The organism is Pseudohongiella sp. O18, assembly GCF_021729085.1.
Taxonomy (GTDB): Bacteria; Pseudomonadota; Gammaproteobacteria; order Pseudomonadales; family Pseudohongiellaceae; genus Pseudohongiella.
Window position 1 is genome coordinate 230,685 of the sequence record NZ_JAJSAR010000001.1, and the last position, 115,343, is coordinate 346,027.

The 115,343-nt window shown below is 54.9% G+C and carries 98 protein-coding genes, 1 tRNA gene and 2 pseudogenes (2 of these 101 cut by a window edge); 49 read left to right on the forward strand and 52 right to left on the reverse strand.

What is annotated here, in order from left to right; translation table 11 throughout:
- Positions 1 to 550: the 5' portion of a response regulator transcription factor gene (locus LVD14_RS01030; RefSeq protein ID WP_237132170.1), read on the reverse strand. 110 nt of this gene lie to the left of the window's left edge; the window shows 550 of its 660 coding nt (coding positions 1-550); the start codon lies at positions 548 to 550; the stop codon falls past the left edge of the window.
- A gap of 229 nt (positions 551 to 779) precedes the next feature.
- Here LVD14_RS01030 and LVD14_RS01035 point away from each other — a divergent pair, with 229 nt between their 5' ends.
- Positions 780 to 1,547 carry a hypothetical protein gene (locus LVD14_RS01035; protein WP_237132171.1) on the forward strand — a complete coding sequence of 256 codons (768 nt, stop codon included), beginning with the start codon at positions 780 to 782 and terminating at the stop codon, positions 1,545 to 1,547.
- A 97-nt stretch (positions 1,548 to 1,644) separates the two neighbouring features.
- Positions 1,645 to 2,763, forward strand: coding sequence for a GGDEF domain-containing protein (locus LVD14_RS15515; protein WP_237132172.1), 1,119 nt, complete (start codon positions 1,645 to 1,647; stop codon positions 2,761 to 2,763).
- A gap of 36 nt (positions 2,764 to 2,799) precedes the next feature.
- Here LVD14_RS15515 and lipA read toward each other — a convergent pair whose 3' ends face one another.
- The 3 genes from lipA to rpe all read right to left on the reverse strand — a co-directional run bounded on the left by lipA (position 2,800) and on the right by rpe (position 6,212).
- Positions 2,800 to 3,882 (reverse strand): lipoyl synthase, encoded by a 1,083-nt coding sequence (lipA, locus tag LVD14_RS01045; protein ID WP_237132173.1) that lies wholly within the window; start codon positions 3,880 to 3,882, stop codon positions 2,800 to 2,802.
- A gap of 81 nt (positions 3,883 to 3,963) precedes the next feature.
- A complete protein-coding gene (gene trpE, locus LVD14_RS01050) occupies positions 3,964 to 5,466 on the reverse strand; it encodes an anthranilate synthase component I (RefSeq protein WP_411268259.1) in 1,503 nt (500 codons plus the stop codon).
- A gap of 68 nt (positions 5,467 to 5,534) precedes the next feature.
- On the reverse strand, positions 5,535 to 6,212 hold the full coding sequence (rpe, locus tag LVD14_RS01055) for a ribulose-phosphate 3-epimerase (RefSeq protein WP_237132175.1): 678 nt from the start codon (positions 6,210 to 6,212) through the stop codon (positions 5,535 to 5,537).
- 554 nt (positions 6,213 to 6,766) lie between these two features.
- Between rpe and LVD14_RS01060 the strand changes: the two genes are divergently transcribed.
- Complete coding sequence (locus LVD14_RS01060) at positions 6,767 to 7,417, forward strand: TorF family putative porin (protein WP_237132176.1); 651 nt, start codon at positions 6,767 to 6,769, stop codon at positions 7,415 to 7,417.
- 81 nt (positions 7,418 to 7,498) lie between these two features.
- Here the strand turns inward: LVD14_RS01060 and murU are convergent, their stop codons facing one another.
- Positions 7,499 to 8,230, reverse strand: coding sequence for an N-acetylmuramate alpha-1-phosphate uridylyltransferase MurU (gene murU / locus LVD14_RS01065; protein ID WP_237132177.1), 732 nt, complete (start codon positions 8,228 to 8,230; stop codon positions 7,499 to 7,501).
- Positions 8,227 to 9,336: an aminoglycoside phosphotransferase family protein gene (locus LVD14_RS01070; RefSeq protein WP_237132178.1), complete on the reverse strand. Its 1,110-nt coding sequence runs from the start codon at positions 9,334 to 9,336 to the stop codon at positions 8,227 to 8,229. Before LVD14_RS01070 ends, murU begins: the two co-directional genes overlap by 4 nt.
- A gap of 163 nt (positions 9,337 to 9,499) precedes the next feature.
- On the opposite strand from LVD14_RS01070, the gene LVD14_RS01075 reads away from it, so the two are divergent.
- From LVD14_RS01075 to LVD14_RS01110, 8 genes are all read left to right on the forward strand, one after another.
- Positions 9,500 to 12,043, forward strand: coding sequence for an LPS-assembly protein LptD (locus LVD14_RS01075; RefSeq protein ID WP_237132179.1), 2,544 nt, complete (start codon positions 9,500 to 9,502; stop codon positions 12,041 to 12,043).
- Positions 12,036 to 13,379, forward strand: a complete 1,344-nt coding sequence (locus tag LVD14_RS01080; protein WP_237132180.1) for a peptidylprolyl isomerase — start codon at positions 12,036 to 12,038, stop codon at positions 13,377 to 13,379. Before LVD14_RS01075 ends, LVD14_RS01080 begins: the two co-directional genes overlap by 8 nt.
- Positions 13,380 to 13,387: 8 nt before the next feature.
- The gene (gene pdxA, locus LVD14_RS01085) at positions 13,388 to 14,425 is read left to right on the forward strand and encodes a 4-hydroxythreonine-4-phosphate dehydrogenase PdxA (protein ID WP_237132181.1); all 1,038 of its coding nucleotides are present in this window, start codon (positions 13,388 to 13,390) and stop codon (positions 14,423 to 14,425) included.
- A complete protein-coding gene (rsmA, locus tag LVD14_RS01090) occupies positions 14,422 to 15,246 on the forward strand; it encodes a 16S rRNA (adenine(1518)-N(6)/adenine(1519)-N(6))-dimethyltransferase RsmA (protein WP_237132182.1) in 825 nt (274 codons plus the stop codon). Before pdxA ends, rsmA begins: the two co-directional genes overlap by 4 nt.
- Positions 15,247 to 15,286: 40 nt before the next feature.
- On the forward strand, positions 15,287 to 16,108 hold the full coding sequence (locus tag LVD14_RS01095) for a symmetrical bis(5'-nucleosyl)-tetraphosphatase (RefSeq protein ID WP_237132183.1): 822 nt from the start codon (positions 15,287 to 15,289) through the stop codon (positions 16,106 to 16,108).
- A 13-nt stretch (positions 16,109 to 16,121) separates the two neighbouring features.
- Positions 16,122 to 17,372: a multifunctional CCA addition/repair protein gene (locus LVD14_RS01100; RefSeq protein ID WP_237132184.1), complete on the forward strand. Its 1,251-nt coding sequence runs from the start codon at positions 16,122 to 16,124 to the stop codon at positions 17,370 to 17,372.
- Positions 17,369 to 18,133: a pteridine reductase gene (locus tag LVD14_RS01105; protein ID WP_237132185.1), complete on the forward strand. Its 765-nt coding sequence runs from the start codon at positions 17,369 to 17,371 to the stop codon at positions 18,131 to 18,133. Before LVD14_RS01100 ends, LVD14_RS01105 begins: the two co-directional genes overlap by 4 nt.
- A 144-nt stretch (positions 18,134 to 18,277) precedes the next feature.
- A complete protein-coding gene (locus LVD14_RS01110) occupies positions 18,278 to 19,684 on the forward strand; it encodes a xanthine permease (RefSeq protein WP_237132186.1) in 1,407 nt (468 codons plus the stop codon).
- A gap of 40 nt (positions 19,685 to 19,724) precedes the next feature.
- Here LVD14_RS01110 and folK read toward each other — a convergent pair whose 3' ends face one another.
- The 3 genes and pseudogenes from folK to tsaD all read right to left on the reverse strand — a co-directional run.
- Positions 19,725 to 20,246 (reverse strand): 2-amino-4-hydroxy-6-hydroxymethyldihydropteridine diphosphokinase, encoded by a 522-nt coding sequence (gene folK / locus LVD14_RS01115; protein ID WP_237132187.1) that lies wholly within the window; start codon positions 20,244 to 20,246, stop codon positions 19,725 to 19,727.
- Positions 20,247 to 20,325: 79 nt separating this feature from the next.
- Positions 20,326 to 20,688: a dihydroneopterin aldolase gene (folB, locus tag LVD14_RS01120; protein ID WP_237132188.1), complete on the reverse strand. Its 363-nt coding sequence runs from the start codon at positions 20,686 to 20,688 to the stop codon at positions 20,326 to 20,328.
- A 98-nt stretch (positions 20,689 to 20,786) separates the two neighbouring features.
- Positions 20,787 to 21,812 (reverse strand): annotated as a pseudogene (tsaD, locus tag LVD14_RS01125) (tRNA (adenosine(37)-N6)-threonylcarbamoyltransferase complex transferase subunit TsaD); the annotation flags it as partial.
- Positions 21,813 to 21,971: 159 nt separating this feature from the next.
- Here tsaD and rpsU point away from each other — a divergent pair.
- The 4 genes and pseudogenes from rpsU to rpoD all read left to right on the forward strand — a co-directional run bounded on the left by rpsU (position 21,972) and on the right by rpoD (position 26,567).
- Positions 21,972 to 22,187 (forward strand): 30S ribosomal protein S21, encoded by a 216-nt coding sequence (gene rpsU, locus LVD14_RS01130; protein WP_058023391.1) that lies wholly within the window; start codon positions 21,972 to 21,974, stop codon positions 22,185 to 22,187.
- Between the two features lie 92 nt (positions 22,188 to 22,279).
- A complete protein-coding gene (locus LVD14_RS01135) occupies positions 22,280 to 22,738 on the forward strand; it encodes a GatB/YqeY domain-containing protein (protein WP_237132189.1) in 459 nt (152 codons plus the stop codon).
- Positions 22,739 to 22,756: 18 nt separating this feature from the next.
- A pseudogene (gene dnaG, locus LVD14_RS01140) lies at positions 22,757 to 24,571 on the forward strand (DNA primase); the annotation flags it as partial.
- 118 nt (positions 24,572 to 24,689) lie between these two features.
- Positions 24,690 to 26,567, forward strand: a complete 1,878-nt coding sequence (gene rpoD, locus LVD14_RS01145) for an RNA polymerase sigma factor RpoD (protein WP_237132191.1) — start codon at positions 24,690 to 24,692, stop codon at positions 26,565 to 26,567.
- Between the two features lie 121 nt (positions 26,568 to 26,688).
- On the opposite strand, the gene LVD14_RS01150 is transcribed toward rpoD, so the two are convergent.
- The gene (locus LVD14_RS01150; protein WP_237132192.1) at positions 26,689 to 28,257 is read right to left on the reverse strand and encodes a DUF3612 domain-containing protein; all 1,569 of its coding nucleotides are present in this window, start codon (positions 28,255 to 28,257) and stop codon (positions 26,689 to 26,691) included.
- A 190-nt stretch (positions 28,258 to 28,447) separates the two neighbouring features.
- On the opposite strand from LVD14_RS01150, the gene LVD14_RS01155 reads away from it, so the two are divergent.
- The 5 genes from LVD14_RS01155 to LVD14_RS01175 all read left to right on the forward strand — a co-directional run bounded on the left by LVD14_RS01155 (position 28,448) and on the right by LVD14_RS01175 (position 35,989).
- Positions 28,448 to 30,640 carry a malate synthase G gene (locus tag LVD14_RS01155; RefSeq protein WP_237132193.1) on the forward strand — a complete coding sequence of 731 codons (2,193 nt, stop codon included), beginning with the start codon at positions 28,448 to 28,450 and terminating at the stop codon, positions 30,638 to 30,640.
- A 58-nt stretch (positions 30,641 to 30,698) separates the two neighbouring features.
- Positions 30,699 to 32,294, forward strand: a complete 1,596-nt coding sequence (locus LVD14_RS01160; RefSeq protein ID WP_237132194.1) for an isocitrate lyase — start codon at positions 30,699 to 30,701, stop codon at positions 32,292 to 32,294.
- A gap of 247 nt (positions 32,295 to 32,541) precedes the next feature.
- On the forward strand, positions 32,542 to 34,098 hold the full coding sequence (locus LVD14_RS01165) for an alanine/glycine:cation symporter family protein (RefSeq protein WP_237132195.1): 1,557 nt from the start codon (positions 32,542 to 32,544) through the stop codon (positions 34,096 to 34,098).
- A gap of 157 nt (positions 34,099 to 34,255) precedes the next feature.
- Positions 34,256 to 35,695 carry a sodium:solute symporter family protein gene (locus LVD14_RS01170; protein WP_237132196.1) on the forward strand — a complete coding sequence of 480 codons (1,440 nt, stop codon included), beginning with the start codon at positions 34,256 to 34,258 and terminating at the stop codon, positions 35,693 to 35,695.
- Between the two features lie 217 nt (positions 35,696 to 35,912).
- Positions 35,913 to 35,989 (forward strand) — tRNA-Ile (locus tag LVD14_RS01175).
- A 64-nt stretch (positions 35,990 to 36,053) separates the two neighbouring features.
- Here LVD14_RS01175 and LVD14_RS15605 read toward each other — a convergent pair.
- Entirely contained in the window at positions 36,054 to 36,983 is a 930-nt protein-coding gene (locus LVD14_RS15605) for a DNA (cytosine-5-)-methyltransferase (protein ID WP_237132197.1), read from the reverse strand.
- A gap of 234 nt (positions 36,984 to 37,217) precedes the next feature.
- Here LVD14_RS15605 and LVD14_RS15610 point away from each other — a divergent pair, with 234 nt between their 5' ends.
- Positions 37,218 to 37,823, forward strand: a complete 606-nt coding sequence (locus LVD14_RS15610; protein WP_411268260.1) for an HNH endonuclease — start codon at positions 37,218 to 37,220, stop codon at positions 37,821 to 37,823.
- A gap of 26 nt (positions 37,824 to 37,849) precedes the next feature.
- Here LVD14_RS15610 and LVD14_RS01185 read toward each other — a convergent pair whose 3' ends face one another.
- The 9 genes from LVD14_RS01185 to LVD14_RS01225 form a co-directional block, all read right to left on the reverse strand.
- The gene (locus LVD14_RS01185; protein WP_237132198.1) at positions 37,850 to 38,077 is read right to left on the reverse strand and encodes a hypothetical protein; all 228 of its coding nucleotides are present in this window, start codon (positions 38,075 to 38,077) and stop codon (positions 37,850 to 37,852) included.
- Between the two features lie 95 nt (positions 38,078 to 38,172).
- Positions 38,173 to 38,559, reverse strand: coding sequence for a hypothetical protein (locus LVD14_RS01190; RefSeq protein WP_237132199.1), 387 nt, complete (start codon positions 38,557 to 38,559; stop codon positions 38,173 to 38,175).
- On the reverse strand, positions 38,556 to 39,023 hold the full coding sequence (locus LVD14_RS01195) for a DUF5681 domain-containing protein (RefSeq protein WP_237132200.1): 468 nt from the start codon (positions 39,021 to 39,023) through the stop codon (positions 38,556 to 38,558). Before LVD14_RS01195 ends, LVD14_RS01190 begins: the two co-directional genes overlap by 4 nt.
- A gap of 35 nt (positions 39,024 to 39,058) precedes the next feature.
- Positions 39,059 to 39,781 carry a hypothetical protein gene (locus LVD14_RS01200; protein ID WP_237132201.1) on the reverse strand — a complete coding sequence of 241 codons (723 nt, stop codon included), beginning with the start codon at positions 39,779 to 39,781 and terminating at the stop codon, positions 39,059 to 39,061.
- A 532-nt stretch (positions 39,782 to 40,313) separates the two neighbouring features.
- A complete protein-coding gene (locus tag LVD14_RS01205) occupies positions 40,314 to 41,792 on the reverse strand; it encodes a hypothetical protein (RefSeq protein WP_237132202.1) in 1,479 nt (492 codons plus the stop codon).
- A gap of 300 nt (positions 41,793 to 42,092) precedes the next feature.
- The gene (locus LVD14_RS01210) at positions 42,093 to 42,308 is read right to left on the reverse strand and encodes a helix-turn-helix domain-containing protein (RefSeq protein ID WP_237132203.1); all 216 of its coding nucleotides are present in this window, start codon (positions 42,306 to 42,308) and stop codon (positions 42,093 to 42,095) included.
- Between the two features lie 281 nt (positions 42,309 to 42,589).
- The gene (locus tag LVD14_RS01215; protein ID WP_237132204.1) at positions 42,590 to 43,858 is read right to left on the reverse strand and encodes a tyrosine-type recombinase/integrase; all 1,269 of its coding nucleotides are present in this window, start codon (positions 43,856 to 43,858) and stop codon (positions 42,590 to 42,592) included.
- A 162-nt stretch (positions 43,859 to 44,020) separates the two neighbouring features.
- Positions 44,021 to 46,093, reverse strand: coding sequence for a TRAP transporter permease (locus LVD14_RS01220; protein WP_237132205.1), 2,073 nt, complete (start codon positions 46,091 to 46,093; stop codon positions 44,021 to 44,023).
- Between the two features lie 54 nt (positions 46,094 to 46,147).
- Entirely contained in the window at positions 46,148 to 47,623 is a 1,476-nt protein-coding gene (locus LVD14_RS01225; RefSeq protein ID WP_237132206.1) for an amino acid permease, read from the reverse strand.
- A 462-nt stretch (positions 47,624 to 48,085) separates the two neighbouring features.
- On the opposite strand from LVD14_RS01225, the gene LVD14_RS01230 reads away from it, so the two are divergent.
- Together LVD14_RS01230 and LVD14_RS01235 are read left to right on the forward strand one after the other, a co-directional pair.
- Complete coding sequence (locus LVD14_RS01230) at positions 48,086 to 49,750, forward strand: tannase/feruloyl esterase family alpha/beta hydrolase (RefSeq protein WP_237132207.1); 1,665 nt, start codon at positions 48,086 to 48,088, stop codon at positions 49,748 to 49,750.
- Positions 49,747 to 50,268, forward strand: coding sequence for an MOSC domain-containing protein (locus tag LVD14_RS01235; RefSeq protein ID WP_237132208.1), 522 nt, complete (start codon positions 49,747 to 49,749; stop codon positions 50,266 to 50,268). Before LVD14_RS01230 ends, LVD14_RS01235 begins: the two co-directional genes overlap by 4 nt.
- On the opposite strand, the gene LVD14_RS01240 is transcribed toward LVD14_RS01235, so the two are convergent.
- Positions 50,240 to 52,639, reverse strand: coding sequence for a DUF5916 domain-containing protein (locus LVD14_RS01240; RefSeq protein WP_237132209.1), 2,400 nt, complete (start codon positions 52,637 to 52,639; stop codon positions 50,240 to 50,242). The two genes, LVD14_RS01235 and LVD14_RS01240, sit on opposite strands and share 29 nt — an antisense overlap.
- A 370-nt stretch (positions 52,640 to 53,009) precedes the next feature.
- On the opposite strand from LVD14_RS01240, the gene LVD14_RS01245 reads away from it, so the two are divergent.
- The 4 genes from LVD14_RS01245 (at position 53,010) to LVD14_RS15520 (ending at position 58,657) form a co-directional block, all read left to right on the forward strand.
- Positions 53,010 to 54,170: a S1C family serine protease gene (locus LVD14_RS01245; protein WP_237132210.1), complete on the forward strand. Its 1,161-nt coding sequence runs from the start codon at positions 53,010 to 53,012 to the stop codon at positions 54,168 to 54,170.
- 139 nt (positions 54,171 to 54,309) lie between these two features.
- A complete protein-coding gene (locus tag LVD14_RS01250) occupies positions 54,310 to 56,706 on the forward strand; it encodes a TonB-dependent receptor (protein ID WP_237132211.1) in 2,397 nt (798 codons plus the stop codon).
- Between the two features lie 14 nt (positions 56,707 to 56,720).
- On the forward strand, positions 56,721 to 57,425 hold the full coding sequence (locus LVD14_RS01255; protein WP_237132212.1) for a response regulator transcription factor: 705 nt from the start codon (positions 56,721 to 56,723) through the stop codon (positions 57,423 to 57,425).
- Positions 57,425 to 58,657, forward strand: a complete 1,233-nt coding sequence (locus LVD14_RS15520) for a sensor histidine kinase (RefSeq protein ID WP_237132213.1) — start codon at positions 57,425 to 57,427, stop codon at positions 58,655 to 58,657. The genes LVD14_RS01255 and LVD14_RS15520 overlap by 1 nt, the downstream gene beginning before the upstream one ends.
- A 94-nt stretch (positions 58,658 to 58,751) precedes the next feature.
- On the opposite strand, the gene LVD14_RS01265 is transcribed toward LVD14_RS15520, so the two are convergent.
- The 3 genes from LVD14_RS01265 to LVD14_RS01275 form a co-directional block, all read right to left on the reverse strand.
- Positions 58,752 to 59,465, reverse strand: coding sequence for a hypothetical protein (locus tag LVD14_RS01265; protein ID WP_237132214.1), 714 nt, complete (start codon positions 59,463 to 59,465; stop codon positions 58,752 to 58,754).
- A gap of 654 nt (positions 59,466 to 60,119) precedes the next feature.
- Positions 60,120 to 62,015: a diguanylate cyclase gene (locus LVD14_RS15525; RefSeq protein ID WP_237132215.1), complete on the reverse strand. Its 1,896-nt coding sequence runs from the start codon at positions 62,013 to 62,015 to the stop codon at positions 60,120 to 60,122.
- Entirely contained in the window at positions 61,999 to 63,183 is a 1,185-nt protein-coding gene (locus LVD14_RS01275) for a branched-chain amino acid ABC transporter substrate-binding protein (protein WP_237132216.1), read from the reverse strand. The genes LVD14_RS15525 and LVD14_RS01275 overlap by 17 nt, the downstream gene beginning before the upstream one ends.
- 236 nt (positions 63,184 to 63,419) lie before the next feature.
- Here LVD14_RS01275 and LVD14_RS01280 point away from each other — a divergent pair, with 236 nt between their 5' ends.
- Together LVD14_RS01280 and LVD14_RS01285 are read left to right on the forward strand one after the other, a co-directional pair.
- Complete coding sequence (locus LVD14_RS01280) at positions 63,420 to 64,328, forward strand: LysR family transcriptional regulator (RefSeq protein ID WP_237132217.1); 909 nt, start codon at positions 63,420 to 63,422, stop codon at positions 64,326 to 64,328.
- Positions 64,329 to 64,415: 87 nt separating this feature from the next.
- Positions 64,416 to 64,709 carry a helix-turn-helix domain-containing protein gene (locus LVD14_RS01285; protein WP_237132218.1) on the forward strand — a complete coding sequence of 98 codons (294 nt, stop codon included), beginning with the start codon at positions 64,416 to 64,418 and terminating at the stop codon, positions 64,707 to 64,709.
- Here the strand turns inward: LVD14_RS01285 and LVD14_RS01290 are convergent.
- Positions 64,691 to 64,909, reverse strand: a complete 219-nt coding sequence (locus LVD14_RS01290; RefSeq protein WP_237132219.1) for a hypothetical protein — start codon at positions 64,907 to 64,909, stop codon at positions 64,691 to 64,693. The two genes, LVD14_RS01285 and LVD14_RS01290, sit on opposite strands and share 19 nt — an antisense overlap.
- A gap of 253 nt (positions 64,910 to 65,162) precedes the next feature.
- On the opposite strand from LVD14_RS01290, the gene LVD14_RS01295 reads away from it, so the two are divergent.
- Positions 65,163 to 65,408 (forward strand): hypothetical protein, encoded by a 246-nt coding sequence (locus LVD14_RS01295; RefSeq protein ID WP_237132220.1) that lies wholly within the window; start codon positions 65,163 to 65,165, stop codon positions 65,406 to 65,408.
- Between the two features lie 63 nt (positions 65,409 to 65,471).
- On the opposite strand, the gene LVD14_RS01300 is transcribed toward LVD14_RS01295, so the two are convergent.
- The 4 genes from LVD14_RS01300 to LVD14_RS01315 all read right to left on the reverse strand — a co-directional run bounded on the left by LVD14_RS01300 (position 65,472) and on the right by LVD14_RS01315 (position 69,609).
- Positions 65,472 to 67,028 (reverse strand): amidase family protein, encoded by a 1,557-nt coding sequence (locus tag LVD14_RS01300; RefSeq protein WP_237132221.1) that lies wholly within the window; start codon positions 67,026 to 67,028, stop codon positions 65,472 to 65,474.
- A 278-nt stretch (positions 67,029 to 67,306) separates the two neighbouring features.
- On the reverse strand, positions 67,307 to 67,846 hold the full coding sequence (locus tag LVD14_RS01305; protein ID WP_237132222.1) for a hypothetical protein: 540 nt from the start codon (positions 67,844 to 67,846) through the stop codon (positions 67,307 to 67,309).
- A complete protein-coding gene (locus LVD14_RS01310) occupies positions 67,843 to 68,238 on the reverse strand; it encodes a DUF4345 family protein (RefSeq protein WP_237132223.1) in 396 nt (131 codons plus the stop codon). Before LVD14_RS01310 ends, LVD14_RS01305 begins: the two co-directional genes overlap by 4 nt.
- Positions 68,239 to 68,325: 87 nt before the next feature.
- Entirely contained in the window at positions 68,326 to 69,609 is a 1,284-nt protein-coding gene (locus LVD14_RS01315) for an EAL domain-containing protein (RefSeq protein ID WP_237132224.1), read from the reverse strand.
- Between the two features lie 248 nt (positions 69,610 to 69,857).
- On the opposite strand from LVD14_RS01315, the gene LVD14_RS01320 reads away from it, so the two are divergent.
- On the forward strand, positions 69,858 to 70,220 hold the full coding sequence (locus LVD14_RS01320) for a diacylglycerol kinase (protein ID WP_237132225.1): 363 nt from the start codon (positions 69,858 to 69,860) through the stop codon (positions 70,218 to 70,220).
- Here LVD14_RS01320 and LVD14_RS01325 read toward each other — a convergent pair whose 3' ends face one another.
- Positions 70,221 to 70,700, reverse strand: coding sequence for a TetR/AcrR family transcriptional regulator (locus LVD14_RS01325; protein ID WP_237132226.1), 480 nt, complete (start codon positions 70,698 to 70,700; stop codon positions 70,221 to 70,223).
- A 67-nt stretch (positions 70,701 to 70,767) separates the two neighbouring features.
- Here LVD14_RS01325 and LVD14_RS01330 point away from each other — a divergent pair, with 67 nt between their 5' ends.
- On the forward strand, positions 70,768 to 71,076 hold the full coding sequence (locus LVD14_RS01330) for a hypothetical protein (protein ID WP_237132227.1): 309 nt from the start codon (positions 70,768 to 70,770) through the stop codon (positions 71,074 to 71,076).
- Here LVD14_RS01330 and LVD14_RS01335 read toward each other — a convergent pair.
- A complete protein-coding gene (locus tag LVD14_RS01335; protein ID WP_237132228.1) occupies positions 71,073 to 72,227 on the reverse strand; it encodes a serine hydrolase domain-containing protein in 1,155 nt (384 codons plus the stop codon). The two genes, LVD14_RS01330 and LVD14_RS01335, sit on opposite strands and share 4 nt — an antisense overlap.
- A 118-nt stretch (positions 72,228 to 72,345) precedes the next feature.
- On the opposite strand from LVD14_RS01335, the gene LVD14_RS01340 reads away from it, so the two are divergent.
- A complete protein-coding gene (locus LVD14_RS01340) occupies positions 72,346 to 73,794 on the forward strand; it encodes a LytTR family DNA-binding domain-containing protein (RefSeq protein ID WP_237132229.1) in 1,449 nt (482 codons plus the stop codon).
- A gap of 16 nt (positions 73,795 to 73,810) precedes the next feature.
- Here the strand turns inward: LVD14_RS01340 and LVD14_RS01345 are convergent, their stop codons facing one another.
- From LVD14_RS01345 to pqqA, 8 genes are all read right to left on the reverse strand, one after another.
- Positions 73,811 to 74,944 carry a zinc-binding dehydrogenase gene (locus tag LVD14_RS01345; protein ID WP_237132230.1) on the reverse strand — a complete coding sequence of 378 codons (1,134 nt, stop codon included), beginning with the start codon at positions 74,942 to 74,944 and terminating at the stop codon, positions 73,811 to 73,813.
- Positions 74,945 to 75,060: 116 nt separating this feature from the next.
- A complete protein-coding gene (locus tag LVD14_RS01350) occupies positions 75,061 to 75,837 on the reverse strand; it encodes a glutathione S-transferase family protein (RefSeq protein ID WP_237132231.1) in 777 nt (258 codons plus the stop codon).
- Positions 75,838 to 76,024: 187 nt separating this feature from the next.
- Positions 76,025 to 76,882, reverse strand: coding sequence for a zinc-dependent peptidase (locus tag LVD14_RS01355; RefSeq protein ID WP_237132232.1), 858 nt, complete (start codon positions 76,880 to 76,882; stop codon positions 76,025 to 76,027).
- 108 nt (positions 76,883 to 76,990) lie between these two features.
- Positions 76,991 to 78,142 carry a pyrroloquinoline quinone biosynthesis protein PqqE gene (gene pqqE, locus LVD14_RS01360; protein WP_237132233.1) on the reverse strand — a complete coding sequence of 384 codons (1,152 nt, stop codon included), beginning with the start codon at positions 78,140 to 78,142 and terminating at the stop codon, positions 76,991 to 76,993.
- On the reverse strand, positions 78,114 to 78,386 hold the full coding sequence (gene pqqD / locus LVD14_RS01365) for a pyrroloquinoline quinone biosynthesis peptide chaperone PqqD (protein WP_237132234.1): 273 nt from the start codon (positions 78,384 to 78,386) through the stop codon (positions 78,114 to 78,116). The genes pqqE and pqqD overlap by 29 nt, the downstream gene beginning before the upstream one ends.
- Positions 78,383 to 79,123, reverse strand: coding sequence for a pyrroloquinoline-quinone synthase PqqC (gene pqqC / locus LVD14_RS01370; RefSeq protein ID WP_237132235.1), 741 nt, complete (start codon positions 79,121 to 79,123; stop codon positions 78,383 to 78,385). The genes pqqD and pqqC overlap by 4 nt, the downstream gene beginning before the upstream one ends.
- A 33-nt stretch (positions 79,124 to 79,156) precedes the next feature.
- Positions 79,157 to 80,074 carry a pyrroloquinoline quinone biosynthesis protein PqqB gene (pqqB, locus tag LVD14_RS01375; RefSeq protein ID WP_237132236.1) on the reverse strand — a complete coding sequence of 306 codons (918 nt, stop codon included), beginning with the start codon at positions 80,072 to 80,074 and terminating at the stop codon, positions 79,157 to 79,159.
- 83 nt (positions 80,075 to 80,157) lie between these two features.
- The gene (gene pqqA, locus LVD14_RS01380) at positions 80,158 to 80,229 is read right to left on the reverse strand and encodes a pyrroloquinoline quinone precursor peptide PqqA (RefSeq protein ID WP_156412798.1); all 72 of its coding nucleotides are present in this window, start codon (positions 80,227 to 80,229) and stop codon (positions 80,158 to 80,160) included.
- A gap of 274 nt (positions 80,230 to 80,503) precedes the next feature.
- Between pqqA and pip the strand changes: the two genes are divergently transcribed.
- From pip to LVD14_RS01395, 3 genes are read left to right on the forward strand one after another with little or no spacing between them, the layout of a single operon-like run.
- On the forward strand, positions 80,504 to 81,436 hold the full coding sequence (gene pip, locus LVD14_RS01385) for a prolyl aminopeptidase (RefSeq protein ID WP_317622689.1): 933 nt from the start codon (positions 80,504 to 80,506) through the stop codon (positions 81,434 to 81,436).
- 9 nt (positions 81,437 to 81,445) lie between these two features.
- On the forward strand, positions 81,446 to 82,864 hold the full coding sequence (locus LVD14_RS01390) for a HAMP domain-containing sensor histidine kinase (RefSeq protein ID WP_237132237.1): 1,419 nt from the start codon (positions 81,446 to 81,448) through the stop codon (positions 82,862 to 82,864).
- A complete protein-coding gene (locus LVD14_RS01395) occupies positions 82,861 to 83,499 on the forward strand; it encodes a response regulator transcription factor (protein ID WP_237132238.1) in 639 nt (212 codons plus the stop codon). The genes LVD14_RS01390 and LVD14_RS01395 overlap by 4 nt, the downstream gene beginning before the upstream one ends.
- Positions 83,500 to 83,675: 176 nt before the next feature.
- On the opposite strand, the gene LVD14_RS01400 is transcribed toward LVD14_RS01395, so the two are convergent.
- On the reverse strand, positions 83,676 to 86,651 hold the full coding sequence (locus LVD14_RS01400; protein WP_237132239.1) for a TonB-dependent receptor domain-containing protein: 2,976 nt from the start codon (positions 86,649 to 86,651) through the stop codon (positions 83,676 to 83,678).
- 336 nt (positions 86,652 to 86,987) lie between these two features.
- Here LVD14_RS01400 and LVD14_RS01405 point away from each other — a divergent pair, with 336 nt between their 5' ends.
- Positions 86,988 to 87,587 (forward strand): 2OG-Fe(II) oxygenase family protein, encoded by a 600-nt coding sequence (locus tag LVD14_RS01405; protein ID WP_237132240.1) that lies wholly within the window; start codon positions 86,988 to 86,990, stop codon positions 87,585 to 87,587.
- A gap of 105 nt (positions 87,588 to 87,692) precedes the next feature.
- On the opposite strand, the gene ggt is transcribed toward LVD14_RS01405, so the two are convergent.
- The 3 genes from ggt to LVD14_RS01420 form a co-directional block, all read right to left on the reverse strand.
- Positions 87,693 to 89,462 carry a gamma-glutamyltransferase gene (gene ggt, locus LVD14_RS01410; RefSeq protein WP_237132241.1) on the reverse strand — a complete coding sequence of 590 codons (1,770 nt, stop codon included), beginning with the start codon at positions 89,460 to 89,462 and terminating at the stop codon, positions 87,693 to 87,695.
- Between the two features lie 170 nt (positions 89,463 to 89,632).
- The gene (locus tag LVD14_RS01415; protein ID WP_237132242.1) at positions 89,633 to 90,229 is read right to left on the reverse strand and encodes an outer membrane beta-barrel protein; all 597 of its coding nucleotides are present in this window, start codon (positions 90,227 to 90,229) and stop codon (positions 89,633 to 89,635) included.
- A 196-nt stretch (positions 90,230 to 90,425) separates the two neighbouring features.
- The gene (locus tag LVD14_RS01420) at positions 90,426 to 91,604 is read right to left on the reverse strand and encodes a PQQ-dependent sugar dehydrogenase (protein ID WP_237132243.1); all 1,179 of its coding nucleotides are present in this window, start codon (positions 91,602 to 91,604) and stop codon (positions 90,426 to 90,428) included.
- A gap of 300 nt (positions 91,605 to 91,904) precedes the next feature.
- Between LVD14_RS01420 and LVD14_RS01425 the strand changes: the two genes are divergently transcribed.
- Complete coding sequence (locus tag LVD14_RS01425) at positions 91,905 to 92,099, forward strand: PLDc N-terminal domain-containing protein (protein WP_237132244.1); 195 nt, start codon at positions 91,905 to 91,907, stop codon at positions 92,097 to 92,099.
- Between the two features lie 59 nt (positions 92,100 to 92,158).
- Complete coding sequence (locus tag LVD14_RS01430; RefSeq protein ID WP_237132245.1) at positions 92,159 to 92,746, forward strand: DUF488 family protein; 588 nt, start codon at positions 92,159 to 92,161, stop codon at positions 92,744 to 92,746.
- On the opposite strand, the gene LVD14_RS01435 is transcribed toward LVD14_RS01430, so the two are convergent.
- The 7 genes from LVD14_RS01435 to LVD14_RS01465 all read right to left on the reverse strand — a co-directional run bounded on the left by LVD14_RS01435 (position 92,733) and on the right by LVD14_RS01465 (position 103,119).
- Positions 92,733 to 94,361 (reverse strand): alkaline phosphatase D family protein, encoded by a 1,629-nt coding sequence (locus LVD14_RS01435; protein WP_237132246.1) that lies wholly within the window; start codon positions 94,359 to 94,361, stop codon positions 92,733 to 92,735. The genes LVD14_RS01430 and LVD14_RS01435 overlap by 14 nt on opposite strands.
- Positions 94,362 to 94,459: 98 nt before the next feature.
- Positions 94,460 to 97,048, reverse strand: a complete 2,589-nt coding sequence (locus LVD14_RS01440; RefSeq protein ID WP_237132247.1) for a M14 metallopeptidase family protein — start codon at positions 97,046 to 97,048, stop codon at positions 94,460 to 94,462.
- Between the two features lie 17 nt (positions 97,049 to 97,065).
- Positions 97,066 to 97,782 carry a flagellar brake protein gene (locus LVD14_RS01445; RefSeq protein ID WP_237132248.1) on the reverse strand — a complete coding sequence of 239 codons (717 nt, stop codon included), beginning with the start codon at positions 97,780 to 97,782 and terminating at the stop codon, positions 97,066 to 97,068.
- 96 nt (positions 97,783 to 97,878) lie between these two features.
- Positions 97,879 to 98,646 carry a co-chaperone DjlA gene (gene djlA, locus LVD14_RS01450; RefSeq protein ID WP_237132249.1) on the reverse strand — a complete coding sequence of 256 codons (768 nt, stop codon included), beginning with the start codon at positions 98,644 to 98,646 and terminating at the stop codon, positions 97,879 to 97,881.
- Positions 98,640 to 100,007 carry a ribonuclease J gene (locus tag LVD14_RS01455; protein WP_317622668.1) on the reverse strand — a complete coding sequence of 456 codons (1,368 nt, stop codon included), beginning with the start codon at positions 100,005 to 100,007 and terminating at the stop codon, positions 98,640 to 98,642. The genes djlA and LVD14_RS01455 overlap by 7 nt, the downstream gene beginning before the upstream one ends.
- A 69-nt stretch (positions 100,008 to 100,076) precedes the next feature.
- Positions 100,077 to 102,554: a DUF305 domain-containing protein gene (locus LVD14_RS01460; protein WP_237132250.1), complete on the reverse strand. Its 2,478-nt coding sequence runs from the start codon at positions 102,552 to 102,554 to the stop codon at positions 100,077 to 100,079.
- 70 nt (positions 102,555 to 102,624) lie between these two features.
- The gene (locus tag LVD14_RS01465; RefSeq protein ID WP_237132251.1) at positions 102,625 to 103,119 is read right to left on the reverse strand and encodes a GNAT family N-acetyltransferase; all 495 of its coding nucleotides are present in this window, start codon (positions 103,117 to 103,119) and stop codon (positions 102,625 to 102,627) included.
- Between the two features lie 51 nt (positions 103,120 to 103,170).
- On the opposite strand from LVD14_RS01465, the gene LVD14_RS01470 reads away from it, so the two are divergent.
- From LVD14_RS01470 to LVD14_RS01485, 4 genes are read left to right on the forward strand one after another with little or no spacing between them, the layout of a single operon-like run.
- Complete coding sequence (locus LVD14_RS01470; protein ID WP_237132252.1) at positions 103,171 to 104,820, forward strand: N-acyl-D-amino-acid deacylase family protein; 1,650 nt, start codon at positions 103,171 to 103,173, stop codon at positions 104,818 to 104,820.
- Between the two features lie 44 nt (positions 104,821 to 104,864).
- A complete protein-coding gene (locus LVD14_RS01475) occupies positions 104,865 to 105,449 on the forward strand; it encodes a hypothetical protein (RefSeq protein WP_237132253.1) in 585 nt (194 codons plus the stop codon).
- Positions 105,449 to 105,853 (forward strand): FixH family protein, encoded by a 405-nt coding sequence (locus LVD14_RS01480; RefSeq protein WP_237132254.1) that lies wholly within the window; start codon positions 105,449 to 105,451, stop codon positions 105,851 to 105,853. Before LVD14_RS01475 ends, LVD14_RS01480 begins: the two co-directional genes overlap by 1 nt.
- Before the next feature lie 16 nt (positions 105,854 to 105,869).
- Entirely contained in the window at positions 105,870 to 107,147 is a 1,278-nt protein-coding gene (locus LVD14_RS01485) for a cytochrome-c peroxidase (protein ID WP_237132255.1), read from the forward strand.
- Between the two features lie 23 nt (positions 107,148 to 107,170).
- Here the strand turns inward: LVD14_RS01485 and LVD14_RS01490 are convergent, their stop codons facing one another.
- Positions 107,171 to 108,340 (reverse strand): dicarboxylate/amino acid:cation symporter, encoded by a 1,170-nt coding sequence (locus LVD14_RS01490; protein ID WP_237132256.1) that lies wholly within the window; start codon positions 108,338 to 108,340, stop codon positions 107,171 to 107,173.
- A 157-nt stretch (positions 108,341 to 108,497) separates the two neighbouring features.
- Here LVD14_RS01490 and LVD14_RS01495 point away from each other — a divergent pair, with 157 nt between their 5' ends.
- The 6 genes from LVD14_RS01495 to LVD14_RS01520 all read left to right on the forward strand — a co-directional run bounded on the left by LVD14_RS01495 (position 108,498) and on the right by LVD14_RS01520 (position 115,084).
- Positions 108,498 to 109,748 carry a serine hydrolase domain-containing protein gene (locus LVD14_RS01495; RefSeq protein WP_237132257.1) on the forward strand — a complete coding sequence of 417 codons (1,251 nt, stop codon included), beginning with the start codon at positions 108,498 to 108,500 and terminating at the stop codon, positions 109,746 to 109,748.
- A 335-nt stretch (positions 109,749 to 110,083) separates the two neighbouring features.
- A complete protein-coding gene (locus LVD14_RS01500) occupies positions 110,084 to 111,358 on the forward strand; it encodes an efflux RND transporter periplasmic adaptor subunit (RefSeq protein ID WP_237132258.1) in 1,275 nt (424 codons plus the stop codon).
- A gap of 12 nt (positions 111,359 to 111,370) precedes the next feature.
- The gene (locus LVD14_RS01505; protein ID WP_317622167.1) at positions 111,371 to 112,063 is read left to right on the forward strand and encodes an ABC transporter ATP-binding protein; all 693 of its coding nucleotides are present in this window, start codon (positions 111,371 to 111,373) and stop codon (positions 112,061 to 112,063) included.
- A gap of 15 nt (positions 112,064 to 112,078) precedes the next feature.
- Positions 112,079 to 113,386 (forward strand): ABC transporter permease, encoded by a 1,308-nt coding sequence (locus tag LVD14_RS01510; RefSeq protein WP_237132259.1) that lies wholly within the window; start codon positions 112,079 to 112,081, stop codon positions 113,384 to 113,386.
- A gap of 9 nt (positions 113,387 to 113,395) precedes the next feature.
- Positions 113,396 to 114,607, forward strand: a complete 1,212-nt coding sequence (locus tag LVD14_RS01515; RefSeq protein WP_237132260.1) for an ABC transporter permease — start codon at positions 113,396 to 113,398, stop codon at positions 114,605 to 114,607.
- A 36-nt stretch (positions 114,608 to 114,643) separates the two neighbouring features.
- Entirely contained in the window at positions 114,644 to 115,084 is a 441-nt protein-coding gene (locus tag LVD14_RS01520; RefSeq protein ID WP_237132261.1) for a DUF3429 domain-containing protein, read from the forward strand.
- Between the two features lie 4 nt (positions 115,085 to 115,088).
- Here LVD14_RS01520 and LVD14_RS01525 read toward each other — a convergent pair whose 3' ends face one another.
- Positions 115,089 to 115,343 carry the 3' end of an MFS transporter gene (locus LVD14_RS01525; protein WP_237132262.1) on the reverse strand. It continues 1,134 nt past the right edge of the window, so 255 of the gene's 1,389 nt are visible here — the last part of the coding sequence; its start codon lies off the right edge, out of view; its stop codon occupies positions 115,089 to 115,091.

Consider the following 115,343-nt stretch of genomic DNA (forward strand, 5'->3'; position numbering starts at 1 on the left):
GAATCGTGCGGGAAATTTCACGGTTACTGAAACCACCCGCCATTAATCGCAACACCTCTATCTCTTTTTCACTCAGGGCGTCGGGCGCAGTGGAATTGTCGAAACCGGGCTCCATCGAGGAGAGACCCTTAAGTATGCGTTCGGTAATTGCTGGCTGGACCAGCGTGCCACCGGCGTGCACACTTTCAATAGCGCCTACCAGACTGTCCAGCGACACATCCTTCAGCAGGTAACCCTTGGCACCAGCCTGAATGCCTTCCAGTACAAGCTGACTGTCATCAAAAGTTGTCAGGATGATACTGGGCACCATGCAGTTCGCTTCACTCATTGCACGAAGGGCGTCGATGCCGGTCATTTTGGGCATGCGGATATCCATCAGCAACACATCCGGTGTAAATCGCCGGATACCATCAACAACCTGGCTACCATCTTCAACCTGCCCGACAACCACAATGCGCTCGCTCAATTCAAGCAGGCTGCAAATACCCAGGCGAACCAGGTTCTGGTCTTCGGCGATCATCACACGAATTTTTGTCTGTTCAGACGTCATTAATCTACACAGTATTGTAATTGTTGATTTAAAGACACTTTATTGCTCAACTGCTGGTTCAGGCAATACCGCAGCAAACTTACCGCGCCAATTGCTGGCCCGCATTATGACACAGGCTTCGGCTGGCCGGGGATAGGTCTTAAGTCATCGCCAGTTTAGTGGCTTCCGGCACTGCTGGCTTAAACCTGACAGGGCCATACTGTAGCCAGACATTCAAGAGGGCCTTATTGTGCTGATTCACGAACTTGCGTTCTATGTTCACATCACGGCCGGCTGTGCGGGGCTGATCCTGTTCTGGGTGCCTATGCTGAGTCGCAAGGGCTCATCGCGACACAAGCAGATCGGGCGCTGGTTCGCGCGAATCATGTATACGGTGGCAGCGTCCGGTCTGATCATGGCGAGTCTGGACCTTGCCTGGCCGCTGGTCATGCACCCCGCGTCCACCCCCCTTAGCGACGCACAGTCTCAGAGCAGAATTGCTGAAGTACGCTACACGGCCGGCTTCCTGTGGTCACTCAGCATACTGGTGTTGGTGACAACCCGACATGGCTGGCTGACCATTCTTCAGCGTGAAGACCGCGCTCCGCTCCGCAGACCTCTGCACGTGGCACTGTGCAGCCTGTTGATGACCGCCGGGCTGGTCATGCTTTATGTGGGACTTAGAGGCTACGATCTGTTGCTGCTGGCTTTCGGTGCACTGGAAGTCTGGGTGGCTGCTGGCTGTCTGCACTATGCATTCAAGGCAACACTTCAACATCCCAGGGAGTGGTGGACAGAGCATCTGGCAGCGCTCACCGCTTCTGGTATAGCCGCTTATACTGCATTTTTTGTGTTTGGCGGCGCCCGATTGCTTCAGGCCTGGATACCGGATTCATTTGCTGGCATGAGCATCCTGCTCTGGGTTGGCCCCGGAGTGATAGGGGGCATCGCAATAGGCCGCATGACAGCGCACTATCGGCGGCGCTTTGCGCAGCCTTCCCAAGGCCAGACTATATAGGACTATTGATACAAAAAACTTTCGCTGGGGCGTTACAATTTGACATATACTTGAAGTTTGCTGTTACAAAAATAATATGTCAGAAGCGGGGCCCCGAGTGGAGAGCAACACTCACACGGACGAGACTATCAAATCATTCCAGCAGCTACGTCTCAGACGCATGCTCTGGGGATTTACGGCACAGTTGCTCACGATTTTCATCGTGGTAGCTCTATTCTCTTATGGCATGCTTCCATCTTGGGTTGTAGGCGTTTACCTGTCTGTCACCCTCCTTGCCTCCTCCGGTTTTCTCATCCTGCTCAAGACCAATACAAACCTGCGTTTCAAAGATCCCAGCATGACGGCTGGGCAGATTCTGGTCCCGCTGCTGCCCAGCATTTTTGTCATGTTTTTTGTCACCGATCCTCAGGCCCGCACGGCCTTTATGTTAACCGCGACCAGTGGCCTGGTGTTTGGCATGTTCGCATTGACGCGCTCAGGCATGTTGATCCTGAGCATGCTGATTGCGGGTGCCTACCTGCTGCTGCTTGTTTCGCTGACCCTGTTTGCGCCGCAACGCATCAACTGGCAGGTGGAAAGTGTCATGGTGTTTTCCTACTTCGCCGTGCTTGTCACCATTTCGTACCTGACCAGTTTTATTGCAGGCATGCGCCGCAAATTGCGTGAGCAGAATCATCGTCTGGAGCAACTGGTCATTCGCGACCCATTGACGGAACTGCCCAATCGCCGCTGCCTGATGGAACGTCTGACATCCGAGATGTCGCGTTTTGAGCGCCGCACGCCAGAGCCGAGCAGTCTGTGTATCAGCATGCTTGATGTCGACCACTTCAAGCGAATCAATGACATGCTGGGTCACGATGTCGGCGACACGGTTTTGCGACGCATCAGCGAGACTCTCAGTAACGCCTTGCGCAAGAGTGACTTTGTAGGACGTTTTGGCGGAGAAGAATTTGTCGTAATTTTGCCAGAGTCGAGCCTGGAACAGGCAGAGCAATCGGTTAAGCGATTGCAGGACGCCGTGGCTGCGCTGGAGATACCAGAGTTGCCCAATGGTCAACGGGTCACCGTGTCGCAGGGATTAACAAGATACTATCCGGGCGAGCGAATCGAGCAGACCCTGAAACGAGCCGACGAAGCTCTTTACCGGGCCAAGGCCGCCGGACGCAACTGCATCATCGTTGTTGATCCGGACGATGAAGATCCATTCCTGAACTGAGTATTTATCTGCAGCGTTGAGGCTGCCGCTTGTCGCTCAGCCAATCTGCGTCAATGGGATGCGGCCGTCAGCCTGCGTAGCATCAGCAGCCGGCTCAGCCACGGCAACTTCCGGCATGTCAGGCAATGGAATACCCAGATTGTTTTTCTCGAATACACGATCTGCCCGGTAACTTGAACGGACCAACGGACCGGACGCGACTTCCATGAAACCTTTTTCAAGGCCAATGTCCCGATACCGACGAAACGCCTCGGGTGTGACAAAGCGCTCCACTTTCAGGTGGTTTCGGGTGGGCTGCAGGTATTGACCCAGCGTCAGGATGTCAACATTGATGGCACGCAGGTCATCCATGGTCTGCAGAATCTCTTCATCGGTCTCGCCCAAACCCAGCATCAGGCTGGTTTTTGTCAGCACATCTGGGCGGTGCTGTTTGGCGAAGGCCAGTACATCGAGCGTGCGTTGATAGCCTGCGCGGGGGTCGCGCACCGGATGCGTGAGTCTTTCTACGGTCTCTACATTCTGGGCAAACACTTCCAGCCCGGAATCCACGACACGCGCAACCGCCTCCAGATCGCCGCCAAAATCAGGCGTCAGGGCCTCTACCACCACCTGCGGAGTGCGCTGCTTAATGGCTGTGACGCAGGCTGCATAATGTGCCGCCCCACCATCGTTCAGATCATCACGATCGACAGACGTCAGGACGATATAGCGCAGGCCCATCAACTCGACGGATTCCGCCACGTGGGCCGGCTCGTCCTTGTCCAGCCAGCCATTCGGGTTGCCGGTGTCTACGGCACAGAAGCGACAGGCGCGCGTGCAGACTGACCCCATGACCATAATTGTGGCCGTACCGTTATTCCAGCATTCGCCGATGTTCGGGCAATGTGATTCTTCGCAGACAGTACTGAGTTTGTGCTCGCGAACGTTCTGCCGCACGGCATCAAACCGCTCACCACCGGGCATCCGGGCGCGCAGCCACTGAGGCTTGCGCTGTGTCGGCTCTATGACCGTCGCTTTGCCAGATGATGCCTTGATTCCATCCTTGATGGCGGCAATGCCATGCTCACTGCGGAACTTGCTGCCGCTGGGGATGGATGGTGGGCGCTTGTTACTGCTCATTGACGAGTATCCTGTGGATTACGGTGTTGCTGCACCTGGAACAAAACAGGACCGCAATCATACCTGATTTGTCTCAGACCTTCATGTGCCGCGGGATGGCTCAAGTTTCAGCCCGCGCTGCGCAAGGGCTACTGCACGGAATATGGCACGCGCCTTGTTCATGGTCTCTTCCCACTCTGAGCGCGGCACAGAATCAGCCACCACACCGGCTCCGGCCTGCACAAACAGCGTCTGGTCCTTGATCACCGCAGTGCGAATCGCAATTGCCATGTCCATATTGCCGTTCCAGCCTATGTAGCCCATTGCGCCACCATAAACCCCTCGTTTGACAGGTTCGAGTTCGTCAATGATCTCCATGGCGCGGACTTTGGGTGCACCACTCAGTGTGCCTACCGGCAGGGTCGCCTTCAGCACATCCAGTGCCGTCTTGTCGTCTCGCATTTCGCTTTCAACAATCGAGGCGATATGCATAACGTGGGAATAGCGCTCCACAAACATTTTTTTCGGCACCGTCACGCTACCGGTTTTGGACACTCGACCAGAATCGTTTCGACTCAGGTCGATCAGCATCAGATGCTCTGCGATTTCCTTGGCATCGGCCAGCAGCTCCTGCTCCAGCGTCTTGTCCTCTTCCTCTGTCTGGCCACGCTTGCGCGTACCTGCCAGTGGGCGAACCGTGATCGTGCCATCTTCAACCCTGGCCAGAATCTCGGGCGAAGCGCTGACAATATGGTGGTCGCCCATATTGAAGAACACCATGTAAGGCGATGGATTCAGGTAGCGCAATGCCCGGTAGGCATGTATCGGGTCGCCCACAAAAGGTACCGACATACGTTGCGCCAGCACCACCTGCATGACGTCGCCAGCCAGAATGTAATCCTTGATACTATCAACCGCACTTTCGAAAGGTGCCTGCTGAAAGCTGGATCTGAAATCCTGCTCCTGCAGCTGGGCATCGGGCATCTGCTGTTCGATGATCGGCTGGCTGAGCGGCTGCGCCAGTCGGGACTCAATATCATCGAGGCGTTTCATCGCATTGTTGAAGGCATTAGGCTGTGAGGGGTCGACGTTGCAGACAATGGCGATAGTCCCACGCAGATTGTCAAACACCACCACTTCTTCCGACACCATCAGGACAATTTCTGGCGTGCCGATTTCGTCGGTGCCAGTCGCCGCACCGAGTGTCGGCTCCACATAACGAACAGTGTCGTAGCTGAAATAGCCGACCAGGCCACCGCTGAATCGTGGCACGTCGGATATTGGCGCCACGTTATACTCTTTTTGAAACGACTCAACAAAAACAAACGGGTCATCGTAGCTTTCACTGCTGACCAGCTTGCCGTCGGTTTCCACCTCTACCTGATGATCGCGCACCTTGATCACTGTGCGACAGGGCAGACCGATCATGGAGTAGCGCCCCCACTTCTCACCCCCCTGTACCGACTCAAACAGGTATGTGTATTCGCCGCCAGCCAGTTTGAGGTAGGTGCTCAGAGGTGTCTCAAAATCCGCGAGCACTTCGCGCACCACTGGAATACGGTTGTAACCTTGGGCCGCCAGCTGCGTGAAGCGGCTTTCATCCAGACTGCGTGCCGATATTGCGGGAACATCTTGTTGGGTGGGCTTGGCGCTCATGCCGGATCAATCTCCTGTCACGCGGTCTGTGTCTGTGCCAGCTGCTCGCGCATGGCGGTTATCGTCGAGCGATAGTCATCGCTGTTGAAGATGGCCGAACCCGCAACAAACATGTCGGCTCCAGCGCGTGCGATTTCACCTATATTGGCCGGCGTGACACCACCATCCACTTCCAGACGAATGTCATAACCACTTTCATCAATCAGACTGCGGATCAGCGCCAGCTTTTTGAGTGCCGACGGAATGAACTTCTGACCGCCGAAACCGGGGTTGACGGACATCACTAGAATCAGGTCCACCTTGTCCAGCACATACTCCAGGCATTCCAGTCCGGTGGCCGGGTTCAAAACCAGCCCGGCTTTGCAGCCGCTATCACGGATCAGTTGCAGAGAACGATCAACGTGCTGCGAGGCTTCCGGGTGAAAACTGATGATACTGGCGCCAGCCTTGGCGAAATCCTGAATCATGCTGTCCACCGGTGAAACCATCAAGTGCACGTCGATGGGCGCCGTTACGCCGTACTTGCGCAGCGCCTGGCATACCATCGGCCCGATGGTCAGATTGGGTACGTAGTGATTGTCCATCACATCAAAATGCACCACATCGGCTCCGGCGGCGAGCACATCGTCCACTTCCTGACCCAGGCGGGCAAAATCAGCGGAGAGAATCGAAGGGGCGATCAGAAAGTCTTTCATAATGGATGATCCCTGCGGACAGCGCGTTAAAAAACCATCATTTTAACGTCTATTGCGACAAATTGCCTGACCCATTCTCCGCCTTATTATCTGCAGAGAGCTGGTGGTTCAGCGCAGCAAGCCATTCCAGTGTGCCAATATCCTGCCAGTCGCCATCGAAAACTTCTACCGCGTCATTGTCAGCGGGCTCATTCAGCAGGAAATCGTGGGCATTTCAGCTTGAACAGGGGGGATTTCCCATAGAGTGAGCAACATGAAATGGGCAGGTTATCCGACAAGCGCTCGTAAAGGGGCGTTTGTTTGACCCATATTCGCTCGGCACTTATTCGATTGTGTCACATTCTTGTGCAAGCCGATAATGAGCCGCACCAACTTAGTGCAAAACCTGTGCCCGAAATACTCATTCAGTCCGTTAAATGGCGTAGTTGGCCGCAGTTTTCAACATTGGCCCGCTCCTTGCAAAACATCAAATCAAGAAAGTCATTACTTTCGAAAGCGTAGAAATAACGCAGCACAGACTACCATCAAGCAAAGATTTATCTTGGAGAAAACTTATGAAACGATTGACCCAACTCGCAGCAGGCCTGGCACTGGCATCAAGCGCACTGGTAGCTTCCACCAGCGCATCAGCCGAAGTTTCTTACAACATCGGTTATGCATCTGAGTACTACTTCCGCGGTGTTTTGCAAAAGAGCTCCTCTGCCAGCGCTGGCATCGACTACGAGGCCGATGGTTTCTATGTGGGCAGCTGGGCAGCAGACGTGGGCGATGGCCTGGAAGTCGATGGTTACTTTGGTTACGGCATCGAAACTGAATCTGGCGTTTCTGCCAGCATCGGTTACACCGGCTACTTCTACACCGGTGAATTCGACGACACTTACCAGGAAATCAACTTCGGGCTGGGTTATGGCATGTTCAGCCTGGGCTACTCGGTAGGTGAATGGGATGGTTTCGGCGCCAGCGAAGACTACGACTTCCTCGACCTGACCATCACTGGCGAATCTGGCCTGTACGCCACAGTGGGCATCTGGGGTGACGAGTTTGACGGCGAATACCTGGAAGTGGGTTACGGCTTCAGCTTTGCTGACTTCGATATGGGCATCGCGGGCATCATCAACAGCGAAGAGCTGTCTGACGAGTTAAACTCCAGCGGTAGCCCGACTACCGGCGAAGGCATTGTGTTCTCAATCGGCAAATCCTGGTAAGACACACCTGCAGACCCACATCTGCATTTTAAAGGGGACAGAGGGATTTACGCTTAAATCCCTCCGTCCCCTTTAACTTCTCTATTGCAGTAAATTGTCTGACCCACTCTCTGCCTTCTTCTCAACAGAGAGCTGGTGGTTCAGCGCCGCCAGTCTTTCGGGTGTGCCAATGTCCTGCCAGTCGCCTTCGAACACTTCACCCGTCACACCACCTTCCTGCATGGCATTGCGCAACATCGGCCCAAGCGGCAGAAAACGTTCAGACTCACCCGCAAACAAATGTGGATGTAGCACGCTGATTCCGGCATACGTCAGTTTTGGCTCACCGTGCTCTGATACTATGCCGCTGTCGCTCAGACAGAAGTCTCCTGCAGGATTGTGAGGTGCATTGCGAATCAGCACCAGATGCGCCAGGCGCGAAGGGCCGAGCTGTCTGGCAATTGGCAACAGGCGCTGGTAGTTGAAATCGGTCCACACATCGGCATTGGTCAGGATAAATGGCTGATCCCCAAGCATGGGCATGGCGCGGATTATGCCTCCAGCAGTTTCAAGCCGCTCAGGTTCGTCTGAGAAATGTAAGCGAACGTCATAACGGCTGCCATCGCCCAGCGCAGTCACGATCTGTGACCCCAGGTGATGAAGATTGATAACGATATCCTGTACACCGGCCTGACGCAGCCGTGCGATCTGCCATTCGATAAGCCTGCGGTCGCCAGCAGGCAGCAGGGCTTTGGGGGTCGTTTCCGTCAGCGGCAGCATGCGCTGCCCCAGACCGGCGGCCAGAATCATTGCCCTCGTTGCGGTCGCACTCATGAGATTCCCAGATCGCTCAATTTCTGCTGCATCGCCGGCATCGGTCCACGCCGGAACCAGTCCACAAATTCCGCCAGCTCGGCATGTTCAGCCGCAACTGTAGAAACATAATGCATGACCAGCGGCAGATCAGCCAGATAGCGCTGCTTGCCATCGCGCAGCGCCAGCCGGCAAAAAATACCCAGCACTTTGATATGCCGCTGCAGCCCCATGAGGTCAAAATCCCGCTGCATATCCGCATCGGTGTATTCTGCAGGCACTACACCGCGCTGGCGTGCCAGCTGGGCATAGCTGTTTACCCAGCGACGCACATCCGCGGCTGGCCATGCCACATAACAGTCGCGCAGCAGCGACACCAGGTCATAGGTCACCGGACCAATGACGGCATCCTGAAAGTCAATCACACCGGGGGGCTGATCCTCGTGATGGACACCTTCGGCGTCAATGGGGATCATCAAGTTTCTGGAGTGGTAGTCGCGATGGACTCGGACCTGCGGCTGTTGTAGCGCCGCATCACACAGCAGCTGCCGAGTCTTCTGCAAAAGCGTGCGCTCACTGTCTGATATTGGCCAATTGAGCATTTCAGCGCAGAACCAGTCGTCGAACAGGCGCATTTCCTGCTCAAGCCGACCACGATCATAGGGCGGCAATTCGCTTGCATGCTGGTCTGCCTGCAGATCGAGCAGCGCCAGCATGGCCTGACCGTATAGTTTCTCTACACGTTCCATATCACCGTCGCGCTGGGCTTCCAGAAGCGCCGGCCAGTAAAGCTGATCACCAAAGTCTTCCACTACCAGAAAACCCTGTTCAAGATTCTGGGCAAGAATCTCGGGCGTGCGCATGCCGGCGCGGCTGAACTCTGCGGCAGCACGCACAAACGCCGGGTTGTCTTCCCTGTCTGGCGGCGCGTCGACCAGCAAGCGCGTTACGGCAAGGATGCTACAGCGAAAATATCGCCGGAAACTGGCGTCGCCACCCAGTGAATGGGCATGCAACGGCCCAGGGTCCCGCCCGTCGCGCTCTGTTATGGCCTGTCGCGCCCAGTTCTCGAGTTGCTCCTGACGCCTGGCCTGAATGGCGTCAACATCCGCTTTTACTGTATTCATTCTGTCTCCACCGAAACTATCCCGGCTTTATATCAAAACCCCAATGAATTATCATGCGGGCGCTACTGCCGACGCCATCGGGCACGGATGAAGCCGCCCTATTATCGCCTTTTCGCCGAGTTTTCGCCGACTGGATTTTTTGCCGACTGGATTGCCTGACACTATGCCACGCCCTTCGTTGTTCACTTTGCTGCCGTCAGGCTCTGTCAGACCCGTCACGGTCACAGCGCTTTCGTTCGGCAGCCTGGTAGCCATGATGACAGCTGGCCAGACCATTGCTCAGACGCCGACCAGCGAGCACGCCAATACCGCTCCAGGTGCTGCTGGCACCGGCATTATGCGTGACTGGACGCCACGCAGTGAACTGCCGACGGAGCTGTTGCAGCAGTTACGCAGCGCGTGCTGCGGCATGTTCGTGGAACCAGAGCTGACCGGCGAGTACATCGACCTGGAACCCGATCAGGCGCCCACCGAAGTGCAGACTCAGACCCGTGTCCGCCAGCCCGAGCCATATCAGCTTTACGTGGACGGCGCCGTTAATGTGCAGCAAGGCTATCGCAGCCTCACAGCCAGCGATGGCATGCACATGAACGAAGAGACCAACATCCTGACCCTGCAGGGCGACGTGCTGTTTCGCGAGCCTGGCTTTCTGATCACCGGTGAAGGCGCAGTGCTTGATCAAAACACCGGTGACAATGAGATTTCTCAAGCTGCCTACGTGATGCATGAAACACAGATTCACGGCAGCGCTGACCAGCTTAGCTACAACAGTGAAAGCGGCATGCTGACGCTGGATAATGGTGCTTTCAGCCGCTGTGAACCAATGGACCCGTTCTGGGTCATGCAGGCCAGCAATCTGCGTCTGGACAACGCATCAGGCGTTGGTTATGCCAGCAATGTCACACTTCGAATCAGCGACATACCCGTCTTTTACTACCCGTGGACACTGCAGTTCCCGATCAGCGACCAGCGCGTCTCCGGAATACTGCCGCCATCCATCAGTAACAGTCGCGACAGCGGTCTTGATATTGCCGTGCCCTACTATTTCAATCTGGCACCGCACTATGACGCCACCCTGACGCCCCGCCTGATGACCGAACGCGGCCTGATGCTGAGCGGCGAGTTTCGCTACCTGGCAGACTGGTCCATGAATACGGTCAATCTGGCGCTGCTGCCAAAGGACAACACCTACGACGCAGCACGTGCTGCCCAGCCAGGAAGCGACACACCATCGGTGGAAAAGCGCTGGTTTGCCGGCTTTGAGCACGAAGGTCAGCTGGGCGAGAACTGGCGCACTTTCGTGGACTACAGCTCCGTCAGCGATGCCGATTATTTTCGGGACCTGGGCAGCCGCGACCTGAACGTGGAAAGCCGCACCCATCTGAACAAAGAGGGTGTTGTGACCTGGCAGAACAGCCAGTGGCAGGCTCTGAGTCGTGTCCAACGCATCGAAGTGCTGGATCCGTACGTGGCATCGATAGACATCAACAAGCCCTTTGATCGCCTCCCTGAGCTGCAGCTGAACGGACGCTTCGAAGCCGGCTCAATGCTGGAATACGGCTTTGACAGCAGCCATGTCAGCTTTGATCGCTCCCTCAGTCGCGAGCTGCTCAGCGATGAACAGGTCAACCAGGGCGCCCTGGTGACTGGTGAGCGCCTGACGGCAGAGCCCTGGGTCAGTCTGCCACTGAGAACTCCCGGATACTTCGTCGTCCCTACCGCACGCTATCGTTATGCCTCCTGGCAACTGGACCAGCAGGCGCAGCAGACACCCTCCAATCCTGATCGCGGTGTAGGTGTTTTCAGTCTGGACAGCGGACTGGTCTTTGAACGTGACCTGCAGCTGGGCGGACAGACCATGACTCAGACGCTGGAGCCACGCCTCTATTACCTGTACAGCGAGCGCGAAGACCAGCAGTTTTTGCCAAGCTTTGACACTGCCCAGCTCAATCTCAATTTTAACCAGCTGTTTCGCCACGATCGTTTCAGCGGACCTGATCGAGTGGGGGATGCCAATCAGGTCAGCGCCGCCGTTACGACACGATTTATCGACAGCGGCGGCATTGAGCAGGCGCGCTTCAGCGCCGGCCAGATATTTTATTTCGAGGATCGCACTGTCTCGCTGGACAGCCCGCTGCAAAGCTGGCTGCTGTTGCAGCCACTGAACACTGAGCGATCTGCACTGATTCTGGAAGGAAGCTATCGTCCGGCACAGCGCTGGCAGATGATGGCCGACCTGCAGTGGGACCAGGAAAACAGCAATGTGGATGAAGGCAGTGTTGCTGTACAGTTCCGGGTGGACGACGAACGCATAATCAACGCAGCCTTCCGTTACCGGGAACGAACTGATGTGTTTCTGCAGGCTCCGCCGCTGCTGGACCCAGTGATCAAGCAGACGGACATCTCTGCAGTCTGGCCGGTGAACGATAACTGGCGCGTCTTCGGTCGTTGGAACTACGATCACAGCAACAGCCGGAACCTTGAAACGTTTGCAGGGGTCGAATACAGTAATTGTTGTTCCACGATGCGCCTGGTCGCTCGCGACTGGGTGGACGAATACGAATTTTTTGCGCAGGACAGCCGCCAGAACCGTGGCATTTTCTTCCAATTCACGCTGCTCGGCCTGGGCGATCTGACCGGAGGCGGCCTGAGCAATCTGCTCACGCGCGGCATACCCGGATTTAAGGAGTACGATGTTAATGATTGATTTTATGAACCGACTGGCAGGGCAGTCACGCGATCACTTGAGCCGTGCCGCCCTGCTGGGCAGCGCGCTCCTGTTGCTGATGACTGCCACGATCCCGTCTCAGGCGGCAGAACGTCAGGTCCTGGACAGAGTGATAGCAATCGTCGATGACGGCGTCATTCTGCAAAGCGAATATGAAGAGCGGCTTGCCGAAATTCAGCAACGTGCTGCGGAAACAGGCATGCAGTTGCCTCCGCCTGCAGACCTCCGCAACCAGGTCATGGAAAACCTGATTGTTGAGAACCTCCAGCTGCAAATGGCTGAGCGCGTGGGTATCCGCTTCGATGACGACACGCTTAACCGCGTGATTGCCGACATCGCCCAGCAGAACAACATGAGTTTCGATCAATACGTCAGCCTGCTCGAAGCACAGGGCATGTACCTGAACACACGCGAACGCATTCGCCGTGAACTGGCGATCAATGAAGTGCAGCGTGGCCTGGTCAACCGTCGCATCAGCATTACTGACCAGGAAATCGAAAACTACCTCAACTCCGAAGCTGGACGTACCGCAATGGCACCAGACTATCTGGTGGATCAGATTCTGGTTCCGTTTCGCGATACCGACCCCCAGCAGCTGACAGCCGCCAAGCAGGCCCTGGTGCAGGACATTTACCGGCGTGCAGAGGATGGCGAGGACTTCGCCCAGCTACGCATGGAAGCCCAGCAGCGTGCCAGCGAACTGGGCTTTGCCGTCAGCGGCGGTGAGCTGGGATGGCGCAAACGTGAGGAACTGCCATCGCTGTTCGCCGAATTTGTTCCGGACCTGAGCATTGGTGATGTGCAGGAACCCGTGCAGAGCGCCAATGGCATGCATATTGTCAAACTGTCAGACGTGCGCGGCGATTCAAATCGCCTGGTCGAGCAGACTCAGGCGCGACACATCCTGGTGGCACCAAATGAAATCCGCACCGAAGAGCAGGCCCGCCGACTGATCAATGAAATCCACCAGCGCATTCAGGACGGCGAGGATTTCAACGTACTGGCCCGCCAATATTCAGATGACACCATGTCTGTCGTTGCCGGTGGTGACCTGGGCTGGGTCAGTGACGGTGGCATGCCTCCCGAGTTTGCCGCAGAGGTAGCGGATCTGCCGGTCGGCGAACTTAGCGAACCTTTCCGTACCAGCTTTGGCTGGCACGTGGCCGAGGTCACCGGGCGCCGCGAACAGGATCTGAGTCGCGACTACCGTCGACAGCAGGCTCAAAATGCACTGCGTGCCCGTAAGTTCGACCTTGAGCTGGAGAACTGGATTCTGGAAATCCGCGACGAAGCTTACGTCGAATATATTGACTGACGGCGGTGATGGTGAGCCTTCCCCTGCTAATCACACCCGGTGAGCCTGCCGGTATTGGCCCTGACCTGCTGGTCCGCATCATGCAGGAACCGCAGGCACTGCCAGCCGGCGTAAAGCTGGTTGCGGTGGCAGACCCTCTGCTGCTGCAACAGCGTGCGGCGATGCTGAAGCTTCCGCTGACACTGAATACCTGGACGCCGGACTCTGCGCTCTCCCAGGACGCAGCCCTGGCACAGGCGGGCACGCTAAACGTGCTTCCCGTGTCATTAAATAGCCCGGCCATCCCAGGCCAGCTGACGACTGACAACGCTTCCTACGTGCTGGCGACACTGCGAACCGCCGCGCAGGCCTGCCTTGACGGCCAGGCAGCTGCAATGGTGACAGCTCCCGTGCACAAAGGCGTCATCAACGATGCCGGCATCGCGTTCTCCGGGCACACTGAATTCCTGGCTGACTTCTGTGGAGTTGAACAGACAGTAATGATGCTCGCCACTGCCGGGCTGCGAGTGGCACTTGTTACCACTCACCTGCCTCTCAAAGACGTGGCTGCAGCCATTACGGCGCCTCGTCTCACACGGGTGATCAAGATTCTGCATCAGGACCTGCAACAAAAGTTCGGCATCAGAAATCCGCGCATTCTTGTTTGCGGACTGAACCCCCATGCAGGAGAAGGTGGTCATCTGGGACGTGAGGAAATAGAAATCATTGAACCTGTGCTGACCCGATTGCAGTCAGAGGGTATTGATTTGCGCGGCCCACTCCCGGCCGACACCTTATTCACGCCCAAGTACCTGGAGGATGCCGATGCTGTTTTGGCCATGTACCACGATCAGGGCCTGCCCGTTTTGAAGTACCGCGGCTTTGGTCAGGCCAGCAACATCACCCTGGGGCTGCCAATCATTCGTACTTCAGTGGACCATGGCACGGCTCTGGATCTGGCTGGCACAGACAAAGCGAATACCGGCAGCCTGTTGACCGCGATTGCCACCGCCTGCGAAATGGTGAATGCCATCTCGCAGGCCAAGCCAGCGGCAGCCAGCCTATGACCACGCCCGCCATGTCTCTGCCGGAGCACCGCGCACGCAAGCGGTTCGGACAGAATTTTCTGCATGACCAGAATGTCATACAGCGCATCCTGCTGGCGATCGCGCCAGAGGCTGGCCAGCACATTGTTGAGATCGGTCCGGGCCAGGCTGCCATTACCGGGCCACTGGTTGAAAGTGGCGCCCGCGTTGACGCTATCGAACTTGATCGCGACCTGGCGCAATGGTTGACGCAGCGATTCGCTGACCAGCAGAGCTTTTCCCTGCATCAGCAGGATGTACTTAAATTTGACCTCGGCACGCTCTCCGATCAGGCGCGCAGCCTGCGTATCGTTGGCAACCTGCCCTACAACATCTCGACTCCCTGCATATTCCATTTGCTGGAGTATGAGCCGCTGATAGACGACATGCTGTTCATGCTGCAACTTGAAGTGGTTCAACGACTGGCTGCCACCAGCGGAGATCCGCAGTACGGCAGACTCTCCATCATGGCTCAGTATCACTGCCAGATTGACCATCTTTTTGATGTTCCACCCGGCGCTTTTCGACCAGCGCCAAAAGTAACCTCAGCCATTGTGAGGCTTCGCCCGTGGCGTGAGAAACCATGCGTGGCGGCTGATATCCCGCTGTTCGAGCGCGTAGTGCGTGACGCATTTTCGCAACGCCGCAAGACCTTGCGCAATGGACTCAAGCGCGTGATGCAGGAGTTTGGTGTGAGCGACCTGCCCGTCGATCTTGGGCTTCGCCCGGAGAACCTGTCGCTGGCAGACTACGTAAACCTGTCGAATGCACTGATCAGACAAAAAGCAGCGGACGATAAATGAAGTTACCTGGCACTGACACGAACAAAAGGGATAGATGCTGATGGCTACCTACGCCATTGGTGACATACAGGGCTGTTACAAGCCCCTGCGCAAGCTGCTCAAGGCGGTGGACTTCAAGGTCGGAACCGACGAACTCTGGTGCGTCGGTGACCTGATCAATCGTGGCCCGAAGTCTCTGGATACCCTGCGCTACCTGCGGGACATGGGTGAGTCAGCAACCATCGTGCTGGGAAATCACGACCTGCATTTTTTGGCGCTGTTTTATGGCTGCGCACCTGATGATGTCAGCAACCGCCACACCCTCGATCAATTGCTGGCCGCGCCAGATTGCGGCGAGCTGGCCGACTGGCTGCGCCAAAAGCCTCTGGCGCACTATGACTGCGTCCCGACGCAGCAGGGTGTGGAGCATTATCTGATGGTGCACGCGGGCGTTGCTCCTGGCTGGACATTGCAGAAAACACTGGATCTTGCCGCAGAAGTAGAACTGGTGCTGCGCGGCAGCGACTTTAAAAAGTTCCTCACCAAGATGTACGGCAACAAGCCGGCCCGCTGGCGTGATGAGGTTACCGGCTACCGACGCCTGCGCCTGATCACCAACTACATGACTCGACTGCGCTTCTGCAATGCCAAAGGCAAGATGGACTTTACCATCAAAGAAGGGGCCAATAACGCACCAGAGGGTTTCCGGCCCTGGTTCGAGTACGAGCAGATCAGCCCTGAGGTCAATATACTGTTCGGGCACTGGGCGGCGCTGCAGGGCATTACCGGTAAGGACCATGTCTTTGCACTCGACACCGGCTGTGTGTGGGGCCGCGAATTGACCATGATGTGTCTGGAAGACCACAAACTCTACAGCGTCTGATAGACTCAGCGCCATGCAAACCTATCTTGTCGGCGGCGCCGTCCGCGACCAACTGCTGAACCTGACTGGCTATGACCGTGACTGGGTCGTGGTCGGTGCTACCGTGGATGACATGCTGGCACAGGGTTACCAGCAGGTTGGCAAGGATTTCCCGGTCTTCCTGCACCCGAAGAGCAAAGAAGAATATGCTCTGGCGCGCACCGAGCGAAAATCCGGCACGGGCTACAAAGGCTTTGTAGTGCACGCAGCTCCCGATGTCACACTGGAACAGGATCTGCAGCGGCGCGATCTCACGATCAACGCCATGGCGCAGGATGCCGAAGGCAATTTGATCGACCCATGGGGCGGCGCCAGAGACCTGGAGCATCGCAAATTACGCCATGTCTCCCCAGCTTTCAGTGAGGATCCGCTGCGGGTATTGCGCGTGGCGCGCTTTGCCGCTCGCTTCCAACCATTCGGCTTCAGCGTTGCCGACGACACCATGCAGCTGATGCGTGACATGGCTGCCAGTGGCGAATTGCAATCGCTGACCCCGGAGCGGGTCTGGCGCGAGGTCCAGTTGGCCATGGCCCAGCCTGGCGCTGCAGTATTTATAGAAGTTTTGCGCGACAGCCATGCTCTTGCACAGATTTTACCCGAGGTCGACGCCCTGTTCGGCATTCCACAGCCTGAAACCTGGCACCCGGAGATCGACACCGGTATTCATACCCTCATGAGTCTGCGCCAGGCCTGCCGGCTAAGCGACGACCCGATTGTCCGGTTTGCCGTGCTGGTTCACGACGTCGGCAAGGGGCTGACGCCAGAACCTGACTGGCCGCGCCACATCGCCCACGAACACCGCGGTCTGGCGCTGATCGACGAGCTGTGTGACCGGCTGCGGGTTCCCAATGATTATCGGGCGCTGGCGCGACACTGTTGCGAATATCACACACACTGCCATCGCGCTCTGGAACTCAAGCCGGCGACAGTCCTGAAACTTTTTAATGCACTGGATGTGTTTCGCAGACCGGAACGGCTGGAACCATTCCTGATTGCCTGCGAGTCTGATGCACGCGGGCGCACCGGTTTTGAGGCACGTGACTACCCTCAGGCAGACTACCTTCGCACCGCATTCCAGGCAGCCAATGCAGTCAGGGTTGCTGAACTGCTGAAGAACAGCGAGAAACGTCCCAGCGGCGAACAGATTCGACAAAAACTCCAGGAGGCACGTCAGCTAGCCATCGCGGGTGTGTCACAGAGAAACAGCAGCGAGCCAGACAAATGACACACAGCGACCCACAACAACTTAATCCAGTAGTAATGATTACCGGCGCGGCACAACGCATTGGTGCACGCACAGCCAGGTATTTTCATGACCAGGGATTTAGAGTGATCATTCATTATCGCCGGTCTCTACAGGCTGCGGAGTCACTATGTGCCGAGCTTAATCGCGTTCGGCCAGAATCAGCCGTCACTGTGCAGGCCGACCTGGATGACTTTGAACAAGTGACAAAGCTGGCAGAGCAGGCACTGGCAGCCTTTGGTCGCCTGGACGTACTGGTCAACAATGCCAGCAGCTTTTTTCCGACCCCGCTGGGCACAATCACAATAGAGCACTGGCATCAACTGATGGGCAGCAATGCCCTTGCCCCGTTGTTTCTAAGCCAGGCACTGGCGCCAGCGCTGACCGAAACTCGCGGCTGTATTATCAACCTGGCCGACATGAACGCCGAGCGGGGCATGGCGGGCTTCACTCCCTACACCATGGCCAAGGCGGCACTGTTGGCCATGACCCAGTCCCTGGCACGGGAGCTGGCTCCTGCGGTGCGTGTCAATTCTGTTTCACCTGGCGCGATTCTATGGCCCGAATACGCGAGTGATGCAGACGAGGATGCACAAAAGCGTCAGCAGATCCTGGCAGGCATACCTGCAGCGCGGTTGGGAACAGAGGACGATATCGCGGCTACCGTGTTTTTCCTGGCCACTCACGGACACTACATCACGGGTGAAAATATCCGTGTCGATGGCGGTCGCGCGCTGGCCTGAGCCCCTCAGCATCACTGCCATCTCTTACAATCATTCACTAGATGAATACATTCAATTTCTCGACGAATACCTTTGCCCTGGCCAAACTAGTTCGTTAAGATCAGGCGGTCACCTAATAACATCTACAATAAAGAGACTCCGACTATGCTGACCAATCGACGAGAAGGGGATGTACAACCCGGGATCAAATGGGGCCCCTTTGTGTTGCGCATTCCATTTATCCACGCCCGGTTTGCGCTGCCGGAGTTTTTGCAGGGAATCTGCGTCGCCGGAGCAACTGGTCTGGCGCTGGTTCCTGTCATGACCGCATCGTTTGGCCTGACCTTTGAAGAAGCGGTCACCATGGCGATGTATCACACCATGCTCATCTCTGCCGCCTGGCTGATTTTTGGCGACCCAGTCGCACCCGGCTGGCTGACGCCGGCGCTGCCATTCATCTTTGCCTTTGTACTTGGTGGCGGCAATACACCTGAAGAGCAGTTCCAGTTGATGACTGCACTCTCACTAAACTTTGCGGCACTGCTGTTTATTCTGGGGGTGACCGGCTTCGGGGCAAAACTTGTCGCCTGGGTGCCCAACGTGCTCAAAGGCGGCATCATTCTTGGCGCAGCAGTGGCAGCCTTCATCCGTATTTTCGACCCCAGTGATGCCGCCAGCGCCCTGAACCTGACACCAATCGCAGCCGTTGCGTCGCTGGCGCTGTGCATGTTCCTGACCTTTTCCAAGCCATTCCAGCGACAGGCGGCGCAGATGCCAATCCTTGCCAAGATCGCTGGCCTCGGGCTGCTGCCGGCCTTCCTGGTAGCAGGTTTTGTGGGTTTCTTTACCGGCGAAATGGACTTTAATATCCGCAGTGGTTTCCTGGATGTTCCGGCTCTGACAGCCTCGTTGTGGCAAAAGGCATCACCACTGGTAATCGGTTGGCCGGCACCCAGCATGTTCATCGAAGCATTGCCGCTGGCATTTATCACCTACATTCTGTTTTTTGGTGATGTCGTAACCGGCGAGGAAATGATCAAGAACGCCCAGCCCATGCGTAAGGATGAAAAGCTGGACGTCAACAGCAACCGCCTGCATATGTCCACTGGCATTCGCAACGCGGCAATGGCGGTGGTGGCACCTTTCTTCGGAACACAGGGCGTGTTGTGGACAGGTATTCAGGTTATCGTTCTGAAGCGCTGGGTATCTGGCCGCGACAAAATGGACTCCATTTTTGATGGCATCTCTGCTTACTATGTCTATGGATTCCCGGCGCTGTTTATTGTCCTGCCGATCGTGACGCTACTGCAGCCACTGCTGCCCATCGCACTGGCAGTGACTTTGTTGCTGACAGGCTTTGCCTGCGCAACTCTGGCACTGACCACGGTGACTGACAGTACCGAACGCGGCGCCATGGTGCTTACCGCGATGGCCTTTGCACTGTTTGACCCCTGGACAGGTCTGCTGGCCGGACTGGCGACCATCGCTGTCGTAGTAGGGCCACATGTATTTCTCAGAAAAACCTCAAGTCCTGTCGAACCCGCCCCGGAAGCGGAATCCGGCAATCAATAAGTGATGGGCGGGTTGATAGCCCGCCCTGAGGCATGGAGAGTCAGGCAGGGGTAGCGCGGGACACGCGACGCCCCTGCCACTCAAAATCAATCGGCCACAGCCGCTGCCGACTCTTGTCATAGGCATCCCACAACTGCTGATAGCTGAGACCTGAGTCCGGATCGACCTTGCTGCCACACACCTGCGCCATTGGCCATAGCACAAAGGCATTGGCCGTTATCTCCGGACGCGGCAAAACAACACCCTCATATTCGCCGTGCAGATCATCATAGGTGAGTATATCGATATCCAGTGTTCTGGATGCGAAGCGGGGACCGCCCCTGCGACGGCCATTGGCATCTTCCAGTGACTTGATAATGTCATTGATGCCGGTCAGCGACAGCCTGGTGTCACAGACCACGACCATGTTCAGGAAGTTGCTGCCATCAAACCCGACAGCTTCACTTTCAAACACGCTGGAAAGCAACAGATCGCCAAAATGATGCTGAAGGCCATCCAGTGCCTGGCGCATGTGAAAGTGCGCCTGTTGATTGCTGCCCAGTCCAAGTGTCAGGCAAGTCATGACTATCCTTTTTCTACTGGTGGGTTTCTGACTGATATGGACGCCCCGTATCGTCAGCTCCCATACATTGTGACAGGAATCAGGCCTGCGGCCGTTCGCCCCGCTCTATGATCACACCCACATCCCGCGCTCCGGTGACCGCGCCTGGTTTGCCCACTCGCAGCCGCAGCCAGTTCACTGGAAACTCTGCAAGCACCAGCTCAGCCACCCGCTCTGCCATTGTCTCAATCAACAAAAACTCGGCTTCTCCAATGTACGCGATCAGCCGTTTAGAGACAGCCTTATAATCCAGCGTGTTACTGATATCCTCGGTACTGGCGGCTGCCCTGATATCGGTGGCCATGTCCAGGTCCAGGCTGACTGTTTGACGAATCTTGCGTTCCCAGTCGTAGATGCCGATGACGGTCTGTATTTCAAGCTCTCTTATATAAACGATATCCACTATTCCGCCCTCGCATTGCGGCTGCTACTTGGCTGCTGATCAGCATTTACAGGTACAGACAGCCCGGATGCTGGATCAACCAGCCTGTTGAATGCCGACAGAGGCGGCAATGCGCTCATTGGCCAGCGTGCCCGCGCCCTGATGGCGAGCCCCTCGCGCTGCCCGGCCATCAGCCGCTGACAGCCAGCATAGGCAATCATGGCGCCATTGTCAGTACAGAATCTTGGTTTGGCATAGAACAGCTTGCTGCGCTGGGATTCAACCATCTTTTGCAGACCTGCGCGCAGACGTATGTTGGCACTGACACCGCCAGCGATGATCAGGGACTTCATGCCTGTGTGCTCAAGGGCTCTGCGACACTTGATGACCAGTGTCTGCACAACCGCCTCCTCAAAGGCCAACGCTACATCAGCACGATCCTGTTCCGTCAGCCCGCCAGGCGCATCCGCCAACGATTCAAGTGTGTTGCGAACAAAGGTCTTCAGTCCGCTGAAACTGAAATCCAGTCCCGGGCGATTGGTCATGGGTCTTGGAAACTTGAATCGCCCAGCCTGACCTTTCTGGGCAAGTGCCGCCACGCGGGGACCACCTGGATACGCCAGCCCCAGCATTTTAGCGACCTTGTCAAAAGCTTCACCAGCTGCGTCGTCCAGCGATTCACCCAGCAATGTGTATTGACCGATTCCCTGCACTGCCACCAACTGGGTATGACCGCCAGATACCAGCAATGCCACGAATGGGAACTGCGGTGGATCTTCCTCAAGCATTGGCGCAAGCAGGTGTCCTTCCATGTGATGCACTCCAACCGCAGGCACATTCCACGCCATCGCCAGTGAACGCCCCAGCGCCGCTCCAACCAGCAAAGCGCCAATCAGGCCAGGTCCGGATGTATAGGCAATGCCGTCAATGGAAGAAACGGCGATGTCTTTCTCGTCCAACAGCTGCCGGATCATTGGCAGTGTTTTGCGGATGTGGTCGCGAGAAGCAAGCTCTGGAATAACGCCGCCGTAGCGCGCATGCATGTCTACCTGGCTGTAAAGTGCATCACCCAGCAGGCCCTGCTCGCTGTCGTAGATTGCGACACCTGTTTCATCGCAGGAGGTCTCAAGACCCAGTATTCGCATAAAAACCCATTGATTTATCGAAAAAGACGTGAATAATACGGCAGCCTCGGCGGTTTAGCCAGCCGGCGCCCGCCTGGATGCAGATAACTTTTGCATTTGCCGACAACTCGCATTAACATATGCGCCCCTTTGAATTGAATGGAAAGGTGTCTGTACACTATGCCAATGGTAAAACTGAAAGAAAACGAGCCGTTTGATGTGGCTCTGCGTCGCTTCAAGCGCTCCTGTGAGAAAGCAGGTGTCCTGGCTGAAGTACGCCGCAAAGAATTCTACGAGAAGCCCACAGCTGCCCGTAAGCGCAAAGCCGCTGCAGCCGTGAAGCGTCACCTGAAGAAGCTGTCTCGCGACAACAAGCGCACCAAGCGCCTGTACTGATATTGATCAGTCCCCGGACTGATCAATATCTGGCCTAGCCGCCACAGCTTTGCTATAACCTGTAGACCCCTACTTCGATACCGGAATCTGTCATGGCCGATTGTGCGTTGAAAAATCAGCTTACAGAAGCGATGAAAGACGCCATGCGCGCCAAGGACAAAGCCCGCCTGGGCACCATCCGCCTGGCACTGGCTGAGGTAAAGAAAGTAGAGGTTGACGAGCGTATCGAGCCAGACGATGCTCGCGTGCTTTCATTGCTGGAAAAAATGATCAAGCAGCGCAAAGAGTCCATCCGTCAGTATGAAGCCGCAGGCCGCACTGATCTGGCCGACACCGAGCAGGCTGAGATCGATGTACTGCAGACTTTCATGCCGGCAGCGCTGAGCAAGCAGGAAGTTGACGCCATCATCACCCAGGCTATGGCCGACACTGACGCCAAAACCATGCAGGACATGGGCAAAGTAATGGCCGCCGTTAAACCCCAGGTTGCAGGCCGCGCCGACATGGCCGCCATCAGCCAGACCATCAAAAGCAGACTCTCCAACGCTTGATCATCTCCGGGGGCTGACATGGCTGGTCTGATTCCCCAACACTTCATCGACGACCTGCTCAGCCGGGTCGATATCGTTGAGGTCATCGACAAGCGCGTCAAACTGCGCAAGACCGGCAAGAACTACTCCGCCTGCTGCCCATTCCATCAGGAAAAAACTCCGTCGTTCAGCGTTGAGCCTGACAAACAGTTCTATTACTGCTTTGGCTGCGGCGCGGGCGGCAACGCGCTGGGCTTTGTGATGGACTTTGATCACAAGGATTTCCCGGAGGCGGTCGAGACGCTTGCGAATGACCTGGGCCTGACTGTTCCCCGCGAGCAGGGATCCGGCCAGCAGGATGCCCGCCGCAAGAGCGAACATGACGCCTTAGTCGCTGCCCTGGAACAGGCAAACCAGTACTACCAGCAGCAGCTGCGGCACCATCCATCACGGCAGCGCGCAGTGTCCTACCTGAAGTCCCGTGGACTGACCGGCCAGATAGCCAAGCATTTTGGTATCGGCCTGGCCCCGCCCGGCTGGGAAAACCTGTTGCAGGAACTCGAACAGAAGTACCGCATTGATCGGGCCACCATGGAAAAAGCCGGCCTGGTGATCGCCCGCGAAACCGCCAAGCGCAAAAGCGATACCGACAGTCACTACGACCGCTTTCGTGATCGCATCATGTTTCCGATACGGGATGCGCGCGGCCGCGTGATTGGATTCGGCGGTCGGGTACTGGGTGATGACAAACCCAAATACCTTAACTCCCCGGAAACGCCGATCTACCACAAGGGTCGGGAACTGTATGGGCTTTATGAATCCCGTCAGGCGTCTCGCAAACCAGAGCGCTTTCTTATCGTTGAAGGTTATATGGATGTAGTGGCGCTCGCTCAGCACGGCATCGACTTTGCCGTTGCGACACTCGGCACCGCGACCAATGCCACGCATCTGACCCGTTTGTTCCGCCTGGTGCCAGAGGTCGTTTTCTGTTTTGATGGCGATGACGCAGGCCGTGCAGCCGCATGGAGAGCACTTGCCGCCTCCCTTCCATTGATGGAAGACGGACGCCAGATTCGCTTTCTGTTTCTGCCAGAAGGCGAAGACCCGGACACGCTGGTCCGCAAAGAGGGCTCCAAAGGCTTTCTGGCACGACTGGACAAGGCCCGCTCACTCTCCGACTACTTCTTCGAACACCTGCTGGAAGAGCTGGATGCGACCAGCATGGACGGACGCGCCAAGCTGTTCAGCCAGGCGATTCCCCTGATCAAGCAGCTGCCGCGCGGCCTGTTTCAGCAGTTGATGCTGGATGAACTGGCACGGCAGACGCAGAGCCAGCGTGAAACCATCAATGAGCTGCTGAACAACACGCCTTCACAACCAGAGCCGACTAGTTCTCCCGAACCGCCAGCTCCGCCGGAATGGCCGGACTCGCCGCCAGGCCCAGGCAGGCAGTCAGCTGCGGAACCTGTCCTCAACACCAGACCAAAACAACGCGTGCAGAAACCGGCCGCACTGGCCGCACTCGAACTATTGTTGCACCAGCCGGATCTTGCGCAGTCAACTGAAATAAATGTCGAGCAGCTTCGTCTACTGGATGACCCGGACACAAGTTTATTGCTGGAGTTACTTGAATTTGCGCGCAGCCACCCCAATACAGGTACGTATGCGCTGCTGGGACACTGTTATGGCACCCCGCAGGGAAATCGCCTGACGCAGTTGCTCAAAAATGAAAAGATCACTCCCGAGGCCGGCAGGTCACACGAGTTTTCTTTTATTATCAAGTCATTACAGCACGAAGCAGAGAAACAGGCCATGCGCCGACAGCTGCTTGAACGATTAAAACCGCTGTCGCGGTCTGCTAAAAACGAACCAATGGACTAAATTTCTGTCTGGTATAGAGTAGCCTCAACGGCTATAATGCCCGGCTGATTTTTATTTCCACAATGTCACCTGTCTAACCGAATGGGAAGCTATGTCTGATTCGCGTCCGAATGCCACTCAATCCGGCTTAAAAGCCCTTATCGCCAAAGGCAAGGAACAGAGTTATCTGACCTATGCTGAGGTCAACGACCACCTGCCGGATACTATTTCGGATCCGGATCAGGTGGAAGACATCATCCAGATGATCAACGACATGGGCATCAAGGTGTTTGAAACAGCACCTGACGCCGATGCCCTGCTGCTCAACGATGGTGATGATGACAGTGGCACAGACGAGCTGGCCGCCGCCGAGGCCGCGGCAGCACTTGCGGCTGTGGAAAACGAAGCCGGTCGCACGACCGATCCGGTTCGTATGTACATGCGCGAGATGGGCACGGTTGAACTGCTCACCCGCGAAGGCGAAATCGTCATCGCCAAGCGAATCGAAGAAGGTCTGCGCGAGCTGATGAAATCAATGGCCAGCTTCCCCGGCACCATTGATCACGTTCTCGCTGAATACGACCTGGTGGCCACCGAAGAGCGTCGCCTGACTGACATTATTACCGGATACCTGGAAGTTGATGATGACACGGTACCGGCGGCGACCGCTGCAGACAGCAGTGATGATACATCGTCTGATGACGACAGCAGCAACTCCGACAGTGACGACGATGACGATTCTGTCAGCGCCGTTACGGATGATGAAGAAACCACCTCGGGACCGGATCCAGAAGAGGCACGTCTGCGTTTTGAAGAACTGCGTGCACAGTATGCGGTCACCGAAGCAGCGCTGAAAAAACACGGCCGTGGACACAAGAAATCTGTCGCCGAGCTGGACAAGCTGGGCGACATGTTTAAAACATTCAAACTGACACCGAAGCTGTTTGATCACCTGGTCAACCAGGCTCGCGTCGCGCTGTTCCGTGTGCGTCGCCACGAACGCGCCATCATGACGCTGTGCATTCGTAATGCCGGCATGCCACGCAAGACTTTTGTCACGACATTCCCCGGCTCGGAAGTTGACGAAAAGTGGATCAAGCAGTTTGCCAAAAACAAAGAAGCCTGGGCTGAACGATTGCAGGATGTGGCTGAAGAAGTTGTGCGCGCCCAGCGCAAGCTGCAGACCATGGAAGAGGAAAGCGGCCTGACCGTCGCCGAGATCAAGGAAATCAACCGCGGCATGTCCATCGGCGAAGCCAAGTCTCGTCGCGCCAAGAAAGAGATGGTGGAAGCCAACCTGCGTCTGGTTATCTCGATTGCCAAGAAATATACCAACCGCGGACTGCAGTTCCTTGACCTGATTCAGGAAGGCAACATCGGCCTGATGAAGGCCGTGGACAAATTCGAATACCGTCGCGGCTACAAGTTCTCGACCTATGCGACATGGTGGATCCGTCAGGCCATAACCCGTTCAATTGCAGACCAGGCACGTACCATCCGTATCCCGGTACACATGATCGAAACGATCAACAAGCTGAACCGTATCAGCCGTCAGATGGTCCATGAGAAAGGCCGCGAGCCTACCCCGGAAGAACTGGGTGAGCGTATGGACATGACTGAAGATAAAGTACGTCGTGTGCTGAAAATCGCCAAAGAGCCCATCTCCATGGAAACACCAATCGGTGACGATGAAGATTCGCATCTTGGCGATTTCATCGAAGACTCTACTGTCGAGTCACCGGTTGACTCCTCCATTGAGGAAGGCCTGCGAGAAGCCACTCGGGAAGTGCTGAATAGCCTGACCGCGCGTGAAGCCAAAGTGCTGCGTATGCGTTTTGGTATTGATATGAATACCGACCACACTCTGGAAGAAGTCGGCAAACAGTTCGACGTCACCCGTGAGCGCATCCGTCAGATCGAAGCCAAGGCGCTGCGCAAGCTGCGTCACCCGACACGTTCGGATCATCTGCGCAGCTTCCTCGACGAGTAATATCAGCGGGGACGGAGTGTCACTCCGTCCCCGGCTTTGCTCACCCCAGACAGTATTACCGCATGCTCCCTCTCTGCGACACTCATTCAGCCCTTCCCGAAAATCTCAAAATTACTAACAACTAGGTCTCCTCGCGAATTTCCTGCTGCATACGCTCCATGACCGTCATCGTGTCAGCTGACTCTGCTGCCGGATAGCAGCTTGGAATACGTGGGCACATTGACCCTCGAGAGCATATCAACCTGGCAGGGTTGGCCAGCCCCCGCTCAACCCAGGCAATATTGAGTATTCGCCCGGCGCTCAATATGGCGCGCCGCACATTGGCGGGAACACCACTGTCGCCGCCACCCTGTGCACATGCATCCTTGAGTTCCTGAGCTACCTCGCGGGCAGGGCTTCCCGCGGCATCCAGAGCCGGATTGAGGTCAATACCAGCACACAGCACATGAGGATTGTCCGCCATATCCCGGTCCGGCACCGACTCGCAGCAGTAGATCCGCGGACCGTCGCGTGTGTCCAGGACTGATATCTGTGCAGAGGCACCTCTCTGACTATCCGCCAGCATTCTGAACACCGACCAGTGCTGACAGGGGTCTTCCACCTGACGCATATTCCCCCACGGCAGCGGAATGCCGTTGCCGCGATAAACCGCCTTCAGGGTACCCGGCGCATAAGCATCAAAGTAGTGCCAGTGAGGATACGGTGAGACTGCCGTCATTCGCCGCATGACAACTGAAGGTGACACATCAAGCTGTTTGTGGACACTGACCTCATAGCTGTTTCTGTCCAGCAACTGCCGAAATGGCACTTTAGGGCACAACAGTGCACCAGCGAAAAAACTGCACTCAAAATCCCGCCAGGCATTAAGAATATCCTGTGCATCCAGCTCCGAACCTGTCTGCCGTCCAGAACTGTTGTTGCTCTGGCTTCTACCCGCCAGCAGCACACTTTTTAAACCATCCTTATTGTGCAATGTAAAATGGCCAATATGTAGCGCCAGGTCATACTTTAATCTTCCAGTCTGCTTTTTTAGCATTTCATTCAGATACAGGGTTCCCGGAGGATCAAAGAAAGAACGCACCGTTCCTAAAGATTTTACTCCAGCCTCATCTTTCACTTCCTTGGGCGCTCGGGAGAACCATTTTATTTTGACTCCTGTTTTGCGAATGATTGCCAGCATATCGTCGACGTGAATGGGCAGCTGCTTGCCCCCTACTTCTTCGGCGGCACGTTCAATATCCGGAAAATGATTGCGGTGATGTTCCTGATGCGCTCTTATCAGCAGATGCGCAAGCTGTCGGCCACTGGTGCCGGTCTGCGCAAGCATCTCGGGTATTGCGATCTGAAGTATTTCCTGCGAGAACAGAAACCCTGGCTCCAGAGCAATACCGGCAATACCACCCCGGCCTGACTTGTCGGGCCTTATCTCCTGTTCGGCCTCTGCGTCATCCATAAACCACTGCGGATCCTTCTGGAACACCGCGGCAATCACAGCCAGTGTATCTCTGGCTGGAACCCGCTTCCCCCTTTCGATCATCGACAGATAGGACACTGAAGGTGCCAGTTCAGGATCCACCTTGACACAACGTGCTGACAGATCCTCCATGGTCAGTCGGTTGCGTTTACGCAGATTGCGGATCTTGGTGCCCAGAAAATGCGAGCGCCGGGTAAGTGTCTGACCAGTAACCATGAGCGTCTCCCTGCCTGCAAATCAGGCATGACGGTGCTGCAAACTCCTGAATTCAAACTTTAAACAGCCTGTTTCTGAGGCCTGTAAAATTCGCCGATTTGTGAAATTCACAATGTGAAATTTTAATTGTGAAATTCCATTAAATGATTTTATACACTACCTGCCGTTCCACACAAGCAGGAGATGACTCATGGAAAATGCATTGAGACAAGCGGACCAGGATTTCAGCGCGATCGATCCGGCATTCAAAACCTTTCTGACAGACGAAGTTCTGCCGCTGACGGGGCTCCAGCCAGAGGCGTTCTGGCAGGAGTTTCAGGCGCTAATTGAAGAGCTGTCGCCAAAGAACCAGGAACTGTTGGCTGAACGCGATCGACTGCAGCGACAGATTGACGACTGGCATAAACATCACCGCCATCAAACACACGATGCAGCAGCGTACCGAAACTTTCTGAGCGCCATTGGCTACCTGCAGGCTGAACCTGCAAAACTCAGAGTCTGCCCAACACCCGTGGACGAAGAGGTCGCCGAGATTGCCGGACCGCAACTGGTAGTCCCGCTGAAGAACGCCCGTTTCGCGATTAACGCCGCCAATGCGCGCTGGGGCAGTCTCTATGATGCCTTGTACGGATCTGACGCCATTGATTTGTCGGGCGATCTTGAGCCTGGCAAAAACTACAATCCTCTACGTGGCGCGGCTGTCATTGAGCGGGCAAGGGATTTCCTGGACGCGACCTTCCCGCTGGTGGAAGGTTCGCACCACGAAGCCACCAGATATCTGGTCAAAGATGGTGAACTGGCCGTTAAACTGCAGCATTGCCGGATAACACACTTAAAACACCCAGAGCAGTGGGTAGGCACGATCGGCGCTGATACAACACTGCGTTCAGTCTTTCTCCGCAACCACGGTCTGCATGTGGAAATTCGCATTGATCGCAGCACAAGCCCTGGCGCGGAAGATCTGGCGGGCATTCAGGACATCATGCTGGAGTCGGCGCTGACAACCATCATGGACGCCGAAGATTCCGTTGCTGCCGTTGATGCTGAAGATAAAATCGACGTGTATCGCAACTGGCTGGGCCTGATGCGCGGCGATTTGACAGCAAGCTTTGAAAAAGACGGCATCCGTCATATACGCACGCTCAATTGTGATCGTGTGATCACCGCACGCGATGGTGCCAGACAGACACTGCGCGGTCGCTCATTGATGCTGATCCGTAATGTCGGCTTACTGATGAGCAGCGAACTTGTTCGTGATCGCGCTGGCAACGAGGTGCCGGAAGGCATCATCGACGCGGTTGTCACAGCCCTGATTGGCTCGCTTGATATCCGTGGCCCTTATCAGAAACGCAACTCCCAGTGCGGAAACATTTATATCGTCAAACCCAAATTGCATGGACCTGCGGAGGTGGCGTTTACCGATCAGTTGATGAGCCGGGTTGAGGATCTGCTGCGATTGCCACGCCACACCATCAAACTCGGCATCATGGATGAGGAACGACGTACAACCGTCAATCTGGCATCGTGCCTGGATCAGGCAAAACATCGCGTGGTTTTCATCAACACGGGCTTTCTGGACCGAACCGGTGATGAAATACATACCTGCATGCAGGCTGGTGCCATATTGCCCAAGGATGAAATTAAAACGAGCCGCTGCATTCAGGCCTACGAGGACCGCAATGTAGATATTGGCCTGGCCAGCGGGCTGAACCGCTGTGGTCAGATTGGCAAAGGCATGTGGCCAAAACCGGATAACATGGCTGAGATGCTGGCCAGCAAGCAGGCCCATCCCCGCGCGGGCGCCAGCACCGCCTGGGTACCCTCGCCCACGGCCGCGACGCTGCATGCATTGCACTATCACCAGGTGGATGTAGCCGCAATGCAAGATCAATTGACGACCCGAACACGCGCCTCACTGGACGATATTCTGACGCCTCCGCTTCTTGGAATCAGTCGCGAGTTGAGCGCAACAGAGATACACAGCCAGCTCCAGAACAACATCCAGGGCATTCTGGGCTACGTGGTACGGTGGATAAACCAGGGCATTGGCTGCTCCAAGGTTCCGGATATTCATCAGGTTGGCCTGATGGAAGACAGAGCCACTCTGCGTATTTCCAGCCAGCATATTACCAACTGGCTATTGCATGGGCTGTGCACGCAGGATCAGGTCTTATCCATCATGGAAGAGATGGCGGAGCTGGTTGATCAGCAGAACCATGGCGACCCCGACTATCGTGCCATGACGCCAGCCCCCGCGGACAGTCTCGCCTTTCAGGCCGCTCGCGAGTTGATCATGCGAGGCACCGATCAACCCAGCGGGTATACCGAACCCATTCTTCATCATTACCGGAAGCTGGCCAAACAGCAGCTGCGTAGCGCATAGATCCAAAATAAACCCATAAACACTTTAAGCATTGAATTTGCACACGGAGAGACCAGCAATGAATTATCAGCAGGAAATGAAACTGTCCAATAACATTCTCGGCCAGCAAGGGGTCAGTTGGAACACTATTAGCCCGGAGCACCTCACGCGCATGCGTTTGCAGAACCGGTTTCGCAGCGGCGTGGATATCGCCCGCTACACGGCGAACATCATGCGCGAAGACATGGCAGCCTATGACCGGGACCCAGCCCAGTACACACAGTCTCTGGGCTGCTGGCATGGATTCGTGGCACAGCAGAAAATGATTGCCATCAAACAGCATTTCGGCACGACACGTGGCCGTTACCTTTACCTGTCTGGGTGGATGGTCGCGGCAATGCGTTCACAGTTCGGCCCCCTGCCGGACCAGTCGATGCACGAAAAAACAGCTGTGCCCGCGCTGATTGAGGAAATTTACACCTTCCTGAAACAGGCTGATGCCCGCGAACTGAATCATCTGTTCAAGGAGCTGGATAGCGCCCGTGAATCCGGCGACCAGGTCGCCGAGCACGTGGCTTTAAGGAAGATCGACAACTTTCAGACCCATGTTGTACCCATCATCGCCGATATAGACGCTGGCTTTGGCAATGAAGAAGCTACTTATCTGTTGGCTAAACGCATGATTGAAGCCGGCGCCTGCTGTATCCAGATTGAGAACCAGGTTTCGGATGCAAAACAGTGTGGTCACCAGGACGGCAAAGTGACTGTTCCACATGAGGACTTCCTGGCCAAGATCAATGCAGTGCGATATGCGTTTCTTGAGCTCGGCGTTGATGATGGCGTCATCGTGGCGCGAACCGACTCACTCGGCGCTGGCCTGACACAGAAGATTCCCGTCTCCAAAGCACCCGGTGATCTGGCTGATCAGTACAACGCCTTTATTGATGGAGAGCCAATCGAATCACTGGAGCAGCTGGCCGCCGGCGAGATGGCGCTGCGACAGGGCGCTGAGGTGATTAAGCCCCTGCGCATGCCGAATGGTCTGGTCCGGTTTAAACCCGGTTCAGGCGTAGATCGTGTAGTACTCGATTGTGTGACCGCGCTACAGCATGGCGCTGACCTGCTCTGGATAGAAACTGAGAAACCCAACCTGGAGCAGATCGCCAACATGGTCTCCCGTATTCGGGAAATCGAGCCATCCGCGAAACTTGTTTACAACAATAGCCCATCGTTCAACTGGACATTGAACTTTCGCCAGCAGGTCTTTGACGCCTGGCAGGCAGAGGGACGCGACACCAGTGCTTATGTGCGCGATCGCCTGATGGAAGACACCTATGATCAGACCGATCTGGCACAGCAGGCGGATCAATTGATACAGCAATTTCAGCGTGATGCCGCAGCCGAGGCAGGCGTGTTCCATCACCTGATTACATTACCGACCTATCACACCGCAGCTCTGTCCACCAATGACCTGGCACGTGGCTACTTTGGAGAACAGGGCATGCTGGCCTACGTTGAGAAAGTTCAGCGGCAGGAGATTCGCCGCAGTCTGGCCTGTGTCAAGCACCAGGACATGGCCGGATCGAATATTGGTGACGACCACAAGGAGTACTTCGCTGGAGACAATGCGCTTAAGGCATCCGGCAAGGACAACACCATGAATCAGTTCGCCTGACTCCAGAGCCTTGTTCCAAGGCCTGGAGGAGTTTCGACCAGGGAAGGTTGTCCAGTTGAATCGCACTGGCTGGCCGCATGGATGCGGCCATTTTTTTGGATCCAACAAATGCTGCGTCTTCGAGCTAGTCGGGCACTGGCTCAACATTCTACGTGGCACAAGCTTGTACCGCGCAGGCCTTACGGGAACCGGCACATTGGTGATAAAGTCTGGCCACAGCCAATAACAAAATCCGGGGCCAGACCACGTGCAGGGACTCTTTGAAAGCATAAACCAGTTCTTCTCATTTATTGGCCCCATCTCCGACGCCGTCTGGGCGTTCCCCACTCAGTTCAGCATCTACAGCCAGATTCCTTTGCTGGGGCAAATGTCGTTTGCTGTGCTGCTGCTATTGGGCATGGGCGTCTGGTTCACCTGGCGCACCGGTATTGTTCAGATACTGAGCTTTCGAGAGGCCGTTCCGATCATGCTGCGCAAGCAGGATCACGATGTTGGCATCAGCGCGTTGGCGTCTTTTCTACTCGGCCTTGCCATGCGCGCCGGGCCCGGCAATATCGTTGGAGTCACCGGTGCCATCACCGTCGGTGGACCAGGCGCCTTGTTCTGGATGTGGGTAGCAGCACTGTTTGGTATGGCTACCGCTTTTATGGAGTCCGTCCTGGCGCAGCTCTTTAAAGAACGGAAGGATAATGAGTTTGTCGGTGGCCTGCCCTTCTATGGCCGTTATATCCTGGGCAACAGTCGCGCGGCAGGCATACTGTTAACTGTCGTCTTTATTACCTATGCGCTGTTTAACGTCCCGGCCCAGACCTTCAATGTATTCTCTGCAGTCAGCACCATCGCAACGACGGCTACCGGGCTGGAGTCCAACCCTCAGTCACCACTTTATTATGGCATTGCGATACTACTGGTCCTAAGTTGCGCCTGGATGATCATGGGGGGCATTCGTCGCGTCACGGCTTACACCAACGTGCTGGTCCCGGTGATGGCTGTGATTTTCTGTGGCATTTCAATGCTCATCATTCTGATCAATGCGCCATTGGTACCCGGCTTTTTTGTGGCAGTGGTTAAAGGGGCTTTTGCGCCTGACGCCCTGTTTGGCGGCGCCATGGGAGTCGCATTGGCCGAGGGCGTGCGGCGCGGGCTGATGTCCAACGAAGCCGGCCAGGGCACCATCACCATGGCGGCTGCGGCCGCAGACAATAAACATCCCTGCGAACAGGGCTTCGTGCAAAGCCTGGGTGTATTCTTCGACACAATTGTCATTTGCACACTGACGGGTTTCATCGTCGTACTGGCTCAGGTATGGAGCGGTGCTGACGATAGCGCCGCCTGGCAGGCGATGAGTGCATCACGTTTCGGAACCTATCTGGCATCAGTGCAGTCGTTACTGCCTGCCGCACTTACCGGCACAGTCACCATTATCCTCGCCGTCTGTTATTGCCTGTTTGCCTTCACCACCTTGCTTGGCATGATTTCATTCGCCGAAATATCAGCCAATTTTATTTCCCGCTCGCCACACTTCATAACTGGAATTCGTATCGCTGGCTCCCTGGTCTTTGTCCCGTTCGGAGCACTGTCCATGCTGGCGGGGTTGAATCTTGGCAATCTTTGGGCGATCACCGACCTGACCAACATCATTATGGTGTATTTGAACATTCCAATTCTGATGCTCGGCGCGCCGATGGTTTATGCCGCCCTGGAGCACTACCGCAAGAAAGGTGGAGGTCTGTTCATTTCTGAGGAAATTGGCATCAAAACGGTGCACTGGACCAGGGAGAATCAACAACACCTGCCAAAATGACGTATATGACAGCTTTGCCGCTAAAAAATACTTTTTTTTCTGGAATTTTTCTTTATTATGCGCGCTTGGCGGCAACAGAGCCTGCACCTCTGGCAGGTGGTCACACAAACGCCTTTAAACTGACCTTGTATCCACAACCTGTTTCCCGAGGTTGCCTATGTTGCTAGCTCTGGTTGTAGTTTATCTGCTTGTTTCCATTGGTATCGGTGTCGCCGCTGCGCGCAAAGTTCACTCGGCCAGTGACTTCATAACCGCCGGCCGCAGCCTGCCGATGTTCATGGTCATTGCCATGGTCTTCGCCACCTGGTTTGGTGCCGAGACTGTACTTGGCATCTCAGCGACTTTTCTGGACGAGGGCTTTCGAGGCCTGATTTCCGACCCGCTCGGCGCTGCCGCCTGTCTGGTGCTGTTCGGCCTGGTGTTTGCATTGCCGCTCTACCGTATGAAGTTGCTGACGCTGGGTGACTTCTTTTACTATCGCTACAACAAAAAAACCGAGATGGTGCTGTCCGCCTGCATCATGCTTTCCTACCTGGGCTGGGTATCTGCTCAGGTCACCGCACTGGGTCTGGTCTTTAACGTCCTGTCGGAAGGCTCGGTAAGCATGACGGCTGGTATGGTTATCGGCGCCGGTGTTGTGATGATATACACACTGGTCGGTGGTATGTGGTCAGTGGCCGTGACAACCACCGTGCAGATGGTGGTGATTGTTGCTGGCCTGCTGCTGGTTACCAGCTCCGCCACCAACATGGCCGGCGGTGTCGGAGAAGTCGTGGCCGCTGCTGCTGCCGAAGGCAAATTCGAGTGGCTGCCGGCCATGGATCTGATCGACATTCTGGGTTGGACTGCAGCGCTGTTCACCCTGGCCTTGGGATCCATTCCACAGCAGGATGTTTTTCAGCGCGTGAATACATCAAAGAATGAGCGCGTGGCTGTCTGGGGTACAACTCTCGGCGGCGTGGCTTATTTCTTCTTCGCAGCTATCCCCCTGCTGCTGGCCTACAGCGCCAGCATGGTCGACCCAGCCGCAACAGAGGTCCTGATGGCTGAGGACTCCCAACTTGTGTTACCGAGCTTTGTGTTCACCCACATGCCCTTCTGGCTGCAGGTGGTCTTCTTTGGCGCCCTGCTGTCAGTCATCATGAGCACGGCATCCGGCACATTGCTGGCCCCTTCGGTTACCTTTACCGAAAACATTCTTCGCAACTTCATGCCGAACATGACGGACAAACAGTTGCTGCTCTACACACGACTGACAGTTTTTGTGTTCACTATCATGGTGATCATCAATGCCGCAGCCTCGGACGGCAACATTCATGCAATGGTCGAGAACGCCTACCGCATCACGCTGGCCGGCGTATTCATCCCGCTGACAGCCGGCCTGTTCTGGCGCCGCGCCAGCAACTTTGGCTGCACGCTTTCCATTGTTCTTGGCCTGGGAAGCTGGCTGCTGCTGGAAATCCTGTACCCGGAAATTCCGTTTGAGCCTCAATTTGTGGGTCTGGCCTTCAGCCTGGCCGGCATGATTTACGGCTCAATGGCGCGCCCCAATCCACACCGTGGCAATCACCGCGGACTGGCAGAGCCCCGGGGTTAATCGCCATCACTGGCAACTTGCGGGTTTGGCCTTTATAATCCGCCATTCGTTTTCGCCCCCGCGCTCGTGGGGGCTCAAAACGGGCCTATAGCTCAGTTGGTTAGAGCAGCGGACTCATAATACGCCGGCCTGATGAAATAATGCAGAATGGGTACAATACCTTACATGCAGAAGGCCGCAGCCAAGTAAGTACAGGTGTAAGAGAAAGTCATTTATCGGGCCTATAGCTCAGTTGGTTAGAGCAGCGGACTCATAATCCGTTGGTCCCTGGTTCGAGTCCAGGTGGGCCCACCAATTCAAAGCCTCTTGCCGCATGGCCTGAGGCTCTCGGCTATACTTACACCAAAGCAAGCTGAACTTACACCAAGGCAAGCTGAGAACTGGCCTCCTCTAGAGTTATTTCTCCGAATTCAATTGCCATGACCATTTGACCTATGAACTTAGCTATGGGAGGCGAGACTGCGTTGCCAATGAATCTCCCTCGGCGACCGTCCAGCCCTCTGGGAACCCCATCAGTTTCTCGCACTCTGTCCATGTCAAGTTTCTGGCCACATAGTATTGGTCGGTCTGTATGGCCTCCTTGATGCTTTCCAGTTTGGGCGCGTATCGTGGGGCTATAGCTTCGTGCCTTGGTATACCCGAAGCCTCCGCGACGTTGAACCAAAAGCGGAGCGTCTGAAATAAACTCTTTCTGAAAATTGGATCGAGTTTTCCGCCCCGTCCCGCTCGACGCTCTCGGCGTATCACTCCTAAGCAGTTGGCCGCCGTCAAGATAGAACTTATAGGCACTTTCCGACTGATAACTTCCGATAAAGAATATTCTCTCTCGGTTGTGGGGAAGACCCGCGCTGAGAGTGTTGCACGAAAACCAGGTCCCCATATACCCGATCTTTTGGAGCTCGTCGATAACTGCCTCAAAGGCTTCCCCTCCGTCGGCGCTGAGTAGTCCCGAGACATTTTCAAGGACAATCCATCTTGGCGTAGCTTGTCTAATAAGATCGGTAATACGGTAAAAGAGTCCAGATCGCGCCCCAGAGAGTCCCTCTCTTTGTGAATTGGCGTGACTGAGGTCTTGACAAGGCCACCCCGCTGCCCAGACATCTGCTTCCGGGATTGCGTCGATTTCGAGGGTAGTGATGTCGCCATGGAGAGGTACCTCCGGCCAATGCCGTTTGAGAATCTGTTGACAGTACGGGTCTATTTCACAATGGAAGACTGGAGTCAGGCCAGCCTGCTGGAAACCAAGATCAAAGCCTCCAATTCCTGCAAAGAACGATGCAAATTTCATAGGTTAATTCGACTACTTTCATATAAGTTGCTGATGGCTTATTATTCAAGACATTATAGCATCTAGCAAACGAGTATTTTGATTTGTATGGTAGCACGAAGCAGGGCAAGCAAGGGGTTCCTTTTACCGCCAGCGACAACTGCAAACATATCAGCAGATCGCAGGAAACAATGGCTCGACAACGCTAATGCCAATTTTGTGGCTCACGGGCAATCAAACAAGATAATCTACAGGATGATTCTTGAGCTTCTTTGGCCCGAGGGAAGCGGAATCCCTGGCCCTCACATCCCTCAGTCGGAAGTTAGAGCAGTTATTGACCAGGCGAGAGAGCAAGAAGGTAAAGAAGCCTATATAGATCCGTTCCGACGTCTCAGGGAGCTGCAAGGAGAAGAGGGTTTCACATGCATAGTCAAGGAAGGAACGAAATACCAGTTACAATCACTTGAAGTGGGTTCAAAGCGCACACCTAGGGAAAAGCCTTCAGCTAGCCTATGGAGACAGATTCAAGAAGCCTCTAACTTTAAATGCTTACACTGCGGCAAACAAGCTCCTGACGTTAAATTGAGTCCGGACCACAGAGTTCCCAGATCGAGAGGTGGCGGGAATGAAGAGAGCAATTGGCAGCCGCTATGTGAACAATGCAACAACTTGAAAAGCTCATCTTGCCAAGGTTGCGACCTTAACTGTTACGTTTGCTCTTGGGCTTTCCCTGAAACTTACAAGTCAATCATTATTGATGACAACAATAAAGCCCAAATCAAAAGACTTGCAGACAGTAAGGGTCAGCACCAATCAGACCTGGTGAACGAGATTCTACGCAACCACTTCAGCAGACTTTAGCGCTAGATTGCATATAATGTCCTTGACTATCGTGTGGTTGATTCGGCCTGTTCTCGCTTGTGCTTCAGGTAGTCACGCTGACCCACATCTAGCTGCTTCTTGTGGTCACGGTACAGCCGTTCATGCTCCGCTTGGGTATTCTCCTGCTGAGTAGGGAAGAGGTCATTAGCAGGCTTGTCCATAAACTCCCAGGTTGCTTCCTGCAGCTTTATCTGACTGACCACAGCCTCAGCCGTCCATGCTTCAATTGTCATGATCGGCAGAAAGTCTGCGCGGGGCCGGGTGTTACTCCGAGCCTGTTCCACCCGCTCCAACCGCTTTAGGAGCGTGGCTGGTATCCGGCGCATGGTCAGTGGGCCGCTGCGCAAGCATCCATATGACTTAACATGGTGCGGGCCTGTCGAAGAAGTTTAGGGTCGTTGCAATTACGAATCACGTCTAGGCTGGTGGCTATACAAACCTGCCGTATGTCTTCCCGGTCCGCCTCTGACAGGCTTGCCATGATTTCTGTATTCGTGGTTCCCGTTACCCTTAGCAACTCATCTGCATCAATGGGGACTACATCGGTATGAGCAGCCATGTCATCAGTTAGAGATTTACAAAACTCAATCGCTTCATCATGCTGATGGATTGGGAACACAAACTTCATCTTCCCTATACGCACCAGCAAGGCAACGTCACCCGTCAGCGGTTTAATGTCAGCAATGTGGTTACGCCCTGTTCGAATAATACTCATGTTTTCCCCTCCAATCGTGAAATTCTATCTTCCAGTTCGTCAATCTGTTTAATTGCACCAAGCGCTCCAATGGCTTCGATGATCTGCTTCCCAATGTCAGCGGAAACCTCGCCACCAGCTATAGCCTGCAATACGGACTGGACTTGCTGGGCCAGTGGTGCGGACGAGTCAAAGTCAAACTCAACACGCTCCACTTGCGCCCGCAATGTAGGCATAACTCGGGAAAGGATCAGGCTTGCGGATTGAGCATCGCCGTCCAGCGCTTGCGCGACCATTTTGTCAACGATGCCTTGTGTATCGCTCAGGAGTCTTTGATTTAGCTTCGCCCGTGCATTCGAAATACCACGAGGTCTGCCGGAAGGGTTGGGACTTTTCATACCTCTTTTCCAGTTCGGATTACCTTTCTGTTGTTTCTTCTCATGCTGGTGTACCGCCAACCAGTCAGGTGATGCGGATGCGTCCATATGTGGCTACCTCTTTTTGATATATCACGGTTTTATCAAATGCTCTTCTCACCGTTGATAATGAATGCCGCTTCGGAATCGTTCTTCGCTTGGCGTAGTGCCTGAACTACATCAGAACGAACGCCGATTGCCTTTTCTACCTCTTTGAAAACGAGGCCAGAACGAGTGTCAATCAGAGACTTGGCTGCCTTCATAACTTTGAGCTTGCGTGCAACTTCGGGCGACTGTGCCTCGTGGAACATCTTGGCTCGCAATTGACGTTCGGTTTCGTTCAATCCGGACAAATAGGAAGGCGCTGCGAGAACTGCTGACAGCGTGACCACATCTCCATTGCGCTGCGCTTCCTCTAGAAATTTAGTACGGTTATCCAAACTCAGCGATTTTACATGAGCGCGAATTTCCTGAGAAATGCTGCTACTACCAGTCTGCTGAATCGGACCGGACAATTGAGCTTCAGTTGCCTGCACTGCTTTCTCCAGGTTCGCTCTAACACTATCGAAGCGCCGGGTCACTTTCGATAGTATCCTCTGAGCATGGGTATCTGTGTGCATAATCTGCGCCGCTTCGTTCCATGATGGGTGTTTCCGAGCTGACTCCCTCGCCGTACGAATTGAATGTATCCCCTCATACGCTTCCGAAAATGCAGTTTGAACTGGCCCAACGTAGGGGGCAGTTGTCTCGTCATAGCCTTCGAGACTCTCGACGTTCTTAGGATGAAGCGCGGGCGTGATCTGTTCGTGAATATCCACTTCTGACATTGTGTTATCTCCTGATAAAATTTACCGTTAATTACTTTTCCCTTACAGCATATGGCAAAAACAAAAACTTCTACTAATAAAACAATTTGTTGCCACCAAATAACAAGTAACTACCTGTTAGTTGTTCTGGAACCCATCCCTGATAACCACAATTTTCGGCGCGAAAGCAGCCACGCCGTGAGCCGCTATACGGTGTCGCCAGCACCAATGCACCAGCTACACTGCGAACGTGGCCCCTGCCGCCGCTGGTGCAGCGCAATCTACAGCGCTATACCCTAGCCAGCACGAATATTTTCTTGCAGCTATCGCGCCCGAGCAGTAGCGGCATGAATTTACGAGCCAAGCTGAGTTATTTAGAAATTTAAAGATTTAGAGAGCCGCAATGAGGCCAGTAAACACTGAAAACAATTACCCTATTTAAATTTCTAAATTTCTAAAATTTAATGCAATGCCCAGCGTTTCCGCAGTTGGTAGCCGATCACTTGTTTAGATAGCTGTTTAACTTTTTAGAAAGACTAAACGTCATCAGTCCCTATGGGATCTTCATGATTCGGTAACATTCACCATGTTCTTTAAAGTCGTCAAACATCTTTTCCTTTTTACACTTCATGATATAGCCGCTTAGACATAGGCTTTGCAATGTCTGATCCAGAGCCTTAGTTGCGCGTAACGGGTGTCCTGAGAATGCTGGTAGTGATGCTGTACGTTTCTGCAAGTAGCTACGCTCGATGATGCCTCGTACTCGAAGCTCTTCAGACGTCTTGTAGCCAATGGCAGGTGGCTTTTTGAGATAGTCTTTCATAATGGTGAGTATCTTGGATTCACGCACTTGGTCGCCCTCGCCTACGTCCCCGCTTTCAAGCCGTCTCGTAAAAACAGCGATGTCACGCCTGACAAGATCGATGGCCCATGTCGCGTGTAGTGTGGTCATAACGGGGTGAAGATGGTTGTCAGCCACCGCCAGAAGGGAAGCGACCCGTAGTGCTTTCAAATGGGCGCGGTTCCACATCTGCCGACGCGCTTCATCGTCAGTGGCGTTGATAGCGTCGTCGCATTCAATGTCGAAAGCATCCAACATATCCCACGCTGCGGCGTCAGAGTCGACTGCTTGGTATTCGTCCCGCTCTCGCAGCGTGCGGGCTTGTGTGGCCAGCCCTGCAAACCACTGCCCAGACTGTTCAGGGATAGAGGTCAACCGGTTCTTGTTGGCTCGGGGGCGCTCTCCGTTATATTCAATGACGGTAAGACGCGACATAAAGCCGTCCTCCATCATGTCGTCCGTCAGCGCTTGGTGGAAGGTACCTGGCGTTGAGTCACCGATCAGGCTATATGCGGCGCCGCCCAATATCGGTTTGTTGTTTTTCTCGTCGCTATAGGTAATGCCTCCAGCCACGGACTGCGGACCGGATTTCGCGTATAGCTTTGTCATCACCGTCCGTAGCTCTTGCAGTGCAGAGTCTTTCGGATTACTCATCCGCTTTAGTTTCCGTCCGAACTCACTTGCAATATGTGTGAAACATGGACTGCGGGAAATCGCTCCTATCAGAGCCTGCCCTGATGCGTAATCCGAAAAGTCATAGAAGGTTCCAACATTGGACTCCCAGCGGTTGGCACCTTTGACAAAAAGTGAAATGCCCTCTGCCATAGTCTCCTTGCCAATACCACTCCTCGCCAGCAGCACGACATAGACGTTAAGGCCACTTCCCGTTGGAGTGAGCCATGATCGACCGCAGACACCGGCCAGCAGTCCCAGCGCTGACACGATCGCCACCTCCCACACGGGTCGAGGAGCACTGTGGTAAATGACTTGAGCTATCTCCCCTGCTTTACCCGGAGGTAGTTGGAGAGCGACTTCTGGTGCGGGCGCTGTGGCGGGCGCATCCTCGATAACGGGAGATTCATACCTGTGTTCGACTTCCTTCGACTTTGCCTCAAAGGCAGCCCTGTTGATTGTTACGCCGCTGTCTTGCCAGAAGATACCGGCGCTCGGGTTATCAGTACGCTTACCCATGCAGCACCTCCCGCGACTGTGTCGCGCTGCCGCTGGCTGGGGCCGCTTTCGCGACCGTGGCGCCATAAGGGTATTGGCTACCCTGTGCGCGGGCCTGTGGGTGCTGCTGCTCGGCTTGCGAATAATCCAAGACTCTTAAACGTGCGTTTGCTATAGTGGGGTTGTCCATTAGTAAGCCCTCTACCAGCCGGTGCGCCAACACCGGCTGGTTCCTACCTGTCTTATTTGCGTCTTACACGAGGCGTTGGCGGCTCCGCGCAGCGCTTGTAATGCTTCAACTTTCTAAGCGTCGAACAGCTTCTATATAGGAACCTGTTCGAACTCGACGCGCTGAGATTCCAGGAAGGCGTCAAGGTCTGCCACCTTGTATGTGCAGCACTTGCCGTTCTTGTAGTACGGAGGCCCTTTTTTCTGGCTGGCCCAGACAGTAAGGGTGTTGTAGGTATTGCCGAGATATTCGGCGGCTTCGCGGCGACTGAGGCGGTCGGTAGGATTGAGCGTGGTAAAGTCGGTCATTGCGGATAATCTCCGATCGACCTACCGACTGCACAAACTAAAATGGGCAGTGCGGCAGGCACCGGCATCTGTTTCCAGATACCTGATACCCGCCACACTGCCCATGCAGTGCTTCTCGTAGTTTCGTTCCATCCTGGTCATACTCGACCGGGTGTAGCGTCACGCTGGAACGGGAAGCGGAAAAATTAGTTGGGGCAACTATACCAAACTAAATGCGCCCATGTTTGATTATTTTTACTCTAAACCAAGTCGAGTACTTCATCAAGAATCTGCACACCCTGTCAGGCTTCTTTAGTTGCTTTAAGCGCCTGCGCCTCGATCCAATCCGCGATGGTTTGAACGTCCGGCAGCAGGTACCGTAAGTTCTTCGACTGCGTGTAGTGCTTGAGCGTGATCGACTGCGGCTTGTGGTTTTTGAGCAGCTCCGCCTTCCACAGCTCCACCCTGCATTCGATAGCAAGCGCATTGAAAGTGCGCCTGAGGTCGTGTTGGCGCAGGTGCAACCCGGCCACTTCGCTGACCATTCGCATCGTGCCCAATGCGTCCTGCATGTATCCGACTTTTGACTTAGCCCGCGACGGGAATACATACTCCTGATTCTCCCTACGAGCTTGATACCGAGCCGACAATATAGCGTGGAGCTGGCGGCTCATTGGGATGGTTATTACGTTGTGGTTTTTAGTCTCCACGAAAGTGAAGCAAGGTATTTCGTCATCGAGATTCACATGCCCCCATTTTAGCTTCGACGCCTCGCCAATTCGTGCCCCTGTGAGGATTAGAAACATTACAAGATGAGCAGCGGTAGCATCGGCGGGGTGGAAGCGCTCCGTGTCCGTGCGTGTGGTTAGTAGTTGCCACACCTGACCCATCTTTTCCAGAGGGAGGATCTCCTCGCGGGCGTGCTCGGCATTCCATTTGGTACTATTGAATGCCTGCACGACTGGGTTGAATGGTAGGATCGGATAAGACCCGTCCGGGGCCATATTCGTCTCGCGCGCCCAGTTGCAGAGCGCGCGAAGATTCCGAAACACCTGATTAGCCTGACTTGGGCTTATCTTGGACATTTCCCTAAAACGCTTCGCGCAGGCGTCACGCGTAATGTTGACCACAGGTTTATCAGCCCAGTCAGCGAGACGCTTTGTTACGCACTTTTCAATGTCTTCTTTGCTGCGAGGGCGAAGCGGACCATGTTTTGTGCGCTTGTTCTCAATGTAGTCCTCCATGACGTCCCGGAGAGTCAGCTTCTGAGCTTGACGCTGCCGCCTTTCCGTCTGCGGGTCTTTCCCGTCGTGCATCTCGCTCATGCGATCCAACGCCCGCTTTCGAGCTTCACCACAATCAAGCAGATGACAGGGACCAATTGTGAATCGTTTCTCCTTCCCCGTACCCCTTACAACCTTTTGAACGACATACGACTTGTACCCTTTTGCGGTGACCCTTACACCGAAGCCGCCCAAGCTGCTACACCAATGAAATTTCTGCCCTTTTTCAGGAACAGGTAAGGCCTCAACCGCCTTGTTTGACAGCTTAACTCTCTTAGCCTCAGACATGCTTCTACCCTCATGACACCGTGTAAGGGCTAGTGTAAGAGGTTTCAATATAGATCTGCAAATGACTATTTAGAGAAGTAAATACGTATATTACTGTTTTATATAGTTTTATATGGGCGTGTTTAGTCAGGCTTAGGTGAGCTAATAGCCAGATCAACTAACTCATAATCCGTTGGTCCCTGGTTCGAGTCCAGGTGGGCCCACCATCTTTTTTGCAGTTTTCTGTAGTAACTCCTTTTTGTTTTGCCAGTGCTGCCAAAATATCACTCCTACCAAAAGACTGGCTCCTCCCAAATGCCACATCCAGGACAATGGTGCCCAGATCAGCAGATAGGCAGCCACTGCCAGCATCGCAGCCTGAACCAGGTTTAGCCGACGCGATGTCCGCCATTGTAGCAACGCGCACATAGCGTAGAGCCCCATTGACGCCCAGACGAATATCTCGATCCGTTGTGGCCAGCTGCCAGTAATCAGTGGCGTGTAGGCAAACAGCAGTGGCACCAGGTAAAGCCCTTTGGCAAGCTTCCACGATGTAATTGACGTCGCCACCGGTTTCGAACCGGCAATTGCGGCAGCGGCGAACGACGCCAGCGCGATAGGAGGCGTTACGTTGCTGTCCTGGGACAACCAGAAAATAATCAGATGGGCGCTCAGCAACATGCCAGTCACCAGTGCCGGACTGAGAAGCTCGGCACGCAGCAACTGGCGCATTTCCAGCGGCATTTCACGCAGGGCAACCACGGCATCGCCACCCCACAGATTAAGTGTGGCTATAACGTTGCCTGGCAGATCCGGTGCCGTCAGCGCCTGCAGCATTTGTTCATACGCGATCAGGTCAAACAGAATGGGCGCGGACAAGGTTGCCAGAACGATATAGGAAGCAGTGACGGGCAATCCCAGGCCTAACACCAGCGAGGCGAGCGCTATCAGCACCAGCGCCACAAACAGACTGCCGTTGGCCCACTCCACAATCATCAGTGAAAATGCATTACCCACGCCGGTGGTCACTACCACACTGATCAGAATACCTACAGCGACCAACAGCAGCGCGGTAGACAGGGCGGTTCTCACAGCATCCACAGTCGCTTCAAAAATATCTTCCCACTCCATGGGTGTCGCCGACAGCCAGGAGGAAACTATCACCAGCACGGTGGCCACGACTGCCGCTCGAATCGGTGTATAACCAACGAATAACATGACGACAAGGCTGCCCAATGGAATCAGGAAATGCCAACCCTGCCTGACCACACGCCACATGCTTTCGTGGTCGCCTTTCTGATCAGCTTTCAACCCCAGGCGCTGGGCTTCGATACGCACAAAATAGAATACTGTCAGGTAGTACAAAAGCGCTGGCAGCAGCGACACAGCAATGATGGTCTGGTACGAAATTTGTGTATACCCGGCCATCACAAAAGCACCGGCCCCCATGATGGGTGGCATCAGCGCACCGCCGGTAGAGGCGGCAGCTTCTACACCCGCTGCAAACTTTGGACTGAACCCGGAGCGCTTCATCATCGGTATCGTGATGCAGCCGGTCGAAACCGTGTTGGCGACCGCAGAGCCGGAAACAGATCCCATCAAGCCGGAGCCCACAACCGCCACAATGCCAGCCCCACCGGTGAAACGTCCTGCCAGGCAGCGGGCAAAATTGACGATAAAATCGCCCGCGCCGGAGCGCAGCAGGAAGGATCCGAACAGGATAAACATAAAGACAAAAGTGGCAGAAATATTGGCCGTGGATCCGAACATGCCCTCCTCGCCGAAGTAGGTTCGGTACAGCACGGTTTCCAGACTTAAACCCGGGAAGGAAAAGACGCCGTTAATATAGCGGCCCAGGAACAGGATATAGCTGAGAGAAACGGCAATCAGAATCGGCATGAACCAGCCGGTGGTGCGTCGGGTGAACTCGGCCGCCAATACCACCGCCGTCACGGTGACCAGATAGTCCGACCAGATAAATTCTGCCTCGCGAGCGTAAAGGGCATTTTCAAACAGGATGATATAGGCCGCCACCAATACCGCCAGTATGGCCAGCATAATATTGACAACTCTCATCGCCAATGCCGGTTGGTTGTTCGCTGGGCCGGATTCATTGGCAGACAATGCGCAAAGCGCCGCAAAACCACCAAAGTGAATGGCTGAGAACCACAACTCTGGAAGCGCAGCGGTCACATTGGCATAAACATGAAACAGGGCGAACAGAAAGGCAGACCATTTGAGCAGCGGATGTTTCATAAACAAAACCTGTTTTACCTGTACATCAATCGCAGAGCAAAGTAATCGTATGTCTTAGAGCCGGCCAGTTATTCGCAAACGGCTGTTCCAGTACCCGTAGCCGAAATAAACCAGCATGCCGAGTGCAGTCCAGCTCATAAACAGCTCCCAGTGTACGCGGAAGGGTTGCCAGAACAGGTATAGGCAGGCGGCGACACCGAGCGGACAAATGATACCGGCCGCCGGCACCCGGAATGGGCGATAGAGCTCAGGACGTGTGTAACGCAGGATCAGGACACCAGCCGATACGGTCGCAAATGCCAGCAAAGTACCCATCGACACCAGCTCACCCAGCAGACCGATCGGTAGAAACCCGGCCAACAGACAGGCAATGCCACCGACAACGACAGTGCCAACATAAGGCGTGTGGTATCTGCGATGGACCTTGCCAAAAACCCTGGGTATCAGTCCGTCATTGGCCATGGTGTAGAAGATGCGTGGCTGCGCCATCAGCATCACCAAGATTACCGAGGACAGGCCTGCGATCGCGCCGAGTTCCACCAGCACGCGCAGCCACAGCAGGCTGGGATAGGCCTGCAGTGCGGTCGCAACGGGTTCGGGTGTACCCAGTTGCTGATACGGCAGCATGCCGGTCAGCACAGCACACACGATAATGTAAAACACGGTGCAGATCGCCAGTGAGCCCAGGATTCCGATGGGCATATCTCGCTGTGGGTTTATGGCTTCAGCGGCGGCGGTAGAGACGGCGTCAAAACCTATGTAGGCAAAGAATACAATCGCCGCCGCACGCACCACGCCATCCATGCCAAAACGGCCGGGGCCTTCATTGTCCGGGATAAACGGAACCCAGTTATCCGGGTTGACGAATTGCAGACTGAAGGCGACGAACAGGAGGATGACGCCAACTTTAATGGTCACAATAATCGTGTTCATAAAGGCCGACTGTCGGATGCCGATGTAGCATAGCGTCGAGATAGCCACGACAATAAACACGGCCGGCAGATTGAACAGCGCACCCGTGCGCGTGAACTGCCCTTCGGTGACGGTAAAGGTGGAAGTCGCCAGCGCCTCAGGCAAAGGAATACCGAGCGTGCCCAAAAAGCTGTTCATGTAACCCGACCAGCCCACAGCAACCGCGGCAGCGGCGAAGAGATATTCAAGCACCAGACACCAGCCAATAAACCAGGCGACAAACTCGCCCAGCGTGGCGTAGGAGTATGAATAGGCACTGCCTGAGACTGGCATCATCGACGCAAATTCTGCGTAGCAGAATCCAGCCAGCGCGCAGGCGACACTGGCCATGAGGAAACTCAACATGATTGCCGGGCCGGCGTGTAAAGCAGCCGCCTGCCCGGTCAGTACGAAGATACCGGCGCCGATGACACCACCAATACCAAGCATCACCAGCTGGGTCGCGCTTAGCGTGCGCCTGAGCGTCACCTCGCCTTCCAGGCTGCCTTCGACAGGCTCACCGGCATCTACGTGTGGTGCTGCTACAATCGGCTTGACCCGCAACATTCCCATGAACATTACACTGCGCTCCCATTGTATCGAGACTGAACTCGCGTCGTGAAAAATTGCTAACTGCCCATTCGCAATAAATAGTTTCACGCAAGAAAATCAGGGGTCTGTCTCTTTCACTTGAATGTCATACCCTGCGATGATGGACAAAGCCACACCGACAGATGGAAGCAACGTAAATTGAAGGCAAAAAGATTCTTGATGATAGTTACACAAGGACTGTGTTCTGCGTATACCAGGCCAAACTATGGATGACTGGCGGGCCTGGTTGCCATTGATGATTGGCTAGCGCAGATTATCTGTGGTGTCTGACAAAAACAATCCCCGCTGCAAAATATAAATACTGCTGCTCTCAACCTGCGCGCTTGGGCTGTTTTTCGCTGCGCATTGCTTTTGCATGTCGGGATGGTAAAGTCTCAAGACCCTGATCTTTTTATCCAGCATCAACACAATTACAAGAAGAGAAATGCCATGAAATCTCCCTGCGGGACGCACCTGATAACCCTCTTTGTACCGACTGCAGCGCTATTAGCGCTTGCCAGCCTGCCAGCGCAAGCCCAGCCCTCACTGACCGAAATCGCTCGCTGCGAGGCGCTGCAGGAGCTGCGCGATATGACCATCCTGAACGCAGACATACGGGCCAATTCCGCCGATGGCGCGAGTTATTGTTATGTGCGCGGCATCATCTCGCCAGCTATTCATTTTCATGTGCAGCTGCCCTTGCAGCAAAACTGGAACGGCCGCTTTTTGCAGTGGGGTGACGGTGGTAAGGACGGCGATCTTGATTTTGCGCCGCAGCGGCTGGCGGAGGGTTATGCGGTGGCCAACAGTAATCTCGGCCATGACAGTGGCGTCGAGCCGGGAGCATCATTCGCTTTCAACAACCGTCAGGCAGAGATCGACTTTGGCTACCGTGCCGTGCACCTGACAGCCGCCGCAGGCAAGCGTCTGGTCGCAGCGTACTACGGCAGGCGGCAGGACTATTCCTACTTTGAGGGCTGCAGCCAGGGCGGTCGCCAGGGACTGATGTCGGCCCAGCGTTTCCCGGATGATTTTGACGGCATCGTTGCCGGAGCACCGGCATTCAACTATCAGGGCCTGAATGCTGCCGGCACCTGGAACCTGCAGCGCATGTTCCGTGACGGATTGGCCGGCAACCTGGCAGTGGACACCGATGGCGATGGCAGCTTTGACAGCCTTGCCCTGATGGATGTATTGCACAATCAGGTACTGGCTCAATGTGACGCGCTGGACGGCATACGTGATGGACTGGTGAGCGATCCGCTGGCCTGTACCTTCGAACCGACTGCCGATCTCGCCGGCCTGATGTGTCCCTCCGATACTGCTTCCGACCAGTGCTTCACGCCAGCCCAGTTACAGACCATCAGCGACTTCTACAATGGCCCGCGTGATGACTCCGGACGTCAGGTGTATCCAGGCAAGATGCTGGGCTCCGAACCACAATGGGCTGGCTACTACATTCCCTGGCAGGGTAATGATATGGCACCGGGAAAACTCACCGGCGTCGCCGTAGACCACATGAATTATCTGTTCTACGAAGTGGACCCCGGCATCGCCGTGCCCGATCTGCGCGATATTGACTATGAACCAGACACTGATGCCGTAATACCGGAATTCCACTGGTTTCACTGGGATATCAATGATTTCCATTCAGGTGCCGGCGAACTGATGAAATCCATCACCGACGCCAATGATCCCGACCTGCATCGCTTTGTCAGGGGCGGCGGCAAACTGATTCTCTATCACGGGCTGATGGACACGCTGATCGTTGCCACTGACACGATCGATTATTACCAGCAGGTGGTGGACACCACCTTCGCTGGTAGTCTGGCTGAAGCGCAGGCACATGCGCGACTCTACCTGGCACCTGGCATGGGTCACTGCGCCGGCGGACCCGGACTCAACAATTGGGACAAACTGGCGCCTCTGGTGGAATGGGTGGAGAATGGACATGCCCCGGAAAGCATCATCGCCACCCACGAAACCGACGGTCTGGTGGATAATGAACGACCTCTCTGCACCTACCCGCAACAGGCCCATTACATAGGCCCGGCGGAGGGTGCGGATGAGCCTGCCAACTGGGTAGCGGCCAACTTTGAGTGCCGCATAAGATGAGAAACTCTCCACTTAAGGTGCTGATCGATACCCTGCCACAGGTCGGTCGTGTTGAATGGATCGGGCTACGCCCGGGACGCGACGCAGAAATGGTCCCGGTGGCTCGAGTGCACGCAGCGCCCGATAGTGGCCTGGAGGGCGACCGCTACCAGGGCCGCAAAGGCGGCAGTGGAAAGCGCCAGGTCACATTGATCCAGCATGAGCACCTTGCAACTATCGCTGCACTGGCCCACAAACCGTCAGTGACAGCGGAAATGCTGCGACGCAATGTAGTGGTATCAGGCATCAATCTGCTTGCATTAAAAAGCAAAACATTCCGCATTGGCGAGGCAATTCTTGAGTATACCGGCCCCTGTGATCCCTGTAGCAAAATGGAAGCTCTGCTTGGCCCAGGCGGATACAACGCCATGCGGGGCCATGGTGGCATCACGGCCCGTGTGCTGCAAGAGGGTCACATCGCAGTCGGCGATGAACTCAGAAGCAGCACTTTTAAGACCCCAGCCGATAACGCAACTTGATCACGAACTGATCAACGATCCGGTCATTCCAGGACTGCTCGAACAGTTCCTGGAACTCGAACAGACTGTTACGCGGCAGGTTGGAGCCACGGGTGTAGACGATAAACAGATCAGACAGGGGCGCGATCTCCCAACGATAGCGTGCCTGGAAGGTCAGCCGTGAGATCACGAAATCGTCCGGCTGGTTATCGGGGTTGGCCGTTGGTATGAGCTGCCCGTCCCTCTCTGTATTGACCCGGTAAAAACGGTCTTCAAACGCCTTGAGCGCTGTCCACTGAGTGCTGATGCGTATCTGTTGCTTGGCCGTGATGAAGTAATCCACCTCCAGTCGTGGCGCCCACTGGTGCGCCTCAAAGCTGGTGTATTGGCCTGCACCGCGATGCACCAACAACGCTTCGCGATCCGTGTAGCTCAGACTCAGATCAACGGAGAAGCGATCCACTGGCCGCCATGCGACGCCAGCACGGCCCTGTACTTGTGTGGAACCAAGGTCCTCAGGATCTACGTTCAAGCCGAGATTGTAGGAAAGCGACTGGGCGCGATCGGTTTCATAGCTGATACCCGCCCCGTAACGGACAGGCAACTGGAATGCCCCGGTCCCGCGGCCCAGGCGATCGTCGTATCGCGCCGGGAAATACAGCAGCGACAGATTCAGGCTGTTGTTGTCCAAAAACGTATAACCACGTTGCAGTGCGGCTCGCAGCCTCACCGGCAGACCGTCGGTGTTCCATTCATTGGTGGCGATAAAACCAGTCGTACGGTTGCGCAGACCCGGAATGTCAGACTCGTTTACAAAGTAGTTGTAAGAGAGGTTCATCTGATCGTTTCGGGTCAGGAACCCAAGTTCATTGATGTCCAGCTTGTCATCGATCCAAGTGGCGTTAATGCTGTGCTGTTTACCGCGTTCCGGACGATAGCTGACGTCTCCCAGGAAACCCACGCCGCTAACGCCGCTGGTATCACTGTGCATGAACTGTGTGTCGACTATCCAGCGGTTGTCGCGGGAAAAATAGTGCATGTCCACAGCGTTGACTACAGAGTCAATATCGGGATGTTCTACCGTGGTGCCCATCCAGCCAATCGCGCGGCGTCCACCCCCGCTTGTATCTTCATACAGCAGGCGCGCGACACCAAAATCGCGGCCTTTTGCCTGCACGGTCACCGGCGTGCCATCTGGCAACGTACCCGGGATTTCAGGATCATCCTCAGACGCGAACAGCGTGCCGTACTGCCACTTCCCGATCTGGCCAGTGTATTTGACAGCACCCAGCAGCTCGGTGGGCCGGCTGACATCGGTTGGCAAAACATTCACATTGCCGGGAATATCGAAACCGGCAGCACCGCCAATACGCCGGGTATTTAGAATCTGGATCGGACCGCCAGGACCACCACCGCCGCTGGAGCGCGGATGGGTATTGAATATGTCCTGACCTTCCAGGAAGAATGTACGCTTTTCCGGAAAGAACGTCTCAAACGCAGTCAGGTTGACCACCACGTCATCCGATTCCACAGTACCAAAATCAGGGTTCAGGGTCGCTGACAACAGCGTGTTGCTGGTGGGGCGCCAGTAGATATCGGCACCAACCTTCGTATCAAGCTCGTCACGCAGACCATCGAAACCGGCTGCCGCGAACGGATAGAAGGTCAACTGGCGTCGTGGCTCAATATCCTCGAGCTCATAACGTTCGAACGCCGACAGAAATTGATTGACGGTACGTGGCAGAGGCGGCGAAGACCAGGTCTCCCCGCCAAGATGACCTATCTGGCGCTCATAATAAAAGCCGATCTGCCGTGACCCGTCCGCCGCCTGGGGCAAAGGCATCATGGCCCAGGGGATGAAGTACTCCACGCTCCAACCGTTTTCAAGCGCCTGGGTACGGGCATTCCAGGAACCATCCCACTGCAGGTTCAATTGGCGCTCCGGCAGAACGGTGGCATCGGTCATCGAGTCGCCCAGATTGATGCGCAGGAAATAACCGTACTGGCCGCCCCCTGACGGGTCCAGGCCGACCACAAAACCGTCCCGATCCAGCTGTGTGTCGCGTGAAGTCATTCGCGCCACCAGCGTGTCAGCCGGCTGAAAATTCATGGCGCCAACGTAGATACCCTGTTCGGTATAGAAGGCGCGGATATGCGTTTCGTAGGGCACTTCCGCCAGTGTATCTGGATTGATCACCCGCATGCCGTCGACGTAGGGCAGATCATTCCAGACAGCCTCATCAAGAAAACCGTCCAGGTCTATATCGACCTGCTCCAGTCGTGGCAGCTGTGGGACGGATGGTTGGGCGTAACTACCGGCACCAGGAACCAGCGCACATAGCGTGAAAACAACAAGACTGGCAGGCAAAAGGTATCGATGCAGAGGGTTCATATTAGCTCTCGTAAGGACACATGATCTGTTTGTTTCTATTTTTATTGTTCAGATCAGGCCTTATACGAAGGCCTAATCGCTGCTGAACCGGCCAAACGGTTTTATACCTCGAGGTCTTGAAGTTATCGCAATGCGCAAGGAGGGCATAGTGAAGTTACAATATATTGCAACTCTCGCTAATCAAAATTGGAGCTTTTCAGTTTTTTGATCAAATCTCCCCTTTATTATTGAATTGGCGCACCAGCAGCTACTATCATTGATGCCATTCAGCAGCGCGGCACTCTACAACCCGGCAGGTTCAGTTGCACTGCGCAAATAATGTACAGGTTGAAGAGTCAGCACCTCTCTTCGCGACTAAGGGAATTTGTCGATGCGCTATATCCTTCTTTTTCTGCTGCTAATCCTTTGCCCCACGGCATTAATCGCACAGGACGTCTCACGCGAGGCCACCTTCGGAGAGATTTCGCTCTCGGCCGGCTTTGATGACGACCCACGCATCATCAGGGTGCTTGCCGGTGGCTCGGTAGAACTTTCCCAGTCTTCGCGTTTCGACTGTACAGGGTTCGTAAGCGAAGCGCCTGACTACCAGCTTGAATACGACACCACCGCCGCAGAGTTTGCCCTTAGTTTCTTTACAGACTCCGACGTCGATACTGTCCTTTTGATCAACACGCCTGATGGCGAGTGGCATTGTAACGATGACTACGGCGATGGGCTGGGTCTGGCTGCCGGCCTCACTTTTGAACAGCCATTGGCAGGCATCTACGACATATGGGTGGGTGTTTATGACGACGATGATAATTTTTCAGAGGCAGAGCTTTACATAACTGAGCTCACCGAATTGCTTTCGTTTGATTCCGAAGTCTCGGGCAGCATTGCAGAGACTGCCGGTCTTGAGCCAGAGCTCGCAGGATCTGGCACCGCGTTTGCAGTCACCACAGAAGGACATTTGCTGACAAACTATCACGTCATTGATGGGTGTCGTGCATTGACGTTCCAGCTACCCGGATCGATACCCGTCAATGCTGAGGTGCTGGCAACCAACCAGAGCTTTGATCTAGCGCTACTCAAGACCGATATCTCCACTGATGCTACGCTATTTCAGAGTCAACGCCGCGTTCGGCTGGGCGACGACATCGTTGTTTATGGCTTTCCACTATTGGGAGATCTTTCCTCTCAGGGCAACCTGACCAGCGGTGTTGTCAGCGCACTTTCTGGGTTGAATGACGATTTGTCCACCTTCCAGATTTCAGCGCAAATTCAGCCTGGCAATAGCGGAGGCCCAGTATTCGATCGTTACGGTGCCGTCGTTGGCGTAGTGGTTTCAACGGCAAATCAGGATTACTTTGCTCAACAATCCGGAAACATCCCGCAGAATGTAAACTTTGCCATTACCGCTGATATCTCCCAGAATTTTTTGCGAAGCAACAATATCGGCTATCAGAGCTCGGAACTATCAGCCGAAATGCGAACCGCTGATATTGCTGAGAAAGCTCAATCAACAACCGGAGCACTTCTCTGTTATCGATAACGGCCTGCCCCCATGTAAACTGCAACTCCCGCACTGAATTATCCAGCATCCACATCTTGGCGACGTTTCAGTCACATTCTCGCTGCTAACCTCCCTGTGTCATCAATCAGATACAGTGGACCCCTGGAGGTATAGCGGTATGAGCAGTCTGAGAAGACGGTTAGATCAGGTATTGTGGATGGCCCTGTTGGCGCTGCTTATGGGGCTTCCACTTGCCAGCCATGCGGCGGAAGCCCCTGGTGCGCTTACAATCATTGTCAATGACGTGGTCACGGAGCGGCCAGTTCCAACCGTGCAGCTCACCCTTACGGAAAGGGAAACCGGTGCCACACAGTCTGTGCAAACCGACTCGCAAGGTCGGACGGTCATTGAACAGCTCGACCCCGGCCTCTACTCAGTGAATCTTGCTAAAGATGGCTTTATCTCCGTCTACGAACCCAGCATACGTGTCGTGACACGCAAAAACACCAGGATTGAATTTGAGCTCCGGGAGGCTGTCGCCGTTCAGGAAGTCGTGGTTCAGGGGCGTCAGGCAGATGCCTACGCCTCTGCCAGCAGCACCTACCTCGACAGGGAAGCGTTGCGAAGTGCTGTAGGCGGCGGTGCCGACCCCCTACTCTCTCTGGATGGCCTGCCTGGCCTGGCATCCGCCAGTGAATTTGCCAGCTTCAGTGTGCGCGGCCGCGGACCAAGAGATAACCTGTTGTTTGTTGATGATTTACCATTTGATAAAGCGATACACTTTGATGCAACGCTGGGTGAGGAAGAAGATGTCGGTGGCGGTGGTCGATTCTCGATTTTTGCGCCCAATGTCATCAGTGGCGCAGAGTTTTCACCCGGTGGATGGGGTGCGGCCTATGGCGGTCGTGCAGCCTCCCTGCTAAAGCTGGAAGTTGCCGATGGTAACCCAAGCCCGTCAGCCAGCCTGCGCTTTGACCTGGCTGGTTTCGAGGTGGGTTATGACGGCCCTGCTGGCATCACTGAGGATTCCACTTTGCTGGTATCGGCCCGGCGCCTGGACTTCGGGGCCCTGTTCGAAACGATCGAGGAACTGGACATTGGTGAGCCGGTATTAAGGGATTTCATCGTAAAGTCTGTCATACCCCTCAGTCAGGACAACACTCTGGAGGTGCTGCTGATCGATACACACGAAGATTATACCCGCGATGTGACACACGTTTTTGCCTCGCCCAATTTCGAGGATGCGGCACTGCAGGACTCTGAGCAGGATAGTGATTTGTACGGCCTGACATTGCGGACTCTGATTGGTGCGCAGTCGGTGTGGACCAACCGGGTTTACTACCGTAGCAGCGACAAGATCAGCTCAGAGGGCGAATCTTTCCCGGATCTTGTTCCTGAAGGGTCGCCGGCTTCCAGTTTTCCGGTGCGCGAAGACATCATCACTATCGGCGAGGGTGAGACCGAGACGGGCTGGCGTAGCGACTTCGAAACTGTCAACCAGTGGGGCGTGTTCAGTGCCGGCATACGAGCAACACAGATCGAGTTGGACTACGACACCATTCTGGACGGCGATTGGATCCGTTTTGTTTACGACGACGATGATTTCAGGCCCGATCCCGATCAGAAATACATCGTGCTTACACCTGCCAACATAAACTCGTCGCTGAATCAGAAAGAGACGAATTATGCGGCTTACCTGGAACAGGTTTTTGAAAGCGGCGCCTGGGATTTCCGCACCGGTCTGAGACTGGAGCGAGACGGTTTTGCGGACGAAAGTTTTGCATCGCCAAGGTTCAGCGTCAACTGGCGGCCAGACAATGCGATCAGATATTTTGCGACTGCCGGAGTATTTCATCAGTCGCCACGCTATCTGGAACTTGCCGCCAATGAATCCAACAAGCTTGAGACTGAAGAAATCATTCACAGCAGTGTCGGTCTGGAATATTTTCCTGACAATAACTGGTCAGTGCTGGTTGAAGCCTATCATCAAAGCCTGGACAAGCTGGTGGTAGACCTTGATCGTGCGAACGGAACCTTCGCGAACCTCGGCGACGGTACATCGTATGGCGTCGATACTGTCTTGACCGGCACCATACGCGAAGGCATCTATGCTACCGCCACCTACTCTTACAACGATGCGGTTGTCGACCGGAAAGATGGCCGCGGTGATGTTGTTGACGAATTCAATCGCGAACATGTTGCTACGCTGGGCCTGACCTGGGAAATCAGCGACCGCTGGAAAGTCGCCGGTCGCTACAAATACCTTTCCGGCAGACCGGACGACAGATTTATTATTCACTCGGACGTACTGGGCGATGGCCAGCCGCTACGCTACTCAAAAGAAATTACCGAACGCAATGTCGGCCGTACTGACGGCTCGGGTTTGTTGAATGTCCGTGTGGACTATCGGCGCGCATTCGGGCCTATTGATGTCACCGCTTTTCTTGATGTCATCAACGTCACGGCGGCATCATCTGGTGATGACACAGAGTTTGACTACCGCCGTGGTGTCCAGGTGCAGGACGATAGCGAAGCCGAGCCGCTAATTGGCCTGCGACTGGATTACGCCTGGTAAAAGAGGAATAGTAGATGGTAAATGTGCTGAACGAAGCACCGGTCCGAGTGTTGGTTGTCGAAGACAACCGCGACATTTGTGAGAATATTGCCGAGTACCTAGAACAGCACAGCTATATCCTGGATTTTGCCTACGATGGGATAAGCGCCATGCATCTGGCTTTGACGAATCCATTTGATGTCATTGTTCTGGATCTGATGCTGCCAGGGATGGATGGCCTGAGTTTCTGTCAAAAGCTGCGCGCTGAAGCACACCTGGAAACACCAGTGCTGATGCTGACCGCGAGAGACACTCTGGACGATAAACTGAAGGGTTTTAAGGCAGGCGCCGACGACTATCTGATAAAGCCCTTCGCATTGCAGGAGCTGCAAGCGCGACTGCAGGCCTTGTACAAACGTGGTCATGGACGGTCTGTAAGACTGCTTACAGTAGGTGACCTGACCATGAACAAGTCCACACTGCAGGTACATCGTGCAGGACAGCAAATCGATCTTACGCCTGCTGGCATGCGACTGCTGCAACGCCTGATGCAGGAGGCGCCATCGGTAGTGCCTCGTGAAAGTCTCGAAACACTGTTGTGGGAGGATGAACGCCCTGATGGTGATGCCCTTCGTTCACACATGTATAAACTGCGTCAGGCCATCGATAGACCGTTCTCCAGCCAGCTTATTCATACTGTGCATCGCATCGGCTACCGCATTGCAGAAGGTGATAAATAGTGTACCGTTACAGTTTACGCCAGCGTGTCGCAATCGCCTTTGCCGTGTGTGTTGCCGTTCTAAGCGTGGTCTGGGGCCTGGCTTTCTTTTCAGCAATCCGGCTGAGTGAAGACCGTGTAATGACACGTCAGCTACAACGTGCCGCAGAGAATTACCCTAATCTTACAACAAACCTTCGGGGCTACGAAGACGTTGATAGCCTGCCCGAATCTCTCCACCAATGGGCACAGAGCAACCCCGCTGAGGGCTTGCATGAGTTCCCTGCCGAGCAGCTGCATGTCGCAGTAGTCGCCGTCGACAATGAACAGCAAAAAGCGTTTGTGGTTTTTGACGTCGCTGGCATCGAAGCCGCGTCATCGGAGGACTGGTTGTGGCTGCTATTAATCACCAGCGTTGTAGGTACTCTCGGTGCTCTTGGTTTCAGCCTCGGCGTTTTTGTAATGCGCCGGGCCGTTGCCCCGGTCGTGCAACTCGCCGAGGTGGTCGCTGATATTGACCCTGAAAAACTATCCGCCGAAGACCACAAACGCATCGCATCTGGCCGCTTCGGCGATGATGAGGTGGGTGTGCTCGCCAGAACCCTCGAAAAAACACTTGAGCGTATCAGTGCCTTTGTCGAGCGTGAAAGATACTTTACCGATTCAGCAAGCCATGAGCTGCGAACGCCGATTACCGTGATTACAGGAGCGCTTGAACTGCTGGAAAAAAGCGAGCTGAAATCCAGCGATGCAAAAGCTCTGGATAGAATCAGACGAGCAACCCGCGACATGAAGGCTACCATCGAAATGTTTTTGTGCCTGGCTCGCGAAACCGATGACGGCCTGTATGACGAACAGTTTCTGGTAGTACCGCTGGTGAGTCAGGCTATGGATCAGCAGCAATACCTGCTGCGCGGCAAGCTCGTTGATGTTGAAGTCGATGATCTGTCAAATCCAAGAGTCTACGGCCACCCGCAGGCTTTTTCTATCGCGGTCAACAATCTGGTTCGCAATGCCTTCGAGCACACGCTTGGCGGGCAGGGTCCCATCAAGATTCTCATCAAAGAGCGCGAGCTGTTTATTACCAATGAGCTAAGCACTGGCCTGGATGATCGACACTCGCAAACCGAAGCGTCACCAGGCAACGGCTACGGGCTGGGCCTGGGTATTGTTGAACGGCTTTGTGAACGCAATGGCTGGACTTTCACCCTGCATGCTGATGAAGTGCGAGTAGCTGCTCGCCTTTCGTGGTGAACAGCTTGTTCGCGCCAAGGGCGTGGACCTCCATCTGATTCCTCTAATCCCCTCGAAGGAAGCCCGCTTCTTCCACTGCCCGAATCAAGTATTGTTATAGGTAGATAGGCTCGCAATTTACGACAGCGCGAACAGCGTTGTAGCCATATACGAATTCATCAGCCATCGTCGCCGTGACTCTCCAGCCGTTACCCCACGGCGAGCTGTCGGACAATGCACCTGAGTAACCGCTATATCCTTGATAATACATTAAACCGCCGCCCCCGGTAGCGCGCCAGCCATTCGGGCACATGGCAGTTGAGTAGCCATACTCACTGTAAGAGGCATTTCCAAACCAGCTAAATGAGCCGTAGGCCACTACGCGTGGAACAAATAATGTGCCGCCCCCTTGGTCATCATATTCACAGAGAAAACTGCCATCAGGGTTAATGACACGGAGGGAAGTGCCGGGCGAGCAGGACCCGGTTAGTACGTCCTGTTTTTGCGCCAGTTCAGCGGATAGCGCATCAAGCTCAGCCTCCAGCGCATCGATGTCTCCCGCATTGCTGTCGATTTGACTCTGCAGACTGTCAATCTCGCTTTGTATAACATCAATATCGGTCTGTATCGCCAGGATAGAGGCGTCGTTGCTGGCAGCCAATGCATCCAGCGCAGCGTTACTTGCATCTATCTGCTCCTGCAATGACTGGAAACTACGACCATTTTCGGCCCCATTAGATCCTGGTGCGTTCTTTTGAGCGTTCACGACAGGTGCCGCTAACGCGAAAACAACAGCCAGCCCAAGCGTTTTTTGGTATTTAGTAATCATCGTTATTCCTCATCTTTATAATTATCATTCTCGAAAATATTACTTTTACCATTTGATATTTTTAAGATGTATAACGGTCGAATATACGCCGAATGCAATATACTCCCGCCCGACATAACTCAGAGTAAACCTTTTGGGCAGATATGCAACGAAATCGTCAATTTTTTGACGTATTATTACATTAAACAGAAATACCATGTCATTCAGCAAGCTATCTGTCGTTTTTGAAGAGCAGCACTATAATATCAAAGTCAAATTCATATAAATTTGATTCCAATTTGTTGAATCACAGTTCACTTACGTTGCGGACAGTGAATCAAAAACTTTTCAGCGGACCATAATGACTCAGGTTCATCGGACGACAAGCGCTGCCTCAGCTTGGACTGCGACTCCTCGAATCATTTTTTGAAGATAGCCTTTTCCCTTCTCCAGCGGTACCGCAGGCAAAGGTAGAAGCTCACAACTATTTAGAGATTCCCAGCAGTTTTATTTCAAGCACTATAAACTGCCCGGATATAATGTCGGCAAGATGGGCGTAGCGATATATGTGCCACCCGGCCCTTTCCTGAACAGAAATACCAACGATTCGCCGCTTTATTGCAGCGCAGGATGCCGATCAGCCAAACAAAGCGATCTAGCCGATTGCCCACATGGCTAATCGGCATGTTTGCTCGAGCAGACCACTCTGTTGCGGCCCAGGCGTTTGGCGTTGTACAAAGCAATATCTGCCTGACGCACTAACTCATCCGCGGCAGAGCCCGCCGTTGGAACCATTGTGGCCACACCTATGCTGATGGTGACAACACCAGCATCGGCCAGGCGATGCTCAATCTGCAGTCTCTCCACTTGAGACCGCATCTGCTCTGCAATTGTTGCCGCATCTTCTTCGGTACAGAATGAGAGAATGACGCAAAATTCCTCGCCACCGTAGCGAGCAGCCAGATCAGTTGCTCTGTGAATGCGCGTTTTCAAGACGCCAGCAATACGGCGCAGACAATCATCGCCCTGTTGATGACCGTACTGGTCGTTGTAAAGTTTGAAGTAATCGACATCCAGCATCAGTACCGACATTGATTGTGCGGTACGCGCAGAGTGCGCCCACTCAGCGGCCAGTACATCGTCGAATCGACGCCGGTTGGCCAGGCCAGTCAGCCCGTCAGACAAGGACAGAGTTTCCAGCCTGCCATTTACCCGCTCAAGCTCAGTTGCCTTTTGCTCAAGCTCTTTTACGGCTTCCTCCGCCCTGCGGTTACTTGCCTGCAACTCCTCTTCCCGCCTGCTTGCCTCCAGGGCCATTTGGCGGAACTGATGGACCGCGCTTCCAAGTCGGCCGAGCTCGTCATTGCCCTCTGTCGGCATCGGCACATCGTAGCGGCCGGCAGAAAGGTTTAGCAGCGTATCACTGAGATCTGTCAACCGGGGTACAAGGCGGCGCAGCACATGCAGGTAAAAGAATGCGACAAGACCGGCCAGGCCCGCACCAGTGATAATCAGCAACCACAGCTGGGATCTGCTGTTGGCGGATGTTGCCATATCCGCAGCCTGGTCTATTTGACCAAGCCTGTTGTCGACCAGCGCAGCGATGGCAAGATCAACACGGGCAATAATCTGCTGGTTCTGTTGATTCAGTGCTTCGCCGTTAGCAAGCAGATTCAATTCGCGCTGACGAAGACCAACCAATCCGTCTGGCGACAGACTTGATGCACGCAGCGCTACAAACTGTCGACTTAATGTGCCCGTTACATCAGGTGGCAATTTCTCGAGTGTTTCGCTGGCTATCTGAAGCCTGTGGTTTATTATCTGCTCGGTAACCGCAAGTGAGGCCAGGGTTCGATCCTGTGTAGCAGCCATTAACCGACTGCCTATAGACTCCACTTCTGCATAGAATCGCGATAACGGAATTAGCGGAACCGTATTGCCAGACATGCGCGCGATCTGCTCTACAGGCGGTGAAGGCCGCTGCATCAGAGCATTGATGACGTCACTGTCGGCCTCCAGAATCCTGACCCTGAACGTCAACTCCTGCTGGAAAGCCTGCAAATCGGCAATCAATTCAGTGCGGGCTCGCTGCTGAGCATCAATTAAACTCAATCGTTCATCGACCAGCGACTTCAAACTGTCCAGATTCTGATTGAGCTCTGCAACCTGCGTGATGATATCCGCCACGTCAGGCGATTCTGTGACACCTGTTAACTCGCCCAGCGTCCGCTCCAGTATCTGCTGTGCCGACGCCACACGCTGAAACGCCAACTGCTGGTCTGCAGCAGTGCGCACCGTAATCAGCGAAGCGCCACTGGTCGCTAGCGCATCCGCTGCCCTGGCGGCCCGAAAAGTGGCCAGAGTCACGGGTAACTGCTCTTCCAGAATCTGCGTGACACTGCGCGACATGGCGGCGCTGGTGCTCAGCGCCGTGATCATCACGACGACCATGAACAGTGCCATCGCCGCAAAACCAACCAGAAAGCTGTTGCGAATACCCAGGCCCTTGAATTTGCCCCACAGACTGGGGTTGCCGCGCGGCGCGGCCTCTTCCTCACTCGATGGCGACACGTTGCCCATCCTGCCAGACATACCAGGAGAATGGCTCGTATTCGGTCTGGATGTCTCCTTTGTCATTAAAACTGATTCGACCGAGCACGGTATCCAGTGGTGCCGAACGGATTGCTGCCGCCACCGCAGCTGCTTCCAGACTGTCTGCACGTCTTACGCCTTCAAACCAGATTTCGGTGGCTGCATAGGCGAGCAGGGTATAACCATCTGGTTCCATTCCCTGTGCACGAATCGCCGCGTTTGCCGCCCGTGAAAGATCGTTTTCAATCTGCCTGGCCGCATCGGAGGGAGAGGTGAACGCGACACCATCGCCTGCTGGGCCAGCAGTCTCGGTGTAGATCGGAGAGACCAGGGTGTCACTGCTTATGATCTCAAACGGTGCTGCCATCTGCCGCGCCTGGCGCACAAACACACCACTGTCCAGCGCCCCACCGACCAGATAGACAACGTCTACCTGGTTATCGATCAACTGCATGATCTCGTCCAGATAGGATGTCGCCGAGGCTGAGGTTTGCAGCACAAACGCCGGGCGCACACCGCGGCGGGCCAGGCTCTCGATGGCACTCTGGGTTAGTCCCATTGAATAATCACTTTGATAACGCAGTATACCAATGCGCCGATCTCCATAATCACGAGCAAGTTTTTCAGCGGCCATTTCACCTTGCAGGTCATCGCGCCCGATCACTCGAAAAATACTGCCTATACCCATTTCCGTCACCAGAGGCGCCGTCGATGATGGCGTGATCTGCAAAACACCATGGCGGGCGTAGACTGGAGCGGACACAACTGTAGTGGCTGAACAGGAATGCCCGATGACCACATGGGGAGGATTCTGAACCAGACTCTGCGCGACACTTTCGGCAATGGTCCTGATGCAGCTGTCATCATGCTCTGACACACGTACCGGTCGTCCAAGCAGTGCCCCATCGTCCAGTGATGCCAGCGCAGCGTACACACCGGCCCGGAACTGCATACCTATCGAGAAGCTGGTACCAACCAATGGGGCGACAATCGCCAGTTCAATGGATTCGGCTTGCGGATCAGGCTGTTGCGCCGAAACTGTTGGCTGCAACACGACTACCGAGGCCAGCGAAACCAGACAAACACAGGCCGTGGCAAAGCTTCTAAAATTATTCACTACACTACCCGAAATAAGACGAAAAACCATGATTAACACCAGCTTATCGGCGCGTATCAGATAATATTTACGCTATTCAACTTAAATATGGGCGCCTGCAATCAGTACGTCAAGCCGAATTGCTTCGGATATTGATCAAACGCAGGCTGAAACGGATTTCCTCAACACTCTGGGATATCGCTAATAATTGATGACCAGTATTCAATGCGCTTATAGTAGAAGGCTTATTAACTGCCTCGCCTGCCATATCAGGGCAACTCTGACTAATGTCCAATCAACGTTTGCCATCGCTGAACTTAATTCGAGTATTTGAAACTGCGGCACGTCGTCTTAGCTTTAAGGATGCTGCGGATGAGCTGTTTGTATCTCCGCCTGCTGTGAGCCATCAGATAAAAGCGCTTGAGGAGCATCTCGGCATTACCCTGTTCAAGCGGGAGAATCGCAAAATATCGCTAACCACCGAAGGCAAGCGCTATTATCTTCACATCAAACGCGGGCTTGACCTGATCGACAGTGCAACACTGGCTGTTCGCAAACAGAAAAAGAAGCGGCGTTTTGTTGTTAATACACTGCCCAATATTGCCAGCCTGCTGCTGTTCCCGAATATTCATGAGTTTCAATCCAGATTTCCGGAACTGAATATCCAGATTGACTCCGATATATCCCGAATCGACTTTGAGCACTCGGAGACAACAGTCGCCATTCGTCACGAATGTGGCAACGAGCCGGGACTAAGCTACCAGCCGCTGGTGCGAATTTCGCTGACACCGATCTGTAGCAAAAACTATCTGGAACAGCACCCAGGGTTACTTAAAGGCGATTTTAATGACTGCCGATTGATCAAGATCTCAGGAGATTCATATCAATGGCCCCGCTGGCAGACACAATGGAGTGCACACACCGAAACATCGGATGAGCTTGTTGTCAGCACGGTGGAGGCAAGTATCGCTGCTGTAAAAAATGATATCGGGGTAGCGATGGGATACCTGCCCACGTCCTATCAGTTCATGAACAATGATGAAACGCTGGTGCTGCCCCTGCCTGACAAGGTTACTCGCCACGGCGAGTGTTTTCTGGCATACCGCACGGACCATGCCGAGGACGAAGTCATCAACGCGTTTTATGAATGGGTAGGAAAGATTATTGCCCAGGAGTGGTCGGATAAGAAAAACTAACTCGAAGGCCGGTGTTTTTTCATTTGTCAGCCCCCTGTTCAGGGTGGAGAATCTTCGACAATCCCAGCCGAAAACGTGGTTAGTCGAATGCTCAGCAGAACAGGCAATAACGGTAATCAAGACCCGCAATCGCTGCCGCTTACACTTCGTGAGCAGGATGTTCTGCGGGTGCTGGCCCAGGGCAACAGCAACAAGAAAATCGCGCGAGTATTAAGCCTCAGCCCCCACACAGTGGATGGCTACGTAAAGGATATCTACAGAAAGCTGGGGGTCCACAACCGCTCAATGGCGACAGCCGTTGCGTTCCATTATGGCGTGCTGGAGGGTTTTCCACCTGCTCTGGAATTCCCCCTGCACGATCATTACCAACCCACGGCCTGACCATCCTTGCGATGATCTGAACCGGCTCGATAAACTCCATTAACCGGCGACAGTAAATCATCTGCTGCTGGCGGCATTGAGCCAGGAAGTGGCGTGAACAGAATGGCATTGTAGCCTCCGACAGCACTCCCATCGACGACACGTAGTTCATGTCCTTTACCGCGCAAGGCATTGCCGACCTGCATCAATAACTCACGCATCAAGAATGCCAAAGCAAATCTTTGACTGCGGACTACCACCTGCTGCGGCCCAGCTGATGGCAGTGGATGACAGAAGCAGCACAATGGCGCTAATTAAGTGCATTGCGCCTCGATTCGGCGCATGCTTAACTGCAGAAGACGGGTAGATAGACGTCCTCGATTCATGTAAAACAGTGACCAAGCAGTAAAACTAAAGTCATCCTCGGACGCGCATGCCGCGCCCTACTTCTAACGGAGAGAGGCCAGACTTATCATGAAGACATTCGACGATATTTTGAAAGATCCAGCTGACAATTTCGGCAAACCTGCTGAGGTTGTATCAAATAAACAATTCAGCCGGGATGAGAAAATAGAAATCCTGCGCCGTTGGGATGACGATGCGCGGCTTTTACTAACCGCACAGTCGGAAGGCATGAGCGAGGACAGGAGCAGCGCCGAGGTTCTGTCACAGATTCAGGACGCGCTGGCAGAACTGGGCGCCGAGGTTGGTGACACCTGACTCGGTGTTGGCCAGCGAAGAATAGACAGCTTTAGCTGTTCGGACGAGTCGGGACCTGTGCACTCAGTAGCTGATGGTCTCACCGGGCAGCGCTGGTGTCCGGTGGGGCAAGCGAATGGCTTGCAGCCGCTGCTCCAGGGAATAACCCAGCGAGATCAGTGCTGGCTCACTAAAAGCAGGCCCCAGAAATGACACGGTCACCGGCAGCCCGCGACTGGTAAAACCGGCAGGTATGATGATGTCCGGAAAACCAGACAGGTTGGCTAATATCACCGGGGACTCCCCGCTGCCCGCAGAGACGCTTCCTCGTGGCGGACTCTCTAACAGATCTGCCGGAGTCGGGCTCGTGGGGTAAACAATGGCATCAAGATTTTCGGCGTCCAACAATCCCTGAATCGTGGCGCGAATCAGCGGCAGTGCATGGTCCAGCACAGCGGTATACTGGTAACTGTCCAAACCCGTGCTTTTGTTCTCCTCCAGCATCAACGCCCAGCGACTGGGATTGGGAATGGATCCATCTTCTCTTGACGCGGTCAGCTGCATGGCGCGTGCAATCAGGTCATCGAGACTTTTGGGATACTCCGGGCTCAACGTGGCCAGATAGTCAGCGATCTGCGCACGAAACTCGGGGTATCGAATCGCGCGATAAAACTCGCCGCGCGACTCCAGCAACCATTGCGGAAACTCAACATCTATTATCTCTGCGCCAGCATCTCGCATTGACTGAAGTGCGGTCTCAACCACCCAGTCGACTTCTGCATCCCCTTTCATGAAAACACGGGCGACGCCAATACGCGCTCCCGCCAGGGCATCGGCATCCAAATATTGCCTGTAGTCGGTGGCAAACCTGCCCTCGCTTTTTTCCGTAGACGCATCGGCAGTGTCGATGCCCGTCATTACACCCAGCGCAATCGCGATATCTGTGACACTGCGCGCCATTGGTCCGACGGTGTCAAAACTCAGTGCCAATGGCACTACACCATCCCGGCTCAATAAACCATGAGTCGTCTTCAGGCCGACTACCCCATTGGCACTGGACGGCATACGAACCGAGCCGCCCGTATCGGTTCCCAACCCTACCGACGCGAACGCGGCTGCGATCGCCGCGCCAGTGCCGCCGGAGGAGCCGGAGGGGGATCGCGAGTCACTATGGGGATTACCAATCTCACCTCCAATGGAATTGCTGGCGTCGCCTGAGGCAAACTCGCTCAGGTTCAGCTTCGCCAGTATGATGGCACCCGCGTCACGGAGCTTTTTGACCACGAATGCGTCATCTGGTGGCAGTGAGCCTTTTAACATGAAGGATCCGGCAGTCGTAGGCATATCCGCTGTGTCGAGATTGTCCTTTATAACAACCGGTATTCCGTGCATGGGCGATCTGCGCCCCTGCGACAGCCGTTCCTGATCAAGCGCCTGCGCTTCGGCAATCGCATTTGGGTTCATCGTCAATACTGCGTTAATGGCCGGGCCCTGTTTGTCATAAGCTTCTATTCTCGTCAGATACATTCGCACCAGCATTTCTGAGTCTAATGCATCTGCATCCATCGCCGCATTCAGCTCAACGATAGTCGCGCTTGTAAGATCGAGGTCATCCGCAATTGCGACCTGCCAGCTCAGCATTAGCAAAACAAACGTCGAAATTACTCGCTGGTATCGACATCGCAAGACTGTAAATATAGATTTCAGATGTGATGATGTTTCGCGGACCATACGGTTTTCTCCAGCGGCAGTGAGAGAGTGATGCCTTGCCATCTGTTTCGAGTATGCCACGCTCTGTGAACCGGACAAAGCTATGTAACGCCGAACGCGGCATTAATCCTTACCCTGCGTTATTGTACGTAGACGATTTTGTGCTGGAACAGTCGTTTTTTTTAGCAGTGCGGCGCAATAGAAAGATTTCAGACCGTGAGCAGCAATACCACAATCGCATGCAGTGCAAACAACACAGACCAGAGTCGAAACCGGGACGGCATGAATATCATCAGCAGCATCACAGCAATGCCTGCAAGCGGCACAATTACTGAGGGCAACACTGGATTGTCATACATGACGATATTGACATAAGGACCGACCAGAAAATAAAACAACATCGACAACGCGGACAACCTGCCCAGTTGCTGGGAATGCTGTGCCATGTCATAGGCGCCGGCACCTGGCTCTGTCAGAGCCATCTCTGCAGCGCCATAGAGGAACGTGCATCCAAGCACCATCACCAGAAAGTGTGGAAACAGCCATTCATCAACGCCTCGAAGTTCCCAGCCGACCCACCAGAACTGCAGGATGTACACCATGACACTAAGCCCCCAGACCGCGCTCGCCCAGTGAAAGACGACATGCTCGCGATAGCGGATCAGCGACGCCACGGTGTGTAGCAGTCGAGTAATCGCCAGGCCCAGAATGATGGCTATGGCGATGGAAATGTATTCATGCTGCGTCATGGTTGCGCAACAGAGTTGTAGGACTGCCGAAGCGCAATTGCCGCTATCATCACAGTGACAGCCTCATAAATCAGGGCACCCCAGGTGTACATGGTCAAAGGGTCGCTGGTTACCAGCGCAGAAATCAGTCTGGCGATCGCCAGCATGCCAAGGCCAATGACCAGCACAGCCAGCCCACCCCGGTAGTACTCTGAACTGAAAAGTGCCAGCAGGCAATAAAGCCCGATTCCTGTCTGCAGCCCCCCGTACATGGAACCAATTTCCGCATAGGCATTGCCATTAGTGATGACAAGTCCAGCGAAGCCAGCAGGCACCGCAGGATTGATCAGACTAACCAACCCGTAAGAGATAAAGACCAGAGATGATAAAGCCAGAATAAATTTGCCAGGCATAATTAATGCTCATTGAGTCGATTCGCAATTAATTACGTAAAGACCTGGCAAAAAGATCGTTTCTGATTACATGCTAGTCCGGTACGACTAATCGCCCGGCAAAATATCGCAGCACAGAATGAAGTCTTCTCCCTGCAGCCGCGTGAGGACTGATAGCGTGATACAAAGCGTACCATCGGATACTGAGAAGTAGGGTTGTGTCATCTGCACGTTGCCGGGATTGTTAACCGCGTTCACGTAGTAGTCGCGACGCTTCCAGCTTGCCCCCTGCGCATTGGCCAACGCGTAAAGCCGGTCTCTGCCCTTAATCTGGATGGTGGGGCTGTTTATATTGGCGTGACACTGCTCTCCATCAAGCGCCAACTGGTAAAGACGGATACTGTGGGGCAGCTTGAACATTAGATGAGCAATTTCATCAAGCTGGTTTTTCTTTTGTGCGCCAACCGTCAGCGCCGCAAATCGATTCCGGTAAGGCTCCAGGCTCTCACGCTTGCGCTCCTGAATAAAGAGATTCAGCTCGTCAAACTCGTTATAGAGCTCTTTCCACAGACCGCGGCGCGTCGCTATCGACTCGGATAAAAGAAATGGGCGCGCGAAATAATAACCCTGAATCAGATCGACCTGAGCGTCCATTGCCGCCAGGGCTTCCTCGGCTGTTTCAACACCCTCAGCCAGCACTAGACATTTGCAGTTGTGCAACATGCTGGTAATGCCTTTCAGCAACTCTTTGACACTGTCATCCTGGCCAGCCTTTTTGAGCATCCCTCGATCCAGCTTGACGATATCCGGCTGAATCCGCCAGATGCGCTCAAAGTTGGAATGTCCGGCACCGAAGTCGTCAATCGCAATCAGGAACCCCAGGTCTTTGTACTGGCCAATAGTCTGCTCCAGCTCGCTTTCGTCCTCGATACTGGACTCAAGAATCTCGATCACCACACGGTTTGGCGTGTAGTTGTAGCGAACAAGAAGATCGTTCAGAAAGTCAGTATAGCGGGCACACCGACTGAGAGTGGAGGGGTCAACATTGAGGAACAACCAGGCATCGGGCGGGTCCAGCGCATGGAAATTTTGCAGGTGTACTTGCTGGCAGATCAGGTCCAGCTGGTGGATGGCTTCCCCCTGGCGCCTGCTGAACAGCGCGGCTGGCGTCACCGCCTGGCCCTTATCATCGACGGCGCGTACTAGCGCCTCCAGCCCGACAATGCGCTTGTGGGCAATGCTGTAGATGGGCTGGAACGCGGAGTAGAGGCGCCTGGCCTCAAATTCAAGGTAGCTATTACCCTGATAATAGCCCGCCTTTTCAACTAACTGCTCTCCCTGGTCGTGGGAGGCAAGCGCCAGATTGTCAATAATTTTCAGTTTGGAATTCATCGCATTCTATCAACTGCGTCAAAAGGATAAGCTCAGACATGATAACCGGCCTTTGGCCTGTATCGGCTGTCAGGCAGATTTCTGCAACTTTTCCCTTTATCAAAATCTCTGGAAAGTGAGGTTACGCGCTGGCGGGCTCCATGGAGCGCAAGAAGCGTAGCGGGTATTTTTAGTATATTATGCGCGCGAGCTGCTTCCGTCCTGGCAGGCAAGCTGAATACTTCTTCCTGAACGATTGAGGTAGCCCGATGAAACCGCAGGCCAGAGGGATCAGGCGACTGATTAACGCAACGCGTTTTTCCATGCAGGGCCTGAAAGCCTTATGGCACTCCGAGGAGGCCTTCCGGATGGAGGTGGGCCTGGTGGTCCTGCTGACACCCGTCATCGTTCTGGTTGATGTCAGTCCCGCTGAACGTGCCCTGCTGGTTGCTTCGCTGCTCATCGTGCTGATCACCGAAATGCTGAACAGCGCCATCGAGGTGGCAATAGACCGCATCGGACACGAATATCATGAGCTCAGCGGTCGCGCCAAAGACATCGGCTCAGCCGCAGTGCTGTTCAGCCTGATCGGTACTGGAATAATCTGGTCTATTATTCTCTGGCCTTTCTGATCAGCGCCCGATCACTGCCAGCAACATGCGGCCTTCCAGATGAGCGAACACATCAGCGGCCTGATGCCGTTCAGCATCAATGAGGTGTGATGCTATCCAGTCGATGAAGGCGTCAGCGATTTCACACGCCACTGGCTGATAAGGAGCGTTCCCCCTGGCCGCGAGTCCTACAATCTCAAACCAGAGGTTTGTCATGGGCCGCCAGTCCGGCCGCTGGCAAACAACTGTCAGTTTTTCAAGCAGGTCAGCGCTGCGTTGTCGCTCATTGCCTAGCTCCTGATCCAGCTGCATGGACAGACCCTTCACAACCAGCATCAGCGACTCGCGTAGCAACTCTTCCTTGCTCCCGAAGTAGTAGATCAGCATACGATCACTGGTATTGGCGGCCCTGGCCAAGGCGCGAATACCGTGACCAGTCAAGCCTGTCTCAATCAGGTGGGCTGCAACAGCCGCGCGAATCGTGTGTTTTCTGTCGGTCATATATTCTGTATGTAGCATTCGCTACACTACTTCGTTATTATGTAGCACTTGCTACAGGAGAAACCTTATGAACGCCTATCGTATCGTATCGCTGGTGCTATTGCTTGCACTGGGTGCTGTAACAATTCTCGCCCTGGCTGACGTTGGATACATCGGAATTTTCCGATTATTGATTGACAGCACGGCCGGCTGGCAGGTGTTTGTTGATCTGGCTGCGGCGCTTATTCTGGTCCTGATGTTTCTATGGAAAGACGCGCAGCGACGACAGATTAGATTCTGGCCGTGGTTGCTGGCGACGCTGCTGCTGGGGTCGTTTGCGCCGCTATTGTACGTGCTGGTTAATGGCTACGGGCCGCTGACAGACAAAGTCGCTTAGTCTTCTGGAGCAAGTAAGACCGGGTCGGTCCAGGCCATGATCAGCTGGTCCATCACGTCCGGCCCATCTTTGCCCCAGGTGTTGGTCAACATGGCTGCCACCACCTGCAGTTCCGGGAAAACCAGCAATAAAGACAGTGTTCCCGGATAGCTGCCGCCTGCCATCAGGAAGCGTGGCTGCGACTGCAGTCCAATCATGACCCAGCCATCACTGAACATGCTTGGCTGCCCACCGGACGTAAAATGCGTCGCTTCGAGCTCAGCCCGAACGTGGTCACTCAAGAGCTCCTGCTCCATTAACTGGCGACCAAAACTGACCAGGTCGCTCGCCGTTGAGTACATATTGCCACCACCCATGTTATAGCTGTGATTCAGGGTGGGCATCACCTGCAGAGATGGCAATACCTCGCGGCTGTAAAGGTCGATGAACGTGTAATGCCGACTCCTGTGCGGCATTGGCGCCCGGACGTCGGTAAATCCGGTGTTTTCCAGCTGCATGGGCGTGAGTACGCGAGACTGGATGATTTCCGTAAACGGCTTGCCGCCAGCTCGCTCGATGACTGCAGCCATCAGATTGAATCCGTAGCTCGAATAATGACTTTCAGAACCGGGTGCTGCGACCAGTGCGTCGTCCTTAAACAGCGCCAGCGCATCAATAACCGAATCGTAATGTGTCGAGTAAAACTCAACATCCCGCTCCGACTGGTAATGGCGAATGCCTCCCGTAGAGCCGGCAAGCTGGCGAGTAGTCAGCGTTCCTTCGGGCGAAACCGGGAACTCCGGCACATAGCTCTGAATGGGCTTGTCCAGATCCAGCTCTCCCGATTCTGCCAGCAGTAGCTGGGCAAGTCCGGTAAACGCCTTGGTGACAGATGCAATTTCGAATCGTGTTTCTGAGCTTACAGGCACACGGTGTTCGATATCGGCATAGCCAAGATTGAGCTCATGCACGCGCTGTCCGTCATAAATGGCTGCCTGCAGCCCCACCAGTTGCTGTCGAGAGAACATGGACTCGGCCTGCGACAGCATCTGCGTCACCTGCTGCCCCGTCAATGACGCTGCCTGATGTGGCTGTGCCTGGGCGGGCAAAGTCAGGGCAAGGCTGATGAAAAGCGTAAGCGATGGCAGCCTGGACAGACGATTGAAATGCATAATTACTCCTGAGATAGTGCTATGACTCCAGTGACAATAGTCTTTGAAGCCTCTGGCGCCAGCAAGGCATAATACGTGAAACGTCATTATTCCCATGTGAAATGCACCTGGAACCGCTTTGCAGATTCCCGCTTTCGATCGATACCTCGCCGCCTGGGTGATCGCACCCTACCTGGTTGCGGCGTTGATGCTTGCAGTACCGCAGCTTCTGCAACCCACGAGCACTCAGAACGCACTGGGACTGATCTCCGTCTCTTTGGCTGACGAGCGATCCGGCCCATGGCGGCCAGCTCAACTGGACGCGCTGCAGCTAAGTGATGATCATGGCTGGCTGCGCGCCGTGTTCACCGTGCCAGTCGCCAGTGCCGGACCCGATGCACCCCCGCTTGGTCTTTATCTGTCTGGCACTTTCTCCGCCCGCGTTTACTGGAATGACCATGAAGTCGGCTTTAAAGGTTTACCTGCCGAAGAGCCCGAAAGTGAGTCAGCCGGGCCTATTGATGCCATCATCCATCTGCCTGTCGACACCGTGGTGCCCGGCAATAACATCGCCCTGCTGGAGCTTTCCAGTCACTACCGGCAACACAGCCTGAACTCAATAATTCACGGCAGTGAGATACTGCCGGGCCTGCGACTGGCCAGCTACTCCTCCGAGATTCGACGACCGATTGGCTACTACGCGACCCCGCTGCTTGGCTTCGTTCTTCTGCTTATTACGACTTTCGTGATAGTGAGCGCCAACATCTGCGAGCGACGCCTGGCAATGGTCATGGCCATTGGCCTATTGGTAGCCGCCAGCGCAGAACTTTTCCGCGCCTTCTACGCCTACCCTTACGGATTACACATGCTGCGGCTCGGGCTGGTTGCCAGTGCACTGATGGTATTTACCTGCACCTTGCCATTCTACTTTGCCAGGCGCGGAGGTTTCCGCTTGCCAGTCAGCGGACTGTTGGCACTGGTTACAGCAGGTATCGCGGCCACCCTGTGGCTTGGACCACCTCAGGACATCGTCCATGCTGCACTCTGGGTTTGCGTGCCGGCGTCAATCGTCCTGGTATGGAGATCACCAAACACGACTCACACAGACCGACTCTTTCAGACATCAGCGCTGGGCTGCCTTTTGCTGAGTCTGAGTCTGGACAAAGACCTGTTCTTTGATCAATACCTGTATGCGGCCATGGTCCCGCTGCTGGCAGCGATGTGCAGGCCCGTGGCGGCCACTGGCAGCCAGCCCAGGCCAGCCAGTCTGCTGGTCAGCTCCGCCGGCAGAACACGGGTCGTAGATTGTAAAGATATTCTGACCATACAGGGGGCCGGCAACTATTCCCAGATCCGGCTGAGCAGTGGCGAGACGATCCTCGATGATCGCGCCTTGAAAGAATTGCTAACCCTTCTACCGACAAACTTCATCAGAGCTCACCGCTCTCACCTGGTCAACCTCGATGCGGTTCACGAACTTCGATCGCTGGGCGCCGGCAAGTATGAGCTATTGTTGACCCACCAGCAGCGCTGTCCGCTCTCACGCTCGCATGTGAAGAGCGTGCGTGAGAGTCTGGCTCAGCGCTGATTTCCCGTCACTACCATCATTTCTGCGGGCAGATCAGGAACTTCTCGCCAGTGTGCTTGGCGTAGTATTGACGGACGGTATCGGCATCCAGCGCTTCGGCCAAGGAAATTTCGTTAGTGTAGTGACTGGCGAACGTTGTCTTCAGCTCACTGGCCACACGCGCTCGCAGGCGTCCAGCAACCTCTGTTCCAGCTTTGGCCAGGAAGTTGGGCAACAGCCAGCCACCCACGCCCCAGGCCATGCCGTAGGCGCGCTGCAAGACAGTAGGAGATGTGTCGAGGTTACCGTACAGATAAACCTGCTTGTGCTTTACCGAGCCATAAATGCTGTAGGCACCGGGGGTGCGTGAAGCCGCTGCCTCCATGCAGGCCAGAATGTCAGACGCCAGTGTTCCACCGCCGGTAGCATCAAACGCAAGTGTCGCACCAGTAGCGTGAATGGCGTCGGTCAGCTCTGCTTTGAAATTATCGGAGCTGGAGTTAACAACATACTTGGCTCCCATGTCGCGCAAAAGCTTAGCCTGCTCATCTTTACGTACGATATTAACCAGCTCAACGCCATCCGCCTGGCAAATACGCACCAGCATCTGCCCGAGATTGGATGCCGCGGCTGTATGGACCAGCGCCGAATGCCCTTCCATTTTCATGGTTTCGATCATGGATAGCGCGGTCAGCGGATTCACGAAACAGGAGGCACCATCTTTGGCGCTGTGCCCGTCGTGCAAAGGCAGACAGGTGGTAGCATCAACACAGCGATACTGTGCATACATGCTGCCGCCCATGACAGCCACGACCTTGCCTTGCAGGCTGCTCGCCAACTCGGAATCGCCAGTGGCTACGACTGTGCCGGCACCCTCATTGCCAACCGGCAACGCCTGTCCCACGCGTGCTTTCATGACACGCATTCCCTGCTCGGAGACAGGAGCGCTAAGAACGGCACTGCTGCCATCTCCGGAGGTGCTGGCGGCGCTGATGTCGGCCCAGCCGAACATGACTCCCTGGTCTGAAGGGTTGATTGGCGTCGCCTCGATGCGCACCAGTACCTCATTGGCTTTGGGCGTGGGTACAGGTTTTTCGATCAATTCCAGGCGCAGTTCGCCAGACTCAGTAAGTGTTGAAAACATCTGCAGATAAGTAGAAGGTACTGTCATGATTGTCCTGTTAACTGATTATCGGTTAATGGATTGATGGCTGTATGGCCGGCAGAACCGGGCCAAGTTAGACACAAGCCTAACCCAGCCCGTCAGCCATTGCGCACGGTAAATTTCTAGCGAGGTCCCGACGGTGCATGGGCGGGCAGCGCTGGCAATGAGCCAATCATGCCATCGGGACGTGCTTTGTCCAGCATGGCCTGATAGGCCGGCCGGGATGTGACTTTTTCCATCCAGGCATTGATATTGGGAAACTGTGTGCTGTCTACAATATTAAGCACAAAGGCAAAGTTCAATGGAAACAGCATCATGATATCGGCCGCGGAAAAGTCGTCCCCGCCAAACCAGGGCTTGTCATCAAGAAAGTTCTCCGCAAACTGTACCACAGCCTCTGAATCAACCAGCGGCGAGCGGGCTGTTGGTGGCTGGATCTGCCAGACACGATAGTCGGCGATGGCGCGCGCAGCCAGTGAACCCTCAGAGTAATGAATCCACATCAGGTGAGTCGCAAAGTCAGGTGAATCAAGTGGTGGAACCAGGCGACCACCACCATGGCGCGCAAGAATCATTTCGATAATGGCACCAGACTCAACCAGCACCTGGCCATCGTATACAACGGTAGGTGCCACTGGCATGTCAGGGTTGATGGCGCGAATGGCAGCCATGGACGCTCCCAGATCGCCACGCGTGAACTCCAGATCGTAGGGCAGACCCAGCTCTTCCATCAGCCAGACCAGACGCTCTGAACGGCGCCCCTCAAGGTGATAAATGGTGAATTCGGGCACAGGGGCGGCGTTTGCCATGCTCGCGCTTTGTGCGGTTGCTGCCGGCACCGCAGCAACGAAATAATTTGCCAGTAGCAACACCGCTGTCAGGCTGATCAACTTTTTCATTTGAATTCTCTCTATTGTTGGCGATTTCCAAAATCGTGTGGGTGATTCGCAATTTATATCGCTTGCGACACAAGTTATACAGCAAATCCAACGTCTTTGCATCCATCCAGCAGCTGCCGACCCTGCCTGGTGGCCTCAGAATGCCTATGCTGCAGGGCGCCTCACCCGACGGCACTGCCAACTGGCGTCAGTGTCCCCACGAGCGCGGATCGATGCCGTAATAATTTTCAAGCTGTTCAAAGAGTTGCGGGTGCTGCATGGCTAGCTGCCCTGGCTTCTCGAAGAAGGCTTCGGTGGACACTGCAAAAAATTCTGCGGGTTCAGTAGCGCCATAGAAGTCCAGCACTTCGTCATTGATCGTCTGAATGAAATCAGTGTCATAGGACATTGCCAGTGCCTGCAGACGCCCAAATTCCGCACTGAAAACGCTTGCCCATTGCTGCTTCGAATGACGGTCTGCCAACAGCGGCGCACCATTGGTGGCGCCACTTTGATGGTCGAGCTGGTGTGCAAATTCATGCAGGACGACATTAATACCATCTCTGAAGTCACTGGCGCCGGTTTTGACGTCTTCCCATGAGAGGACGATACGCCCATTGTTCCACGACTCACCAGACAGCGCGTGCGCATCAACTGATACCAGCCCAAACTCGTCGACATTGTCGTGCCGAACTACAAACCCTGCCGGATATACCAGAATGGTGCGCAACTCTGAATAGTAGTCACTGGGCCGATTGAGAATCAGCAGGCAGGCCTGAGCTGCAATACTGACCCTGACGTCATCATCAATCACCTGACCGGCACAGCCCTCAAAACGCTTGTCAGCAATAAAGTGTGCGATCCGGACCTGCAGTGCTCTTTTTAACTCTGGTGACATCGCACCATAGAATGGCAGTCGCTGCTTCACGATCTTCTCCCACTCTACAGGGAAGGGTGTTGCCTCCAGGCGCTGGCGACGCCAGGCTGGATAAACAAACAGCCACAGGACAACTGCCACGACGAGTACGCACAGGAAAAGAATGACCAGAACACTCAACTGATCCATGGACGAAAAAGATCTCCGAGTTTTTACCAGGAATTTGGGTGATGCCTGACCGCGCAGTATGCACCTAAGTTTTACGTTTGTCTGCGGTCGGAATGAGTGGCTGGATCGTCACTCGTCCACAAATGCTCGTGAGTTTTTATCGTCACGAAAGATGATCACCGGACGCACTTCCTCGTCTGTTGACTGCGCTCTTTGAGCAAGCGCGACCTGATCGGTCACGATCGAGTGGTGTGGGGATTTACTGCATACAGGGTCTGCATTGCGCGCATCGCCCGTCAACATATAAGCCTGACAGCGGCAGCCACCAAAGTCCTTGTGCTTTTCATCGCAGCTGCGACAAGGTTCCTTCATCCAGCTGTCGCCCCGGTAGGCGTTGAAGGCTTCCGATTCATACCAGATAGTGCGCACATCGTGGTCGCGCAGATTGGGAAACTCCAGCCCCGGTAACATGCGCGCTTCATGGCAGGGTAAGGCAAGCCCATCGGGAGCTATGTTGAGGAACACGGTACCCCAGCCGTTCATACAGGCTTTGGGTCGGTCCTGATAATAATCCGGCACCACGAAGTACAACTTCATCTTGTTACCCAGGCGCTCGCGAAATTGATTACAGACGGCTTCGGCGTGTTCAAGCTGTTCGCGACTCGGCATCAGCTGCTCACGGTTCTTCAGCGCCCATGCGTAGTACTGGCTGTTGGCCAGCTCAACATGATCGGCTTCCATTTCCTCGGCCATCTGCAGTATCTGTTCTATGTGATCAATGTTCAGACGATGCAGTACGACGTTAAGCACCATGGGGTAGTCGTATTGCTTTATCAGCCGTGCGACTTTCCGCTTAAGATCGAAGGTACGCGTGCTGGACAGAAAATCGTTCATTTCTTTGGTGGAATCCTGAAAGGACAACTGGATCTGATCCAGACCACCCGCCTTGAATGCCGCAATGCGCTCCTCAGTCAGCCCTATCCCGGAAGTAAGCAGGTTGACGTAATAACCCATCTTGCTGGCCTCAGCGACGATCTCTTCGCAATCGTCACGCATTAATGGCTCACCACCAGAAATACCCAGCTGCACGGCGCCCAGCTCACGCGCCTCGCGCAAGGCCTTCAGCCACTGTGCGGTCGACAACTCTTTCTCGAAAGTCGAGGCATAATTCAGCGGGTTGTAACAAAACACGCAATGCAGCGGACACTTGTAGGTGATTTCTGCATTGACCCACAGTGGCGGCTTTATGGTGTCAGACAGGGGTGATCCAGCCTTTGTCATGGGCATGCTCCAGAAAATCGATGACATCCTGCTGCAGATCAGCGCCAGGAAATGCTGCCTGAAGATTGGCAATTACGTCCTGCGCGCTGCGCTCGCCATCGATACGCGTAAGAATTTCACCGGCGCTGCCGGTCAGCTTGACCATTCCCTCGGGGTACAAAAGTACCCAGGCATCCTGTACTTTTTCCCATTGCAGTTTGTATTGCCTGGCGAGCTTAAGTGGCTGGCTGGTATCAAGGCTCATTGACTCATCCTCGCAATTGCACCAGTGTTGGACTCGCCAATGCCGTAAGTAACCTGCATGGCATCCAGCATGGTCCAGAGCACATTGAGTTTGAATTGCAGAATATTCAGTGCCTTTTCCTGCTCCGCTCTTGTCCTGAAGTGAGCAAGCGTGACCCGCAGGCCATGCTCAACATCACGCCGCGCCTCAGACAGTCGTTTGCGGAAATATTGATATCCGCTGGCATCGATCCACGGATAATGTTCGGGCCAGCTGTCGAGTCGCTTCTGGTGGATGGTGGGTGCAAACAACTCGGTCAGCGAGGAACACACTGCCTCCTGCCAGGGAGAATTTCTGGCAAAGTTGACGTAGGCATCAACAGCAAACTTAACGCCGGGTGTCACTTTTTTAAGCGACAGTACGTCATCGCGCGCGAGACCAACCGCTTCAGCCAATGCCAGCCAGGCCTCGATGCCACCGTCTTCACCTTCCAAACCATCATGATCGAGAATGCGCTGCACCCACAAACGTCGATGCTCTTTGTCAGGCATGTTCGACATCACAGCTGCGTCTTTTATGGGAATCATGACCTGATAATAAAAACGATTCAGCACCCACCCCTGCACCTGGGCTTTTGTACACTGCCCACTGTTCATGGCAATGTGGAATGGATGAAAAATATGGTAATTCTTTTCTTTGGCACGCAGGCGGGCCTCAAACTCTTCTACTGACCAAGGTGCAGCAGTATCAACTGTCATGGAAAACTCCTGCATTAATCGGAAACGTGGAACTCAAAGACTGAAGTCCATGCCATCAAAGGCCACATCGATTTTCTCCTGCTGCAGCATCGCTCGCTCGCGTGAATCATCGCGCAGGATAGGGTTGGTGTTGTTGATATGGATAAGTATCTTTTTTGAGGCAGAAAACTGTTTCAATGCCTCGATCATACCGTCCGGGCCTGACTGAGGCATGTGTCCCATATCAAGAGAGAGTTTATTGCTGATCCCAAGTGCCTGCATTTCATCGTTCGTCCAGCAGGTGCCATCCACCATCAGGCAATCGGCCTGCTGCATGAACGGCAGCAGATGTGGTTCAATTGATGCCAGCCCGGGCGCATAAAAAAGCTTCTTGCCGCTGCGCGTGTCTTCCAGCTGGATACCAATATTGTCACCTTCGTGCGGGTCGTGACGGTGCGGAGAGAATGGCGGCGCCTTGCTGCTGAGTGGCACAGCCGTAATGCGGATGTCATCAATACCTTCTACTTCAAAGCTACTGCCCGCTGCTGTGGGAATCTGATGCCAGGTCACACCACAAAAATGCCCCAGCACATTGAATATCGGGTTGCCCCTGGTCAGATCCTCGTGGACCATGTCCGTGCAATAGATATCCAGTGGCGTTTTGCCTTCCCTTAGCATGAACAGGCCAGTGGTGTGATCGATCTGCGCATCCATCAAAACAATGCCACGTATAGCGGTGTCGCGAATCGCGCGCCCAGGCTGCAACTCAGGGAACTGTTGAAACTGCGCCAGAATGTCGGGTGATGTATTGAACAGCAGCCAGTTGATGTTATCGCTGCTGACCGCAATTGAAGACTGGGTGCGAGCTGTGGCTTTGATAGTACCTTTGCGCAAACCATCACAGTTCGGACAGTTGCAATTCCACTGCGGAAAGCCGCCGCCCGCAGCGGAACCCAGGACATGAACTCTCATAGGGTATCCTTGGCCAAAAACAAAGAGAAAGCAGTCATTGGCGCCGGCTGCTTTCTCTTTGTGGTTTCACCATTAATTGAAAATTAACGGTTGGCGAAGTACATGGTGACTTCAAAGCCATAACGCATTTCGGTGTAAGCAGGTTTAGTCCACATAGTGTAATCTCCGTGGTAAATGGGTTTTCCCGGCTAAGCGGGGCTACGGCGCCAGAAGAACACATCGACCGGCGTCTGAAGCATCTCGATTGTTGCCCTGACGGGAGTGTTCAGGCAGCCGCATTATCAGCAATTGCGACTCATGATTTTCATTAGATTGCGCCGCCCACTATTGGCAAAACCATCTCAACCCTGTAAAAAAGTGCCGTCTTCATAACAACTTACAAGCCATTCCGAATAGCCAGGGGGTCATATCAACACGCTTTATCCACATATTGAGCCCTGTGAGAAACAATGGATCCAGGTATCGCCAAGCCATTCACTCTACGTTGAACGTTGCGGACGCAAAGGCGGGTACCCTGTTGTGTTCCTGCACGGTGGGCCCGGCAGTCAGATCAACGCCAATCACCGACGCTATTTCGATCCCGAGTTCTTCGACGTTGTGCTGTTCGACCAGCGCGGCTGCGGGCAGTCTCGACCGGCGGGGGAAACACGCGACAACAACACTCAGGCACTAATCAAAGACATTAACGCTCTGAGAGAGATTCTTGGCATCGAAGGCAGGATGATGCTGTTTGGCGGTTCCTGGGGCAGCGCGTTGGCACTCGCCTATGCGCGAAAATTTCCACAACATGTGGCTGCCATGATTCTGCGCGGCGTGTTCCTGGCGACAGACGAGGAAGTAGAGTGGTTCACCAACGGCCTGTCACGCTTTGCTCCAGCCGCATTCCAGCAGTTGACCGACGGTATGTCAGACAACCTGATCCAGTCATATCATGAAGCCGTGTTCAGCAGTGATGAAAGACTCGCGAGCGAGGCAGCTGTGCGCTGGGTAAACTATGAAATGCAGATTATGAGCATCGGTGTTGAGTCAAACGGGCAATCTTCGGCAACGGAACTGCAGCCGAGTCAGGCCTTATTGAATCGTGCCAGAATCCAGTTGCATTACCTAAAGCATCACTGTTTTATGGCGGATGTTTCATTGCTGAACAGTGCAGCGTCTCTCAGCATGCCCGTGACAATCGTTCAGGGCGCGCTGGACATGGTCTGTCCGCCGATCACCGCATGGCAACTGAGCGAGCAACTACCTAACGCCCGCTTTCGCCTGGTAGGCAAGGCCGGGCATAGCGGACTTTCCGATAGCATGGCCAGCGCATTACGCGAAGAAACAGATGCGATGCGCGACCTGTTGCGAATCAATGAATAAGAGGCTGATATGAATCTGCGCTTTCGGGTTGGCCTGAGTATTTCCCTGGTCGGCATCGCCTGCCTGGCGGTCATGGCCTATATGCTGATTGATTACAAGCGCCGATCAATAGACCAGGAGATTGAGGCCGGCACCCGGGTTGCCATTCAACTGCTGCAGGCTATCACGCCCTCACCGCTGGAGCTGGCACAAATATCAGACCCCATGGCCAGCCTGGTTGATTACATGAGAAATGTCGGTCGTGTGCGCGCCAATGAAGTACGCATCTATGACACCAATAATCAACTCATATACGAGTCCCCGCCCTCGGACTACAAGCAGGGCCGGTGGGCTCCCGACTGGTTCAGTGCCCTGGTGGCTCCGGATACCAGTGAAGTCAGGCTGCCAGTTCCTGGCGGCTCCATACTGATTACACCCGACTCCTCTAGATCCGTACTCGACGCCTGGGATGAGCTTTGGCAGTTTGCTCTGTTTGTGCTCGCCATCATAATCCTGCTGAATATTGCGGTCTACCAGATTCTGGGCCGCACGCTAAAACCACTGAACGACATCGTCACGGCTCTGACTGAAATGGAACGAGGCAACTACGATGTCCGACTTCAGCACTACGACCTGCCTGAATTCAATGCGATCTCTCAGACTTTTAATCGCATGGCCTCGTCGCTGCAGGAGGCACTGATTGAAAATGCCCGGCTCGCCCGGGAAGAGCAGCAGCGTCTGGCTGCAGAGAAAGAGCTGGAACAGAACCGACGTTTCACGCAGTTGATACAGGTGAAACTTGAGGAAGAGCGCCGCGCGATTGCCAGAGAGCTGCACGACGAACTTGGACAATGCATTACTGCCATCAAGACGGTCGGCACCACCATTGCCAACCGCAGCGACTCTGAAAACGAAGAAACCCGACGCAATGCAAGAACCATTATTGAGGTGGCATCACATATTTATGATGTGGTTCACTCGATGATCCGCCAGCTACGACCCAGCGCGCTGGATCACCTGGGATTGAATGATGCCATCGACGACCTGGTCTCGCAGTATCAGAAACAGCATCCTCAACTCAATATCGTGCTGACCACTGAGGATGCACTTAATCAGTATAATGAAAACGTTAATATCACTGTCTATCGTGTGGTGCAGGAGTCGCTGACCAATGTGGTCAAACACGCCGATGCCGTAAATGTCCAGGTGTCATTGTCGATGCAGGCAGAAAAGCATGAGGCGCAAAAGGCGGATCGCCTCAAGATCGTCATCCGCGATGACGGCAAAGGGCTCAGTGAGGACTTTGCAGAGACTCGCCGTTTCGGTCTGGCAGGTATCAAGGAACGCGTGCAGGCTTTCGGCGGCGAAGTCAGCTTTGAGTCCAAGCCTGAGAGCGGAACAACCATCCGCGCTGAACTACCCGTGGGTCAGGAAGAAATGAAGCCATGAAAAAGATTAGTGTCATGTTGGTGGACGATCATGCTGTCGTCCGCATGGGCTTCAAGCTATTGCTGCAAGGCTCCGATGATATCGAGGTACTCGGGGAAGCCCAGAGCGGCGAAGATGCGCTGAAACAGCTTCAGACACTGGCTCCCGATGTTCTGATCATGGACATCTCCATGCCAGGCATGGGCGGGCTGGAAGCCATCGGTAGAGTGCTTGCCAAATATCCGCAACAGAGAATTCTGGTGCTGTCAGCACATGAAGATATCATGCATGCCCGCCGTGTACTTAAAGCGGGTGCGTCAGGCTATGTGACCAAACGATCGGCAGCTGATGTATTAATGCAGGCGGTTCGTGCTGTGTACAAGGGTCAGGTCTATCTGGAACCGGAGGTTGCCCAGGCGATGGCCGTTGAGCAGGTCTCAGGTTCAAAGAATCCACTGGATGCGCTGAGCGAAAAAGAGTTCAAGGTTTTTCTGGAACTTGCCAAAGGTCGGTCCGTGCAGGAAATAGCCGATGCCATGTCATTGAGTCCCCGCACTATCGGGACTCACCTGTACAACATCAAACAGAAACTCAATGCCTCGAACAGTGCCGAGCTGGCAATCATCGCGATACGGGCTGGACTTATCAAACCCTGAGACCAGGCTGTCAGGCAGAGAAATCCCGACACTTTCTTCTCACGATAAAATTATATCTTTGTACCACACCCAAATGAAAAAGGCCCCGAGGGGCCTTTTTGCATGAGTCTTTACGTCTCGCAGTCAGTGGGCGCCCGATCAGACCATTGCAGATCAGACGCCCATCACTTGCGGTATTAGAACTCGTATACCGCGCGGGCGTAGATTGAGCGACCCATTGGATCCTGCAGCTCACCCATGACGCCGGCGAAGTCCGGAGTACGCTGAGCCTGACGATCGAACAGGTTGCGTGAACCCAGTGTGAACGCCAGCTCACCGCCGTACAGGTTGTAGCCGCGGTAGGTGTAAGCCAGGTCGAAGTCTGTCCAGGCGCGGATTTCACCGCCTACGATAGACGGGTTTGGATTGGTGTTGGCAAACCAGGCGATGATACGTGTGTAGTCAGTGCCGTCCCAGTCCGTAGCACCGACGTAGCGTACAGTGCCCGTGACCGCGTGATTGTCGAGCGTCCAGCCAATGCGCAGGTTGGCTTTCAGCTCGGGCAGCGCCGGTGCGGTACCGGTCAACAGGTTGGTTTTTCCAACACCATCAATGACCGGGCTATCAACGTCGTCCTGATACAGGAACTCATCAATATAGGTAGCCTGCAGGTTGAAACGCAGATCACCCCAGTCACGCAGACTCATATTGTAGTTACCCTGGATGTCATACGCGGTTACTTTCACGCTCTGAGCGTTCACGCTGCCAGGTGAAGTAACCTGCAGAATAGTACCCAGGTCGTTCGGGTCACGAATGATGTCCGGGTTGCTCAGACCACTGTTCAGCCACGCCTGCAGCTGCGCACGTGATGGCTGGTTCGCCGCACCTACACCACTTCCGGTAAATCCGGACCAGGCTTTGAAGGCTTCAAAGTCGGCATTCATGACCTGCTGGCCAGTGATACCCACAATACGGTTTTCAAAGTCTGTCTCGTTCCAGGTGACTGACATGTCGAAGTTGCCAAATGCCAGGTCGAAACCGAGCTGCTGTGAGGTAGACACCTCGTTCTCCAGATTGGGGTTACCACCCGAACAGGCCGTGGTGAACGCCGAGAACGACGAGAAGCGGTCTGTTACCGTTGACAGACCACAGCTAACCGGGTCCAGCAACTGGGCAATAGTTGGTGCGATGAACGCATCACCGGTGGTGGCACGCAGGCTTAACCAGTCAGTAGCCGCCCATGTCACACCGAATTTCGGGTCGGTAGACTCCTGACCTGTGCTGAAGTCTTCGCGACGTACCGCCGCTTCCACTTCAACGTTGCTCAAGACTGGCAGAGCCAGCTCGAGGAAGTAGGCATCCACCTCACGGCTACCTGATGTGACGTTTTCTGGTATCGGGCTGCCGATCCAGGTAACACCACGAATCTCATGAACTGACGGCGTGTTGGTGTACTTATCGTCACGACGCTGATAACCCACCGCGGCACCAATGGTACCGCCCGGCAGCTGCAGGCTGCTTGGGAATATTTCACCGTTCAACACGATATCGATGGTGTTCAGCCATTCTTCACTCTCTTCCTTGGAACGTGCAGCAATGGCATTCATCACATGAACAGAGTTGTTGTTGGCCTGATCCACTACAAAGAAGGGGTTGTAGCAGGCATCGCGGTCGTTGACCACGTCACAGGCAAGTCCCTGGTTCATCGCGGTGATGTCGTAGTTCTGGTTCGACATGTAGCGAATCTTGTTGTAGTTCTGGGCATATGCCGCCATACCTTCCCAGCCTTCCAGCATGGGCACTGTAAAGTCGGCCTGCAGCATGAAGCGGCTGTTATGGTCTGTCAGGTCAGAGATGTTGTCCATGTCCTGGGTATGACCGTCTGATGGTGTATGCGTCTTGTTGATCGGACGCAACGTACGTGGACGCACGTCCTCACGCAGTGGCACACCGTTTGGTGTGGTGCCAGATACAATATAGTCCATCAAGCCGTCGTTGTTACGGTCAACGCTGCCGCGATCTGGCACGCCATCGCCATTGGTGTCCACACCGTAAAGCTGCGCACCGGCCGAGTTTCTGGCCATGAAGGGGTTACCCGGTATCTCACCCCGGATAGTCATCAGTTCACCAATCCGTGAGTTACCCGGGTTGGAGGTTGACGTGAACGCACGCTCAGCCATACGAGTATTGAAATACTGCGCACGAAGAGTCAGGTCGTCGCTGACATCCCAGGTGGCATTAGCGAAGATGGAACCGGTTTGTGATGGTTCCCGGTAGCTACGTGTGTCACCGAAATCGAAGAAACAGGTGGTGCCGAACAGCATGCCGTACGGGTTGTTGTTAGCGCCAGCGACATATGACTGACGCTCCGATGCCGGCGCACAGTTAGGATCAGGACGGTTCGCGCGCGCGCCCGTGTATTGCCCGTTGGCATCTCGCACAGGCACCACATAGTTACCTGGCGCGTTAGACGAATAGTTCAGACCGGCCTGAGCCAGATAGGGCCGTTCATCCCAGCCCAGTCGGCTGTTCTGACGGTACTGCCCGGCAAGCACCAGGTTCAGGTCACCGATGTCGGTACCCCACAGCATCTGCAGTGACTCTTCATCGTAGTCACCGCGGGAATCCTGTTCACCATAGGCTTCAATCTTGACGCCATCGTAAGAGGTAAACGGAACAAAGTTGACCACACCGGCCACCGCTTCGTTGCCGTACAGTGCCGCAGCACCGTCAGCCACGATATCAATGCGCGAAATGGCGATCGTGGGGATCATCATGTTGACGTTTTCGTTGGCTATACGCTTGCCGTCCATCAGGGTCAGCGTAGAGCGAGGGCCAAGACCACGCAGGTCAATGTTGGTGCTGCGTGAACTGGTACCCTGAATAGTGTTGGTAACGGATGAAGAAGGACCACCGACGAAAGACATGTTCTGAATAACTTCGCCGAGGTTCATGGTACCTTCGTCCTGAAGATCGTCAGCCGAAATCTGGGTGACCTGGGAGGCCTGGGTGAAACCTTCGCTTCGACGGATAAAGGAACCGGTGACAACCACCTCTTCCACTTCGACACCGCTTTCCTGCTGTTGAGCAAAGCCCTGACCAGCCAGCGGAAGTAATGAAAGGGAGATTGCTGTGCAGAGAAGTCTGCGCCGATGGGGCACGTGGAATCGCATATATCACTCCTTAGTATTTTTATTGTCTGAGACGTATCTATACTGCCAGGACGCGACAATCGGAGTGCGGAGGTCGTGGGTAGCAAACCTTTAGCCCGTCACCAATCGTAACGCCAGTTCCTACCACAAACTTCTGGAACGCTTGAATAATCCCCCAATAAAGGAATAATTGCAACAGCCTGTAACAATTAAGATGAAATGTGTCTGCTTATTGCCACAGATGTATGTATAGAGAGATGAAAAACTGGACGAGCGCCCGTTTCAATTATATCTTCTTCCACACGTATCAGCGGTCTTGGAAGACCACGTATCACACACAAAAATAAGGAAAAAATCTTGCAGATAATTCCGCAGCCACTGTTTCCAAGCATGGTCTGGAGCACTCGCTTCGATGACCATGCAACACTCAACGCCGAGTTGATGAAATTGATACATCAGATGCAGGAAAAGAACCCGGCGGGCGTGCAAAACACCAACGTCAAAGGCTGGCAGAGCCCCAACAACCTGCAGACGCTGCCAGAGTTTAATCCAATTAACCAACGCATCCTGCAGGCATGTCAGCGAATTGGTGAATCGATTCATTTTATGCCTAACCTAAGCTACCTGCATCAGGCCTGGGTCAACGTCAGTCCGCCAGGTGCCTCAAATAAGATCCACTACCATGCCAACTGCCATTTCAGTGGCGTCTACTACGTCAGCCTGAAAGCACCGGAGTGCGGCAGCATTTATTTTCGCGACCCAAGAGTTGCATCACGGATGATGACCTATCCAGTCACCCAGCTTTCAGAATTCACTGCCGAAGAAATCCAGATGAAACCGGAGGAAGGGCGGCTATACATATTTCCGGGCTGGCTGGAACATGGCGTGGAGGAGAACAGGAGTGATCGTGACCGGATCAGTATAAGCTTTAACGTGCTGGCAACGCAGCAGCGCTGACTTGTTCAGGCAATTCGCCAGGCTTTAGTATTACACCTGGCCCGTAATATCGCGCAGACAAATCTGGCTGCGCGAATTATGCCAGCGTTGGGAGCGCAGTTATCATCACTCCGGTTGACCCGCCGCCACGGTGCCCTCACGTCGTGGATCGGCCGCACCGACCAGACCATCATCGGTCACCAGAATGACATGCAGACCAGAGTTCTCTCCCTCACTTTCCTGCACATTGTAGCCAGCAGCACGCAACTGGTCGGCAAGCTGCTGGCCCGGTTCAACACCAATTTCCACGCGCACAGTCTCGCCGCGGGCAATAATGTTCGGGAAGTCGATGGCCTCCTGCACACTCATGCCCCAGTCAACAATTCCCAAGACTGTTTTAGCCGTGTACGCAGGAATTGAATTACCGCCCGGCGATCCCGTCACCATGTACAACTGCTGATCTGCATCGAGAATTACCGTGGGTGACATGGAAGAACGGGGCCGCGCGCCAGGACGAATCATGTTCGCCTGTTCAGGTTCATCTGGTCGGTAGTCTCTGGAAAAGTCCGTCATTTCGTTGTTCAGCAGGAAACCAGCTGCCCAGCGACTGGAGCCGAACGGTGACTCAACAGTCATCGTGGCGGAGACTGCATTACCTTCGCTGTCCACAATGGAAAAATGTGTGGTGCCGGCCGCTTCCAGCGTCCGGTCAGGTGCCCACACGGCCACCACATCCGTGTTCAGCACTGCTGACGGGTCACCATGCATAGGAGTCGCACCTGGCTCAGCCGGGCTGAGGCCACGATGTTCGAGATATTCCGGATCGAGCAACAGGTCCAGCGGCACATCAATGCGATCGGGATCGCCGAAATAATGATCCCTGTCCGCATAGGCCAGACGCTGGGCATCAACAAACGCGCGGACACGATCCTGTTGCGTGGCATTGTCGGGGAGCAGATGGTCATACAGATTAGCTACCATGATCTGCATGGCGCCCGATGAGGGTGGCGTGGCAGAGCAGATATTCAGATCGCGCCAGGGCCCGCAGATGGCAGGTCGCTCAACTGCGCGGTAGGCCGCGATGTCATCCATGGTCATTGTACCACCCAGTGGCGCAGCCTGAGCTGCAGCCACCATCGCCTCGGCAATCTCACCTGAGTAGAAAGCTGCTGGTCCTTCATCAGCTACACGTTGCAATGTCAACGCATACTCCGGATTGGGTATCACCATGCCAGCCTGTAAAGGCTCACCATTGGGATAAAAATACTCGGCGGCCCCGGGGTTTTCATCCAGGTTGGTGATCTGTGCCATTTGTGGCAGGTAACCGGCCATTTTTTCCGAAACCACAAAACCCTGGGAGGCAAGCTCGATGGCTGGTTCAAACAGAGTTGCCCATGGCAATTTGCCATAAGTGTCGTGGGCCAGTTTGTAGAGCGCAATGGTGCCAGGCACGCCAACTGAGCGACCGCTTTGCCAGGCATCAAGATATCCGAGTGGCTCACCGGCTTCTGTAAACATGTTTGCCGTCGCGGCAGCAGGCGCGGTCTCACGGCCATCCAGGAATCGCACCTGCTGACTTTCCTGTTCGTAAACAACCATAAAGCCACCACCACCCAGTCCCGAGCTCTCTGGCTCAACCAGACCAAGCACTGCATGGGCAGCAATCGCAGCATCAACAGCATGCCCGCCTTGCTCCAGCATAAGTGCAGCAGCATCGGTGGCGTATGGATTGGCGACGGCGGCCATGTAACCATGTGGCCATGCCGCCGCACCATCGACTGGCGCCTGCTGGTCGGGAGCGGGTGTGTCGTTTACAGATGTTGAATCAGGCGAAGACGGCTGCTCGGAACAGGCAACCAGAATTGAGAGGCTCAAAAGTAACAGAGGAAATTTCATAACAGGGCATTTTCCTGCAGCGGATGATACGTTGACGTAATCCGTTGAGGGTATAGCCCTTTGCGCTCGGCGACAAGCCCCGCCGCGTCCCTGCGGCTGCCAGGAACTCGCCACCATCAGGGCCGGCGGTATGCGGCTGGCCCTGAGGCGGAGTCATTACAAGAGGCGAATCAGAAGTTCAGGCGCAGACCAGCGATCACGCCTTCGGCTGCGTCGCCCTCATCACCGTCAAAATAGCCGATAGAAAGCGAGAATGCAGGCGTCAGATAGAATCGTGCATCGGCGCGATAGCCAATTTCCTGCTCGAAATCGTCACCATCGATATAATTCACCATACCCTCCAGCTCAACATTGTCGGTCAGCATGGCACGAATGCCGGCATCTATACCAAAACCATCGGCTTCAACAGTACTGCCACCGATATCCAGCTCACTGCGAATATACTTGGCACCGACGACCACATCTGCCTGCTCACTGAGGGGCGCGTGCACACCCAGGCCGGCGCTGTAGTTCATCAGCTCTGGCTTGCCGGTCCACTGCTGGAAGAAATAGTCCTCATCGTTTTCTGAGGTTGATGCCGTGCCCTTCAGGAACAGCGACTGCCCCAGACCGATACTGGCCTCAACGCCATAACCTGAGAAATCTTCGCCGAGCAACTCACCCTGGGTGTATTCCAGACCCAGGTAATTGTAGCTCGGTTGCGCCGCAGCGGCCGTTGCGCCCAGTAGTGACGCTACACTCAGTGCCAAAAGTGTCTTGTACTTCATAGTGTCTCTCTCCATTTGATGATGATCCATGTCGTGCTGATACTGAAACCGTAACGAGTCACGCAGGGTTTTTATTCCACATAATCACAGCCACAGGATGGGAAGACAGATCAATATTGAGGTCTGGTTAAACAAATAACCCCCGATCCGGCACCGGATCGGGGGTTATTTGTTTATTCGCCTGGCCTTCAGCAAATCAGTTCGCTGGTTCGAGCCTCACAATGGCAGTTGGCTGACGTGAGCGGTCTTCAATAGCCAGATAGATATAACCATCCGGGCCCTGACGGATGTCACGCACGCGCCCGATACCTGGCACCAGGGTTTCTTCCGTCACCGCGGCACTGCCATCCGGCGACAGCGTAATGCGGGCAACCTGCTCGCCGCGCAGCGCGCCAGAGAAAACACTGCCGTTCCAGCGTGGGAACTGGCTGCCGTTGTAGATCATCAGGCCCGAGGTGGCGATGGAAGGTACCCAGTAGTGAATCGGGTCAACCATGCCTTCCTGACTCAGCGTCTCGTGGATGGGTGTACCCGGACCGTAGTTAACGCCGTGGCCAACCACTGGCCAGCCGTAGTTCTGTCCAGGCTGAATGACATTCAACTCGTCGCCACCCTGGGGGCCGTGCTCAGTCATATACATGACGCCGGTAACCGGATGGAACGCAAGCCCCTGTGGGCTGCGATGGCCATAACTGTAGATCTCAGGTGCGTAACCGGACATTCCCGAGAAGGGGTTGTCGGTCGGCGTTGAACCATCATCGTTCAGACGCACTATCACGCCCTGATGATTGGTGGTTACCTGCGCTGGATGGCTCTCCAGGTCACCACTTGGCGGGGCCTGGCGATCACCCAGAGTCAGGTACAGATAGCCGTCAGCATCAAAAGCCAGGCGGCCACCGTAGTGACTCGCACCCTGGTGATCGGCAACAAAAATCTCTTCAACGTCCACCAGTTCGTCGTTGACGAAACGGCCACGCACAATCGCCGTGGCGGACGCGCCTTCACCCTGGGGCTTGGAGAAACTGAGGTAGAGTAACTGGTTATTGGCAAAATCCGGGTGCGGCAACACATCAAAGAGGCCGCCCTGCCCGCGCGAGAATACTTCCGGCACACCAGGCACTGATCCCTCCAGTACCTCGCCATTGCGGACAATCCGCAGGTCGCCGTACTTCTCGGTGACCAGCATGTCGCCATTGGGCAACCAGTTCATTGACCAGGGGCTGATGACGCCATCAGCGTAAGGGACAACGCGAAAATCGTGCAGCACAGATGGCTGGACACCCTCGAATGGCTCCAGGTTCTGGGCCTGAGCCGAGCTGAACATACCGGTCAGCAGACCGATGACCAGCGCCTTTTTTACCAATGTACGTGACATATTCATTCACCTTTCTTTGGTTGGTTACAACAGGGTTAATCGTGAATTCTTGTTTCAGGGCCCGGCTTGTGAACTTATGCCATTCACAATCAGTTACTTATCCTGATGCGGTCCCGACTTTTCGGAATCCCTATAATGCACCATTAATACGTCGCTTGGCGAGACCAGGACCACCGCAATGCGGTGAGACGAATTAGTCATGACAATCGGGTACTTGAGCTGGTAGCTTATCCCCGTGGGTCAGCACCCACCACTCGAACGCGACACAAAGACGACTCGTCACTATAAAGGAGACAGGACATGGGAATTGAAGTCGGTGGTCTGCTCGGTTTGATCTGGTTGTGTATCATCATATGGGCAATCATCAAGGTAGCCCAGAGTTCAGCATCGGGCCTGGCGAAGCTGCTGTGGATACTGCTGCTGTTGTTCGTGCCACTCATTGGATTGATTCTGTTTCTGCTGCTTGGACCTCGGCCCAGCAGAGCTGCGCTTTAGAGCCTGCTGCTCCCAGCCAGCAATTTACTGGTTGGGAGCAGCCTTGCTGTTCCTGAACCATGTTCACCATCGGATACGCCACCAAACCCATTGAGCAGTACATTGCCCAGCTGCATCGCTACGGAATCAATGTCGTCGCCGACATTCGCTCGGTTCCCTTCAGCAAAGCGTTTTTTGACTATCACCAGGATGCGCTGCGCGAACATCTGCGCGCCGCAGGGATTCGTTATGTGCATCTGGGGCCGGAGCTGGGACCACGCTCAAAGGACCCGGCGCACTACGATGGCACCGGTCAGGTTCAATTCGACCGCCTGATGCAGTCTGAGCTGTTCCGGCAGGGTGTCCAACGCCTGTCCGACGGTGTCCGCAAGGGCTTTCGTATCGCCATGACCTGCGCCTGCAAGGATCCGGCTATCTGCCACCGAAGCCTGCTGGTTGGCTGGGCGCTGCAGCACCTGGAAGGCCGGAAACTGCAGCACATCCTGCATGAGGGCGAGCTGGAGTCCCAGCTTGAGCTGGAGCAGCGTCTGCTGCGCCTGACCGGCACTGTGCCCGACATGCTGACCGGCGAAAAGGCAGCGCTGCGGCTGGCCTACGAACGCCAGTGCCAGGCCTGCGCTTACCGAAAGCCTGCTACACCCGCGTGAGCTGGTGAGATCCTGCAGCAGTCGTCAGTACTGCACCCGGCTGCACGCTATATTCACGCTCTGTCACTGTCGTAACAAAATGCCAGCTGGCTGTTGCCTGTTCTGGAGTAATACCCACCTCAAGCCAGCCTCGACCATTTGCTTTCATGTACTTCAATTCTGGCGATGCGGCCAGAGTTGCCTGCTCAACCTGCGCATCCGGCAAAGGCAGGAAATTCTCAAACCCTGGCGAGCTGACACTGGGGGTGCCCAGCTCTACAGCCACAGGTGTGCCAGTGTCGTTATGCAGGTCAAAGGCCCATGAGCTATGCGTATCTCCTGCCAGTACGACAACATTGTTGGCATGTTCTTCTATCGCCTGGAAAACACGTTCGCGATTGGCCGGGTAGCCGTCCCAGGCATCCAGATTGAACGGCAGCCCCATCTGGCTGCGGGCCCGCAGCATGCCGTATCGACCGTTGATCAGCGCATCGCGACTATCCAGCGGCAGCTCACTGTCAGCAAACTGAGGCACGAATAATTTGCCCATCAGCAGCTGCTGCCCCAGCACCTGCCAGGGAATTCCAGCCTCAGCGGAACGCCTCAGCTCATTCTCCAGCCACTGCTCCTGCTCAATTCCCATAATCGTGCGGCTGTCATCGCTCAGCTGGCTGCGCAGTACATCAATCGACATCTCATGGGTCAACTGCTCATCACGCCCGACCAGGCGGGTGTCAAGCATGATCAGTGAGGCCAGATCACCAAAGTCGAAACTTCGGTAGATGATGCCCCGTTCAAGTGAGCCTTGCTCGCGGATCGGCATCCATTCATAAAATGCCTGTATAGCCGCTCGCCGTCTGTCCGCGAACGGACCTTCGCCATCGTTGTGATTTTCGGCACCACTGTGCCAGGTATTATTGGTTATCTCATGGTCATCCCATACGCAGATGAATGGGTGCGCCAGATGCACTGCCTGCAGATCCTCATCCATACGATACAGGCCGTAACGTGTGCGGTAATCCTCAAGACTGACGATCTCGTGTTCAGGTTGAACATTGCGTCCCTTCTCCAGCATTTCGGGGTTGGCGTAACCGCCCTCGGCATATTCGTAAATGTAGTCGCCCAGATGCAGCACGGCGTCATACTGGCGATTTGCTACCTCGCGATAGACATTGAAGTAGCCCTGCGGATAGTTGGAGCAGGACAGCACCGCCAGACTTATCCGCTCAACGCCAGTGGCTGCCAGGGTGCGCGTGCGGCCGACCGGGCTGAACACCCCACCTGCGGTAAATCGATAGTAGTAGGACTGACCCGCTGACAGACCATCGGCATCGACCTTGACTGTGTAATCCCGAGTGGCATCAGTTTGCACCTCACCTTCGGAGACAATGTTGGCGAATGCCTCGTCTGTTGCCACCTGCCACTGCACAGACAGGCGCTCTGCTTCGCCGCTGCCGGGCAGCACGCGCGTCCACAGAATGACGCGATCCTGCAGTGGATCGCCACTGGCAACACCATGCGTAAAATGTGCTGCCGCCGCTGCGCTTACCGGGAATCCACGCAGCGCCAGCACACCCAGCGTGGCAGTTGTGGCCCAGAGAAAATGGCGGCGATTGAATCGAATGGGGGTGCTCATGACAAGTCTCCTGATCTCAAGGCAATAAGCAGAGACCTGTCAATCTATTAGCGTCGCGCGACAGCTTTATGACAGCCATCGCGCGAGCGTTGATCTTCCTATTCGGTGGTGGCCGCGTTGATGGTGTGTCCAAAGAACACAGCATTCATGAACAGCCGGGTTGTGCCGTACCAGAAGGCACGGAAGTTAGGATTGTCGGTCATCGCAATGACGCGACCACTGCCGTGTCGACTGACTACAACGGCTGCGGTTCCCGCAATCTTCTCAAGATTCTGCTCGGAGATATAACCGCTGGACAGAGGATCATCTGTGTAGACCAGCGGTGTTGCATAGGGATTGTCAGCCACCGCCATGAACTGGGCGTTGTCACGGAACAGCTTGATGCCGGAATGATTGTAGCCGTAACCAAGCGGATGGGTCAGATCCAGTTCCGCATTGAATATGCTGCCACTGATCAATTGCTCACCGCTGACCTGCTCTTGCGATGCGTACGGTCGACGACCGGCGTCCTCATCTTCCGGCTCCAGCAGCGTTATGTTGGCGATTTCCTCGCGCGCGGCCCAGCTCAATGCGGTTTTGTAAACGATCAGGGTTCCACCCGCAGACACCCACTCCTTGATTTTATCCGTTGGCAGGGAGTTGTAATTGCCGCTTGGCAGGACCAGCACATTGTAGCGATCAAGATCTGCATCGCGAATGGTTGGCAGAGTCAGCAGTGAGACCGGAATCTGATGCTTCTGGTCAAACACATGCCAGGCTTCGCCTGCCTCGGATGAGCGCACACCGTCGCCGACAGCAATCGCAACCTCGGGCTTGCGCAGAGCCATGTGGGTGCGGCTGCCAAGATCGACACCATCTACACTCAGGCCACCGTTGAGCACCGAGACGTCAATGCCATCCTGCTCGGCAATCGTCTGCATCAAGTCACGAATTGCGGCACCATCCACGTCCTGAGGCCCAGCAGCGACCAGAATGGTGCCATAGTCAAAGCGTCGCTGACCGTTCTGCGTTTGTGCTGTGAAAGGCTCGCTGGCAACTCTTGCCCGAACGCCGGCGTCGAGCAGTCGGAACGCGGCCCGTGGCGCATAGAATTCGTCCCACTCGAACGCGTACAGATAGGCATCGGCTGCGCTTTCCAGCATTCCGCGCGGTGGCGACTCCACTTCGACGGCCGCACCCAACAGCTGTTCGCCGAACTGTCGACCTGACAGTGTCGCAACAGGGGTGTTGAATGCAGACGGAAATGTCCAGGTGGAGATGTCGTAGAAAAGGTTGTCTGGGAATTCAGTGCGATACTCAAATACCGACTCGATCAGCCGGAACTGATCCTGCGCCAGTGGCACAACGTATGCGCCGCCTGCCTCGAACCTCTGGTCACCGGTCTCTACATCACTGGCCAGCGTGTATACATCTATCTGATGCCGACGCAGTATCTCGGCCATTCGATAGGCAGAAGCACGGTCACGGGCATCACCGAATACATAGGCACGTACCTCAGCATCTGCCGCCAGTTCACGCGATTCTTCGTAGAAAGCCCGCTGATAGCTCAGCAGCTCTTCGCGCAGGCTTACCGCGCCTTCGAGGGTCGACAGTGAGGCCAGAAACTGGTTCTGGATAGTGAACGGAAAGCGCAGGATACCGTTCTCTGTCTCCCGGGCATGTCCGCGAGAACTCGCCTGCTCAAACAGAATGCCAACACCGCCGGTCACATCCGGATAAGTGGAACCTTTACCGTAATAGAAGTCATCAAAACTTTCGCGAGTGTAGAACAGCCGCTTGTCGGCTTCCAGAATATCGGCATGGAACTCCGCAATCTGGCCGGTAAGCTCCTGATTGCGCTGCGGCGTGATCGGATGAGTTCGCGAGGGGATACCAGGCTGAAAGAAGAATGTTGCGTCCGACCCCATCTCATGGTGATCAGTCAACACGTTCGGGCGCCAGCGATAATAACTCTGCAGTCTGGCGATACTTTCTGGATGCTGCAGTGGCAACCAGTCGCGATTGAGGTCGAACCAGTAATGGTTGGTACGCCCACCTGGCCATGGCTCATTCTGTTCAAGATTCTCGGGATCGGTGCTGAGTTGTATGCCACGACGGCTGTTGACCCAGTTGGCAAACCGGTCCATGCCATCCGGGTTGAATGCAGGGTCTACCAGAATCACGGCTTCGTTCAGCTGACGCTCGATTTCCGTACCCTGAGCTGCCGCCAGATGGTACACATAAAGCAGCGCTGCATTGACGCCGCTGGGTTCGTTACCATGCACGCTGTAACCCTGGTACAAAACAACCGGCATATCGCTGATATCGTTGTCACTGTCAGCCTGAGTGAGTGCCAGGTGGTTGCGACGTATCGACTCGATATTGGCATGATTCTCGGGCGAGGTAATTGTCAGCAACAGCAGTTCACGGTTTTCGTAGCTGCGCCCGGTTCGTTCGATCGTAACCCGGTCAGAAGCCTGTGCGACAGCGTCCATATATCGAACGACCTGATCATGACGCACGTGCCACTCGCCTGGCACCATGCCCAGCACCTGCTCCGGCGTCGGTATGTCCGGATCGTAGCTGACACCTTCCGGCAGGTAGTAATCCATTTCTGCCCGGGCATCGGCAGGATTCTGAGCCTGGGCTGCTGCGGCAACACTCAGTAGCAAAAATACATATTTAGCAATTGCGTAAGCAGGTTTCATAACAGATATCCTACGGGTTACAAATTGTCTTTTAATAGATTCTGGTACACCATGTTCGTCAGGTACAGTTTTTCTTTTTGTCTGAGGTCAACAAACTGCACCCCATAGGCTGTGTCAGCCTCGCCCGCATTGATCGCTTTGACTCTTGCTTGGATCTTCATAAGAACATCCATGCCAGAAGGATTGATGCGAAAGGCAATTTTGATTTCATCCTCCAGCACCATGGCATCCTGACGGCAAATCAGTCTGGCCCCTCCACTACTCAGATCGACGATACGAGCCGAATGTTTACCCGCATTAGTCTCGATAGTCGCCACTATGTCAACAGCGACTCGGGCCGACTCCCTTATGCGCATTGACTGAACGGATTCCGGATACGCCAGATGCAGGTATGCGAACGGGGACAGATTGGATTTCAGGATCTGGCTTCTGTAAGCCACAGCATCACGCCCGATAAAGCAGCGAACCAGAACCTGCTGGCCTTCCCTGAAAAAAAGCAGTTTGCCGTTACTTTTTGGGGTTGCAGCCATAACACTCAGTGGCGCATGAATACCTATGACTTTAGCTTGATAACGCTCCGGCTTACCCACCCCGAGTGTCTGTATCTGAATCATGTCCCCGGGCGACAGTTTAAAACTGTCCAGCATTGACTCATTTGCTTCCCTGTCTGACGACGGACTTTCAGTAGCCGCGTTGTTAGCACCTGAATTCTCTGATTTATTTTCCAGCGCCATTTTTTATCGTTCGTCCATCATTGTTGTTATTCTCTATTTAAGACTGCGATTTTATTTACCGCTTGTCAATTCATCGTGTGACATCAAACATCTGGTTTACTGCTCTTTTCGGGCATCACGAATAATGTCATAGGCATTGGTAATATCGCGTGCTTTGCGCTCAGCCATTTCGCGCATATTGTCGGGCAGGCCCTGGCTGGCCAGCTTGTCAGGATGATTCTCGTTCATGAGCTTGCGATAGGCACGTTTCACTTCGGCGTCACTGGCCGATTCGGGCACACCAAGAACCTGGTAGGCATCTGCCAGTTTCTGGCGCGTCGATACACCGCCACTGCCAGCCTGCCCCATACGCAGCATGGACTCCAGTTGAGCAACCTGAGACTCGGGCAGGCCCAGCCCGCGAGCAATACGCAGCAACATTTGATGCTCTGCCGGATGTACCTGGCCATCTGCAGCGACGGCACTGATCTGCACCTGCAGAAACATGCGCAGCAATGCTGGGTGTCCCCTGCTAATCTGACGGAACTGGCGCAGCTCGCCATCCAGGTCGAACTCGCTCTGTTTGCCGCGATTGAACGCCTTAATCGCTGACTGGCGCTGGTCGGCATTCATGCGCAGCTGACCAAACATGGTCTCTGCAGCTTTGACCTCGTTCTGCGTAACAACACCGTCTGCTTTGCACAGCGCGCCCATTACCGCAAACATGGAGTCAAGGTACGCAGACTGTACCTGAATCAGTTTGGGCCCGGCACTTTGTTGCAGCCAGGCACGCACCAGCAGCGCGATGACAGCACCAAACACAAAACCTGCCGGGCCACCGAACAGCAATCCCACAAATCCACCTATCAACACGCTGGTCAGCATGGTCTCTCCACCTTGTTTAGTTGTGCGCGCCGTTCATCCAGCCAGAGCCGGCCTACTGGCGCAAATCCTCTTTCCACACGGCCATTGACAACATCGAAAAGGTCGCCGTTCTGCCCCAGTAATGAAAATGGGACGCCTGATGCCTGTGCGATATCAGCATTGCATTTCATATGCCACCGTTCACCATGAACGGGAATGGCGATGCGTGGCAGCACCCATTGATACATCTGTTTAAGCTCATCAGCATAGGGGTGACCCGAAGCGTGCAAGGCACGATCTGAGTGATCAGCATGGACAACGCGAATCTGTTTGTCAGTCAACGCACGAATCAGACCCTCGACATCACCCTCGTTGCCCGGAATCGTTTTGGCACTGAAGATGACAGTATCTCCAGATGTCAGCTCAAGATCCGGATGATCGCCTGCGGCCAGCCGGTGCAATGCGGCCCTCGGCTCGCCCTGACTGCCCGTGGCCAGCACCAGGACATCGCTGGCTGGCAGATATGCCAGGTCCCGCACATCAACCGGATTGAAATAGGTATCCAGATAACCCGCAGAACGGGCACAGGAAACCATGTTGTGCAGAGAGCGCCCCATCAAGCCAAGGTAACGACCGGCAACGTGCGCTACGTTGCCCATGGTCTGCAAGCGCGCAATATTACTTGCAAAACACGCCACTACTACCCGGCCGGGAGCATCCCTGACAGTTGCCAGCAGGTCCTCGAACAACTCTGCTTCCGAAAGCGAATGTCCCTTCTGCGGGGCGTTGGTTGAGTCGCACACAATGGCATCCACACCCCGGTGAGCCAGTTTAGTAAAATCGCTGCGCTCCAGAGCCGGCCCCACAACAGGAGCAGCATCCAGTTTCCAGTCGGCAGTATGGAGCACCTGTCCAGCCTCGGTGCTGATCAGCAAGGCGCAGGTTTCAGGCGTTGAATGAGTTATGGAGATCCAGCGCACCTGAAACGGACCTATCGATATCTCCTCGCCTGGCAGCACCGTGTACACAGGCGCCTCTATTCCTTTCTCGCGAAGCTTTCTCAGCAATACCTGGCGCGTGAACGGCGTGGTGTAGACAGGACAGCGAAACTGATCCCAAAGGTGGGCGATGGCGCCTATATGGTCTTCGTGAGCGTGGGTGGCAATCAGACCGGCAAGACGCTCAGTGCGATTGCTGATGAACAGGGGGTCGGGCATTTCAACCCGGTTGAGGCCACCAGACTGCTTCTCGAAGGTCACGCCGCAGTCGACCATCAGCCATTGACCGGCATGGCCATAAAGATTGAGGTTCATGCCGATTTCACCACAGCCGCCCAGCGGTAAAAACCAGAAATCGTTTGAGGAGGGTATCATGGAAGCCATGTTACCACTGCTGCCATGACGGGTGTAACTGGCGCCGTGACGAAGCCGCCACGGCGCCAGTTCGGTGCTTTACTGCAGGCGTGCTGCGATACCTTCCAGCGTATCAGCCAGGCCGTCGTAGCGGCGTTGAGTGGCTCCACTGCTGTCATTGGCAGCGCTTGCAAAGCGGGCAGCCAGATTGGTCAACTGCTGCGCAGCATCAGCGCTGTTGTTCCCGGACTGCAGAGCCGAATCAGCCTGGGCCAGAGCGTCATTCAGCGCCGCCGCCAGACCCGCGTCAATCACATTGCTGCGCTGCAGCTGATCGAGGTAGGCACGCGCAACAACCGGCTCAGCAGGCCATTCCAGACGGCTTTGCGTCTGTACGTTGACGATACCGCCGCTGGACAGCAGCGAGGCTGCCGCCAGTTCGTTCTCAGACAGGTAGTCACTGGGGGCCAGCTCGAATACATCCAGGCCTCGCGCAATTTCAGTGCCGTAGATATAACCGTTGTGCCAGTACGCAGACCAGTAACCACCCATTACCAGCTCTTCTTCATCGATTGGACCACGATCGAAGAACGCGATTTCAACTGGGTTGGAGGAGTCGGTAAAGTCCACCACTGAAATGCCACCCTGATACCAGGACTGCGCGAGAATATCGCGGCCCGGCACAGGCACCAGCGAGCCATTGTGCGCTACACAGTTTTCCTGCTCGCTTTGCGGCGCTGGCAGCTTGTAGTAGCTGCGGAACTGCAGCTTGCCATCAACGATATCGTAGATAGCATCGGCACCCCATGTGTCCGGATCCTGCGCACGACAACGGGCACGTGAACCGCCACCCCATTCATCAGTGAAGATCACCTTGGTGCCGTCATTATTGAATGTGGCCGAGTGCCAGTAGGCGAAACCGGTGTCCACCACCTGGTCCAGTCGCTGGGGATTCTCCGGATCAGAGATATCCAGAAGGATGCCATTGCCTGAACAGGCACCTGCTGCCAGGCCCAATTCCGGGTAGGCCGTGATGTCGTGGCAGTGGTTGGTCTCGGCGGTGCGCTGTGTTCCGGGGCCGTGATCGCCACCCTCCCACAGACCGGCGAGCACGCCCGAATTCGGGTCAGAGAAAATGAACGGACTGTTAACAACACGCGCGTCCTGCGGACTGGCCAGTGGCACTTCGATCACATCGATGCGGAAACGTGATGTCTCCGGATTCTCGAAGGGGTTGTCATTCGCACAGCCTTCCAGCTCTTCGCCATCTCGGACGACGCTGGTACCTGAGTTGTAAACCAGAATGCGGCTGTCATCTTCGGGGTCAGGTATCACTGTATGAGTATGCGAGCCGCGACAGGTCTGTACGGCCGCCACCTGACGTGGTCTTGTGATGTCACTGACATCAAAAATTCGCAGACCACGGAAGCGCTCATCACTGATCGTATCGGCGATGCCCTGCAATCCGCAATCCAGTCGACCACGTGTCTGCTCCACTGACATGATCAGCAGGTTTTCAAACAGTGTCACGTCACCCTGACCGCCCGGGCAGACTACTGAAGCCAGCAATTCCGGGGATACCGGATTATCGATATTGTAGATATTGAAGCCGTGATAGTTACCTGCAACCACCTGATTTCCAGAGAACGCCAGGTCAGTATTGGCAAAGTCCAGCAGGCTGGGACGTGGTTCGGCTTCTTCGTCATCATCTTCGGCAGCAACCTGCTGTCCACCAGATGCCAGCGCTCTCACGCGGCTCATTGGCAGGCCGGCCGGATTCTCGGGATCATAGAAACCCTCAGGCTTGGACAGAGCAGCAACCAGATTCATATTCATGGAGGCCTGACCAGCGTCCTGGAAGCCAGCAGCCAGATTGACGCGTGGGTCGGGGGAAAATCCGGCCAGCATTAATTCCATTCGCTCGATCTCGGCGGTCTGATCCGATGTGACCTCGTTGGCGAACTCAAAGAGCACGGAACTTTGTGCCGAGCCCCGCTGGTCCAGAAGGTCTTCCACCATGGCAACCGCACCCTCGTGGTGTTTGATCATGAATTCAAGGAACAGCGAATCAAACTCGGCGCCCTCGGCTGCCTCCAGCCGATCCATTTCTTCCTCGGTTATCATGCCGGGCATCAGACCGGTGTGATTGCGTCCGTGGTGCATGCCGTGGCCACCGTCAGGCAGCTCGGTCGGCTCACCGCGTTCTTCCAGCCAGTCCTGCATCAGGGCAATTTCATCGTCCTGAGACAGGGCGATACGTTCAGCCAGCTGCATGATTGAATCACGTTGCGCACGATCTGGAACCAGGGCAGACATTTCGATGGCCTGCTGGTGGTGCGCAATCATGCCCTGCATGAAGCGCACGTCGGCCTCCACGTACTCCATGGTGGCCAGATTCGTCGCCTCAGCGGCCGTCAGCTCACGGCTGTCCTGGCCAGGCGCTCCTGGCTGGATGATTGGAACCTGCTGCGCAAAGGCAGAAGCGGAAAAGGATGCAATTGCGACCAGCAGTGTGGCTCGTGCGCAGCGCCGAAAGCGAATTGAGCATTCGGCGGACAATGAATTGGACAGTGACATGTTATTCAGCTCCGGGAAAAATTCGGGAATCCCGCCAAGAATAAAACGGTTGGGCGCTGATAACAACGGTTCAGCTCAGTTGTTTGACCATTAACACATGCGGGACTGTGACCTCGGTGAACACGTCACCAAGCGCCTTGTAACCCATGCGTTCGTAGAACCCCTGTGCACTCACTCGTGCGTGCAGACTGGCTTCCAGCATACCTGCGTCACGAATTAACTGTTCTACCTGCTGCATCAGGGCGCGACCCAGGCCCATGCCGCGGCAGATCTCAGCTACCGCCATTTGACGTAGTTTCACGCGTTGTTCACCGAGGGGGACGGCGACCAGGCAGGCAAGCGGACGGTCATTGGTATCCAGAAACGCAAAATGATGCTGCCCCGATTCCTGTTTCAGGTCTTCGTCCCATATTGACAGACCCAGGGGTGCTCGCAGACTCTGGTCACGTAACTCCAGCGTCTGGTAGTAGGCGTCGCTGCCGTAGAGAATATGCTCCAGCTCGAGAGCCTCGACATCAAGCTCGACGGACTGGCCAGTTTGCTCAGTTGTGGTAGTGTGTTTCATATCCCGTGACCATCTCTAGACCGATGGCCGATTTTAACGTAGATTTCAGACATGATAATAAAAATACATCGCTCAGTACTCCTCTCAATTGTGGCCGCTCTCCTGGTTGCCTGCGGCGACAGCCCGGCGCCTGACTCAGCTACGTCCAGTCCAGCCCGGTACGACCTGGTATTGCAAGGCGGCACGCTCTACTCCGGCGCCGATGAGCCTCCCTTCATTGGTGATATCGCAATTAACGGCGACCGCATCGCAGCCGTCGGCAATCTGGGTGAATACCAGGCGACGCAGGCGATAGACGTAACTGGTCTGGCCGTCATGCCTGGCTTTATCGATATTCACAGTCATGCACTGTCGGATCAGCCCGATCAGGGCATCTTTGGCTGGCCTGATGCCGAAAACCTGATTCGCCAGGGCGTCACAACGGTGATTGAAGGCAACGACGGCAGCTCGCCCGTACCTCTCGAACCCAGCTTTGAAGCCATTGCAGCGCTGCCACCGGCCATCAACTTCGGCAGCTTTATCGGCCATGGTTCGATACGAGCGCTGGTCGTTGGCGAAGACGACCGACCACCCACCGAGGAAGAGCTCGAACTGATGCGCGAACAGGTTGCGCTCGGCATGGAACAGGGGGCGTTTGGTCTGTCGTCGGGCCTCATCTACGCACCCGGCCGTTTCGCCGACACCGACGAAGTGGTGGAGCTGGCACGTGTCGCCGGGCAATACAACGGCATGTACATCAGCCACATGCGCGAGGAGGGCCTGGCGCTCCTCGATAGCGTAGCAGAGACAATCCTGATCGGTGAAGAAGCGGGGCTGCCCACACAGCTGACCCACCACAAGGTCGTAGGAGCCCCCATGTGGGGTGCCTCAGCAGACAGTCTGCGACTAGTTGACGAAGCCATTGAGCGCGGCGTCGATGTCTCCATAGACCAGTACCCTTACACAGCGTCGTCCACCAATCTGATGATCCTGTTCCCCGGCTGGGCGCTGGATGGCGGGCGCGAAGCTCTGCTGGCCCGCATGGCCGACCCGTCCCAGCGGCAGCGACTGCGCAATGACATTATCTACAACATAGAGGTAGATCGTGGCGGAGACGACCCGGCTAATGTTGTGCTGGCAGGTTGCCCGCACGACGAAAGCCTCAATGGCATGAATCTTAGTCAGGTTCTGCTTCAACAGGGCCAGGAGGTCAGCAAGGCCAACGCGGCCGAACTGCTGATGGACTTGGTCGCTGCAGGCAACTGCAGCGCCGTATTTCATGCCATGGTTGAGGAGGATGTGCACAATATCATGCGCCATCCACGCACCATGATTGCATCGGACGGCGGTGTGGAAGGACCTTCCAGCCGTGCGGTACATCCCCGCAACTACGGCACCTTTGCGCGACTGATTGGTCATTACGCCCGCGATCTGGAAGTGATTCCCGTGCACACTGCCATTCACAAAGTAACGCAGATGCCTGCGCAGCGCCTGAATATGACAGACCGTGGCATACTGGAACCAGGTGCTGTTGCCGACATTGCCGTGCTCGATATTGCCCGAGTGCGGGAACTGACCACCTTTGCCGATCCCCATCAATATTCGGAGGGCGCGGCCCACGTTCTGGTCGCCGGCGAGCTGGTATTGAATGATGGCGCAATGACTGGTGCACGACCCGGGCGTATCGTCCGGTCATCTGATTACAGATCTGCTGCTCAATAGGGAACAAAAACTCACTACAGACATTAAATGCGACAACACCACCTATGTATAAAGGGCTCTGGTTAACCGCGTTACTGATGATACTGGTCGCTCCCTCCGCACGAGTGAGCGCCCATGGCAGCGTAGTGGATGCTGGCGAGGGCTGTACCATATTCATGGACTTCTACAGCGCGCACTTTACCGTCTTTCAGCCCGAGCGGTCTGGCCATCGTGAATACTGTGAAGATCTGCCGGCAACAGGTGAGAGCGTTTTTGTCATGGAATATCTGCATGACTCGCTGCGCCAGGTACCCGTCGAATTCAGGATTATTCGCAATACCACTGAGCTGGGCCGCTTTGTCAAACTAACGGACGTTCAGGCACTGGGCGACCTTGACGACATCACGGTTTTCTACCAGTCCGTTGGCCCCCAGCCAGATGGCGTATTGACGGTAATGCACAGCTTCCAGGATGCGGGCGATTTCATAGGTGTGGTCTCTGCACCACACCCGCAGCAGGACCGCATGTATCATGCCGTCTTTCCATTCAGTGTGGGCGACCCGGCACTGCCAGTCTGGCTTTGGGTACTGATCGTAACCGGATTATTGCTTCTCGCCTGGCGATACCGAAACACACGGGGAGTTCGCTAATGACCGCCAACAGGATTAGGGATTGGTTGACAGGCCTTGCTCTGGTGCTGGCTGTATCTACGGCACAAGCCGCGACTGTGCAGACACAATCCACACCCAGCGGCCTGCAGATCGAGATGCAGAGCCAGCTGCAGCCGCTGACAATCAATCAGATGCATGACTGGGTCATATCGTTGACCGACACACAGGGCCAGGCTGTCAACAATGCCGATATAACTGTCACTGGGGGCATGCCGACACACGACCATGGCCTTGCCACCACTCCTCGTATAACACAGCAGCTCGGCGACGGGCAGTATTTATTGCAGGGTGTACGCTTTCACATGCCCGGCCTATGGCAACTGGAACTATTGATTCAAATTGAGGAGACCACCTATCGGGCACAAGTCGAGTTGAACTTGTGAACAGGCAGGTACCGTAATGCCCCGGAAATCAAAACTCGTCGGCGTCCTGTTATTATCTGCGCTCACCTATCTGGCCTGGCAGTGGGTGCCTGTGCCATTGCCTTCACATTGGAGTGATGAGCAACGCGCTTTGATCGAATCTCTGGCACTCTCGCAGTTGCCGCCGCTGCCGGATGATACCGGGAATGCAGTTGCTGATGACCCGCTGGCCGCCAGATTCGGCCACCAGCTTTTCTTCGACACCCGTCTCAGTGCCAACAATGAAGTTTCCTGTGCGACCTGTCACATGCCAACAGCCGGGTTCACCGACGGCAGACGCGTTGCCGTTGGTATCAGCGCAACCGAGCGCAATACCATGCCGCTGGCAGGTGCTGCCTACAGCCGCTGGTATTTCTGGGACGGACGCAAGGACAGTCTCTGGTCGCAGGCGCTGGCACCGCTGGAAGATGCACGCGAACACGGTACGACCCGGATGGAAGTGGCACGACTGATCAGCTCCACTGACAGCTATCGTGACAGCTACGAACAGTTATTCGGCGAACTGCCTGCTCTGGAAGACAGTGACCGCTTTCCGTCGCGGGCCTCGCCGCTGGGAGATGAGCAGTCGAAACTGGCCTGGCAGCGGATGGACGAATCTGACCGGCATGAGGTCTCATTGATTTTTGCCAATATTGGCAAAGCGCTGGCCGCCTATCAGCGCAAATTGCTGCCTGGCCCAGCCGCGTTCGATCACTACGTTGCTGACCTGCAGCATAGCAGCAGCGTTACTGACAGTTCAGCCATGTCTCGCGCGCAGCTGGCAGGACTGAAACTGTTCATCGGCAAGGCTCAGTGCATCAACTGTCACAACGGCCCCCTGTTCACAAACAATGACTTTCACAACACCGCTGTGCTGTCTGCACCTGGCGTCCTGCCGGCGGCGGGCCGCTCCGAAGGGCTGAGACTGGCCCGCAGCGACCCGTTCAACTGCACAGGCAAGTTCAGTGACGCAGATGCCAGCGAGTGTATCGAACTGGAGTTTGCACGCGGCGGCGATGACATGATTGGGGCACAGCGAACTGCCAGCCTGCGCAACCTGGCAGACTCGGCACCTTACATGCATGCCGGGCAGATCGCGACACTGGAAGAGGTGATTGATCACTACGTCGCCGCCGACATAGCTGTCATCGGTCACAATGAAGCGAAGCCTCTGAATCTGCGGGCCATTGAAAAGCGTCAATTACGAGCGTTTCTTGATGCGCTGAACGGCGATCTGGCTACAGACGAGCAGTGGCTGAATGCACCTTCCAGGTGACGAACAGCTGCAACGCAATACATCTATACGCTCGGTTGTGCCTTCTCAACCGGACCATCGCTGTGATCCACCAGCAATGACAGAGCTCCATCACAGGTGACATTGCAGGCCGTGCCAAAGCTGTCCTGTGCCATGTAAAGGGCAATCATCAGCGCAAGTGCAGTTTCCCCAAATCCAAGCATCGACCCCAGCAAACCGACCGCCGACATCACTGCGCCGCCTGGCACACCCGGTGCGGCCAGCATCACCACACCCAGCGTCAGTACAAAGGGAATCATCAGGGAGAGCGGTGGAATATCAAGACCACTCTGCATGCTGATGACGGCTACGGCGCAACTGACGATTGTGATTGTCGAACCTGACAGATGCACGGTTGCAAACAGCGGCACGGTAAAATCGGCAACCTGTTCACGCACACCATTCCGCTTGCTGGACATCAATGACACCGGAATGGTGGCGGCACTGGACATGGTACCCAGCGCAGTAAAATAGGCTGGCAGCATATTGCGAATCAACCTGACCGGTGACTGACCCGTGCGCAACCCGGCAATTGAAAACAGTGTCACGATCCAGACCCAGTGCAGAATCACCGCCATCGCCAACACCACCCCGAAGGTTCGCAGGGTGACAAACACCGTGCCTGCGGCGGCCATCTCGGCAAACACACCTGCAATGTATACTGGCAGCAGTGGAATAATCGCCTTCTCGAGCAGCCACTGAATAATGTCCCGCCCCTGATCAGCCAGCTTTTGCAGGCCCTCAGCACGCGTTGCGCTGATGCCAAGCCCCATGATGAACGCCAGCATCAAGGCCGTCATTACATTAAACAGCGGCGGGATAGTCACCGTGACGTAGGGCTCCAGAACCACGGCGCCGTCCCCGTTCAGCACATCGGGCGCGGAGGTAAGACCAGGCACAATCAGCGCAGCAACAATAAAAGCGGCCGTACCTGCGATCAGCGTCGACAGATAGGCAAAGCCAAGCGAGCGTCCCAGCATCCGGCCGGAATTTCGCGGTAGCGCGGCAATGCCGCTGCTGATATAAAAAAGTATCAATAGCGGAATGGTAAAAAACAGCAGCTCACCAAACAGATCCTTGACCGTGACAAGAATGCGGGTCAGACCCTGCGGCGCCAGCAGCCCCAGCAATATACCCAGCACAATGCCGGCCAGCAGTTTAATGATGAGCTTCATACTATGGTTCCTGGAGTCGGTTTCTAGAATAGACCGGTCGATACTACCACGCGCTACGGCACCCGATAAGCCGTTCAACGCAATTGCCAGCGACTGCAATTGAGTCTGATCAAAGGGTGGATTATGATCAGTTCACAATAATGACAGGGGAACTTTCATGAAAGCACTATCAATGCCTCAGATGCTGCGCCACACGGCGCTGGCAACCGCCCTGCTGCTTGGTTCGGCGTGGGCCGCGGCACAGGACAGCAGCTCAATCAAGATGATCGACGCCGATAACTTTGGCATTAGCGATCAGGAAATTGCCGAGATTCGTGCGCAGATGCAGGCAGCCGTTGATGGCAACCATATCGCCGGCGCCCTCTTGCTGGTTGGCAATGACGACGGCGTAGGCATGCTGGAAACCGTCGGCACTCAGGGTCCGGGCGACGATACACCCATTGATGCTCAAACCATTTTCCGAATTTACTCGATGACCAAACCCATCATCAGTGTCGCCGCCATGTCCATGGTCGAAGACGGCCTGCTTAGCGTTGATGACCCGGTCAGCAAGTATTTTCCCGAATTCGCAGAAATGCAGGTCATCAACAATGAAACCGGCGAGCTGCGTCCGGCCGAAAACGTGATGACGGTTGAACACCTGCTGACTCATAAATCGGGACTGGTTCAGTCAATTTTCGCGGCCGGAACCCGGCTTGGAGAAATGTATGAAGAGGCACTTCCCGCTGATGGCAGCCTGAGCAACCGCGAGTTCGGTGCCACCATCGGTCAGTTGCCATTGCTGTTTGAGCCAGGCACCGCATGGCACTACGGGCACTCGACAGATACGCTGGGCGCCGTACTGGAAGTGGCTGCCGGTCAGCCTCTGGATCAGATCCTTAATGAGCGGATTTTTGAACCGCTGGGCATGGACGAAACGACATTCTTCGTGGACCCTGCAAAATCGGCTCGCATCGCCGAGCCCATCCATGGGGAAATGACGGACAATACCGTTGCTCGCGCCCATCTGTCTGGCGGCGGCGGACTGAACTCCACTACTGAGGACTATGTCCGTTTTGCGCAGATGCTGCTGAACGATGGTGAGTATCGCGGTGCACGCATACTGGAAGAAGAAACGCTCGAGTGGATGAAAGAAGAGCGCATCACGCCTGATGTATCCCGTGAATACTTCTTTTACGGCAATCGCGGTGGTTGGAGCATGGGCTTCCACCTGCAACCGAATGATCCGGCCAACCCTGATGCCGGCAGCAACTTTGGCTGGCGCGGTATAGGCGGCACACTGTTTGCGGTTGACCCCTACAACGACTACTTCATGATTTACATGGAGCAGAAACGTGGTGGCCCCCGTGGCGCACCGTTCGACAACAGCACTGCACAGCGCGTGGTACAGCAGGCCATTAGCAACTGATTCGTATCGAATCACTCAACAAAAAGGGGCTTAAGGGCCCCTTTTTTTATCTTTCATTTTCGCTAAAGCATTGGCCTGCATTACAACTTTTGGTCAATCCCACCACTCTCGGCTTTACTAAAAATCGTCTAAGAATCTGTTTTCCCTAACTTTATTTTTTTGGCCCCGATCTTGCTATCTCTATCATGCAGAGGCTGGCATCAAGCTGCTGATTCCGACCAGACGATGAAGCACCATCAGTCAATCGATACAGCAGAAACTTTTTTACCAGTCGTTAAACGTTTCCGGCAATAGCTACGTCTATCGCTAATGTTCAATAAAAATTCGAGAGATTGATGAAGATTTCCGATACAACCTCCCAGGATACGATCCTGGAGCCACGTCCGCGACGCACCAGACTGCTGTGGATCTCCTTTGGTGCTGCAGTATTGCTGATGACCGTCTGGATGACCGCACCAGCAATTCAGCGCTGGAGCCAGGCACAAGAATCTGTTTCCGAGTCCCGCCTGAGGCTGGCCACTGTCACCCGTGGCGACTTTGTACGGGATATCTCCGTGCAGGGCCGCGTCGTGGCAGCGGTCAGCCCCGTTTTATATGCGAGTGACATGGGCACTATCACCTTTGCCGTGGAATCTGGAGACAGTGTCAGAAGTGGTCAGGTCCTCGCCACCATCGATAGCCCTGAACTACAGAATCGCCTTCTGCAGGAAAAATCACGCCTGGCATCTCTGGAAGTTGAATATCAGCGACAGAATATCAGCACCCAGCAGCAACAGCTGGAGAACCAGAAAGCTCTGGATTCAGCAGGTATCACACTTAAAGCATCGCGCCGCGAACTTGCACGCGCGCAGCAGGCCTTTGACCAGGGCGCCTATACAGCGGTGGAACTCGACAGAGCCAGGGATGACCTTGAGACGGCAGAGGTTCTCCACCGTCACGCCGAGATGGATGCCGAACTGGACAATAATCGACTTGAGTTTGAACTGCAGACCCGCCAGCTGGACGTAGACCAGCAAAAACTGCTGGTGGAGGACGTTGAGCGCCAGGTCAACTCCTTAACCCTGATATCTCCGGTCGACGGCATTGTCGGCAACCTGCTGGTCGATCAGAAGACCAATGTCATTCGCAATCAACCGGTCATGAGTGTTGTAGATCTGTCTGCTTTCGAAATTGAGGTGCTGGTACCAGAGTCCTACGTGGACGACCTGGCAATCGGCATGGTAGCTGACGTGCGCAGTGGCAACCAGGTCAACAACGCCACCCTGGTAGCGATATCCCCCGAGATTATCGACAACCAGGTCACCGCCAGACTTCGCTTTGAACAGCCAGTTCCCGACGGCCTGCGACAGAACCAGCGTCTTTCCACACGTATCCTGCTTGAGCAGAAGCAGGACGTGTTGATGGTACCAAGAGGACAGTTTGTGGAAAGCGGCAACGGACGCGTTGCCTACGTAGTGCGCGATGGAATGGCGTACCGCACGCCAATCGTGATGGGCGCAACCAGCCTCAGCAGCATTGAAATACTCGACGGCCTGCAAGCGGGTGACACCATCGTGGTATCCAGCACCGATCTGTTTAATGGTGCGGATACAGTACTGATCAATAACTAAGGAGAACAAGACATGCTCAAAATGACCGGCATAAACAAGGTGTTCCGAACTGACACAGTCCAGACCCATGCCCTGCGCGATTTTTCGCTGCACGTCGAAGAGGGTGAGTTTGTCACGATCACCGGGCCTTCGGGCTGCGGCAAAACAACCTTCCTCAATCTGGCAGGCCTGCTTGAAACCTACACATCGGGACAGTACCTGCTGGACGGTGAAGATGTCTCCAGTCTCAGTGATGCGCAACGGGCAAGACTGCGCAATCAGAAAATAGGATTTATCTTCCAAAGCTTTAATCTGATGCCTGATCTGAATCTGTTCGACAATGTCGATGTTCCGCTGCGTTATCGCGGTGTCAGTGCAAAAGTCCGCAAGGAGCGCATCGAGAATGCCCTGGCAGCTGTCGGCCTGGCTAATCGCCAGCGCCACCTGCCGTCCCAGCTTTCCGGTGGTCAGCAGCAGCGAGTCGCCATCGCGCGAGCCCTGGTTGGCGAGCCGCGCTTCCTGTTGGCCGACGAGCCAACCGGCAACCTCGACTCCAATACCGCCGAAGGCGTCATGGAGTTGCTGGAGCAGATCAATCAGCAAGGCACCACCATAATCATGGTGACACATGACCCTTCACTGGCAGCAAGAAGCCATCGCAATGTTCATATTCTGGACGGTCAGATAAAAAGCGATGATCGCAACAGCAAAGCCCGCGCGGCCTGAACCGGGAGACTAGCCATGTTCATGTACTATGTCAGACTCGCCGCGCTCAGCTATCGCCGCAACCCGATCCTCAGCTCACTGATGGTGCTTGCGGTCGCGGTCGGCGTTGGCGCCTATATGGTGGTGTTCACACTGAACTACGTGCTGGGGGGCGACCCGATTCCGCACAAGAGTGACCAGCTCTACCACATCCAGTTCGACTACGGCGATCCTGACGTCGTCGATTTTGAGCCACCACCTCAGCTCACCTACCGTGATGCCGTTGAGATGCTGGAGCAAAGCAACGATTTGCGACGTACTGCCACGTCGAAATTTGTCGCCATCCTTGAACCGCCGGGCAATGATCTGCGGCCATTTTTTGTGAATGGCCGTGGTAGCTCGGCGGATTTTTTTGCGATGTTCGACGTCCCATTTCAATATGGTAATGCCTGGGATCGCGCCTCGGATGACGGCCAGCGCCAGGTAGTTGTCTTGAGCCAGGAACTTAACGAGAGACTTTTTGGCGGTGCCGACTCGGTGGGTGAAACCATCAACATGGACGGCCTGGTCTTTACCGTTATTGGCGTGCTGGACTACTGGACACCCACACCCAAGTTCTACGATGTCAATAACGGTCCCATCGACATTGGCGAAGAAGCCTACATCCCCTGGTCATTGATCGCCGGTCAGCAATTGCGTCGCTCAGGCAACACCAACTGCTGGGCAGCGCCGGAGAACTCAAGCTTCGAAGCCTTCCTGAATGCCGAGTGTGCCTGGGTTCAGTTCTGGGTGGAGCTGCCGGACCAGCAGACTTTCGACCGCTACCAGAACCTGGTCAATAATTATGTTGCCCAGCAGCGTGAGTTCGGCCGTATGCAGTTCCCGGTAGACAAGCGGCTTTACGACGTCAACGAGTGGATGGTCTATAACGAAGTGCAGCCAGATGAAACACGGATACTTTCAGCACTTGCAGCGATGTTGCTGGCGGTGTGTCTGCTGAACACAGTCGGGCTGTTGCTCTCCAAGTTTCTCGGCAAATCTGGTGAAATCGGTGTCCGTCAGGCTCTGGGAGCCGGCAAGGGATCGCTGTTCATACAGCATACTATTGAAGCAGGCTTTATTGGCGCCCTGGGTGGCGTGCTGGGCCTGGGCGTGGCTGCCATCGGCCTGGAAGGCATCAAGATATTGTTGGGGCCGGAAGCGCCCACGCAATGGATCACGATCAATTTTACGGTAATCGCCGTGACCATCCTGCTGGCCATTGTCAGTACGATTATCGCCGGGCTGTATCCGATCTGGCGTGCATGCAATATCAACCCCGCCATTCATCTGAAGACGCAATAGGAGACAAACATGGAACTGGGACCTATTACCCGCGCACTGCTGCGCAACAAGCTGGGTGTCATCCTGATTGCGCTGCAGATAGCCTTTACGATGACAGTCATCGTCAATGCGGTTTACATCATCAGTGACCGCGCTGCCAATATGGCGCGCCCCAGCGGTCTGGACGAAGCCAACACCTTTCATATCAGCAGTATCGGTTACGGCAACAGCTTTAATGAAAGTGTCGTCGTCGATGAAGACCTGAATATGATCCGGCAACTGCCCGGCGTGATCGATGCTATGGTCACCAATCAGATTCCGGTCAGCGGCAGCGGCTCTTCAAGCGGTTACAGCCTGGAGCCGGGCCGACGCGATATGCTGGTACCCGCCGCCATCTACCGTGTGGATGATCACTTTCTGGAGGCCATGGATCTCAGCCTGGTTGCAGGTGTCCCATTCACACCGCAACAGATTGTGCGACGCACACCCACGGACGAGCGTCAGCCTACTGAGACAATTCTGTCTCAGGCAATGGCCGAGTCCTTGTATCCTGATGACTGGCGGCAGGCGCTCAACCAGAATATCTACGGACCTGATGGTTCGGCACTGCGCGTGGTCGGCATCGTTGATCGATTACAGGCACCGTGGCCAACATTCACCTACGTTGAAAATTCAATGCTGACGCCCGAAATCACACTTGATAACAGCACCACCTATCTGGTTCGCACCGAACCAGGCTACCGGGATGAACTGATGGTAGAGGTCGAAGAGCGTCTCGCGGCCGCGCCACATCAGCGAATATTGCGCAACAACCAGTCGCTGGAGTACACCCGGACCGAGAGCTATCGCATTGACTCCCTGATGACCACGATTCTGAAAGTTGTTATCGGCACATTGATGTTCATTACCGCGATGGGAATCGTTGGACTGGCAGTATTCAGTATCAATCGACGTCGCAAACAGATCGGGACACGTCGGGCACTGGGCGCGACGCGCTTCAGTATTCTGCGTTATTTCATGACCGAGAACCTGATCATCAGCGCGGCAGGCGTGACGCTTGGCGCCATCATGACTGTCGGGTTCAACATGTTTCTTGTGCAGACCTTTAACATGCCGCGTATCGACTGGTTCTATGCACCGATAGGTATGCTGGCGCTGCTGTTGCTGGGGCAACTGGCGGTTATCGGACCGGCGCGGAGCGCCGCTGGCATAACACCGGCACTGGCAACCCGGTCGGTTTAAGGGCACACTGTGAGAAACTCACAGTGAGGGTCTGCTATGAAAATGCCATTGCCAATGACATCGAAACTGGCGCTGCTGGGCACCCTGCCGTTTGTGCTGTGCGCCATTTTTCTTGCGCTGGACATCCTCAGCCTGCCATTTCTGGGGAGCGTGCCGGGACTGTTGAGCAGTTATACATTGGTAATCGCAGTGTTTATGTGTGGCGTCCACTGGGGGCAGTATCTCCAGCAGCCCAGTGGACAATTCACCAACCTGTTCATTATCAGCAACATCCTTACCGTGATGCTGTGGGTCGCCTGGCTGATCCTGCCCGTCGACATTTTCCTGATGCTCGCACTGCTGGTGTTTATCGGGCTGTTGTATATCGATACACGACTCAGGCTGCGTGCGGTCATCAGTAAGACCTATTTCCGCACGCGCCTGATTGTCACTTCCGTGGTTGCCGTGTTCCTGCTGCTGTCCATCTACGTCATATAGTGGCTTAGCTGTGAATATCGGTGCCGTGGGTTTCCGTCAGCAGCCACACCGATCCCAGCGTCAACGCACCAGCCAAAGCAATGTAGACAGAGACAAAAAACACGCCATACTCTGTCCATAGCAGGACTGCAATCGTGGGTGCCAACGCGCCGCCGACGATGGCACCAATCTGGTAACCCAGCGACGCTCCCGAGTAACGCACATGCGTTGAGAACAGTTCGGTAAAAAACGCTGCCTGCGGTCCATACTGCATCCCCAT

Coding starts and splice junctions, on each gene's coding strand:
- LVD14_RS01435 (WP_237132246.1), bottom strand. CDS start 94,361: ATGAGCACCCCCATTCGATTCAATCGCCGCCATTTTCTCTGGGCCACA.
- LVD14_RS01170 (WP_237132196.1), top strand. CDS start 34,256: ATGTTGCTAGCTCTGGTTGTAGTTTATCTGCTTGTTTCCATTGGTATC.
- LVD14_RS01485 (WP_237132255.1), top strand. CDS start 105,870: ATGCCCCGGAAATCAAAACTCGTCGGCGTCCTGTTATTATCTGCGCTC.
- LVD14_RS01470 (WP_237132252.1), top strand. CDS start 103,171: ATGATAATAAAAATACATCGCTCAGTACTCCTCTCAATTGTGGCCGCT.
- LVD14_RS01425 (WP_237132244.1), top strand. CDS start 91,905: ATGGGAATTGAAGTCGGTGGTCTGCTCGGTTTGATCTGGTTGTGTATC.
- LVD14_RS01330 (WP_237132227.1), top strand. CDS start 70,768: ATGAACGCCTATCGTATCGTATCGCTGGTGCTATTGCTTGCACTGGGT.
- LVD14_RS01335 (WP_237132228.1), bottom strand. CDS start 72,227: ATGCATTTCAATCGTCTGTCCAGGCTGCCATCGCTTACGCTTTTCATC.
- LVD14_RS01100 (WP_237132184.1), top strand. CDS start 16,122: ATGCAAACCTATCTTGTCGGCGGCGCCGTCCGCGACCAACTGCTGAAC.
- LVD14_RS01490 (WP_237132256.1), bottom strand. CDS start 108,340: ATGAAGCTCATCATTAAACTGCTGGCCGGCATTGTGCTGGGTATATTG.
- LVD14_RS01395 (WP_237132238.1), top strand. CDS start 82,861: ATGAAAAAGATTAGTGTCATGTTGGTGGACGATCATGCTGTCGTCCGC.
- LVD14_RS01520 (WP_237132261.1), top strand. CDS start 114,644: ATGAAAATGCCATTGCCAATGACATCGAAACTGGCGCTGCTGGGCACC.
- pdxA (WP_237132181.1), top strand. CDS start 13,388: ATGGTGAGCCTTCCCCTGCTAATCACACCCGGTGAGCCTGCCGGTATT.
- rsmA (WP_237132182.1), top strand. CDS start 14,422: ATGACCACGCCCGCCATGTCTCTGCCGGAGCACCGCGCACGCAAGCGG.
- LVD14_RS15610 (WP_411268260.1), top strand. CDS start 37,218: ATGATTCTTGAGCTTCTTTGGCCCGAGGGAAGCGGAATCCCTGGCCCT.
- LVD14_RS01440 (WP_237132247.1), bottom strand. CDS start 97,048: ATGAAACCTGCTTACGCAATTGCTAAATATGTATTTTTGCTACTGAGT.
- lipA (WP_237132173.1), bottom strand. CDS start 3,882: ATGAGCAGTAACAAGCGCCCACCATCCATCCCCAGCGGCAGCAAGTTC.
- pqqE (WP_237132233.1), bottom strand. CDS start 78,142: ATGACAAAGGCTGGATCACCCCTGTCTGACACCATAAAGCCGCCACTG.
- LVD14_RS01300 (WP_237132221.1), bottom strand. CDS start 67,028: ATGCTGAGCTGGCAGGTCGCAATTGCGGATGACCTCGATCTTACAAGC.
- LVD14_RS01285 (WP_237132218.1), top strand. CDS start 64,416: ATGCTCAGCAGAACAGGCAATAACGGTAATCAAGACCCGCAATCGCTG.
- LVD14_RS01160 (WP_237132194.1), top strand. CDS start 30,699: ATGAATTATCAGCAGGAAATGAAACTGTCCAATAACATTCTCGGCCAG.
- LVD14_RS01445 (WP_237132248.1), bottom strand. CDS start 97,782: ATGGCGCTGGAAAATAAATCAGAGAATTCAGGTGCTAACAACGCGGCT.
- LVD14_RS01210 (WP_237132203.1), bottom strand. CDS start 42,308: ATGACCGACTTTACCACGCTCAATCCTACCGACCGCCTCAGTCGCCGC.
- pqqC (WP_237132235.1), bottom strand. CDS start 79,123: ATGACAGTTGATACTGCTGCACCTTGGTCAGTAGAAGAGTTTGAGGCC.
- LVD14_RS01105 (WP_237132185.1), top strand. CDS start 17,369: ATGACACACAGCGACCCACAACAACTTAATCCAGTAGTAATGATTACC.
- LVD14_RS01110 (WP_237132186.1), top strand. CDS start 18,278: ATGCTGACCAATCGACGAGAAGGGGATGTACAACCCGGGATCAAATGG.
- LVD14_RS15605 (WP_237132197.1), bottom strand. CDS start 36,983: ATGAAATTTGCATCGTTCTTTGCAGGAATTGGAGGCTTTGATCTTGGT.
- rpoD (WP_237132191.1), top strand. CDS start 24,690: ATGTCTGATTCGCGTCCGAATGCCACTCAATCCGGCTTAAAAGCCCTT.
- LVD14_RS01465 (WP_237132251.1), bottom strand. CDS start 103,119: ATGAAACACACTACCACAACTGAGCAAACTGGCCAGTCCGTCGAGCTT.
- LVD14_RS01500 (WP_237132258.1), top strand. CDS start 110,084: ATGAAGATTTCCGATACAACCTCCCAGGATACGATCCTGGAGCCACGT.
- LVD14_RS01295 (WP_237132220.1), top strand. CDS start 65,163: ATGAAGACATTCGACGATATTTTGAAAGATCCAGCTGACAATTTCGGC.
- LVD14_RS01215 (WP_237132204.1), bottom strand. CDS start 43,858: ATGTCTGAGGCTAAGAGAGTTAAGCTGTCAAACAAGGCGGTTGAGGCC.
- LVD14_RS01505 (WP_317622167.1), top strand. CDS start 111,371: ATGCTCAAAATGACCGGCATAAACAAGGTGTTCCGAACTGACACAGTC.
- LVD14_RS01240 (WP_237132209.1), bottom strand. CDS start 52,639: ATGAACCCTCTGCATCGATACCTTTTGCCTGCCAGTCTTGTTGTTTTC.
- LVD14_RS01150 (WP_237132192.1), bottom strand. CDS start 28,257: ATGGTTACTGGTCAGACACTTACCCGGCGCTCGCATTTTCTGGGCACC.
- LVD14_RS01195 (WP_237132200.1), bottom strand. CDS start 39,023: ATGGACGCATCCGCATCACCTGACTGGTTGGCGGTACACCAGCATGAG.
- LVD14_RS01460 (WP_237132250.1), bottom strand. CDS start 102,554: ATGTCACTGTCCAATTCATTGTCCGCCGAATGCTCAATTCGCTTTCGG.
- LVD14_RS01155 (WP_237132193.1), top strand. CDS start 28,448: ATGGAAAATGCATTGAGACAAGCGGACCAGGATTTCAGCGCGATCGAT.
- LVD14_RS01455 (WP_317622668.1), bottom strand. CDS start 100,007: ATGGCTTCCATGATACCCTCCTCAAACGATTTCTGGTTTTTACCGCTG.
- LVD14_RS01255 (WP_237132212.1), top strand. CDS start 56,721: ATGGTAAATGTGCTGAACGAAGCACCGGTCCGAGTGTTGGTTGTCGAA.
- LVD14_RS01135 (WP_237132189.1), top strand. CDS start 22,280: ATGGCCGATTGTGCGTTGAAAAATCAGCTTACAGAAGCGATGAAAGAC.
- LVD14_RS01320 (WP_237132225.1), top strand. CDS start 69,858: ATGAAACCGCAGGCCAGAGGGATCAGGCGACTGATTAACGCAACGCGT.
- rpe (WP_237132175.1), bottom strand. CDS start 6,212: ATGAAAGACTTTCTGATCGCCCCTTCGATTCTCTCCGCTGATTTTGCC.
- LVD14_RS01250 (WP_237132211.1), top strand. CDS start 54,310: ATGAGCAGTCTGAGAAGACGGTTAGATCAGGTATTGTGGATGGCCCTG.
- LVD14_RS01290 (WP_237132219.1), bottom strand. CDS start 64,909: ATGCGTGAGTTATTGATGCAGGTCGGCAATGCCTTGCGCGGTAAAGGA.
- LVD14_RS01225 (WP_237132206.1), bottom strand. CDS start 47,623: ATGTTCATGGGAATGTTGCGGGTCAAGCCGATTGTAGCAGCACCACAC.
- rpsU (WP_058023391.1), top strand. CDS start 21,972: ATGCCAATGGTAAAACTGAAAGAAAACGAGCCGTTTGATGTGGCTCTG.
- LVD14_RS01060 (WP_237132176.1), top strand. CDS start 6,767: ATGAAACGATTGACCCAACTCGCAGCAGGCCTGGCACTGGCATCAAGC.
- LVD14_RS01355 (WP_237132232.1), bottom strand. CDS start 76,882: ATGGATCAGTTGAGTGTTCTGGTCATTCTTTTCCTGTGCGTACTCGTC.
- LVD14_RS01400 (WP_237132239.1), bottom strand. CDS start 86,651: ATGCGATTCCACGTGCCCCATCGGCGCAGACTTCTCTGCACAGCAATC.
- LVD14_RS01185 (WP_237132198.1), bottom strand. CDS start 38,077: ATGACAATTGAAGCATGGACGGCTGAGGCTGTGGTCAGTCAGATAAAG.
- murU (WP_237132177.1), bottom strand. CDS start 8,230: ATGAGTGCGACCGCAACGAGGGCAATGATTCTGGCCGCCGGTCTGGGG.
- LVD14_RS01095 (WP_237132183.1), top strand. CDS start 15,287: ATGGCTACCTACGCCATTGGTGACATACAGGGCTGTTACAAGCCCCTG.
- LVD14_RS01345 (WP_237132230.1), bottom strand. CDS start 74,944: ATGACAGTACCTTCTACTTATCTGCAGATGTTTTCAACACTTACTGAG.
- LVD14_RS01310 (WP_237132223.1), bottom strand. CDS start 68,238: ATGCCTGGCAAATTTATTCTGGCTTTATCATCTCTGGTCTTTATCTCT.
- LVD14_RS01495 (WP_237132257.1), top strand. CDS start 108,498: ATGAAAGCACTATCAATGCCTCAGATGCTGCGCCACACGGCGCTGGCA.
- LVD14_RS01205 (WP_237132202.1), bottom strand. CDS start 41,792: ATGGGTAAGCGTACTGATAACCCGAGCGCCGGTATCTTCTGGCAAGAC.
- LVD14_RS01275 (WP_237132216.1), bottom strand. CDS start 63,183: ATGGTTTTTCGTCTTATTTCGGGTAGTGTAGTGAATAATTTTAGAAGC.
- LVD14_RS01415 (WP_237132242.1), bottom strand. CDS start 90,229: ATGAAGTACAAGACACTTTTGGCACTGAGTGTAGCGTCACTACTGGGC.
- LVD14_RS01280 (WP_237132217.1), top strand. CDS start 63,420: ATGTCCAATCAACGTTTGCCATCGCTGAACTTAATTCGAGTATTTGAA.
- LVD14_RS01475 (WP_237132253.1), top strand. CDS start 104,865: ATGTATAAAGGGCTCTGGTTAACCGCGTTACTGATGATACTGGTCGCT.
- LVD14_RS01265 (WP_237132214.1), bottom strand. CDS start 59,465: ATGATTACTAAATACCAAAAAACGCTTGGGCTGGCTGTTGTTTTCGCG.
- pqqB (WP_237132236.1), bottom strand. CDS start 80,074: ATGAGAGTTCATGTCCTGGGTTCCGCTGCGGGCGGCGGCTTTCCGCAG.
- LVD14_RS01350 (WP_237132231.1), bottom strand. CDS start 75,837: ATGAAAAAGTTGATCAGCCTGACAGCGGTGTTGCTACTGGCAAATTAT.
- LVD14_RS01420 (WP_237132243.1), bottom strand. CDS start 91,604: ATGTCACGTACATTGGTAAAAAAGGCGCTGGTCATCGGTCTGCTGACC.
- LVD14_RS01200 (WP_237132201.1), bottom strand. CDS start 39,781: ATGTCAGAAGTGGATATTCACGAACAGATCACGCCCGCGCTTCATCCT.
- ggt (WP_237132241.1), bottom strand. CDS start 89,462: ATGAAATTTCCTCTGTTACTTTTGAGCCTCTCAATTCTGGTTGCCTGT.
- LVD14_RS01515 (WP_237132260.1), top strand. CDS start 113,396: ATGGAACTGGGACCTATTACCCGCGCACTGCTGCGCAACAAGCTGGGT.
- LVD14_RS01245 (WP_237132210.1), top strand. CDS start 53,010: ATGCGCTATATCCTTCTTTTTCTGCTGCTAATCCTTTGCCCCACGGCA.
- LVD14_RS01510 (WP_237132259.1), top strand. CDS start 112,079: ATGTTCATGTACTATGTCAGACTCGCCGCGCTCAGCTATCGCCGCAAC.
- LVD14_RS01235 (WP_237132208.1), top strand. CDS start 49,747: ATGAGAAACTCTCCACTTAAGGTGCTGATCGATACCCTGCCACAGGTC.
- LVD14_RS01080 (WP_237132180.1), top strand. CDS start 12,036: ATGATTGATTTTATGAACCGACTGGCAGGGCAGTCACGCGATCACTTG.
- LVD14_RS01070 (WP_237132178.1), bottom strand. CDS start 9,336: ATGAATACAGTAAAAGCGGATGTTGACGCCATTCAGGCCAGGCGTCAG.
- LVD14_RS01325 (WP_237132226.1), bottom strand. CDS start 70,700: ATGACCGACAGAAAACACACGATTCGCGCGGCTGTTGCAGCCCACCTG.
- LVD14_RS01430 (WP_237132245.1), top strand. CDS start 92,159: ATGTTCACCATCGGATACGCCACCAAACCCATTGAGCAGTACATTGCC.
- LVD14_RS01230 (WP_237132207.1), top strand. CDS start 48,086: ATGAAATCTCCCTGCGGGACGCACCTGATAACCCTCTTTGTACCGACT.
- LVD14_RS01190 (WP_237132199.1), bottom strand. CDS start 38,559: ATGAGTATTATTCGAACAGGGCGTAACCACATTGCTGACATTAAACCG.
- LVD14_RS01220 (WP_237132205.1), bottom strand. CDS start 46,093: ATGAAACATCCGCTGCTCAAATGGTCTGCCTTTCTGTTCGCCCTGTTT.
- LVD14_RS01480 (WP_237132254.1), top strand. CDS start 105,449: ATGACCGCCAACAGGATTAGGGATTGGTTGACAGGCCTTGCTCTGGTG.
- pqqD (WP_237132234.1), bottom strand. CDS start 78,386: ATGAGCCTTGATACCAGCCAGCCACTTAAGCTCGCCAGGCAATACAAA.
- djlA (WP_237132249.1), bottom strand. CDS start 98,646: ATGCTGACCAGCGTGTTGATAGGTGGATTTGTGGGATTGCTGTTCGGT.
- LVD14_RS01390 (WP_237132237.1), top strand. CDS start 81,446: ATGAATCTGCGCTTTCGGGTTGGCCTGAGTATTTCCCTGGTCGGCATC.
- LVD14_RS01315 (WP_237132224.1), bottom strand. CDS start 69,609: ATGAATTCCAAACTGAAAATTATTGACAATCTGGCGCTTGCCTCCCAC.
- LVD14_RS01305 (WP_237132222.1), bottom strand. CDS start 67,846: ATGACGCAGCATGAATACATTTCCATCGCCATAGCCATCATTCTGGGC.
- LVD14_RS01075 (WP_237132179.1), top strand. CDS start 9,500: ATGCCACGCCCTTCGTTGTTCACTTTGCTGCCGTCAGGCTCTGTCAGA.
- folK (WP_237132187.1), bottom strand. CDS start 20,246: ATGACTTGCCTGACACTTGGACTGGGCAGCAATCAACAGGCGCACTTT.